The organism is Bradyrhizobium nivariense (assembly GCF_029846695.2).
Lineage (GTDB): Bacteria > Pseudomonadota > Alphaproteobacteria > Rhizobiales > Xanthobacteraceae > Bradyrhizobium.
In genome coordinates this window covers 1-115,343 of the sequence record NZ_JARWCR020000010.1, presented here as the reverse complement: position 1 = coordinate 115,343, position 115,343 = coordinate 1, and the positions used below count along the sequence as shown (strand labels likewise).

The 115,343-nt window shown below is 59.9% G+C and carries 98 protein-coding genes, 4 tRNA genes and 9 pseudogenes (1 of these 111 running past the window's edge); 78 read left to right on the top strand and 33 right to left on the bottom strand.

Annotation, left to right across the window (positions count from 1 at the left end):
* The 9 genes from QCM77_RS11175 to QCM77_RS11135 form a co-directional block, all read left to right on the top strand.
* On the top strand, positions 1 to 367 hold the 3' portion of the coding sequence (locus tag QCM77_RS11175; RefSeq protein ID WP_279683468.1) for a hypothetical protein. It extends 62 nt beyond the left edge of the window; the window shows 367 of its 429 coding nt (coding positions 63–429); its start codon lies beyond the left edge, outside the window; its stop codon occupies positions 365 to 367.
* 49 nt (positions 368 to 416) lie between these two features.
* Positions 417 to 926: a YybH family protein gene (locus tag QCM77_RS11170; protein WP_279683465.1), complete on the top strand. Its 510-nt coding sequence runs from the start codon at positions 417 to 419 to the stop codon at positions 924 to 926.
* 235 nt (positions 927 to 1,161) lie between these two features.
* Positions 1,162 to 1,947: an alpha/beta fold hydrolase gene (locus tag QCM77_RS11165; RefSeq protein WP_279683462.1), complete on the top strand. Its 786-nt coding sequence runs from the start codon at positions 1,162 to 1,164 to the stop codon at positions 1,945 to 1,947.
* 2 nt (positions 1,948 to 1,949) lie between these two features.
* A complete protein-coding gene (locus tag QCM77_RS11160) occupies positions 1,950 to 2,864 on the top strand; it encodes a DUF1028 domain-containing protein (protein ID WP_279683461.1) in 915 nt (304 codons plus the stop codon).
* Between the two features lie 218 nt (positions 2,865 to 3,082).
* Positions 3,083 to 3,820, top strand: coding sequence for a GntR family transcriptional regulator (locus QCM77_RS11155; protein ID WP_279683459.1), 738 nt, complete (start codon positions 3,083 to 3,085; stop codon positions 3,818 to 3,820).
* Positions 3,817 to 4,605 (top strand): SDR family oxidoreductase, encoded by a 789-nt coding sequence (locus QCM77_RS11150; RefSeq protein WP_279683457.1) that lies wholly within the window; start codon positions 3,817 to 3,819, stop codon positions 4,603 to 4,605. Before QCM77_RS11155 ends, QCM77_RS11150 begins: the two co-directional genes overlap by 4 nt.
* A 21-nt stretch (positions 4,606 to 4,626) precedes the next feature.
* On the top strand, positions 4,627 to 5,505 hold the full coding sequence (locus tag QCM77_RS11145; RefSeq protein WP_279683455.1) for an SMP-30/gluconolactonase/LRE family protein: 879 nt from the start codon (positions 4,627 to 4,629) through the stop codon (positions 5,503 to 5,505).
* A 175-nt stretch (positions 5,506 to 5,680) separates the two neighbouring features.
* Positions 5,681 to 6,613 carry a 3,5-dioxohexanoate:acetyl-CoA acetone transferase gene (kce, locus tag QCM77_RS11140; RefSeq protein ID WP_279683453.1) on the top strand — a complete coding sequence of 311 codons (933 nt, stop codon included), beginning with the start codon at positions 5,681 to 5,683 and terminating at the stop codon, positions 6,611 to 6,613.
* A gap of 568 nt (positions 6,614 to 7,181) precedes the next feature.
* Entirely contained in the window at positions 7,182 to 8,237 is a 1,056-nt protein-coding gene (locus tag QCM77_RS11135; protein ID WP_279683451.1) for an alpha/beta hydrolase family protein, read from the top strand.
* A gap of 70 nt (positions 8,238 to 8,307) precedes the next feature.
* Here the strand turns inward: QCM77_RS11135 and QCM77_RS11130 are convergent, their stop codons facing one another.
* Positions 8,308 to 8,862: a MarR family winged helix-turn-helix transcriptional regulator gene (locus QCM77_RS11130; RefSeq protein ID WP_279683449.1), complete on the bottom strand. Its 555-nt coding sequence runs from the start codon at positions 8,860 to 8,862 to the stop codon at positions 8,308 to 8,310.
* Positions 8,863 to 9,193: 331 nt separating this feature from the next.
* On the opposite strand from QCM77_RS11130, the gene QCM77_RS11125 reads away from it, so the two are divergent.
* The 13 genes from QCM77_RS11125 to QCM77_RS11065 all read left to right on the top strand — a co-directional run bounded on the left by QCM77_RS11125 (position 9,194) and on the right by QCM77_RS11065 (position 27,368).
* Positions 9,194 to 10,714 (top strand): porin, encoded by a 1,521-nt coding sequence (locus QCM77_RS11125; protein WP_279683448.1) that lies wholly within the window; start codon positions 9,194 to 9,196, stop codon positions 10,712 to 10,714.
* Positions 10,715 to 11,037: 323 nt separating this feature from the next.
* Positions 11,038 to 11,772: a GntR family transcriptional regulator gene (locus QCM77_RS11120; RefSeq protein ID WP_279683447.1), complete on the top strand. Its 735-nt coding sequence runs from the start codon at positions 11,038 to 11,040 to the stop codon at positions 11,770 to 11,772.
* Between the two features lie 208 nt (positions 11,773 to 11,980).
* Positions 11,981 to 13,606, top strand: coding sequence for an ABC transporter substrate-binding protein (locus QCM77_RS11115; protein ID WP_279683445.1), 1,626 nt, complete (start codon positions 11,981 to 11,983; stop codon positions 13,604 to 13,606).
* 28 nt (positions 13,607 to 13,634) lie between these two features.
* Positions 13,635 to 14,630 carry an oligopeptide/dipeptide ABC transporter ATP-binding protein gene (locus QCM77_RS11110; RefSeq protein ID WP_279683443.1) on the top strand — a complete coding sequence of 332 codons (996 nt, stop codon included), beginning with the start codon at positions 13,635 to 13,637 and terminating at the stop codon, positions 14,628 to 14,630.
* The gene (locus QCM77_RS11105) at positions 14,545 to 15,600 is read left to right on the top strand and encodes an LLM class flavin-dependent oxidoreductase (protein ID WP_279683441.1); all 1,056 of its coding nucleotides are present in this window, start codon (positions 14,545 to 14,547) and stop codon (positions 15,598 to 15,600) included. Before QCM77_RS11110 ends, QCM77_RS11105 begins: the two co-directional genes overlap by 86 nt.
* Before the next feature lie 277 nt (positions 15,601 to 15,877).
* Positions 15,878 to 16,198, top strand: coding sequence for a RedY/HapK family protein (locus tag QCM77_RS11100; RefSeq protein ID WP_279683439.1), 321 nt, complete (start codon positions 15,878 to 15,880; stop codon positions 16,196 to 16,198).
* On the top strand, positions 16,195 to 16,977 hold the full coding sequence (locus QCM77_RS11095) for an SDR family NAD(P)-dependent oxidoreductase (protein ID WP_279683437.1): 783 nt from the start codon (positions 16,195 to 16,197) through the stop codon (positions 16,975 to 16,977). The genes QCM77_RS11100 and QCM77_RS11095 overlap by 4 nt, the downstream gene beginning before the upstream one ends.
* A 1,105-nt stretch (positions 16,978 to 18,082) precedes the next feature.
* Positions 18,083 to 19,210, top strand: coding sequence for a Re/Si-specific NAD(P)(+) transhydrogenase subunit alpha (locus tag QCM77_RS11090; RefSeq protein ID WP_279683435.1), 1,128 nt, complete (start codon positions 18,083 to 18,085; stop codon positions 19,208 to 19,210).
* A gap of 11 nt (positions 19,211 to 19,221) precedes the next feature.
* The gene (locus QCM77_RS11085) at positions 19,222 to 19,539 is read left to right on the top strand and encodes a proton-translocating transhydrogenase family protein (protein WP_018453812.1); all 318 of its coding nucleotides are present in this window, start codon (positions 19,222 to 19,224) and stop codon (positions 19,537 to 19,539) included.
* Positions 19,540 to 19,581: 42 nt separating this feature from the next.
* The gene (locus QCM77_RS11080; RefSeq protein ID WP_279683433.1) at positions 19,582 to 20,979 is read left to right on the top strand and encodes an NAD(P)(+) transhydrogenase (Re/Si-specific) subunit beta; all 1,398 of its coding nucleotides are present in this window, start codon (positions 19,582 to 19,584) and stop codon (positions 20,977 to 20,979) included.
* A 412-nt stretch (positions 20,980 to 21,391) separates the two neighbouring features.
* On the top strand, positions 21,392 to 22,651 hold the full coding sequence (locus tag QCM77_RS11075) for a Glu/Leu/Phe/Val family dehydrogenase (RefSeq protein ID WP_279683431.1): 1,260 nt from the start codon (positions 21,392 to 21,394) through the stop codon (positions 22,649 to 22,651).
* A 275-nt stretch (positions 22,652 to 22,926) separates the two neighbouring features.
* Positions 22,927 to 24,981, top strand: a complete 2,055-nt coding sequence (locus QCM77_RS11070; RefSeq protein WP_279683429.1) for a methyl-accepting chemotaxis protein — start codon at positions 22,927 to 22,929, stop codon at positions 24,979 to 24,981.
* Positions 24,982 to 25,805: 824 nt separating this feature from the next.
* Positions 25,806 to 27,368: a PAS domain-containing sensor histidine kinase gene (locus QCM77_RS11065; RefSeq protein WP_279683426.1), complete on the top strand. Its 1,563-nt coding sequence runs from the start codon at positions 25,806 to 25,808 to the stop codon at positions 27,366 to 27,368.
* Between the two features lie 963 nt (positions 27,369 to 28,331).
* Here QCM77_RS11065 and QCM77_RS11060 read toward each other — a convergent pair.
* From QCM77_RS11060 to QCM77_RS11045, 4 genes are all read right to left on the bottom strand, one after another.
* Entirely contained in the window at positions 28,332 to 31,961 is a 3,630-nt protein-coding gene (locus QCM77_RS11060; RefSeq protein WP_279683424.1) for a LodA/GoxA family CTQ-dependent oxidase, read from the bottom strand.
* 21 nt (positions 31,962 to 31,982) lie between these two features.
* Positions 31,983 to 33,710: a thiamine pyrophosphate-binding protein gene (locus tag QCM77_RS11055; protein ID WP_279683422.1), complete on the bottom strand. Its 1,728-nt coding sequence runs from the start codon at positions 33,708 to 33,710 to the stop codon at positions 31,983 to 31,985.
* Positions 33,632 to 34,873 (bottom strand): aldehyde dehydrogenase family protein, encoded by a 1,242-nt coding sequence (locus QCM77_RS11050; RefSeq protein WP_279683421.1) that lies wholly within the window; start codon positions 34,871 to 34,873, stop codon positions 33,632 to 33,634. The genes QCM77_RS11055 and QCM77_RS11050 overlap by 79 nt, the downstream gene beginning before the upstream one ends.
* Positions 34,874 to 35,542: 669 nt before the next feature.
* Positions 35,543 to 37,030 (bottom strand): MFS transporter, encoded by a 1,488-nt coding sequence (locus QCM77_RS11045; protein WP_279683419.1) that lies wholly within the window; start codon positions 37,028 to 37,030, stop codon positions 35,543 to 35,545.
* Between the two features lie 302 nt (positions 37,031 to 37,332).
* Between QCM77_RS11045 and QCM77_RS11040 the strand changes: the two genes are divergently transcribed.
* The 3 genes and pseudogenes from QCM77_RS11040 to QCM77_RS11030 all read left to right on the top strand — a co-directional run bounded on the left by QCM77_RS11040 (position 37,333) and on the right by QCM77_RS11030 (position 39,048).
* Positions 37,333 to 38,304, top strand: coding sequence for a helix-turn-helix domain-containing protein (locus QCM77_RS11040; protein ID WP_279683417.1), 972 nt, complete (start codon positions 37,333 to 37,335; stop codon positions 38,302 to 38,304).
* 174 nt (positions 38,305 to 38,478) lie between these two features.
* A pseudogene (locus tag QCM77_RS11035) lies at positions 38,479 to 38,625 on the top strand (TetR/AcrR family transcriptional regulator); the annotation flags it as partial.
* Between the two features lie 39 nt (positions 38,626 to 38,664).
* The gene (locus tag QCM77_RS11030; protein ID WP_511337193.1) at positions 38,665 to 39,048 is read left to right on the top strand and encodes an LmrA/YxaF family transcription factor; all 384 of its coding nucleotides are present in this window, start codon (positions 38,665 to 38,667) and stop codon (positions 39,046 to 39,048) included.
* Between the two features lie 77 nt (positions 39,049 to 39,125).
* On the opposite strand, the gene QCM77_RS11025 is transcribed toward QCM77_RS11030, so the two are convergent.
* Positions 39,126 to 40,073 carry an MBL fold metallo-hydrolase gene (locus QCM77_RS11025; RefSeq protein WP_347882364.1) on the bottom strand — a complete coding sequence of 316 codons (948 nt, stop codon included), beginning with the start codon at positions 40,071 to 40,073 and terminating at the stop codon, positions 39,126 to 39,128.
* Between the two features lie 133 nt (positions 40,074 to 40,206).
* Here QCM77_RS11025 and QCM77_RS11020 point away from each other — a divergent pair, with 133 nt between their 5' ends.
* The 12 genes from QCM77_RS11020 to QCM77_RS10965 all read left to right on the top strand — a co-directional run bounded on the left by QCM77_RS11020 (position 40,207) and on the right by QCM77_RS10965 (position 54,428).
* On the top strand, positions 40,207 to 41,577 hold the full coding sequence (locus QCM77_RS11020; RefSeq protein WP_279683414.1) for an ABC transporter ATP-binding protein: 1,371 nt from the start codon (positions 40,207 to 40,209) through the stop codon (positions 41,575 to 41,577).
* Between the two features lie 71 nt (positions 41,578 to 41,648).
* Entirely contained in the window at positions 41,649 to 42,464 is an 816-nt protein-coding gene (locus tag QCM77_RS11015; protein WP_279683412.1) for an ABC transporter permease, read from the top strand.
* A 14-nt stretch (positions 42,465 to 42,478) separates the two neighbouring features.
* Entirely contained in the window at positions 42,479 to 43,291 is an 813-nt protein-coding gene (locus QCM77_RS11010) for an ABC transporter permease (protein WP_279683410.1), read from the top strand.
* A gap of 11 nt (positions 43,292 to 43,302) precedes the next feature.
* Positions 43,303 to 44,430: an ABC transporter substrate-binding protein gene (locus tag QCM77_RS11005; RefSeq protein WP_279683408.1), complete on the top strand. Its 1,128-nt coding sequence runs from the start codon at positions 43,303 to 43,305 to the stop codon at positions 44,428 to 44,430.
* Positions 44,370 to 45,365, top strand: a complete 996-nt coding sequence (locus QCM77_RS11000) for an arginase family protein (RefSeq protein WP_347882363.1) — start codon at positions 44,370 to 44,372, stop codon at positions 45,363 to 45,365. The genes QCM77_RS11005 and QCM77_RS11000 overlap by 61 nt, the downstream gene beginning before the upstream one ends.
* Before the next feature lie 68 nt (positions 45,366 to 45,433).
* Entirely contained in the window at positions 45,434 to 46,603 is a 1,170-nt protein-coding gene (locus QCM77_RS10995) for an SfnB family sulfur acquisition oxidoreductase (protein WP_279683404.1), read from the top strand.
* Between the two features lie 361 nt (positions 46,604 to 46,964).
* Positions 46,965 to 48,119, top strand: a complete 1,155-nt coding sequence (locus tag QCM77_RS10990) for a M24 family metallopeptidase (protein ID WP_279683403.1) — start codon at positions 46,965 to 46,967, stop codon at positions 48,117 to 48,119.
* 9 nt (positions 48,120 to 48,128) lie between these two features.
* On the top strand, positions 48,129 to 49,214 hold the full coding sequence (locus QCM77_RS10985) for an ABC transporter ATP-binding protein (RefSeq protein ID WP_279683402.1): 1,086 nt from the start codon (positions 48,129 to 48,131) through the stop codon (positions 49,212 to 49,214).
* Entirely contained in the window at positions 49,204 to 50,313 is a 1,110-nt protein-coding gene (locus QCM77_RS10980; protein WP_279683400.1) for a polyamine ABC transporter substrate-binding protein, read from the top strand. The genes QCM77_RS10985 and QCM77_RS10980 overlap by 11 nt, the downstream gene beginning before the upstream one ends.
* A gap of 97 nt (positions 50,314 to 50,410) precedes the next feature.
* The gene (locus tag QCM77_RS10975; RefSeq protein ID WP_279683398.1) at positions 50,411 to 52,144 is read left to right on the top strand and encodes an ABC transporter permease subunit; all 1,734 of its coding nucleotides are present in this window, start codon (positions 50,411 to 50,413) and stop codon (positions 52,142 to 52,144) included.
* Positions 52,145 to 52,565: 421 nt separating this feature from the next.
* Positions 52,566 to 53,597: a fatty acid desaturase gene (locus QCM77_RS10970; RefSeq protein WP_279683396.1), complete on the top strand. Its 1,032-nt coding sequence runs from the start codon at positions 52,566 to 52,568 to the stop codon at positions 53,595 to 53,597.
* Between the two features lie 66 nt (positions 53,598 to 53,663).
* Complete coding sequence (locus QCM77_RS10965) at positions 53,664 to 54,428, top strand: phosphate/phosphite/phosphonate ABC transporter substrate-binding protein (RefSeq protein WP_279683394.1); 765 nt, start codon at positions 53,664 to 53,666, stop codon at positions 54,426 to 54,428.
* Positions 54,429 to 54,620: 192 nt separating this feature from the next.
* Here QCM77_RS10965 and QCM77_RS10960 read toward each other — a convergent pair whose 3' ends face one another.
* From QCM77_RS10960 to QCM77_RS10950, 3 genes are all read right to left on the bottom strand, one after another.
* Positions 54,621 to 55,454, bottom strand: a complete 834-nt coding sequence (locus QCM77_RS10960) for an ABC transporter permease (protein ID WP_279683392.1) — start codon at positions 55,452 to 55,454, stop codon at positions 54,621 to 54,623.
* Entirely contained in the window at positions 55,451 to 56,368 is a 918-nt protein-coding gene (locus tag QCM77_RS10955; RefSeq protein ID WP_279683390.1) for an ABC transporter substrate-binding protein, read from the bottom strand. The genes QCM77_RS10960 and QCM77_RS10955 overlap by 4 nt, the downstream gene beginning before the upstream one ends.
* Before the next feature lie 114 nt (positions 56,369 to 56,482).
* The gene (locus tag QCM77_RS10950; RefSeq protein WP_279683388.1) at positions 56,483 to 57,172 is read right to left on the bottom strand and encodes a carboxymuconolactone decarboxylase family protein; all 690 of its coding nucleotides are present in this window, start codon (positions 57,170 to 57,172) and stop codon (positions 56,483 to 56,485) included.
* 75 nt (positions 57,173 to 57,247) lie between these two features.
* Between QCM77_RS10950 and QCM77_RS10945 the strand changes: the two genes are divergently transcribed.
* The 4 genes and pseudogenes from QCM77_RS10945 to QCM77_RS10930 all read left to right on the top strand — a co-directional run.
* Positions 57,248 to 57,781: a TonB-dependent receptor domain-containing protein gene (locus QCM77_RS10945; RefSeq protein ID WP_279683386.1), complete on the top strand. Its 534-nt coding sequence runs from the start codon at positions 57,248 to 57,250 to the stop codon at positions 57,779 to 57,781.
* A gap of 755 nt (positions 57,782 to 58,536) precedes the next feature.
* The gene (locus tag QCM77_RS10940) at positions 58,537 to 59,079 is read left to right on the top strand and encodes a 2'-5' RNA ligase family protein (RefSeq protein ID WP_279683385.1); all 543 of its coding nucleotides are present in this window, start codon (positions 58,537 to 58,539) and stop codon (positions 59,077 to 59,079) included.
* 169 nt (positions 59,080 to 59,248) lie between these two features.
* Complete coding sequence (locus QCM77_RS10935; RefSeq protein ID WP_279683384.1) at positions 59,249 to 59,677, top strand: NlpC/P60 family protein; 429 nt, start codon at positions 59,249 to 59,251, stop codon at positions 59,675 to 59,677.
* 170 nt (positions 59,678 to 59,847) lie between these two features.
* A pseudogene (locus tag QCM77_RS10930) lies at positions 59,848 to 59,993 on the top strand (transposase); the annotation flags it as partial.
* Positions 59,994 to 60,193: 200 nt separating this feature from the next.
* On the opposite strand, the gene QCM77_RS10925 reads toward QCM77_RS10930, so the two are convergent.
* Both QCM77_RS10925 and QCM77_RS10920 read right to left on the bottom strand, forming a co-directional pair.
* Entirely contained in the window at positions 60,194 to 61,447 is a 1,254-nt protein-coding gene (locus QCM77_RS10925) for a styrene monooxygenase/indole monooxygenase family protein (RefSeq protein WP_279683383.1), read from the bottom strand.
* Positions 61,448 to 61,539: 92 nt separating this feature from the next.
* Positions 61,540 to 62,763, bottom strand: coding sequence for an acyl-CoA dehydrogenase family protein (locus tag QCM77_RS10920; protein WP_279683381.1), 1,224 nt, complete (start codon positions 62,761 to 62,763; stop codon positions 61,540 to 61,542).
* Between the two features lie 444 nt (positions 62,764 to 63,207).
* Here QCM77_RS10920 and QCM77_RS10915 point away from each other — a divergent pair, with 444 nt between their 5' ends.
* The 3 genes from QCM77_RS10915 (at position 63,208) to QCM77_RS10905 (ending at position 64,649) form a co-directional block, all read left to right on the top strand.
* Positions 63,208 to 63,693 carry a Fic family protein gene (locus tag QCM77_RS10915; protein ID WP_279683380.1) on the top strand — a complete coding sequence of 162 codons (486 nt, stop codon included), beginning with the start codon at positions 63,208 to 63,210 and terminating at the stop codon, positions 63,691 to 63,693.
* Positions 63,694 to 64,152: 459 nt separating this feature from the next.
* Positions 64,153 to 64,398, top strand: a complete 246-nt coding sequence (locus QCM77_RS10910) for a hypothetical protein (protein WP_279683378.1) — start codon at positions 64,153 to 64,155, stop codon at positions 64,396 to 64,398.
* A gap of 101 nt (positions 64,399 to 64,499) precedes the next feature.
* On the top strand, positions 64,500 to 64,649 hold the full coding sequence (locus tag QCM77_RS10905; protein WP_279683376.1) for a hypothetical protein: 150 nt from the start codon (positions 64,500 to 64,502) through the stop codon (positions 64,647 to 64,649).
* Positions 64,650 to 65,387: 738 nt separating this feature from the next.
* On the opposite strand, the gene QCM77_RS10900 is transcribed toward QCM77_RS10905, so the two are convergent.
* A complete protein-coding gene (locus tag QCM77_RS10900) occupies positions 65,388 to 66,542 on the bottom strand; it encodes a hypothetical protein (RefSeq protein ID WP_279683374.1) in 1,155 nt (384 codons plus the stop codon).
* Between the two features lie 38 nt (positions 66,543 to 66,580).
* Here QCM77_RS10900 and QCM77_RS10895 point away from each other — a divergent pair, with 38 nt between their 5' ends.
* The gene (locus QCM77_RS10895) at positions 66,581 to 67,150 is read left to right on the top strand and encodes a hypothetical protein (protein WP_279683372.1); all 570 of its coding nucleotides are present in this window, start codon (positions 66,581 to 66,583) and stop codon (positions 67,148 to 67,150) included.
* An 81-nt stretch (positions 67,151 to 67,231) separates the two neighbouring features.
* Positions 67,232 to 68,101 carry a metallophosphoesterase gene (locus QCM77_RS10890; RefSeq protein ID WP_279683370.1) on the top strand — a complete coding sequence of 290 codons (870 nt, stop codon included), beginning with the start codon at positions 67,232 to 67,234 and terminating at the stop codon, positions 68,099 to 68,101.
* A gap of 165 nt (positions 68,102 to 68,266) precedes the next feature.
* On the opposite strand, the gene QCM77_RS10885 is transcribed toward QCM77_RS10890, so the two are convergent.
* On the bottom strand, positions 68,267 to 68,497 hold the full coding sequence (locus tag QCM77_RS10885) for a hypothetical protein (protein ID WP_279683368.1): 231 nt from the start codon (positions 68,495 to 68,497) through the stop codon (positions 68,267 to 68,269).
* A 1,122-nt stretch (positions 68,498 to 69,619) separates the two neighbouring features.
* Here QCM77_RS10885 and QCM77_RS10880 point away from each other — a divergent pair.
* From QCM77_RS10880 to QCM77_RS10870, 3 genes are all read left to right on the top strand, one after another.
* A complete protein-coding gene (locus QCM77_RS10880) occupies positions 69,620 to 71,164 on the top strand; it encodes an FAD-dependent oxidoreductase (protein ID WP_279683367.1) in 1,545 nt (514 codons plus the stop codon).
* Positions 71,154 to 71,954 (top strand): hypothetical protein, encoded by an 801-nt coding sequence (locus QCM77_RS10875; RefSeq protein ID WP_279683365.1) that lies wholly within the window; start codon positions 71,154 to 71,156, stop codon positions 71,952 to 71,954. Before QCM77_RS10880 ends, QCM77_RS10875 begins: the two co-directional genes overlap by 11 nt.
* A 363-nt stretch (positions 71,955 to 72,317) precedes the next feature.
* Positions 72,318 to 72,611: a hypothetical protein gene (locus QCM77_RS10870; RefSeq protein WP_279683363.1), complete on the top strand. Its 294-nt coding sequence runs from the start codon at positions 72,318 to 72,320 to the stop codon at positions 72,609 to 72,611.
* A gap of 880 nt (positions 72,612 to 73,491) precedes the next feature.
* Here QCM77_RS10870 and QCM77_RS10865 read toward each other — a convergent pair.
* Positions 73,492 to 74,495: pseudogene (locus QCM77_RS10865) on the bottom strand (IS110 family RNA-guided transposase).
* Positions 74,496 to 74,612: 117 nt separating this feature from the next.
* Entirely contained in the window at positions 74,613 to 74,861 is a 249-nt protein-coding gene (locus QCM77_RS10860) for a hypothetical protein (protein WP_279683362.1), read from the bottom strand.
* Between the two features lie 806 nt (positions 74,862 to 75,667).
* Here QCM77_RS10860 and QCM77_RS10855 point away from each other — a divergent pair.
* The 8 genes and pseudogenes from QCM77_RS10855 to QCM77_RS10820 all read left to right on the top strand — a co-directional run bounded on the left by QCM77_RS10855 (position 75,668) and on the right by QCM77_RS10820 (position 85,708).
* Complete coding sequence (locus QCM77_RS10855) at positions 75,668 to 76,855, top strand: DUF932 domain-containing protein (RefSeq protein ID WP_279683360.1); 1,188 nt, start codon at positions 75,668 to 75,670, stop codon at positions 76,853 to 76,855.
* A 171-nt stretch (positions 76,856 to 77,026) separates the two neighbouring features.
* Positions 77,027 to 77,395, top strand: a pseudogene (locus tag QCM77_RS10850) (ParB/Srx family N-terminal domain-containing protein); the annotation flags it as partial.
* Positions 77,396 to 77,773: 378 nt separating this feature from the next.
* Positions 77,774 to 78,928 carry a tyrosine-type recombinase/integrase gene (locus QCM77_RS10845; RefSeq protein ID WP_279683357.1) on the top strand — a complete coding sequence of 385 codons (1,155 nt, stop codon included), beginning with the start codon at positions 77,774 to 77,776 and terminating at the stop codon, positions 78,926 to 78,928.
* Complete coding sequence (locus QCM77_RS10840; protein ID WP_511337190.1) at positions 78,918 to 80,729, top strand: hypothetical protein; 1,812 nt, start codon at positions 78,918 to 78,920, stop codon at positions 80,727 to 80,729. Before QCM77_RS10845 ends, QCM77_RS10840 begins: the two co-directional genes overlap by 11 nt.
* A gap of 3 nt (positions 80,730 to 80,732) precedes the next feature.
* Positions 80,733 to 82,607 (top strand): integrase, encoded by a 1,875-nt coding sequence (locus tag QCM77_RS10835; protein ID WP_279683352.1) that lies wholly within the window; start codon positions 80,733 to 80,735, stop codon positions 82,605 to 82,607.
* Positions 82,597 to 83,079 carry a hypothetical protein gene (locus tag QCM77_RS10830; protein ID WP_279683350.1) on the top strand — a complete coding sequence of 161 codons (483 nt, stop codon included), beginning with the start codon at positions 82,597 to 82,599 and terminating at the stop codon, positions 83,077 to 83,079. Before QCM77_RS10835 ends, QCM77_RS10830 begins: the two co-directional genes overlap by 11 nt.
* A gap of 87 nt (positions 83,080 to 83,166) precedes the next feature.
* Complete coding sequence (locus tag QCM77_RS10825; RefSeq protein ID WP_212237177.1) at positions 83,167 to 83,817, top strand: plasmid pRiA4b ORF-3 family protein; 651 nt, start codon at positions 83,167 to 83,169, stop codon at positions 83,815 to 83,817.
* 115 nt (positions 83,818 to 83,932) lie between these two features.
* A complete protein-coding gene (locus tag QCM77_RS10820) occupies positions 83,933 to 85,708 on the top strand; it encodes a ParB/RepB/Spo0J family partition protein (RefSeq protein ID WP_511337192.1) in 1,776 nt (591 codons plus the stop codon).
* 60 nt (positions 85,709 to 85,768) lie between these two features.
* On the opposite strand, the gene QCM77_RS10815 is transcribed toward QCM77_RS10820, so the two are convergent.
* Positions 85,769 to 86,053, bottom strand: a complete 285-nt coding sequence (locus QCM77_RS10815; protein ID WP_279683345.1) for an usg protein — start codon at positions 86,051 to 86,053, stop codon at positions 85,769 to 85,771.
* 259 nt (positions 86,054 to 86,312) lie between these two features.
* On the opposite strand from QCM77_RS10815, the gene QCM77_RS10810 reads away from it, so the two are divergent.
* Together QCM77_RS10810 and groL are read left to right on the top strand one after the other, a co-directional pair.
* Positions 86,313 to 86,630: a co-chaperone GroES gene (locus QCM77_RS10810; RefSeq protein ID WP_279683343.1), complete on the top strand. Its 318-nt coding sequence runs from the start codon at positions 86,313 to 86,315 to the stop codon at positions 86,628 to 86,630.
* A 35-nt stretch (positions 86,631 to 86,665) separates the two neighbouring features.
* Positions 86,666 to 88,315 (top strand): chaperonin GroEL, encoded by a 1,650-nt coding sequence (groL, locus tag QCM77_RS10805; RefSeq protein WP_279683341.1) that lies wholly within the window; start codon positions 86,666 to 86,668, stop codon positions 88,313 to 88,315.
* Positions 88,316 to 88,524: 209 nt separating this feature from the next.
* On the opposite strand, the gene QCM77_RS10800 is transcribed toward groL, so the two are convergent.
* A complete protein-coding gene (locus tag QCM77_RS10800) occupies positions 88,525 to 88,734 on the bottom strand; it encodes a hypothetical protein (RefSeq protein ID WP_148750781.1) in 210 nt (69 codons plus the stop codon).
* A gap of 658 nt (positions 88,735 to 89,392) precedes the next feature.
* Here QCM77_RS10800 and QCM77_RS10795 point away from each other — a divergent pair.
* Entirely contained in the window at positions 89,393 to 90,553 is a 1,161-nt protein-coding gene (locus tag QCM77_RS10795) for an IS30 family transposase (protein ID WP_279683336.1), read from the top strand.
* 469 nt (positions 90,554 to 91,022) lie between these two features.
* Here QCM77_RS10795 and QCM77_RS10790 read toward each other — a convergent pair whose 3' ends face one another.
* Positions 91,023 to 91,241 carry a hypothetical protein gene (locus tag QCM77_RS10790; protein ID WP_279683334.1) on the bottom strand — a complete coding sequence of 73 codons (219 nt, stop codon included), beginning with the start codon at positions 91,239 to 91,241 and terminating at the stop codon, positions 91,023 to 91,025.
* Positions 91,242 to 91,471: 230 nt separating this feature from the next.
* Between QCM77_RS10790 and QCM77_RS10785 the strand changes: the two genes are divergently transcribed.
* Positions 91,472 to 91,681, top strand: coding sequence for a hypothetical protein (locus QCM77_RS10785; RefSeq protein WP_279683332.1), 210 nt, complete (start codon positions 91,472 to 91,474; stop codon positions 91,679 to 91,681).
* 22 nt (positions 91,682 to 91,703) lie between these two features.
* A pseudogene (locus QCM77_RS10780) lies at positions 91,704 to 91,877 on the top strand (SOS response-associated peptidase); the annotation flags it as partial.
* Positions 91,878 to 92,269: 392 nt separating this feature from the next.
* Here the strand turns inward: QCM77_RS10780 and QCM77_RS10775 are convergent.
* The 6 genes and pseudogenes from QCM77_RS10775 to QCM77_RS10750 all read right to left on the bottom strand — a co-directional run bounded on the left by QCM77_RS10775 (position 92,270) and on the right by QCM77_RS10750 (position 95,985).
* Positions 92,270 to 92,500: a hypothetical protein gene (locus QCM77_RS10775; RefSeq protein ID WP_279683330.1), complete on the bottom strand. Its 231-nt coding sequence runs from the start codon at positions 92,498 to 92,500 to the stop codon at positions 92,270 to 92,272.
* A complete protein-coding gene (locus tag QCM77_RS10770) occupies positions 92,500 to 92,736 on the bottom strand; it encodes a hypothetical protein (protein WP_279683328.1) in 237 nt (78 codons plus the stop codon). The genes QCM77_RS10775 and QCM77_RS10770 overlap by 1 nt, the downstream gene beginning before the upstream one ends.
* 235 nt (positions 92,737 to 92,971) lie before the next feature.
* Positions 92,972 to 93,166: pseudogene (locus QCM77_RS10765) on the bottom strand (hypothetical protein); the annotation flags it as partial.
* A gap of 659 nt (positions 93,167 to 93,825) precedes the next feature.
* Positions 93,826 to 94,128, bottom strand: coding sequence for a hypothetical protein (locus QCM77_RS10760; protein ID WP_279683326.1), 303 nt, complete (start codon positions 94,126 to 94,128; stop codon positions 93,826 to 93,828).
* 126 nt (positions 94,129 to 94,254) lie between these two features.
* Positions 94,255 to 94,932, bottom strand: a complete 678-nt coding sequence (locus tag QCM77_RS10755; RefSeq protein WP_279683324.1) for a hypothetical protein — start codon at positions 94,930 to 94,932, stop codon at positions 94,255 to 94,257.
* A 477-nt stretch (positions 94,933 to 95,409) separates the two neighbouring features.
* Complete coding sequence (locus QCM77_RS10750) at positions 95,410 to 95,985, bottom strand: formyltransferase family protein (RefSeq protein ID WP_279683322.1); 576 nt, start codon at positions 95,983 to 95,985, stop codon at positions 95,410 to 95,412.
* A gap of 1,187 nt (positions 95,986 to 97,172) precedes the next feature.
* On the opposite strand from QCM77_RS10750, the gene QCM77_RS10745 reads away from it, so the two are divergent.
* From QCM77_RS10745 to QCM77_RS10720, 6 genes are all read left to right on the top strand, one after another.
* Entirely contained in the window at positions 97,173 to 98,630 is a 1,458-nt protein-coding gene (locus QCM77_RS10745) for an MATE family efflux transporter (protein ID WP_279683320.1), read from the top strand.
* 287 nt (positions 98,631 to 98,917) lie between these two features.
* Positions 98,918 to 99,190, top strand: coding sequence for a hydantoinase/oxoprolinase N-terminal domain-containing protein (locus QCM77_RS10740; RefSeq protein ID WP_279683318.1), 273 nt, complete (start codon positions 98,918 to 98,920; stop codon positions 99,188 to 99,190).
* Positions 99,191 to 99,242: 52 nt separating this feature from the next.
* A complete protein-coding gene (locus tag QCM77_RS10735) occupies positions 99,243 to 99,572 on the top strand; it encodes a MerR family transcriptional regulator (RefSeq protein ID WP_462804309.1) in 330 nt (109 codons plus the stop codon).
* A complete protein-coding gene (locus QCM77_RS10730) occupies positions 99,473 to 99,784 on the top strand; it encodes a helix-turn-helix domain-containing protein (protein ID WP_279683317.1) in 312 nt (103 codons plus the stop codon). Before QCM77_RS10735 ends, QCM77_RS10730 begins: the two co-directional genes overlap by 100 nt.
* Before the next feature lie 236 nt (positions 99,785 to 100,020).
* Positions 100,021 to 100,155: a hypothetical protein gene (locus tag QCM77_RS10725; RefSeq protein WP_279683315.1), complete on the top strand. Its 135-nt coding sequence runs from the start codon at positions 100,021 to 100,023 to the stop codon at positions 100,153 to 100,155.
* Positions 100,156 to 100,237: 82 nt separating this feature from the next.
* Complete coding sequence (locus QCM77_RS10720; RefSeq protein WP_279683313.1) at positions 100,238 to 100,516, top strand: hypothetical protein; 279 nt, start codon at positions 100,238 to 100,240, stop codon at positions 100,514 to 100,516.
* Between the two features lie 401 nt (positions 100,517 to 100,917).
* On the opposite strand, the gene QCM77_RS10715 is transcribed toward QCM77_RS10720, so the two are convergent.
* Positions 100,918 to 100,992: transfer RNA gene (locus tag QCM77_RS10715), tRNA-His, on the bottom strand.
* 13 nt (positions 100,993 to 101,005) lie between these two features.
* Here QCM77_RS10715 and QCM77_RS10710 point away from each other — a divergent pair.
* Complete coding sequence (locus tag QCM77_RS10710) at positions 101,006 to 101,197, top strand: hypothetical protein (RefSeq protein ID WP_279683311.1); 192 nt, start codon at positions 101,006 to 101,008, stop codon at positions 101,195 to 101,197.
* A 451-nt stretch (positions 101,198 to 101,648) separates the two neighbouring features.
* On the opposite strand, the gene QCM77_RS10705 is transcribed toward QCM77_RS10710, so the two are convergent.
* Positions 101,649 to 101,723, bottom strand: a tRNA-Gln gene (locus QCM77_RS10705).
* Between the two features lie 210 nt (positions 101,724 to 101,933).
* Between QCM77_RS10705 and QCM77_RS10700 the strand changes: the two genes are divergently transcribed.
* Positions 101,934 to 102,230 (top strand): hypothetical protein, encoded by a 297-nt coding sequence (locus tag QCM77_RS10700; RefSeq protein ID WP_511337189.1) that lies wholly within the window; start codon positions 101,934 to 101,936, stop codon positions 102,228 to 102,230.
* A gap of 3 nt (positions 102,231 to 102,233) precedes the next feature.
* Here QCM77_RS10700 and QCM77_RS10695 read toward each other — a convergent pair.
* Positions 102,234 to 102,304 (bottom strand) — tRNA-Gly (locus QCM77_RS10695).
* 250 nt (positions 102,305 to 102,554) lie between these two features.
* Between QCM77_RS10695 and QCM77_RS10690 the strand changes: the two genes are divergently transcribed.
* Complete coding sequence (locus tag QCM77_RS10690; RefSeq protein WP_279683307.1) at positions 102,555 to 102,869, top strand: hypothetical protein; 315 nt, start codon at positions 102,555 to 102,557, stop codon at positions 102,867 to 102,869.
* Between the two features lie 333 nt (positions 102,870 to 103,202).
* On the opposite strand, the gene QCM77_RS10685 is transcribed toward QCM77_RS10690, so the two are convergent.
* A tRNA-Arg gene (locus QCM77_RS10685) sits at positions 103,203 to 103,276 on the bottom strand.
* Between the two features lie 3 nt (positions 103,277 to 103,279).
* Between QCM77_RS10685 and QCM77_RS10680 the strand changes: the two genes are divergently transcribed.
* Together QCM77_RS10680 and QCM77_RS10675 are read left to right on the top strand one after the other, a co-directional pair.
* Positions 103,280 to 103,573, top strand: a complete 294-nt coding sequence (locus tag QCM77_RS10680) for a hypothetical protein (RefSeq protein WP_279683305.1) — start codon at positions 103,280 to 103,282, stop codon at positions 103,571 to 103,573.
* Positions 103,574 to 103,730: 157 nt separating this feature from the next.
* Complete coding sequence (locus QCM77_RS10675) at positions 103,731 to 103,943, top strand: hypothetical protein (protein ID WP_279683303.1); 213 nt, start codon at positions 103,731 to 103,733, stop codon at positions 103,941 to 103,943.
* A gap of 101 nt (positions 103,944 to 104,044) precedes the next feature.
* Here the strand turns inward: QCM77_RS10675 and QCM77_RS10670 are convergent.
* Both QCM77_RS10670 and QCM77_RS10665 read right to left on the bottom strand, forming a co-directional pair.
* Positions 104,045 to 105,353 (bottom strand): annotated as a pseudogene (locus QCM77_RS10670) (IS701 family transposase).
* A 79-nt stretch (positions 105,354 to 105,432) separates the two neighbouring features.
* Positions 105,433 to 106,212 (bottom strand): annotated as a pseudogene (locus QCM77_RS10665) (IS5 family transposase).
* Between QCM77_RS10665 and QCM77_RS10660 the strand changes: the two are divergent.
* The 4 genes and pseudogenes from QCM77_RS10660 to QCM77_RS10645 all read left to right on the top strand — a co-directional run bounded on the left by QCM77_RS10660 (position 106,135) and on the right by QCM77_RS10645 (position 110,510).
* Positions 106,135 to 106,473 carry a tautomerase family protein gene (locus QCM77_RS10660; RefSeq protein WP_279683301.1) on the top strand — a complete coding sequence of 113 codons (339 nt, stop codon included), beginning with the start codon at positions 106,135 to 106,137 and terminating at the stop codon, positions 106,471 to 106,473. The pseudogene QCM77_RS10665 and the gene QCM77_RS10660 overlap by 78 nt on opposite strands.
* A gap of 706 nt (positions 106,474 to 107,179) precedes the next feature.
* Positions 107,180 to 108,290: pseudogene (sfnG, locus tag QCM77_RS10655) on the top strand (dimethylsulfone monooxygenase SfnG).
* Between the two features lie 170 nt (positions 108,291 to 108,460).
* The gene (locus tag QCM77_RS10650) at positions 108,461 to 109,234 is read left to right on the top strand and encodes an ABC transporter ATP-binding protein (protein WP_279683299.1); all 774 of its coding nucleotides are present in this window, start codon (positions 108,461 to 108,463) and stop codon (positions 109,232 to 109,234) included.
* A gap of 124 nt (positions 109,235 to 109,358) precedes the next feature.
* Positions 109,359 to 110,510 (top strand): YiiX/YebB-like N1pC/P60 family cysteine hydrolase, encoded by a 1,152-nt coding sequence (locus QCM77_RS10645; RefSeq protein ID WP_279683297.1) that lies wholly within the window; start codon positions 109,359 to 109,361, stop codon positions 110,508 to 110,510.
* Between the two features lie 97 nt (positions 110,511 to 110,607).
* Here the strand turns inward: QCM77_RS10645 and QCM77_RS10640 are convergent, their stop codons facing one another.
* Genes QCM77_RS10640 through QCM77_RS10630 form a run of 3 tightly spaced genes read right to left on the bottom strand, consistent with a single transcriptional unit; the run spans position 110,608 to position 114,653 of the window.
* Positions 110,608 to 112,083 carry an RES family NAD+ phosphorylase gene (locus tag QCM77_RS10640; protein ID WP_279683295.1) on the bottom strand — a complete coding sequence of 492 codons (1,476 nt, stop codon included), beginning with the start codon at positions 112,081 to 112,083 and terminating at the stop codon, positions 110,608 to 110,610.
* A 7-nt stretch (positions 112,084 to 112,090) separates the two neighbouring features.
* Positions 112,091 to 113,593 carry an argonaute/piwi family protein gene (locus tag QCM77_RS10635; RefSeq protein WP_279683293.1) on the bottom strand — a complete coding sequence of 501 codons (1,503 nt, stop codon included), beginning with the start codon at positions 113,591 to 113,593 and terminating at the stop codon, positions 112,091 to 112,093.
* Positions 113,520 to 114,653 carry a hypothetical protein gene (locus QCM77_RS10630; RefSeq protein WP_279683291.1) on the bottom strand — a complete coding sequence of 378 codons (1,134 nt, stop codon included), beginning with the start codon at positions 114,651 to 114,653 and terminating at the stop codon, positions 113,520 to 113,522. The genes QCM77_RS10635 and QCM77_RS10630 overlap by 74 nt, the downstream gene beginning before the upstream one ends.
* Between QCM77_RS10630 and QCM77_RS10625 the strand changes: the two genes are divergently transcribed.
* Positions 114,629 to 115,343, top strand: a 715-nt coding sequence (locus tag QCM77_RS10625) for an IS1380 family transposase (protein ID WP_279683289.1), incomplete at its 3' end; no start/stop codon positions are given. The two genes, QCM77_RS10630 and QCM77_RS10625, sit on opposite strands and share 25 nt — an antisense overlap.

The window sequence follows — 115,343 nt, the reverse complement described above, 5'->3', positions numbered from 1 at the left end:
GATCGGCCAGCACTTCGCGCTGTCTTTGGGCGTGGCACTCCACTCAAGCTTGATCCGGGCGGGCGGCGCCCTGTGCCGCAAGGCTCATTGGATCAACTATTCCGCTGGCTTTGAGTTGGTGGCTCTGCCTTGCGCGTCGTCGCAGTGCACCGTTGGCGCGATCGATCTCAGTCGATCACGAGGAGCAGGAGCATCGTCCCGCTTTAGCTCGCGCGATTTCGCGTTTTTCGGCGTGCGCACTCAGCCGAACCGCTCAGAACTGCTGTCCAGACACCCTGCCGGTGGCCAAGGCCGCGGGAGCGGATCCAGCAAGCACGAGAATCTGCCCTGGTTTTTAGACCAGAGGCCGATGAGGTCGCCGATCTGAGGGGGATCCCCGGCGACCAATTTCACGACCACACCACCCAGGAGCATTCATGCCGACCGTAGATGAAGACCGAGAAGCCATTTTGAAAGTGCACCGCGACTGGTGGGCCGCCAATTACAAGTGGGATATCCCCTTGATGCGAACTTGCTTTCCGAGTGGCGCGGCGTTCTTGAATTTCAACCTCAGCGGTGATCCGTACTTCGGGCGGGAAGAGCTGACCGCCTTCTGGGACTGGTTCAAGGACACGCCACGATCCAAGCCCGCGGTCATGCACATCTGGCGTCAGGATGTCCGTGGCGACATGGCTTACCTGCTTTGCGAAGGCAACTTCGAGACCGCCGAGAAACCGGACCAGTACCTGCGCAGCACCGAGATCTACGTGCGCAATGACGGGGAGGGAAAGCCGGAGTGGAAGATCTGGCACTTCCACTGCTCGGAGATGGCCCCGCAGGACAAGATTCGGCAGCCGTTCGGCGATAGCTATGCCAGCCGCGGTGTGGGTTATCTGCCGCCCAGTTTCGGCAAGAGCTTCTCTGTCACGGACGATCAAAAGCCGTAACCCGAAAGCGAGCGCCCTGTCGGGCTGGCAGGGCATCCTACTTCCGGCGGGACGGACTGATCCCGCCGGTGCTGCGAAAACATACAGAGCCGAAATTCCAGCTGAAGTCGCTGTCCGGCGTGCCCGCCCGGAAGCGGACGGACTTCCGATGCTTGAGCCTGGCTGCAATCGAAGAGCGATTCCAAAAATTGAGCGTCCTTTCGGCCGTTCAGGACACCGTGCCCGAGGAGGATTCATGAGGCGGCTCACGATCAAGCGACCAGTCGGAACGATTGCCGTCTCTTACCACGGCGAGACCGATGCGAGCAGGCCGCCAATCCTGTTCGTGCATCCCATCAATCTTCAGGGCGCGGCGTGGGCCGAGGTGGTACCGGCGTTTGCCGACCGGTTCACGATCGTCCCTGACCTGCGTGGATTCGGTGACTCGCCGCCGGCCGAACAGTACGACCTTGCGCGTTGGGCGCAGGACTGTATCGACGCCGTCGACCGGGCGGGCGTCGACCGCTTCCACACCATCGGCGGTTCACTCGGTGGAGCGATTTCGCTCTATCTTGCAGCCGCCGAACCCAAACGGGTCATCTCAGTTGTTGCGGTAGGCAGTCAGCTTTACTCGCGAGATCCTGACAATGCGGCCGTGCTATCCACCCTCGAACATCACACCGTCACCGAGATGTTTGAGCTCATCCTGCCGAAATATGCGCTGGGTCCAAACGTCTCCGCCGAGGTGGTGGCCAAGACCATGGCACTGCGCAATCCGAACGGAAAGGACGACATCCGTCGCGTGTGGCGAGCGGCCTGCGCGGCCGATATCCGCGCACAGGTGGCTAGCGTCAGCTGTCCCGTGACGGTTCTGACCGGCGAGTTCGACCTTACCTGCACTCCCGCGGCCGGCGCAGAAATGGCAGCCTCGCTGCACGCTCCGCACGTTGTCCTGCCAGGCATCGGTCATCTGCCGATGCTGGAGGATCCGCCTGCTTTGATCGCTGCGATCAAGGCGCACCTCAAGCGCGTGGAGTTCTGAAGATGACATACTCGATTGTCGCCAGAGACCCGATCACCGGCGAATTGGGTGTGGCCAGCCAGTCGCATTATTTTGCCCTCGGGCGCGTTGTGACGTTTGCGCGAGCCGGCGTTGGTGCTGTTGCGACCCAGTCCTTCGTTGATCCAGCTTACGGGCCGAATGGGCTGGATCTCATGGCCTCCGGCGCATCGGCGGCGACGGCGCTCGCGAATCTGCTCGCAAAGGACGTAGAGCGAGAACTGCGTCAGGTCGCCTTCCTCGATGCCGCCGGCGGCAAAGCCATGTTCACTGGCGAACGCTGTGTTCCCTGCCGCGCTCAGCTCGAGGCCAATAACGTTGTGGTGTTGGGAAATATGCTCGCCAGCGACGGCGTCGTTCCAGCCATGCTGGCAGCGTACGAGAATGCTGCCGGTCCGCTCGTCGATCGTATGCTCGCGGCGATGGACGCAGGTGAGGCCGCGGGGGGTGACGCCCGTGGCCGGATGTCGGCTGCACTTCTCGTGGTCTCCGCAGACGCCGGTTCCGCGCCTTGGGCTAACCGCCTCATCGACGTGCGAGTTGACGACCATCCTGACCCGCTCGCCGAATTGCGCAGGCTCGCCAAGCTCTCTCACGCACACACGATTTTCGGTGCGTCTGTCTTCACACGCGGGCTGCTCTCGCGCGAAGCGGCAGCGACAGGTCCGCGGCTTGCAGAGGCAGTACGCATGCTCACGGATGCTCAAGGTTTGATCGGCGCTGACCCCGAGCCAACCTTCTGGAAGGGCGTGCTGCTGATCCGTGCCGGCGAGATTGCCCCAGGGAAGAGACTCGTTGCCGCCATCGTCGCGGCGCGACCGCAGTACCGGACCCTCGTGGACGGCCTGCACGCAGTCGGCATCCTTCAGCTGTCATCGCACGAATTCCTCGGTGCGTGAAGAGCCCAACGTTCTTGCCGTCTGTTTGCGGCACTTTGCTGCCGAAGGGTCCCGGCGGCCAGCACGCACCACGCTCAATCCGAGCCGGTCGACAACACAACGCCACTGCCACACCGCGCGATTCGGAATCTCGATGACCACACAGACTTTGCCCCTCGCACCGGCCCCTTGACGGCATTTCCACATTGTGATCACATATCTCATATAGGGAGGGAACTTTGGAGACGAGCAATCCCGTTGCCTTGCTGCCATTGCCCATCGCCCGGGGCTCGATGGCGGATCAGGTTTACCGCCATTTGAGAGACGGCCTGATGGCCGGTCGCTTTGCGCCGGGTCAGCGGCTGATGATCCGCGGCCTGGCCGAGGCGCTGGGCTCAAGCCCGACGCCGGTACGCGAGGCGCTTCGCCGGCTGCAGGCCGACGGAGCCTTCGAATTCAGCGGTTCGGCGCGGCTGAGCGTTGGGCAGCTGTCCGAGGCGCAGCTGCGGGATGTGCGCGATGCGCGCGTGGCGCTCGAGGGGCTGCTGGCCGAGCGCGCAGCCTCGCGTATGACGCGCGTCGATGATGCCGAGGTGACGCAACTCTACCGTCGGCTTCAGGCAGCCGCTGATGCAGTCGACGGGCCCGCTTATCTATGGACCAACTTCGCCTTTCACCGGCGGATCTACCAGGTCGCGCACGCCTCGATGATTCTCGGTGCCGTCGAGAATTTTTGGCTGCTCATTGGTCCATGCTTCGTGCTCGTTGCACCCGATGCCGTCCACCTGCAGCGTTCCATGGACGCACACCGCCAGATCCTCGATGCTCTCTTGGACCGCGATGCGCCCGCCGCCCGCGCCGCCGTGACCGACGACATCATGCAGGCCGCCAATTGTCTGTCTCGCATTCTCGACAAAGCGGGCAGGGAGCGCTCCGTGGCCGTTCCGAGACGCAGGCGGGGACGTATACCGGCATGAGCGTGCTGCAGCGTCTTGTGCCACATCCCGAGCTGCGCGTCCTGATCTCGGCAGGCGCGTCCGGCATTGGCGCCGCGCTTGCCGATGCTTTCATTGAGGCCGGTGCGCATGTGCATATCTGCGACATCAACGACGATGCGCTTGCAGCCTTCCGCGATCGGAATCCAAAGGTGCTTGCCACAAAGGCCGACGTGTCGGATCGCGAGGCCGTCGCCGCCGTCTTTCTTGCACAGGCTGCGCGTTGGCGTGGGCTCGACGTGCTCATCAACAATGCGGGCATTGCCGGACCGACCGGCGGAATCGATACCATTGCAGAGTTCGACTGGCAGCAAACGATCGATATCAATCTCAACGCGCAGTACCGCTTCGCCCATCATGCGGTCCCGATGCTTCGCCAATCGCGCTATGGGCAAATTCTCTGCATGGCCTCCGTTGCCGGCCGGCTCGGCTACGCCTGGCGTACCCCGTACGCCGCAACGAAATGGGCCATTGTCGGGCTCGTCAAATCGCTTGCCGCCGAACTCGGTCCCGACGACATCCGCGTCAACGCGCTTTTGCCCGGCATCGTCGAGGGCCCCCGCATGGAAGGCGTGATCCGCGCGCGCGCCGAGCAGCTCCATACCAGCTATGAGGCAATGCGCCAGGAATACCTCGAGAAGATCTCGCTGCGTCGCATGGTGACGGCCGAGGACGTTGCGGCGATGGCCTTATTTCTCTGCTCGCCAGGTGGACGCAATGTGACCGGGCAGGCGATCAGCATTGACGGGAACGTGGAATATCTGTGAACCGTAAGAACGGGGGATGACTTGAAGATCGAGATCGTGGCGGATCTGAAGACGACGCTTGGCGAGGGCCCGCTTTGGGACGCGGAGCAGCAGCGTCTGTACTGGATAGACAGCATCGATGGCCGCGTTTTTCGCGCGACAGAAGATGGACGCGAGCTTCGCGCCTGGGATGTCGGGGCGAAGATCGGCTCGATGGCGCTGCGTCGCGAGGGTACGCATGCGCTCGTCGCGCTGCAATCGGGCGTGCATGATCTCGATCTGCAGAGCGGCGAGCTGAAGCTGATCGCGGCACCCGAGACACATCTTCCGCGCAATCGGTTGAACGACGGCAAGGTCGATCGCCGCGGGCGTTTCCTATTCGGCTCCATGGATATGCTGGAGGACGAAGCCTCCGGCCGCCTCTACCGGCTCGATCCCGATCTCTCGCTGCACATCCTGGACGAGAAGATCATCGTCTCCAATGGCCCGTGCTGGAGCCCGGACGACCGGACCTTCTATTTCGCCGACACCTGGACGGGAGAGATCTGGGCCTACGACTATGACATCGAGACCGGTGCTGCCACGAAGCGGCGCCGTTTCGCGCCAGTGGATCGCTCAAATGGCGGTGCTGCGGACGGCGCTACCGTTGATGCAGAGGGGTTCCTTTGGCAGGCGCTCGTCTACGACGGAAAGCTCGTGCGCTACGCGCCCGACGGCAGCGTTGAGCGCATTATCGAGATGCCAGTGCGCAAGGTGACCAGCGTGATGTTCGGTGGTCCTAACCTCGACATTCTGTACGTAACTTCCATGGCGAAGCCGCCCTTGCCGCGATTTCCCGATGATGGGCAGCAGCGCGGGGCCCTATTTGCCATCAAGGGGCTTGGCGTCAGTGGAATCCCGGAGCCGCGGTTCGGGAGCTGATCTGCCAAAAGCTGCTTCATCATCAAGGCGCAGGCGAGAGAGCTCCACGGTCCGAAAAGCGCGGTGGCACTCCTGATCCTGGCGGCTGTCCCGCCACTTGCGGGCGATAGACCTTCAAAGCCGAAAAGACCGCGGCCGCCCCTTACGATTACCGATTTGCTCTGGAGGTTTTTACATGGCCAAGACCGGCAAAGTCATTCTCACCTGCGCGCTGACCGGCGCGATCCACACGCCTTCAATGTCCGAGCACCTTCCGGTCACAGCCGAGGAGATCATCGAAGAGGGAGTGCGAGCTGCAGAAGCGGGAGCTGCGATCCTGCATGTGCACGCACGCAACCCCAAGACTGGTCAGCCGGACCAATCGGTCGAGGGATTTGCGAAGATTCTGCCGGATTTGAGCCGCAGGTCGCAGGCCGTGATTAACATTACGACCGGTGGCAGCCCATTCATGACCGTTGCCGAACGCGTAGAGCCCGCCCGGCATTTCCGGCCTGAGCTCGCCTCACTCAACATGGGGTCCTTCAATTTCGGCCTGTTCCCGATGCTCGAGCGCTATCACGAGTTCACCCATCAGTGGGAACGCGAGCACCTGGAGTCTTCACGCAACCTCGTTTTCCGCAACACCTTCGCCGAGATCGAGCAGGTCCTCGCCCTCTGCGCGCCGGGAGGCACGCGATTTGAATTCGAGTGCTACGATGTGGGCCATCTCTATAATCTCAAGTATTTTGTCGACCGCGGCCTCGTCCGGCCGCCGTTCTTCATCCAGTCCGTGTTCGGCCTGCTCGGCGGGATCGGCGCGCATTACGAGGATATCGCCACCATGCGCCGCACGGCCGAGCGGCTGTTCGGCAACGATTATGTCTGGTCGGTGCTTGGCGCCGGCGCCGCGCAGATGCGCATAGGCGCCATGGCCGCCGCGATGGGCGGCAATATCCGCGTGGGACTCGAGGACAGTCTTTGGGCAGGGCCCGGCAAGCTCGCCGCCTCCAGCGCCGAGCAAGTGGGGCTGGCCCGCTCGATCCTGAAAGGAATAGGCCTGGAGGTGGCGACGCCGGAGGAGGCTCGCGCCATGCTGAAGCTGAAAGGCACCAGCGATGTCGGCTTTTAATCGTGCGATCTGCGCGGCAAGTCCAACGCGAATAAGGACGGTTCCAGCTCAGAAGACAAGTGAGTGACCGATGAACGGCGACGACGATAACGGGAGAGTTCTGTGAAGCGTCATCGCTGCTTGATCGTGTCTGGTCGACTACCCGTGCCCACGTACGATGCCGTCACTTACGGTCAGCCGAGCATGTCGAACACGCAATGGTCTCACGTCGCACAGGGCGGCCCAACGGCGGTTCGATCTGGCCAAGCGGTCTCATGGTCGTGTTTTCCGGTCGGATCACGAGCGAAAATGACATCGTAAGCGCGCGCTGCACCATATGACACATCGTCACGTGTCGATTCAGCGCCCGGACGAAAAAGGGTGATCGACCGCCAAGAACAGAGGCGTTCGGTGCGGCTTAACAGGGAGGGGCAGGTTGATGCATAGGCAGGCGAAAAGTGTCCACTGCTCGCCCAGATATGACGCGGGCGGCTGGACCCACTGGCCGGATTATGAGGTGGAGAGCACCCAGCTGAGACGCCTGCTGGGCGATGCCCAAGAGGGGGCAAGCTTCGTGTCCGAGTGCCTCATGGTTGCGGGCAAGATCGTTGTCGGCGACGACGAGAGCTGGATTAGTGAGTGGCGGGCCTTAGCCGATTGTATCGCAAGGCGCGCGCGCCTCTCGAGCGCAGATGGCCACTCCGCGACGGCAAGGAACGAATGGCTGCGCGCCTTGAACTATTATCGCACGGCATCCACCTTTCTGGTTTCGAGCGATCCGAGAATTCTCGAACTGTCTCGCATTGCCCAATCATGTGCCGCTGCCTTCCTGGAACTGCTGTCTCCACGTGGAGAAGTGCTGGAGATCTGCGTCGGGAGCAATCTGCTCCAAGGCTATCTCATTCGTTCATCCGCCGTGCCTCGCAAGTCTCCGGTGATCGTGGCCATTGGACATGAAAGAGATACCAAGGAAGACCTCTTGGTGAGATTTCAGTCTCACGCCATTGCGAGCGGCGTGTCGTTGCTCGTCGTCGACCTGCCGCAAGAGATCGAGTGCTTTCAGGATCGACATGTCCATCATCAAAGTATGGTCCTACGCTACTGGCTGGACTATCTGCTGAGCCGCGATGACGTTGATGGGAGGCGAATCGCCTTGATTGGCGATGGTCTTGGAGGAGCTCTTGCCACGCGCGTGGCAGCAACCGAAACGACGTTGGCGGCCGCCGTTTGCGACGGAGGATTTTGGGATGATCTCGAGCAGAGGTATGTCGCCGCCAGCTTGTTCGGTTCAGGCACAAGATTGTCGCCGCCCTACAAGCTTGCGCGCCAAATCAAGTGTCCGTGCTTGGTCGTCATGGGTGAGCATGACTACGCCAAGGAGGAGGATATCACTGCCTTGCACGAGCACTGTCGCGCAGCCGGCGTGCCGATGGACCTGAAGATTTTCAAGGACGAGGAGACCGGGTCATCGCACCGGCAACTCGACAATCCGAGCATTGGTCGGCAGTTTATCTTCGATTGGCTAACAGACAAGCTGCGCGTGGAACGAAAGGAAAAGACGCTTACCATTCCAGCGCGAAAAAGCTGCGTGAAGAACCCTCGGCAGATCGCAGTCGACGACACTCGCACTGCATCGAGGGCCTAGAGCGCGAATACGATTGGAATCAATCGCTCTCGCGCTCCAACCAAAGGGCGTTGCACCAGTGCTCAGTTGCTCACACGTCAGGCTTGCTTGCATCCAGCTCGAGCTGAAGGGCCGCTTTCTCCATCCTGCGCTTGATGGTCGAAAGCACTTCTCTGAAATCTTCCAGTCTTTCGTGGCCGAGATCTGCAAAGATCGCCTCATCCAGCTTTCTGCGCTTGGCTGCAAGGCTTGTAATCGCCTTACGTGCCTTTTCGGTCAGCGACATTAAAACGACCCGGCCATCCGCCGGAGAGGCGGTGCGAGATACGAAGCCCCCTTTCTCCAGCATCTTGGTCTCTGCTGTCACGAACGGTGAGCGGACGTTGATCTTCGCAGACACATCCCCGACGGACACGCCCGCTCCCTGATCCAGATCGGCAATCGCCATCAGGATCAGCCATTGAGGGCCGCTGACGCCAAGCGCCTTTGCCCAGGTACGCCGGATGTCCTCCAGATGTACATTGATGGCCGCGACGTCCCAACCGACTTCTCCTATGATTCGGTCCGACGAAGCGGTCTGTTTGCTTGTCCTTTGACCTTTCGCACTGGGCGAGGGCTGCTGCCGGGTCGTATCTCGGGGCGTCATCCGAGACCTCCTCTTCATTAGTTCGCTAACTTACCTAACCCGATTTGAAAGACACGGCAATCATGGGGATGCGGTTGGTGTTGCTCGAATGTCACGACTCTCTCTCGATTTAAAGTTTCGGTAGATTATATCAGTTGCATATATAAGTAACTTATATAATGTCCAGGCCGTGACGGAGGCCGACCCTCGGTCGCACGTCAAGCAGATCGATCCATTCGCGCGTGGCGAAGACGTCGAGGCGCGCGAGACGAGAAGCAACAGTTGTGAACTTGGGATCATTCTCCGGTGACCGCCCCCAAAGGGCCGCCGCAGAAAATGTTGGAGGGCTCTTATGAAGACGTTTAACCGAATGCTCTGCGGTTCGGCCGCTGTACTCACCATGGTAAGTCATGCACAGGGCGCCGACCTGCCGGCCAAGGCAAGGCCGGTCGAATACGTGAAGGTCTGCTCTCTCTATGGCGTCGGGTTCTACTACATTCCTGGCACCGACACCTGCGTCAAGCTCGGAGGTTACCTGCGCGTTGATGCGGCGTTGAACACCAACTCGATCTACACGCAAGGCGCGGTGAATGGTGCGCCCGGAGCGGGCAATCGTCTGCGCAACTACTACTCCACCAATGCTCGTGAAGATCTAACGATCGATACCCGCACCGCGACCCAATACGGCATGCTTCGCACCTTCTTCGATGGCGTGTTCGATTGGGGCTCGGGTGGCTATACCGGTGCCGGCACGAGCGCGACTAACGGCTCGACAATTTACGGCGGAACTGGCGTCGCCAGTGGTTCGGTTGGTGTCTATCTGGCCTTCATCCAGTTCGCCGGGTTCACGATGGGCAAGACCATCTCCCAGTTCTCGACGCCCTGGATCAACTACCCCTCGAACAACTTCGACGGTCTGCCGGGCGGCGGTGGTGCGGTTACCGGTGTGAATCAATTCACGTACACGGCTGACTTCGGCCAGGGTATCACGGCTTCGTTCTCCGCGCAGGATCAGGTCCAGTACTACACGACCAACATCTGGAACGTCAGCGGCGCGACAGTGGCAGGTCTTGCAACAGGTGCGTACGGTGCCAAGGACATTGCCGGTGCAAGCTCTCCCGACCTTGTCGCCATGCTTCGCGTCGATCAGGCTTGGGGCCTGTTCCAGGCCTCAGTCGCAGCGCATGACAATCACGCCGCCTATTACGGCGCTGATGAAACGACCGGTCATGCAGGCGACAAGTGGGGCTGGGCCGGTCAATTGGCCCTCTCGATCAAGAACCTCCCGACCGGGCCGGGTGACACGATCAACGTACAGGCCGTGTATACCTATGGCGCAAGCCGCTACAATTTCCAGGATCTTGTGCCCACGAGCTACGCGATGTACGGAGGCTCGGGCCTCGCGGGGGCCTACCAGAGCGTTGGCCTTGCGGGTCTCGCTGACTCGGTGTTCGTGACCGGCTCCGGTCAGGAGCTGACCACAACCTACGGCTTCCGTGGCGGCTATACCCATAATTGGGATCCTTACTGGAACACTGGCATCTATGGAGCCTGGGCTGCTGCTCGATACAATGGCACGGCGAAAAATTATATCTGCGGTGCGTTCGTCGCGGGCGTTGCGCTCTCGAGTGGCGCGACCGGCTGCAACCCGGACTTCAACTATGCCGTCGCCGGCGTGATCACGCGCTGGACCCCGGTCAAGAACCTGACCTTCTCTGCCGATCTGGCCTATAGCATGCTCGACCAGAAATACGCCGCCGGCAGCACAGTGGTTTTACCGGCGCAGACGGGTATCGCGAAGCCCGGTGCTACCTACGAGCTGAAGGATCAGAGCACGCTAAGCTTGCTCCTGCGAGCTCAGCGTAATTGGTGATCCGCTTCAACAACGAGCAGGAAGGAGAAAAGGAAGGCTTTTAGAACCGACTTTGGCCTCCAAGAGACCTCCGGCATGCCCGCCGGAGGTCTTTCTAAGCAGAGCCAGATTTCGAAATACGCTGCCCATCCATCATCCGCGCTGCTGACCGCGACATCAGGTGCATCGCCGCTCACGGCTTTATCGAACTCTCTCGCCTTGATCGGAACGACCCGCCAAGTCTTGCCGCGCCACGGTGGGAATAGGCCCATCAAGCAAAAATTTGACGTTGAAGTGAATTTGTGATCACATATCTGGAATCAAAACCGGGAGGATCCGCGAAGGTGAAGAATAAGAAACCGCTGCCGCCACTGCCGTCCGTTACCCGGGACTCTATGTCGGATCAAGTTTACCGGCATTTGCGTGATGGCGTAATGGCCGGCAGTTTCGCGCCGGGCCAGAGGCTGACAATTCGCGGTCTTGCCGACGCACTGGGTTCGAGCCCGATGCCCGTGCGCGAAGCGCTGCGCCGCCTGCAGGCCGAAGGCGCATTCGAGTTCAGCGACACCGCGCGGCTGAGTGTGGTTCACCTATCAGGGGCGCAATTGCGCGATGTGCGCGATGCACGGGTGGCGCTTGAGGGACTCCTCGCCGAACGCGCAGCAATCCGCATGACAGGCGTTGATGATACCGAGATCGCCCAACTCTATGATCGCCTCCAGGCAGCCGCCGACGCGGTCGATGTGCCGGCTTATCTATCGGCGAACTTCGCCTTTCATAGGCGGATCTATGAGATCGCTCAAGCTCCGATCATCCTTAGTGCGGTCGAGAAGTTCTGGGTTCTGATTGGCCCGTGCTTCGTGCTCGTCGCGCCCGACGCCGCGCACCTGCGCCGCTCCATGGATGCGCATCGCCGCATTCTTGATGCGCTGATGCATCGCGACGGCCCCGCCGCCCGCGCGGCTGTGACCGATGACATCATGCAGGCGGCCAACTGCCTCTCGCGCGTTATCGACAAACCTGAAAAGAAACGCTCGGCCGCCACTCCCAAAGGCAAGAGCGGAAACGCCTCGGCGTGAAGATCCTGCAGCGGCTCATGCCTTGTCCCGAGCTGCGCCTCTGGATCACACCTTTTATCTCCGCGATCGTCGATTGTACGGACGCGAGCCGACCTTCCTGGCCGCTCCTTTGCTCGAGCCTCTTTCTAAAGAGTCGTGCACACGAGACAACTATCCACGTCATTCGAGCTTTTTCACGCAAATCCACAATCTACGCAGGGGGACTTGAATGTTTGAAAATCAATCACGCCGCAACTTTCTCAAGCTGGCGGCGAGCGGAAGTGCGATGTTCACGCCGGGCCTTTTCACCGGGTCTGCAAATGCACAGGGCGTTCCGACGCTCACGGTCGCCTGGGGCACGGATATCGATTCTTTCGATCCGGCACAGTTCAAGTCCGACGGTGCCTATATCGTTCAAGCAAACGTCTACGATACGGTACTGAGCTGGGATGCGGAGCCAGTTGCCGGATCGCCTAACCTTGCAATTTCCAAGCCCGGTGTTTTCACAAGCGGCATCGGCGAAAGCTGGACATATGAGAACGACAACAAAACCCTTGTCGTCAAGATCCGTCGCGGCCTGAAGTTTCCCAGCGGGCGCCCGGTGAATGCGAACGCGGTGAAATATCTCTTTGACCGTGGGCTGCAATCCTCCGGCTACATGCGGCTCATCTTTCCGACCATGGTCGGAGTGACAGAGGCAGATCAATTCGAGGTTCGCGACGAGAGCACCTTTGCCATCAACTTGCCGGCGCCAAGTGCCATGTTGCTCGACGTGCTGGCCTTGTCCAACAACGCACTTCTCGATCCCGAAGAGATCAAGCTGCACGCGACCGCCGACGATCCTTGGGCCGCTCAATGGCTCAAGCGCTATACGGCCGGGCTTGGACCCTACAAAGCTGTCAGAAACGAACCGGGCGTCGAGGTGGTCCTGGAAGCGACCCCAGGCTATTGGGGGCCGCCACCCTATTTCAGACGCATCGTTATCAAATCCACGGCGAATGAAGCGGACCGGATTCTCCTGCTCAAGCGCAAGGCCATCGACATGGTGATCGGACCCAATTCGATGTCGCCGAAGAACCTCAAGAGCCTTGAGGGCGAGCCGGGCCTCAATGTCGTGTCTCTGCCCGATACCAATTGCAATTTCCTCTGCATGAATCTGAAGAAAAAACCGTTCGATAATGTGAAGGTTCGCCAGGCGATCAACTACACGATGCCGATCCACGCGATCATCCCGAACGTGCTCTACGGGTATGGCGAACAAATGAAAAGCCCGGTCGCAGCTCAAACGCCCGGCTATGATGGTTCGCTCTCGCCGTACAAATATGATGTCGCCAAGGCAAAATCACTGATGGCGGAAGCTGGGCTCGGCTCCGGGCCGATTCCGGTCAAGCTCGCGGTGCGTGTGGGCTATGCGCCGCATGAGCAAGCAGCGGTTTGGATACAGCGCGAACTGGAGAAGATCGGATTCCAGGTCAGCATCGAGAAGGAGCCCGACGCCACCTTCCGCCAGCTGTCATCGAGCGGCGGGCACGAGCTGTCGATCGAATCGTGGCAGTCCTGGATCAACGACCCATTCTATCACCTCTATTGGAACTTCCACAGCAAAGCCAGCGCGACTAACAAGGGGGGCTACGCCAATCCTGCCCTCGACAAGATTATCGACGAGAATATCCGAGAGGCTGATCCAGCGAGGCGCATGGCCGCAGTCAAGGACGCGCAGAAAATTCTTCTGGATGACGCGGCGTGGGGTCTGCTTTGGTATGACAATTGGGCGAGGGTGACGCGTTCCGAGCTCGCGGGCGTTACGAAGTACTGGGATTCGTTCGAGCGCTTCAACAAGATGAAGCTGGCTTGAAAAGCAGCCTGGACGCGCTGAGAAGGACATGTCGTTCCTCGCTTTCGTGCTTCGTCGAGTAGCTCTGCTGGCGCCGGCCCTGCTCGGCGTCAGCGTCATCGGCTTTCTCCTCGTCTATCTGTTGCCCGGTAGTCCCGCCCTTGTGAAGGCCGGCGCGATAGCGACGGCCGAATATGTCGCGGAGATGCAGCACAGGATGGGGTTGGATCAGCCCCTCTATGCGCAATACGAGCAGTACATGAGTGCTCTTCCCCATAGCGATCTCGGCGAAAGCTCCTCAACTGGCCGAGCCGTTTTGGTCGACTTCATGCAGCGTCTGCCGGCCACCTTCGAGCTGACGCTGGCGAGCTTGTTTCTTGCTCTTCTGTTTGGTGTCCCGCTCGTTGTCGCCGTCATGTATCTCGGCGTCATCGTCGAGGAAGCCGATGCAACCAGCTTGTTCGTCGACCCAAGGCATCCCTACACACGCGCGCTTTTGCCATCGGTACCCGTTCCTGATCCGGCCGTCCGGCGCGAACGCTTCGTTTTAAAAGGCGAAATCCCAAGTCCGACCGCCGTTCACGTCGGCTGTCTCCTTCGCGCTCGCTGTCAGCTGGCCAAGCCGGCGCCGAGCCAGTCCCGAGACGGGAATTCGCTCCAGCTCATTACAAGTCCTCTGCCATTTGGCCTGACAGACGCAAACAAGACTGGAAAGAAGCACATCTCACTCGGCCAATGCCGGCACTCCCAAGGTCCAGCTCTTGCCGCTCTGCCGATCGGCCAGCCCATCCGCCGCCCTCGTCGTCGTCATCACGCAGTCGTCCTCAAGGTCGGATGCGTCGGCTGGTCAGGGACCTGGCCGCGGGATCGGCGCCGCGAAAACTCAAGCCCCTTTTTTCATCACCTCTCGGCCGGATCAGCTGCTCGAGCGCGGCCGGAGGCAATTGTCGGAGACGTTCATGTCGATAGAACTGTTGATGCTCGGCGACCAATCGGTGTCCCGCCTTGCCGCTCGTACCAGGCTTGCCGAAGAGAGCGGATTTGAAACCGTCTGGCTTGCGGATGAGCGCTTCTACCGGGAAACTTACTCGTGTCTGTCCTATCTGGCTGGGCAAACCTCGCGCGTCAATCTAGGTCCCTGCGTTACCGATCCGTTCGCGCGCCACCCAGCGTTGACCGCCATGGCCTTGGGCACCCTCGATGAAATTTCGGAAGGCCGCGCCATTCTCGGCATAGGCGCGGGCGTCTCCGGCTTCGCCGAACTCGGGATCCAATCGCGCAAGCCTCCGCTAGCCATTCGCGAAGCCGTTGATCTGATCCGTCAGCTGATGGCCGGGCAGGAGGTCGACTATCAGGGCGAGATCATTCGTTTTCAGCGCGGCCGACTGAATTTCATCCCGCCGCGCGCGCGCGTCCCTGTTCGCGTCGCAAGCAATGGGCCGCTCGGCCAGAAAATGGGCGGCGCGGTCGCCGATGGCGTGATGATGGAAGGGTGCGGATCTGTTGAAGAAGCAAAGGCCTTCGCGTCGACCGTCGCCGAGGGAGCCATGAAGGCCGGCCGTTCTCCGGGCGAGGTCAAGCTTGTCGCGCGCCTCGATTGCTGCATCGCCAATGACGGTAAGCAGGCGCGGGATATATTGCGGCCTTCAGTGACGCGGATCATTGCGCAAGCCACTTCGCGGTTCTACACGCTCCAGACCCAGGGACTTACATTGCCAAAAGAGGTCGTCGAAGCCATTGGTCCAGTCCCTTATGCTGCCGGCGTCACCCCGTTCGCGGCACTCTTTCCCCTCGTCACCGACCGCCATGTCGACGCTCTCACCCTCTGCGGGACTGTCGAAGAGGTGACCCAGCACGTCATTGACCTTCGCCGCGCCGGCCTCACGGGCTTCAACATCTTTCCCGTTCCGGCTCCTGGTATCAGTTACGAAGATGTCATTGTGCGCTTCGGAACGCAGGTCTGGCCGGCGGTCGAGGCGGCTTTCGCGAAGGGGTCGAGCGATTGGAGGGCATAAGCCTCGAGCGAGTCGTTTGCAAAAGAGACTGGCAGTCTCTTAGCGATCCCCGTTGCGCCGCCTCGATCGAAGCACGGCGTAGCTGATATCAGAGGGTTGCGTGCAGCTTGGCGTCGGACCCGAGCGGGATGACCCAGATGAGGGGCTCGTTCGTGGCGGCCACCAGGACCTTATCGTCACCCGCTGACCCACCCATTAAGCACCTCCTGGCTGAAGCTCGGCCTTGAGGATGTGAAAGCTCGCACTTTCCCTGAGCAATAATGATGAGGAGCACATCATGACGGCCGTCGTCTATATCCTGACCGCCTTAAAACCGGGCGTCGATCCGGACGAATACGAACGATTCGAGCGCGAAATCGACTATCCGTTTACAGCAAAGCTGAAGACGATCATCAGCTATCGGATTCATCGCCTCACGGAGCCAGTGCCGTTCGACGGCGGCCCCTGGGATTACATCGAGCGCATCGAGGTGACCGATCGCGCAACCTATGAGGCGGAGCTAGCCACATCCGCCAAGGATCTCATCGACCTGATACACAACAAGTATCTGGACGAGTCGAAGCTGAAGTTCATCTGGTCCAGGAGAATCGATCCATGAATGCGTGCGAATGTGATCTCAACGGCAAGGTCGCCCTTGTCACCGGCTCCTCGTCAGGCGCCGGCGCTGCAATCGCACTCGAGCTCGCCCGGCGTGGGGCGCGTGTCGCGGTGCATTGCCGGCGTGCTTTGAGCGAGGGAGAAAGCATTGTCGCCCGGATCGCCGCGATCGGTGGAAAAGCGGCGGTCTTTCCGGCTGACCTCAGAGATCCAGAAGCGGCGGCAGCGCTTGTATGCCGCGTGACGGAGCGATTGGGAGCCATAGGCATCCTGGTCAACAATGCAGGTCCGTATTCGGATACACCGTTTCGGTCGCTCCCCCTGTCGGAGTGGGAGACGGTCATGACGGTGAATCTAAGGACACCGTACCAGCTCGCTCAAAGCACCATCACTGGCATGGAGCGAATGGGCTGGGGCCGGATCATCAATGTGAGCGCAACCTCGGCCTATGCGAGGTCGCATTCGGTCTATGGCCTAGCCAAGGACGCTTTGATCCATTTGACGCAGTGCCTCGCGTTCGAATTTGCGCCCGCTGTCACCGTCAATGCGATCGTGCCCGGCCAGATCGCCAGCGAGCGTACCGACGCGATGACCCACTACAAGGCGACCGTCGTCATGGAAACGCCGCTGGCGCGACTGGTTACGGAACAGGAGATCGCCCGTATGGTGGCGCTTCTGTGTGCATCGGAGTTTTCCACGGTGACGGGACAATCAATCGTCATGGATGGCGGAAGATCGCTGCCGCGCACGCTGAAACTCAACGTCACGACGACTAATTGAGTGTCCGCCGCGCACAAAAATCCATTCCTTGGCTTGAGGGACCGCTGGCCTTCCCGGCTCTTCGCTGACTTCCGGTGTCCGGCGACTCGTGGTCCCCCAGGCTTGTACTGCCCCTGTGACGAAGCTCGATTGTCTATCGACACTTCGTCAGCAACAAAATGGTGCAACGCGGCGGCCTTCAGGTCAGGCGCGTTCATGCTGGGTCATACGGCGGGAAACAGCCAAACCAATCTAGCTCTGTCGGAACCGGTGATCGGGGCTGACCTTGGAGGCGGGCGGGCGGCCGACGGTGAGAGCTGTCGCGGCCGAACTCTATTCGGCTCTGCCCCTGACGGCGATGGCCCTGCCTTGTATCCGGGGAGAAGGGTAATGTCCTCTCGGCTCCGTTGCGGCAGCATGGAACGTGTGCTGCGCCAGACGATTTTCCGCTTCTCGGCTGCGCCACGAGCGCTCGACATTTGGTGCAGGTGCTGTCCGATGTTGATTCGATCGTCTGTCCAGAATCCGTCGCATCTTGCAGAAATTTTTCGCTCACCTCCAATCTTGCGGCGGATTCCACCGCAAGTGTCCAGCTAAGGCAGTCAGATCGCCGAGAAACGAGACCTTCGCGGTGCTACCTTGCGCGCAGACGCGAGGGAAAAATGCAATGGGGCGGGGATCCAATGTGAGTCGCAATCGGCAGCTGGATGCGGGACGGCGCCTGACCTTGAGGCTCATCCGCCGCAATCCTCATTTCGTTCTAAGCATCGAGTGAGCGAGCTTTCGTTGTGGCGTGACGCGAAGGTCGGTATCCCGCTCGGCGCAGGGCGGGATGGTCCGCGTCACGGAATGCCGCCCTGGCAACATCGTCTCTTCATTCGGACCATCGGATGACTGAGAGCTCCACTGCGATTTGGCAGATCGCGCCGATTGGAAGAGCGGCGCAGCGCCGCAAGAGTTAAAAGGCTCGGCGTCTTTAGGAAGGGCGAACAGCACGCAATAGAATCTAGCAAACGAGCATGTCCCCAGTGCGAATAGGTCATCACTAAAACGAATTCGGCCGTTCCGCGGGCCTGCGCTCGGAAAACTATTGTACGAAGACAGGCGGCGCTCGCCGGGAGGTTTCGTGAAGGTTGCCATTGCCAGGGAAATCGATCCGTCCGAGCCGCGGGTTGCGGCCTCGCCTGACACCGTGAAGAAGTATAGGGCGCTCGGTGCCGAGATCGCCATCGAGCCGGGCGCCGGCCTCAAGTCGGGCCTGCCGGATTCCGAATTCACCGCCGTGGGCGCCACCGTCAGCGCCGACGCGTTGAAAGACGCCGATATCATCATCAAGGTGAAGCGGCCGGAAGCCTCCGAGCTGGCGCAGTACAAGCGCGGCGCGCTCGTCATCGCGATTATGGACCCCTACGGCAACGAGGCCGCGCTGAAGACGATGGCCGATGCCGGCGTCTCCGCCTTCGCGATGGAATTGATGCCGCGCATCACGCGCGCGCAGGTGATGGACGTGCTGTCGTCGCAGGCCAACCTCGCCGGCTACCGTGCCGTGATCGAGGGCGCCGAAGCCTTCGGCCGCGCCTTCCCGATGATGATGACCGCGGCGGGCACCATTCCGGCCGCAAAGGTGTTCGTGATGGGCGTCGGCGTGGCCGGCCTGCAGGCGATCGCGACCGCGCGCCGGCTCGGCGCCGTCGTCACCGCCACCGACGTGCGGCCCGCGACGAAAGAGCAGGTGGAATCGCTCGGCGCAAAGTTCCTCGCCGTCGAAGACGAGGAATTCAAGAACGCGCAGACCGCCGGCGGCTACGCCAAGGAAATGTCGAAAGAGTACCAGGTCAAGCAGGCCGCGCTCACCGCCGAGCACATCAAGAAGCAGGACATCGTGATCACGACCGCGCTGATCCCGGGGCGGCCGGCTCCGAAGCTGGTCTCTGCCGAGATGGTCAAGTCGATGAAGCCGGGGTCGGTGCTGGTCGATCTCGCCGTCGAGCGCGGCGGCAATGTCGAGGGGGTAAGGCCGGGCGAGGTCGCCGATCTCGATGGCATCAAGATCGTCGGCTACACCAATGTCGCCGGCCGCGTCGCGGCGTCGGCCTCCAGCCTCTACGCGCGCAATCTGTTCAACTTCATCGAAACCATGGTCGACAAGGGTAGCAAATCCCTCGCGGTGAACTGGGAGGACGAGCTCGTGAAAGCGACCGCGCTGACCAAAGACGGCGCCGTCATTCATCCGAACTTCCAGCCGAAGGTTTAAGGAGAGCCGTCATGGAGCATGTTGCACAAGTCGTCGATCCCTTCGTCTTCCGGCTGTCGATCTTCGTTCTCGCCGTCTTCGTCGGCTATTTCGTGGTGTGGTCGGTGACGCCGGCGCTGCATACGCCGCTGATGAGCGTGACCAACGCGATCTCCTCGGTGATCGTGGTCGGCGCGCTGCTCGCGGTCGGCGTCGGCATGATCTCGAGCGGCTCGGGCTGGGCGCGCGGCTTCGGCTTCATCGCGCTCATCTTCGCCTGCGTGAATATCTTCGGCGGCTTCCTTGTCACCCAGCGCATGCTGGCGATGTACAAGAAGAAGGTGAAGTGAGCGGCGTGCACCTCGGGGTGACGAAGACAAAAGGGACCTGAGATGAACGCCAATCTGGCTGCAGTTCTGTATCTCGTGGCGGGTGTGCTGTTCATCCTGTCACTGCGCGGGCTGTCCAGCCCCGCCTCATCCCGGCAGGGCAATTTCTTCGGCATGATCGGTATGGCGATCGCGGTCGCCACCACGCTGGCCAGCCATCCGCCGGCGGACGGCCTTGCCTGGATCCTCGTGATCCTTGGCATAGCGATCGGCGGCAGCGTCGGCGCGGTGATTGCGCGCCGGGTGCCGATGACCTCGATGCCGGAGCTGGTTGCGGCCTTCCACTCGCTGGTCGGCATGGCCGCGGTGCTGGTCGCCGCCGGTGCGTTCTACGCGCCTGAGGCCTTCGACATCGGCTCCCCCGGCAACATCCATCCGCAGAGCCTGGTCGAGATGTCGCTCGGCGTCGCCATCGGCGCGCTGACCTTCACGGGCTCCGTGATCGCGTTCCTGAAGCTGTCCGCGCGGATGAGCGGCGCGCCGATCATCCTGCCGTTCCGCCATATCATCAACATCGCGCTCGCGATCGCGCTCGTCGTCTTCATCGTCGGGCTGGTGATGTCGGGCAGCGCGCTCGACTTCTGGCTGATCGTCATCATCGCGCTGGCGCTCGGCGTGCTCATGATCATCCCGATCGGCGGCGCCGACATGCCGGTCGTGATTTCGATGCTGAACTCGTACTCGGGCTGGGCCGCGGCCGGCATCGGCTTCACCCTCGGCAATTCCGCGCTGATCATCACCGGCGCGCTGGTGGGATCAAGCGGCGCGATCCTGTCCTACATCATGTGCCACGCGATGAACCGGTCCTTCATCTCGGTCATCCTCGGCGGCTTCGGCGGCGAGACCGCCGCTGCGGGCGGTGGCGGCGGCGAGCAGAAGCCGGCCAAGCTCGGCTCGGCGGACGATGCCGCCTTCATCATGAAGAATGCCTCCAAGGTCATCATCGTGCCCGGCTACGGCATGGCGGTGGCGCAGGCCCAGCACGCGCTGCGCGAGATGGGCGACATCCTGAAGAAGGAAGGCGTCGAGGTGAAGTACGCCATTCACCCGGTCGCCGGCCGCATGCCCGGCCACATGAACGTGCTGCTGGCCGAGGCCAACGTGCCCTATGACGAGGTGTTCGAGCTCGAGGACATCAACTCCGAGTTCGCGCAGGCCGACATCGCCTTCGTGATCGGCGCCAACGACGTCACCAACCCGGCGGCCGAAGAGGACAAGACCTCGCCGATCTACGGCATGCCGGTGCTCCAGGTCTGGAAGGCCGGCACCGTGATGTTCATCAAGCGCTCGCTCGCTTCGGGCTATGCCGGCATCGACAATCCGCTGTTCTACCGCGACAACACCATGATGCTGCTCGGCGACGCCAAGAAGGTCACTGAAAGCATCGTCAAGGCGATGTAGCCGCAACAGGAGCTCAATATGGCTCGGGGACTATCGATTGTTGATCAACCCCGGCGCCGCCGCGCGATGGGCTTGAACAATCAGCTCCCCCTGATAGCCGTGAGCGTTTTCGTCTCGCTTGTTCGATCCGCTGCAACCCAGGAGACATTGAGATGCCGCCCCCGCCCCTTTGGATCCCAGACTCGCAAGATGCTCCTGACCTTTCGCCTGCGACTACTTGGTTGCTGGCGATCGTGGCCGCCCTCGTCAATCTTGCTTTCGTTGGACTGGTCCTGTTCTGGGCCTGAGCGCAAGCCGCGCTCTTGCGGTGAAGGCGACTATGTCCGCCTCTGGAATTCGCATCACGCTTCGGAGCACAAAGCGCCCCGATGCATGAGCATCCAATGTTTCATATTCAGCTTGAGGAGCTAGCGTGACTGCATACCGTGGGCCAGTATTTGATATGGCCGTAAAGCAATTCGAGGTGATCGCGAACTATCTGAGCATACCGGATGACGCGAGACCGCGCCTGTTGCTGCCGAAGCGGTCAGTCATCGTGTCGTGTCCGATTCACCGTGATGATGGCACCACTGCGGTCTTCGAGGGCTACCGCGTTCAGCATCATTTGACGCTTGGCCCGACAAAAGGGGGCACCAGGTTCGCGCCCACTGTTGACCTTGGCGAAGTTGCAGCACTTGCCATTTGGATGAGCTGGAAGTGTGCTCTGGTCGGATTGCCGTATGGCGGGGCCAAGGGCGGAATCAACGTCGACCCATCGACCTTGTCGAAGCGCGAGCTTGAGGCGCTTTCGCGCCGCTATATGCAGGAAATGATTCCGTTTGTTGGGCCGCACACCGATGTTATGGCTCCGGACCTCGGGACAAACGAACAGATCATGGCCTGGTTCATGGACACATACTCGATGTATCAGGGCCAGACCGTCACCGAGATCGTGACGGGCAAGCCCGTCAGCGCCGGTGGTACGCTCGGTCGCCGTGAAGCGACAGGCCGGGGTGTGGCTCATTTGGTCAGGCGCGCTGCGGACGAGCTCAAAATCCGCCTCAATGGCTCGACGGCCGTCGTTCAAGGATTTGGAAACGTCGGTTCGATTGCCGCGCTCGAGCTGCACAACATGGGAGTGAAGGTGATTGCGGTCAGCGATCACACCGGGGTGCTCTACCGGCCTGGGGGTCTCGACATACCCCAACTGGTCCGGCACGCAGCGTCGCAAGGAAGCCTTGACGGTTACTCCAACGAGCTTGCTCTTGACCCCGCAGAGATCTTGACCGTGCCGTGCGACGTGCTTGTTCCGGCTGCCGTCGAACGGGTCATCGACGCCGAAATGGCCGGTAGGCTGCGCTGCCGGATCCTTGCCGAAGGCGCCAACGGACCCACCACACCGGAAGCCGATAGAATCCTGGAGGGACGCCAGGACGAGGTGTTCGTCATTCCCGATATTCTCTGCAATTCGGGAGGTGTTGTCGTCAGTTACTTTGAATGGGTGCAGGACCTTCAGCGATTGTTCTGGGAGGAGGAGGAAGTCATGCGCCGCGAGTATCAGCTCCTGGATCGTGCATTCGATCGTGTCCTGGCGCGAAGCAAACGTGAAAAGTTGTTCAATCGCACCGCAGCCATGGCGATAGGCGTCGAGCGTGTTCGCGGTGCCAAGGAAACACGCGGACTGTTCCCGTAACAGCTTCGACTTTCTTTCGTGTGCAACCGCTGCGGGCCGATATCGCTGTCGCTAACCGAGCCACTTGAATGACCAGCTCCAAGCTAGCCTATGCCCTCGCGCTGATGCTTTTCCTTGCGAGCTCGATACACCCGATCCCCTGGCAGACCGGTATATCTTCCAATTCGCCCTAGACTTGGCTGCGCCGCTGCCGACAACCGCAGCGGCCGTTTTTTACATTGAGTGACTGTCTCGCGTCTTACGAGTTTTCCAATCGACCGCAGGATTGGCAAGCCATGCGCCATTTAGTAGGAAAGAAAGCATTGTTCTCACCTCTCATACTTCGCGCGCTCTCCTTCAAGCGCACGTCATCGTGGCGCTTGCTCAAGCTGCCTGCCAGCCGGGGATTCGGTGCCGCATTGCGGGTTAAGATCGGCCTGCTTGGCATCATCGCGGTCATTGCGACCGGTGCGGTCTGCCTGGTCGGGCTGAACTACGCAGCGCAGGTCCAGCGTGATGCGGACGAGGCCGCTCGCTTTCGCGACCGGTTTGCGGCGCTCTCGCAGAGCTTTCTGGAATCGCAACATGTGACGACCGAATTCCTGCGCCGGCGTGACGAGGCAATGATCGAGCGTCATGCCGAGCTGCTCAAGCAAGAAGTGACGCTGCTCGGCGATATCGAAGCCTCTGCGGCCCAATTGCCCGAGGGCGACCCTCTCAAGAGCTCCTCCGGATTGCGCAGCGGGATCGACCTCTACGCCGCGCGCTTTCAAAACATCGTCTCGGCCGAGCGCGCGCTTGGTTTCAACGGGGACCAGGGGCTTCAGGGCGGGCTCCGCGCGGCCGAGCTTCAGCTGCAACAGCGGCTTGCTGAGCTGGACCAGCCAAGGATGACCGCGCTCATGGAGACAATGCGTGGGCACGAGAAAGATTTCATGCTGCACGGCGACGAGAAATACGGCCAGGATTTCGACAAGTCTGGCGCCGAGTTCGCCAGGCTGCTGCCCACCTCAGATGTTTCCTCGGGCATTCGGACGGAACTTGAGGGTCTTCTTAAGTCCTATCAAGCCGGCTTTTCTGCCTTCATGCTTGTGCAGCAATCGCTGAACGACGAGATGGAGGATATTGCGAAGGTTTATGGCAGCCATCGACCGGCATTGGCACGGGCGATCGCAGAAGCCGATCGCCGAAGCGCAGCGGCTGGCTTGCGGGCGACAAACGCCCGCGATCTCTTATTTTGGCTGGTTATTGGCGGGATGGGCCTGGTCGCGACCTTTGCCCTGCTGTTCGGCCATCGCATTGGTGATGCCATTTCTCGAATGACGGCGGCCATGCGTCAGCTTGGTGCCGGTCAGTTCGCGATTGTTCTGCCGGGGCTTGACCGCAAAGACGAGATCGGGGACATGGCACGAGCGGTCGAAGACTTTAAGCACGGCATGCGCCAGAAGGCTGAGCGCGACGTTGCCGAACAGTTGGAGCGCGACCGCCTGCAGGGCGAGCGAAGCCGCGCGGAGCTCGTGCGGCTTGCTGATGCCTTCGAGGCGGCCGTCGGTAACGTCATACAGACGGTGGCTGACGCCTCTTGCCAGCTTGAATGCGCGGCTCTTGGCCTTGCCCAATCGGCCAAGCACACGACCGGCGTTTCGAGCCACATCTCGACAGCATCCGACAGCGCCTCTTCCAACATCCAGCTCATTGCTGCCGCGACGGAGCAGATGATGACCTCCGCCTCCGAAATTGGGCGGCAGGTGCAGGAATCCTCGAAAATTGCGCTGGAGGCGGTCCGCCAGGCGGCGCAGACTGACAGGCAGATGTCCGCGCTCACTGAAGCGGCCGAACGGATCGGCGACGTCGTTCGGCTTATTGCGAAAGTGGCACGCCAAACCAACCTGCTTGCCCTCAACGCAACGATTGAAGCCGCACGTGCGGGCGAATACGGCACCGGCTTTGCGGTGGTCGCGCAGGAAGTCAAGGCTCTGGCGGATCAGACTTCTGATGCCGCCTCGGAGATTGCCGCGCAAATCGGCTCGATGCAGTCGGTCGCCCGCCAATCGGTGAACGAAATCGTCTCGATTAGTGCAACGATCGACCGCATCTCGTGGATTTCAGGAGCTGTGTCGGAGTCTGTCGAACAGCAGCTCCTGGCAACGCGCGAGATCGCGCAGAACATCCAGCAGACCGTCGCCCGAACCTCGGAGGTTGCCAGCGGAATGAGCCAGGTCGCCTATGGCGCCGCGAGCACGGATACGGCTGCAAGTGATGTCCTGCAATCGGCGCGGGCGTTATCCACGAGCAGTTCTGCGCTGCAGGCAGAACTGAGCCGCTTTCTTGCAACCTTGAGACTGGCATGAGATGCCTATCGCGCAGCGGTCGACAAGCGAAATGTCCCTTGCGTAGGAACAGTCAGTGCAACCTGATGATCAGCGAGACCAAATGGCGGCGGAGACACCCCTGCTGTGCGCCGCGGCGTATATTGGCTCGACCCCGGCTATCGATAATGTGATACTTGCGTTGTCTTTTCCGCAGGGTGAGCCAACAGTCTAACGACTTGCGCTCTCAGAAATATCGAAGTTTAGGGCGATGGGTGTTTTCGTGGATGAACGATTCTTGAAGGACCGGGTCCGGATCATTCGGAATCTGGCAGACGATGCGCCCCCGTTCATTAGGAAGAGGCTGCTGGACCTCGCGTTCCTGCAAAATAGATTTTTGGCTGCGATGCAGCCTACCGACGATTTCGCTGCAAGCCAACGGTCGTCGTGGAGTTCGCGCGATGGTGCTTGCCGGCAGCCCTCGGTCGATCAAATTCCGCAGTCCGGCTCTTGCCTGCGAACTGTGAGCGGCGTCAGGAACTGCGGAGCGAAGCTGTGATGAAGTTGCCCCGAGTCAGGTATCGCCTTGTGCGCTGCAACCGACGCGTTCGCGATCCAGAGTTGTCAACGGACGAGCATTCTCTGTAAACGCTGAGCGCGAGATTGAACATTTTGAATTACCTAGCTATAATTCCACTCTGTGCTGTTTGGCGTTAGCTGCAAGGTCGATGGCACGGCTTATTCGCCAAGCCGGGATGTACCTGAAGGTTGAGGATCCACGACGGGATTGCAACTCCTCTACGACGTGAAGGGCCGTAAGATCGGTTACCCGTCTTCTAGTGCTCGATGGTGTGGAGGGGACAATCATGTTGTGGCATCGACTAGTCCGTCACGCTCCTCCGCCCGTCGTTAAAGAGGTGCCCAAGGAAATACGTCGCAGAGGGGAGCTCTTCGAAGAAGCGCAACGCATTGCCCATGTCGGCTACTGGGAAGGCGATCTCGGAACAGACCGGATCACCTTTTCGGACGAAGCATCTCGTATCTTCGATCTGGCGCCGCGTGAGGGAACCATTACGATTGAGGAGGTGACCGAGCGGCTACATCCGGAGGACCGTGCGATCTGGCGCTCAGCGATAGCCCAGACGCTACGCGGCGGTCCTCGCTTTATTCTCAATTGTCGGTTAGTCAGGCTCGATGGCGAGGTGCGGTTTGTCAGCAGCCAGGCCGATCTGACTAGGGACGCATCCGGCAGACCTCTTAGCCTCTTCGGAGTGGTCCAGGACGTTACCGATCTCAAACGGGCCGAGCATCTGACGCAGCTGGTTTTCGAACGTTGCCCTGATGCAATCTGCATCATTGGGCGGGACTACCGGTACCGACGCGTTAATCCGGTCTTCGAACATATGACAGGAAAATCGGCCAAGGATGTGATCGGGATGCACGTGGCCGATGTCTTGGGAAACACGGTTTTTGAGCAGACGGTCAAGCCGAAACAGGACCGGTGTTTCGCAGGAGAAGAGGTCAGATATGCCGACTGGTTCACGTACCCTGATACTCAACGATATATCGCGATAAGCCATTCACCCCTGTACTCCAAGTCGGATCGGGTGGAAGCCATCCTTTCGATCTTTCACGATCTTACAGACTATGCGTTGGCGTCCGAAGCCTTGCGATCGGCGCAGGCGAAGCTTGCGCACGCCAACCGCGTCGCGACCATGGGGCAACTCACGGCCTCAATTGCCCACGAGGTCAACCAGCCAATCGCTGCGGTCGTCATGAACGCCCAAGCAGCTTTGCGCTGGCTCGATGCCGACCACCCCAATCTTCAGCGGGTCCGTCAATCCCTGGATCTGATCGCTGACGATGGAGCACGAGCCGGGGAGGTCGTTAGCCGAATTCACGGACTTCTGAAGAAGGCACCGCCACGCAAGGATAGCATCGACCTCAATCGCGCTGTCCTTGATGTGATCACCCTCACTCAGGGCGAAGTCCTAGAGCACGGACTTCTTCTGCAGAAAGATTTCGCGAAGGATTTACCACTTGTGGAAGGCGATCGCATCCAACTGCAACAAGTGATTCTTAATCTTATTATGAACGCCGTGGACGCGATGAGCTCTCTTGCAAACGGCGTCAAGGAGCTCACGATTAGCACTTCAAGCGACGCCTCTGATCGCGCGCTGGTGTCTGTGCGGGATACCGGGCCAGGCGTGGACCCAAACATCGAGAACCGCCTCTTCGAGGCGTTTTACACCACTAAGCCGGACGGGATGGGAATGGGGTTGGTCATCTGTCGTTCGATCATCGAGGCGCACGGGGGACGGTTATGGGTGACCGCGAATAAACCACGGGGAGCGGTGTTCCAGTTTAGCTTGCCTACAAAGCAAGACGACCATTCTAAGGGGGGTCCACGCCAAAACGTGGCAGCATGAGCTCAATCGCAAGCATGCTGCAGATCCTGGGAAGGTAAGACCTCATAGTGGAGCAATCTCTGTAAACCTTTCCGGCACATCTCTTTGCGATGAAGCGCTTGCGTCCGCAAAAAGTCTGCCGACTGCATCAATTCACATTTACTCCGACATCATTGCATTACATCTGCGCTCACTCGCAGGAGAACCAAGCATCCGCAAGCCGAGCTATGTCTATACAGTGCATGAGCTGCGCCCGTGGCCCTTGCTCCCACCGATCATCGCGAAATCTCCAATGGCGTTAAGCGGCACTCCATCGTCCCGTAGCCATCGTCGGCCGGACAAGAATATTAGCGGATCATGTAATCAAGCCCGACAAGATCCGAATGGCAATCACTGAGACACAAACGACGTTGCCCGGCTGACCGGCTGTGGCCATTTCAACGCTCGCAAACTCTGTCTCAGCTTCACAGATATTAGATCACCTCCCACAAAGACGGTCGAGAGGTAGCCAAGCGGAGACTGTTACGGAATTGTCGGTTTCGGACGCCTTCAATTGAGCCTTTCCATTGCAAACGCCTAACGCGCTGTAGCTTCGCGCTGTGCGTATCGGGCGGGCGAGCACCGAAGGGGTGCCTGCGCTACCCGATACTGCTCTGCCGCTCTCCGAGATCTGCTTACGCGGTGCTTACGCGAAGAATGTTTCAGATCGGGCAGATTGCCTGTCGTGTCCAATCGACCCTTTAATTGCGGTTTGTTGTCAAGCTACCATTCTTTCTCTCCGGTGGCACGCCGGTAGCGATTGCTCCGTCGGAGCTGGTCGGGATTGCGGAGACGGATGCTGGCGGCGAGCTTTTCAATTCCGCCCGGCAACTGGGCGCACCGCTCCATTGCACCTCGTCTATCGCATTGTGTTCTCCGTCTTTTCTAGCGAAGTGAGTAAGATGATCTGAGTGCCTTGATCGGCTGAACCACCACGTGCCTGTCCTAATGAACTGCACCATATCCGAGAGCGATACCTGTTGGATGAAACTCCTCCTCCTCGACGGTCGCTTCCAGCCGCAGCGCTTTTGGGTTCTCGTCGGCGACATTCGGCAGTGGCATGCGTTGTCCGATCCAGGCCGACAACAACGTGCGAATGGTGTTGCCATCGCAGCCCGGGGGAACTGCGTCGAATAGTTGACCGAACGGGCTGGCCTCCAACTCGGACAGCACTTCGCCATTCGCTGAACTAGTGAGCTTCGCCTTGAGAAAGTGCAGAAAGCGCCCGGCGGCCATCGAAAAGTCGGATGCGTCCCGAATGTCCAATAGGGCCCTCACGAGATCGTCCTGCCCGGACTGTCGATCAGTGACGCGCAGTTGAGTCATCATGTGATAGACGGAGCGCACCATCGCCCAGGCAAGCCAGGTATCGTATTTCGTGATGACTGCGCGGGCCTGGTCCAGCTCCTTGTGAGGCGTGGCTCCGTTTCCGCTTCCGTCGCGATGCGCCTTGTCGATACCGTCAAGCCAGAGAAACACCCGCCGCGGCGACGCGGTTTGCCTCAGGCTTCCAAACCGCTCACCGGCGATCTGCGCTACGAATTTGAACTTGGTGCGGCATGCCTCATCGAGGCGGCGTTCGTCCAGGGATTTGGGCCTCTGCCGGTCGCGCTGCTTGAAAGATGGTGCTTCATCCTGCACCCAGTCGCGCCACAGCTTGATTTCGGCCTCGGTGAATACTCGAAACATGGCGCCTTCAAACTCGAGCAATTTGAAGAAGCGGCTTCCGTCGGGATCGCCGGGCACGATATAGCCATGTTCAATCAGGCCTGTGAGGAACGCTTTCGGATCGTTGAAGAATTGGTTGATTGGTACGCCGCCCAGTTTTTTGGTACCGTGGTTATATTGTCCGTAGATCTTCTTCGCGCTGATCAACTGGAGCAACTGGTCTTCGATGGTGCGCGGCTCTCTGAGGACATGGATGATCTGCTGCATGAGGATGGCGAAGGTGAGGGCGTAAGCGACGTAGCCATCCCAGATGCGAGACCATTGCGCTTGCACCGCCTCGTCTCCGCCATGCAGCATGACGTTGTGGAGATAGATCTTCACCGCCCGGAGGATCTGCCCAGCGTGTCCGTCCTCGGCATTGTCGATGGCGATATGGAGACGATGAAACTTCGAACTGAGGCCAACATGCTCGAGGATCGAGGCAGCTCGGTGCAATTCGAGCGCAGTCCATTCCAACCAAAGCGTCATGCCAATGATTTCGGGATAGTACAGGCTCGGAAACTCTGAAATTCCGAGCTGAAATGTGGCGCTTTCGAAGGCGGCATCCAGGAACTGGGGATCAAAGGCGAACGCGGTACTGGCCACGGGCGCCGGATAGAAGCCGAAGGAATGGCAGAGGTCGCGGTAGACGTTTGCGTGATTCTGCGAGACCTGGCCGTCGCCAAGCTCCTCGTTGAAGATCGAGAACAGCGTCGAGTTCACCTCATCCATCGGTCCCATGCGGTGCACGTTGCGTAGCCAAGCGCCGTCAAGGAAATTGAAGGGGGTGAGCTGCTTGGCGCGCTCGATGACGTTCTCACGGGTGAAGAAGTACGGGTTGTGCTCCTCGTTCGCAGCGTTGTAGGGCCTGCCGTTCTCGGTCAGACCGAACTCCATGCAATCGTCATATATGTCCTTCATGCGCGCTTCGAACACGTCCTCCGAGTACCGGAAAGGCCGGACATTGTTCATGAAATTGAACGCGCTTGGCAATTTCTGCACGTCGCGCGCTGCCTGCAGAACACTCTCCACATACTCTTGCGCCTTGCCGAGGCAACCGCGGTGGTCCTCCAGGTTGAGCAGCGTATGAAAGAGATAGCGGATGTCCATACCCGCGTAGGGCAGGCGCTCGGTCTCCACATGGACGTCCTCGCCGCTGGCGGAGCGAATCCGCCGGACGAAGCCGAGCTCGTGCCAGTAGCGAATCATGTCGTCGGCGCCGCGCCGCGCCGAGTCTCGCGGATCATCGCGCGTCGCCGCGGGGTTCTGCCAAGGCCGGCGCAGCAGCGTGCTGACACCCAATCCCCGGTCCCACTTCACCCGCCCTTCGAGGCCCTCGCGGACGCTTTTGCCTCCCGGCGACCACAGTGCATTGACCTCGTCGAATACCTGCTGCGGAATGACGTCGTCAGGCCGCGCGGATGGCCACCAGTTTTCGCGCCGCAGATAGAGGCCGGCCTGCCAGGGCACGCTCAGGCTCGACGTCAGGTCACCGGCCTTGATCGAGCCGCGGTTGATCCGAAAGGCGCCGGCATAGGTGGCGGGGTCCTTGGCCCGTGGGCCGACCTCAACCCCCGGTGCGAACGGACCGCCCACTGCCTGGTCCAGCACGACGCGCTGCAGCTCACTCACGCGCCCGTCCGAGGTCACCGGGGATCGCAGCGGTTGATCCGCTGCTTCCGCGCTGGCGGTCGCCGCGTGCTTCCATTTTTCAAGCAGGCGATACTGCTGTGGCAGCAGCGAGAACCAGCTCGCCGGAACGCCGGGCTGGCCGGGCCCTCGATCGCCATAGAGTGGCGGCATATAGCGCGCGGTGGCCTGCTTCACGGCGGCACTGCCTTCCGCTGTCGGATCGCGCAGCATCGCGAAAATCCGAGCGCGCTCAGCGGCGGACTGGCAATGCGCGAACGAGAATTTATGGCCCCTCCGGGCGTCATTGTTCACCCACCCGATATTGTCCATGCGGGAGAGCAGGGACTGAAGGCGCTCATTGTCGACATCGGTCCTCTCCTTCAGCCATCCGGCGTCGATCGCGACCTCCTCCGCGACATCGTAGAGCGTGACCAGTGCATCAATGGATGGCGCATAGTTCGGTGGCCCCACCACCACCCATGCCGCGTCCTTGGGATCGGACACGTCGATCCGGCGTCCGTCGGGCAGTGTGACGGCCGCCGACACCGGGCCATCCGAGACGTCGTCGTACCAGTAATCGTTGTTGGCCCAGTAGTCGGTGCTTCGCGCGTCAGCGCCAATCGGATTGTCAGGAATCGTTGATCCCGCTCGCCCGAGGCCGCCAAGCACCAGCAGCCGTCCATCCTCGTCCACCTGGAGCTCGCCAAGGTAAACGGGCACGCCGAGAAATGCGCCGGTATCGAACCGTGGACTGACAGATGCACCCGAGGACGAGATGGTCCGGGCGCCGGGATCGATGATCAGCTCGGTGCGCTCGTCGGGCGCGCGCGTGTCTGGATACTGATGGGAAGCGCCGTTGCTGTTGCGCAGCCGCGGTGGCGCGTTGCTGGCAAGGCCATCATGGAACCGATGCGAGGCGCCCTTCTTGTTGACGAGATGAGCGCTCCATTCGACTTCGACCGTGGGTTCGTCGCCAGCAGGCTTCAGCGGCAGTTCGCCGAGATTGTTGCCATCCTTGTCGTAGCCATAGAGCCGGAAAACAGCAGCCTGCCGCCGGACGCGGCCGCTCGAATCCTTGTAGCCGCCGGCCGGTGCATTCTTGGCGCCCTCCAGAGTGTCCGCGGCCACATAGAAGCTGTCCGGGCTGTTGCCAACTCGCGCGATTCCGATGCCCGGATGAATCCGACAGCTATGGACCTTGGAGAACGGGTAGCCGGTGCTCGCTGTTCTTGCCATATCCTTGCTCCTCGGTTGGTGCTAGGTGCTTTCAAAATCCTCCACGCCCGGCGCGGGCTGGAGGCTGGTCACGCGCACGTCGACGATCGCGGTCTGCCCCTGGCTGCTGCGCTGGAGTGCCGCGGCGAATTGACTGCGAAAATTTCCGATATTCTCCACGGGCAGGTGCGCGACGCCCCGCGCGATCGTGGCGAAGCTGCTCTCCAACCCGAACCGCGTGCTCTCGGAGCCGTGCTTGCGCCACTGATACTCCAGCCACCCGAAGCCCTGGTTGTTGAGCACGACGTAGGTGACCGGCAAGCCGTAATCGATCGACGTGAACAGGTCGGCGCGGGCGATATTGAAGGCGCCGTCGCCCACCAGTGCGACGACCGGCCGATCCGGCCTCGCGGCCTTCGCGCCGATCGCTGCGGCGACGCCGAAGCCCAGGCTGGTCTGTTCGCTCGGGACGATGGATCGCTGGTCGGCGCCGAGCGTGAACGAAGGATAGAAATACGACCACATGTCGAGGAGGCCGTTCTCTTGCACCAGAATGCTGTCGCGCGGCAGCGCGGCTTCGAGTTGCTCCATCAGCGCCGGCAGCGAAATAGCGTCGCTCTGCCTGCCCTCTTCGAGGGCGGCAGTTCGTGTCTGGAAGGCGGCGGCCTTGCTGCGCCGGATCTGGTCCGACCACGCCGGCCGGCTGCCGAAGGTATCATCGCACGACAGCCGATCGGTGATGCCGTCACACGAGGCGACAATCTTCGGGCCGGAGTACGCCGTCGACATCTCCTCGCTCGTGATGTTGATCTGTAGTACCCGCCCGTGAAGCCGCCTGGAATCCAGGAGTAACGTGGCTGTCTCCTCCAGGCGGCTACCGAAGCTCACCAGGCCGTCGCAATGCTCCCATAGCTCGCGCAGGGGCTTTGCCGTATAGAGGCCGGCCAGCCCGCAGAACAGCGGATGCCGCTCGTTGGCTGCGCCGCGACCCGATGCGGTGGTGAACACCGCAGCGCCAACTCGGGCCGCCAATTCTTCGTAGCCGACCGTCCTGCTTCCATCGAGCGCGCCGCCGCCGAGCAGGAAGATCGGCCGCTCCAGTCGCCTGATGAACCTCTCGACCTCCGCGGCAGAGGAGGCGGACAGATGGGGATGATGTCGGACCGGTGGATCATACGCGATGCCCGTCGCCGTGACGTCGGCGAGGTCGTCCGGGATTTCAATATAGGTCGGCCCCGGGCTGTCATTTGTGGCAAGGAAAGCGGCCCGCTGGATCGCCCACGGCAACTGGCTCGCATGCTCGATCCGGTACGCCCACTTCACCAGCGGTCGGATCACGGCGGTCTGCTCGAATTCCTGGAACGCGCGCGCGCCGAGGCGATGGCGTGCCGTGCCGACCGCGACCACCACCACAGGCGCGCACGAGGCGCGGCTTTCCAGCACACCAGTTAGCGTGTTGGTGACCGCCGGTCCTTTGCCAACGATGCAGATGCCCAACTTGCGTGAAGCCAGCGCATAGCCGGTCGCCATGAACATCGCATTGCGCTGGTCTTTGGCGACGACAAAGGTGATGTTGCGCCCCTCCAGTGCCTTCAGGATGCTCAGGTCGTCGCCCGGAATTCCGAACACCGGATTGGTGCCGGAGGCTTCGATGAACCGGGCGACCTCCGTCCACGCCGACAGCGCTTGACTCATGGCCGCTGCCCCACCATGCGGGCGATGGTTCGCGACAGCAGAATCGGCTCGATACGGAGATCGCCGTTTCGCCACGCGTAGTTCGCCATTCGGCCATAGCCACCGAACGGCGTGTTGCCGTCTTCGATGTCGAAAAGCGTGCAGTTGACGGACACCATGTGGCGCTTGCGCAGGAAGTCCTCTATCTCCGGCACAGCGTAGACGCTCGCGCCCAGCGCGCGTTCAGTATAGATGTCGAGCGACAACTCGCGGACGAGATCCTCTGGGGTGTCGTATGCGATGACGTTGAAGATCGGCCCAAAGAACTCGACGATGTCGGCACGATTGTGCAGCGAACTAAAGATAACTGTGGGCTCCACGTGCCGCGTGGAGTATCTCACGGCACCGCCATGCACGATCCGCTGCTCGTTCTCCAGGAGGTATTTGGAGATTTCATCCAGCGCCGAGCCGTAGAACAGCGGCCCGTAATCGGCGTCGGCATGTTTGCGCGATCCGAATTTCAGCTTCTCCAGCGCCAACTGAAGCCTTTTAAGAAAGACGGTGCTGTGGGTTCTCGGGACGAAGATGGCGTCGGGACCCATGCAATCCTGCCCCGAGTTGAACAGCCGGACCTGGATGAGATCGCGGATCGCCTTGTCGAAATCCGCCAAGGGGCCAACGATGAATGGGTTCACTCCTTGCCCAAAGAAGACAAAAAGTTGCTCGCGTGGCAGCGATTTTCGCAGCTTCTCCGAATTGCCGAACGTTCCGGTGAACACTACGACATCCGCGTCCCGCGCGACCCGTTCGACGAAGACCTTCTGCTCGTAGGTCACAACATCGATCGGCAATCGATGATGCGGGGCGAGCAGCCGGTGCAGCCGCTCCATCGGCTCTTTCACGTAGCTCGACGGTCGCAGCGAGATCTTGCGAATATATAGTGATGGAACGACAGCATACAGGACGTAGGAGTAGAGCAGAACATTGGACGGCATGAAGGCGGCGAGATGGTTCAGCGTCTTCGGGCGATTGTTGATCACTTCATCCGCAGCACCCGACAACGCGCGTTCGGACGCCAGGATCTCGGCTTCAGCCGCCTGGAACGTTGCCGTCTCGGTGAGGATGTCCAGGACCGCGGCTCGTTCGGAACGCAGATAGTCCCGAAGCCTGTCGATCGCATCCAGCCGGTCGGCCTCGAGAACCGGAGGCGCGGTTGCGACATTGTCGACCGCAGGGAAGGCATCATTGAGACGATTCATGGATAGTCCCTTTCGCTGTTTCCAGGGGAGTCGAACGCGGTCTTCGTCAGATGTCGGGTGCTAGTGCGCAGCGTGGCGCGAGATTCCATCGATCATCCGTAGTGATAAATGCCATGAGCTTAACCGCCCAGCGCTACGCATTGCGCGCCGCGCCTGTGGCTTGAACCTGTTGCGCCAACCAATATGCATCGTGCACCTATCGTCGCATGGCACGTCTGTCGGCGACCAAAACACGCCGCCGCCGGCCCATCCGTTGTTCGGAACAGGCTTGCTTCGATTCGTTGATAAGAGGTCTGATTTGCAGTCCGGTTCTGCTTTTCGAAGTGATCTATATCGACCGGTCAGTCTAACTTTATGGCGGCAATGCCTAGAGTCAAGGCGCTATATTCAATCAAAGAGAGAATGCAATGATGCTTCCAATCGCACCGTGCTTCGCTGCACATCTAATGCTGCGAGACCGTGTGGCTGCAGCATGAATATCCTTGTCTCTTGCTCGGGTGAGCGGCGCGGAAATCCCAATCGGGCGGGGCGCATTGCTGCTTTGTCATGCATTAGCCCGCGATGAGAGCGAGTAACACAAGTTCATCCCCTGATTGTCATATATATCGCGCGCGTCGCATCGCGCGCTGTGATGAGTGCCTCTCCATGCGCGCGTGCCGCGGTCCGCTCTCAGGCTCGCTTTGTGCGGGTGAGGTAGAGAAAGCAAAGCGCGCTCAGCGCCGTTGCGAACAAGTTGAAATAGGTCGCCGTGCCCAGAGCGTGTCCGTAGTGGTAGCTCCTGGCCTCCAGTGTGAGTGCTGGTTCCGATAAGTCGGCGAAGAAGATCACGCCGACGATCGCTACACCAAATGCCGCTCCCAATGTCTGCATGGTGCCGACCATACCGGAGGCCATGCCGGCCTGCGCTTCGGGAACCGTGGAAAGGCTGGCGTTGAGCGCGAGCGGAATGGTCAGGCCCTGGCCGAAACCATTGAAGATCAACGAAGCAACCAACAGCGGCGCGCTGGTCGGGACGATGAAGGCGACGAGTACGGACAGCGTGAGACCGGTGAAGAAGGCGCCGACGCCGAGCAGCAAGGATCGGCCGCCCATGTGGCGCACGATAGCGGGGCTGAGACGCGCGGCGGTGATGAACGCGAGCGCCGTAGGAGTGAAGATCAGCCCGGCGACCAGAGGGGTGTAGCCGAGGCCCGCTTGCAGGAGCAATGTCAGGGACAGGAAAAAGGAGCTGATGGAGGCGAAGAACAAAAATACGCCGATCACGCCGGCGAGCAGGCGGCGATTGGACAGCATGGTGATATCGAAAATCGGAACCTGACCCCGGCGCACGAGTGCGGCCTCGAAGCGCGCAAACAGATAAAAGATGGCCACCGAACTGAGGGGGAGAACGATCGACCACCACGGCCAGCCGTGATCTTGGCCTTCAAGGAACGGAACGAACAAGATCAGAAGACCCGAGGCAAGGATGATCGCCCCCTTGACGTCCAACCGAGCGGGAACCGGGGCTCGGGTTTCGATGATCCACATTGAGCCGAGCAGGAGCATCACCAGGCCGACCGGCACGTTGATCAAGAAGATGAGGCGCCACCCGAGGCCGAACAAGTCATAGGTGACGAGCAAGCCTCCGCCGATCTGCGCTATCGGTGAAGCCAGGCCTTGGACGATACCCATGATGCTAAAGGCTTTCGGCCGCGCCTCGCCTTCGAACAACACGCGGATGGTCGCCAGAATCTGCGGCATCAGGAGCGCTGCGCCTATGCCTTGCAGGACTCTCGCAGCGATGAGGAACGCCGCTGACGGTGCGACGCCGCACAGGGCGGATGCGACGGTGAAGACGCCCGTTCCGATCAGGAACAACCGCTTTCGGCCAAACAGGTCGCCAAGACGTGCGCAGTTCATCAGAAACACGCCGTAGGCCGCGCTGTAGGCGACCATCACCAATTGCAGATCGGCGGGACTCGCATGCAGATTCTGCCGGATGCGCTCCAGCGCGACGTTGACGATGAACAGGTCGAGGGTCGTCATGAATATCCCCGACACCAGCACCGCTAGCGAGTACCAGCGATCACGTACAGGCTCGCTGGGGACCTGGACAAGCCCAACGCCGACGAGCTGTCCCTGGGCGGCATTCTGGTCGGCCGACGACGCGAGTTTCATTGGGAGCTCCCCTGGCTGCGGTTTCGTCAGATTGCTGTTGGTATGACGTCTGCGAATACTTTCGATAGCGCTTGACGCCCGATGCATTGCCGAGTCTCGCCGTTCGCCGGCTGGCGTTATGCGCAGCGCCGAGCGTTGGTCGCGCGTAAACGTGCGCCGCATCGCAGCGCCATGCGCAGGACACGCGATCAGTGCCGAGCAACATATTTGCGGATGATCCTGACGCGGTGTTGCGCGATTGACCACTGGCACGAATGCCGATTATGATGAATATCGTGTCAAACCGCGCGCAGTGACCTGGCATGAACTCCCGGAAGATCGCTATTCTGACCTATGACGGGGTCAACACCTTCGAACTGGGGATCGCCATGGAGGTGTTTGGCCTGCCCAACATGGGACCCGGCTGGTACGACGTGGCGGTCTGCGGCGATCGAAAGCGCGGAATGACATCGAGTTCGTGCAGCGTTCAAATCAAAGCCAGCAGAGGGCTGGATGCGCTGAACGATGCAGAGACCGTGATCGTGCCGGGATGGCAGGATATCGACGCGCTGCCGCCGCGCAACATTCTTCAGCGCTTAAGGGCGGCGCATGCCCGCGGCACCAGGATTGCGACGATCTGCGCAGGTGTCTTCGTGCTGGCGGCGACGGGCCTGTTGTCGGGCCGTCGTGCGGCGGTGCATTGGGCTCAGGCCGAGGCGCTCAAGCGGAAGTATCCCGATATTGAAGTCGATTCCAGCGTACTATACGTCGACGATGGGGACATTCTGAGCTCCGCGGGCCGCGCTGCCGGATTGGACCTTTGTATTCACATCGTCGAGCGTGATTTCGGGACCCGCGCCGCCAACGATGTCGCGCGCCGATTGGTCGTTCCAGCTCACCGGGCGGGAGGCCAGGCTCAGTACATTCCGCGCCGCACGCAACCGGTGCGCAATGCGATGGGCGATCTCTTAGTCTGGATCAAGCAAAATCTCGAAGAAGACCTGGCGATCGATAGGCTGGCAGAGCGGGCGCGTATGTCGCGCCGGACTTTCATCCGACGGTTCATGGATGCGACGGGCACCATGCCGGGAGAGTGGATTACGCTCGAGCGGATGAACCATGCGAAGATGCTTCTCGAGGATACGCGGGCCTCAATCGAACAGGTTGCCGAGATGTCGGGGTTCGGCTCGGTCGACACGCTACGGCATCACTTTCGCGCGAATCTAGCGACGAGCCCGACGCGCTATCGGGCCTGCTTTCAGGAGACCTTCCCGGAAAAGCGCCGCAGCTACTGACGGCGAGAGCGGCAAAACGGTGAGAATGTCTGGTCGGAACGTGCCCGCCGTATTCCTTCCGGACGCACACCCATACCCCGCCGCAGGGCACTCGGAGACGCTCCAGCCCCACTATGGCGTCTGGCGCGTTCTTACTCTAGTCTTGAGCTAACGAAACCAAACCATTCTTGTCCAATGCAGTCGAAGAGACAAAAAATTCTAGAAGCGGCCATCCGCCTGTTCGAGCTCGAAGGCATTCAAGCCGTCGGTATCGAGCGCAACATCGCGGAGTCCGGTGTTACGAGGATGACGATGTATAATCAGTTTGGATCGAAGGAATCGCTGATCGTCGAGGCCCTCCAGGAGTGCGCGCGGCGCTCCATGCATTCCTTGAAGGCGTTTGTCGACAAAAGCCGCTCCCCGCGCGGCAAGGTGAGGGCGATATTCCTTTGGCATGATCAATGGTTTCGTCGTGCCAATTTTGAAGGTTGCGTGTTCAACAACGTTGCAGGCGAAATCCACGACGGAAATTCCGCGGTCCGTCGCGCGGTGCTCCGTTACAAGCGTGACATGGAACGATATGTCGCGTCTGTCCTGGCCGACCAGGGCATTACGTCATCCAAGCGGTTGGCAACGCGGATCATGCTTCTCGTCGAAGGAGCTACCGCGATGGCCTATGTGTGCGGCAAGCGCGACGCGGCCATCAAGGCATGGGATGCATTTGAACCCTCGCTCAAAGCGCGCGAGCTTCTCGAAGCCGTTTGAAGTACGGCGGCCTGCCCGCAAAAGCCGGCGCCCGCAGCACGCTTTTCGAAATTATCGGCGCGATTGCAGGCTCCTTATTACCTAGCCGCGGCATGGGGGGCCGCGACGGCGGCACCGAACTCCAGGATCTGTCCATCGTCGGGGATTCGGAGTTGCGCGGCAGATATTCCGCGAGCGAGCGCATGCTGCCGCAAATCGGCGCGACCGACCGTGGCATGATCCAGCGAATCGAGATGAGTCGCGACGACAATGGCGTCAGGCGCGGCGTTACACACCGCAACAGCCTGCTCGGCGTCCATGGCGATCTGCTCGCCCTCCCACAGAGCGCCACAAGGATGGACGACAATGATGTCGGGACGGGTGTTACGTATCGTCGCTTCGACGGGCGGATACAAAACCGTGTCGCCCGACCAGTAGAGCGTCGGTTCGTGCGCAGCCTCGATGCTGAAGCCGATCACGGGGCCCATCTTCTCGACAACCGCGCCAAAACCGTGCTGTCCGTCGCGCCGCGTTAGCCTGATGCCTTGCCAATCGATGGTGTCGATCAATGGCGTCACGTTCTCGAAGCCGAAGGAGCGAATTTTGTCCTCGTCGCCCGGCTGGCTGATCAGCGGCAGTTGCTTCGGCACCAGGGACTGAGCGAGGGAATCGAAATGATCCGAGTGTAGATGAGAGACGATGACAAGCTCGACGCCGTCGAGAATCTCGTCGGTGCTGGTCGGAAGGTCCACCAAGGGATTGCGCGAGCGCCCTGCAAAGGCTGGCCGACTGTGTTTCGGCGCAAAGAAGGGATCGATCAAGATCGTGCGGCCGGCCACCTCCAGTATTAGGGTGGCATTGCGCAAAAGCCTCAGTTTCATCGATGTACTCCTTTTGAGATCGGTTGCTGCTCGGGCGGTGCCGGAATCGGCTGGGAAGACGTTGGGCGCGCCTGCACTGATCAAGATCGTTAGCGCGCGCACGCACGTTGGCCAGTGCCAAGGATGACAGTTATCGTGAAAATCATGCCATTCCTGTTTGGACAATCACAATGCGAGGTGACCACAGTGGGCGGCACGTAACGAACCGGAGGCGTGAACATAGTTATGCGGGAGCGCACAGCCGGCGGGAGCAGCTTTCCTTCTACGCAAGAGTCGCGTCGGGCGGACTCAACCCGGCATGTATTGGGATATCGATGCGCAATGGCATTTCCAACAACCAGATCGAACGCGAAACAGAACGCATGTCGGCGCCACTTGCATGGTGGGTTTATCGTTTTTTCCCGGCAGCACTCGACATTGCACATCATCGACAACATCATCGCGCCTCTTGGACCAGCGTTTGAATTCATCTCGAGACAACCAGAATGTCGCCTGGGTCATCCTTCCGGCCGGACCAACGCACGAAGGCAAGCGAACCGTGATGTCATCGAATTTTCTGGAGCTCGATGGCATCTGCAAGCGCTACGGCGAGCTCAACGCGTTGGAGTCTGTTTCTCTCGACGTTGCTCGCGGCGAATTCTTGACATTGCTGGGACCATCCGGGTCCGGCAAATCGACGCTGCTTGCGGTTCTCGCTGGTTTTGCCGCGCCGGACCGCGGCTGCGTCTATCTGGACGGGGAGGATATCACGCTTCTCCCACCGGAGACGCGCCGGTTTGGCGTCGTGCCACAAGGTTACGGCCTTTTTCCTCATTTGACGGCCTACGAAAACATCGCCTTCCCATTGCGTGTGCGCCATACCCTCAGAACACGCATCGACAGCCGTGTTCAGGAAGTGATGGAGCTTCTGCAAATTGAAGGCTTGGGCAACCGCCTTCCAATGCATCTTTCCGGCGGGCAGCAGCAGCGCGTCGCGTTGGCACGCGCACTCTCCTTCGAGCCGGATCTGTTGTTGCTGGACGAGCCGATGAGCGCGCTCGACGCGTCCTTGCGGCGCGACTTGCAGGCTGAACTTGTTCGGCTTCATCGGCAGGTTGGGACAACTTTCATCCATGTCACGCACGACCAGCAGGAAGCGCTCGCCCTGTCCGACCGCATCGTCGTGTTGAATCGAGGCCGCGCCGAGCAGGTTGGTTCGCCGCGCGCGATCTACGACCGGCCAGCCAGCCGCTTTGTCGCGAGCTTTCTCGGCAAAAATAATTTGCTGAATGCGATGGCGCTCGTCGGAGCCGACGGCCGGCTCCAGTTTCACTGGCGCGGCTACAGGATTGCGGTGGGCCCCGGAGCTGTGCCGTTGACTGCCGGTCCCTGCGTTCTTGCGGTTCGTCCCGAAAGCATCACCCTTGAGGCGGTTCGAGGCGGAGCATCGCATTCCGACGACCGAATGCGCGGCAAAGTCGTCAGCCGGACGTTTCTGGGCGCCTCGATCGACATTGTCGTTGCTGTAGGCGATGACACCCTGGCGGTCACGTTGCCTGCTGCCGCATCGCCGATAGCGCCCGGCGAAGACGTTTGGCTGGTCTTCGACAGCGAGCGACTGTGGTGTCTACCGAAAAGCCATACAGCTTCGTCGGAGCTCTCCGCGGTTTCGTCGGAGCTGGCCGCATGAGCCCTGCGCTGACGGTGCCGAGAGGGCTGCTACGCTCGTGTCTTCCGGTTGCATCGGCTCGCGATTGGTCCGTGCAAGATCGGATGTTGGCGGGCTCCGCCTTTGTGCTCGTGGCGGCTTACCTGGTTCCGCTGGCGGGAGTGGTTGGCCTGAGTTTTCTGGTGCCGAAGCCGGGACTTGGAAATTATCTGGCTGTCCTTCTGAACCCAACGGTTCGCTCGGTCGTCGGAAACACGCTTTGGATCAGTTGCCTGACTGTGGGCATTACGCTGCTCCTGGCATACGTGACCGCTTACGGGTTGGTACAGGCCAGTCCGGCAGCTCGAAAACTGATGCTCGCCAGTGTGCTAATGCCTTTATGGATTTCCGTGCTTGTCCGAAACTACGCATGGATAGCCTTGCTGGCGCCCGGCGGAATCGTGAACAGCATCCTGCTGCACTGGGGCTGGCTGGAGCACCCCTTGTCGCTGGTGCGCAATACATTCGGCGTCGTACTGGGCATGGTACACTACATGTTGCCTTACGCCATCCTGCCGATCTACGTCCAGATGGCGCAGATCGAAGGAACTCTGCCGCAGGTGGCGCGGTCGCTGGGTGCAAATCGCCTCCAGGCTTTCGTTCGCGTCTTCTTACCGCTGTCGCGTCCCGGCCTGGCAGCCGCGGCGTTCATTACCTCGATCATGTCGCTGGGCTTCTATTTGACGCCCGCCATTCTGGGCGGTGGCAAGACCGTCATGGTGGCTGAATTCATATCCGTCCAGGTGACGGAAACACTTCGCTGGGACATCGCGACGACTCTAAGCACACTACTCCTCCTCGTCACAGGCGGCCTGGTATGGCGGTTTAGCTACCTGCTCGACCTGGCCACGGCCAAGCCGAAGACATGAGCACGCGATCACCCATGATCGCGGCTCCGTTCGGGCCCGCGCGCTACATGTCCCTTCTGGTGGTGGCATTCCTCGTGTTGCCGCTGATTGCGATCGTGCCGATGTCGTTCAGCGACACCCGCTTCCTGTCGATGCCGCACAATGGCTTGTCCACGCTGCACTATCAGCGCCTGTTCGGCGACCCAACCTGGCGCGATAGCTTGCTGCATAGCCTCGGCATTGCGTTTCCGGCTGCAAGTCTTGCCGTCCTGCTCGGTCTCGCATTCTGCCTCGGTGCATGGCAGCGACAGGGCCGCGCGGTTCGCCTCCTGCGGGTACTGATGCTCGGACCGTTAATCGTGCCCGGGATTGTTCATGCCGTTGCCTACCATCGCGCCTTGTCGATCCTGGGGTTGTTCGACAGCTTCACGGGAACGATACTCGTTCACGCGATCAAAGGACTGCCGTTTGCCATACTCTCGATTTCCGCCGCGTTGTCCTCGGTGCATCCGGCAACGTTGCAACTCGCCCGTAGCTTTGGGGCCTCGCCGATACAAGCGCTCCTGAAGGCGCTGTTGCCGCAGATTCGCTACGGCATCGCGGCGGGCTTTGTGCTCGCGTTGGTGACCTCCTGGGATGAGATCGTTGTGACGCTGTTCATCACGAGCCGCAACGTGAACACTTTGCCGAAGCAAATCTGGCAGAGCCTCTTCCTAAATCTCGATCCCATCGTTGCGGCGCTAGGCACTCTGGCGTTGGTCGCAACATTGCTGGTGCTTTCAGCCCTGTCGTTACGCGGCGCCCGCCCTTTGGCTGTTGCCGGCTTCCAAGAGAATCGCTTGAATTGAAAGGAGATGTCATGCCCGACTTTTCGCAAGATACCGATTATACGCAGCACCTCGAGTGGTCGCTCCGGGCGGCGACGCAAGGCAAGACCGTCCATCGCCGCCACTTCCTTCAACTCTTGTCAGCGCTGGGCGTCGGTACAGGCTCCCTGGCTTTCTCATCTTCCGCGAATGCGCAGCAGAACGAGCTCGTGGTTGCCAATTGGGGTGGGGACGCACTGCCTGTCCAGCGTGACGTCCTCGCGGCGGAGTTCGTGAAACGTTATCCGGGCAGTCGTGTCGCATTCGACACGACGGGTCCCACGCCCGGAAAGATCAAGGCAATGGTCGAGTCGGGCAATGTTGCATGGGACGTGGCCGACCGAAATCTCCTGTCTGCGCTGGAGCTCGGCCGGCAAGGTCTGCTGGAAAAGGTCGATGAATCCATTGTCGACCTCGACGCGGTGCCGAGCCAGTTCCGCACCGAATGGGGCGTCGGCTCATACTTCTTCTCTTTCGTCATCACTTACGATAGCGCGCGCTTTGGTGCGGCGCCGCCGCGAACCTGGAAGGATTTCTGGGACACGCGGAATTTCAAGGGAACGCGCGCGTTGCGCAACAATGTCGAGGGTGTTCTGGAGTCGGCCCTGCTGGCGGACGGCGTTGAACGGGACAAGCTGTACCCGCTGGATGTCGATCGCGGCCTGGAGAAGGTGCGTGCGATCAAGAAGGACACGATCTTCTACAGCAATACGTCGGAAGCCCAGCAGTTGCTCCGATCGGGAGAGGTATCGATCGGCAGCCTCTGGAATACCCGTGCGCAAGGCGTGAAGGAGGACACGAAAGGACGGGTCAATTATCACTTCAATGAGGCCATTCTCCTGATCGCCGCCTGGAACGTTCTGAAGGGAACGAAGAACGCCAAGGACGCCTGGCGATGGGTGGCGCTATCGCAAGATCCGGCGCTTCAGGTGGCGCTGCTCAAAAGGCTTGGTTGGGGGCCGATCAATCCGGCTGCTAACAAGCTCGTTCCGGCCGAATTGCAGGAGCAAAACCCCGGGTCACCTGAAAACCTCGCGCGTCAGGTGGCGGTTGATGCCGAATGGTACGCTCGCAATTATTTCGAGGTTCAGAACCGATACCTCGACGCGCTTGCGTCATGAGCATGGCTGACGACGCTCCAATTGACGCTGCGGCCCCGCTCACCTTCATGGGCGCGCCCTTTGTGGCTCGCGTACCGCCGCAATCGCGAGCCGTCATCGGCGGACTTCCGTTTGATGCCGGTCAACACGCCTCGCGCCTGGGCTCGCGGCTTGGACCGCGGAGCGTGCGTGAACAGTCGATCCAGTTGCGCGCGGTGGATCCCGACAGCGATTGCGACGTCCTGGCGGCGCTCGGACTGGTCGACGTCGGGGACGCGCGCGTGCAGCATGGCGACCTTGACGCCTCTCAGCGCGCCATCGCCGATTTCGCCGGCACTCTCGTCGACACGAATGCGGTTCCAGTGATGATTGGAGGGGACGGCAGCGTCACGCTGCCTCTGCTCCGCGCGGTGTCACGACGTTACCCGGAGCTCGCGGTGGTGCATTTGGATGCACACACGGATGCCTATCCGCTGGTTGGAAATGCGGGGCCGGCAGCCTTCCATCGAGCCGTCGAGTCACAGCTGCTTGACCCGACGGCATCGTTCCATATCGGGCTGCGCGGTCCAGTCTCCTCGACGGGGCTTTATGCGCATGCTCGCCAACTTGGCTATCAGCTAATAACAATCGCGCAGCTGCTGGATCGCGGCATTGCGGCGATATTCGACGAAGTGAGCCTGCAGCTCGGCGATCGTCCGGTCTATATTTGCTGGGATATGGATTTCTTCGATCCGTCGGTGGCGCCCGGCGTCATCACCCCGAGCTGGGAGGGCGTCACGGCTCGCGAGGGTTTGCAAGTCGCAAGATCGCTCCGCCGCCTCAACATCGTTGCGATCGACGTCAACTGCGTTAGCCCACTCCACGATGCCGCAGGTCTCGCCGCTTTTCTCTGCGCTCGGATCATCTTTGAATTTCTCGTCGGCCTGGCCACGTCGCACAGAGCGTCTGAAAGGTAGCAACCGCCATGAATATAGCGCCTCCCATCACGCACTTGGATCGAGCGTCCTCGCATGCTGCCGCTCGTGTGATCCGTACGTCCGAGGAAGCGCTTGCGGTCGCGCGAGAGCTTGCCCCGGCGCTCGCCAACGGCGCTTCCGAGCGCGACAATCAGCGGCGCCTGCCGCACCAGGAAGTCAGGCAATTTGTGCAAAGCGGATTGTGGGGTATCGGCATCCGACCCGAGTTCGGCGGCGCCGGCGTTTCGTTCGAGACCATCATCGAGGTCGTCGCGACGATTTCGGAGGCCGATCCGTCGATTGGGCAGCTTCCGCAGAACAACTACCTGTTGCTCGAGAACCTGCATCGCATCGGCACTGAAGAGCAGAAGCGTTTCTTCTTTACTGAAGTGCTGCGCGGCAAAGTGATCGGCAATGCGTTCGCCGAGGCCGGCGGAAAGGATGTGCAGGACATTCGCAGTCGCATCAGCCGAACGGCCACGGGCCTGAGATTGAACGCCCACAAGGTCTATTGCACCAACGCGTTGTTCGCGGACTGGATACCCATCTCCGGCGTCGACGATGATGGCAACGTCGTTTACGCGTATGTGGAGCGCGACGCCGTCGGGTTATCGGTCGTCGATGACTGGAACGGATTCGGGCAACGAACGTCGGCAAGCGGCACGGTGATTGCTGATGACGTTGAGGTCAATCCCGCGCATGTTGTCGAGCGCCACAAATCGTTTTCAAGGCCGAGCTTGAGCGGTCCTTTCGCCCAGCTCCTGCATGCTGCGATCGACCTCGGAATTGCGCGGGCCTCCTTTGCGGAGGCGGTGCGGCTTGCGCGCGCGGCTTCGCGTCCTTGGATCGATAGTGGAGTGGAACGTCCACAGGACGATCCCCATACGATTGCTTCGCTCGGTGATCTCCAAATCCGAGTGCACTCCGCCAGCGCGATGGTTGAACGGGCCGCTCGGATCATGGATGCGGTACGGGACCATCAGAACGAGGCGGACGTTGCGCGCGCCTCAGTGGCGGTCGCCGAGGGAAAAGTGCTGGCAAACGATACGGCGCTGTTCGCCTCATCCAAGCTATTCGAGTTTGGTGGCGCGAGCAATGCCCGCACAAGCCTCAACCTCGATCGGCACTGGCGCAACGCGCGCACGCATACGCTGCATGACCCTGTGCGGTGGAAATATCATTTGATCGGCGACTACGTGCTGAACGAACGAAATCCGCCCCTTCACAACTGGGCTTGAGAATGCGGGGACATGATGCGTTGAGAAGACCTGACGACCATGAACTGCCGTTCGCCAACTTTGCGAGAACCCCGATGCCGCAAGCCGTGCAGTCGCCCGGTGAGGCAGGAGGCGTCGAAGATCTTACGACGGGGAGGATTTGACGGATACAAACGACTAAAGGGAATAACGAGACGGCCACGCTTGGCGCGATTTTCACGACAATTGTCATTCGTGCTCCTGGTCAATTTCGATCCGGCCCAAATACCATCGATATGCTGAGCTTCTGAGCGGTGTTGACGCATTCGGACGCCTGAAATCGGGTAGCAGCGGTCGAATCATTGAGGGGAGTTCACAATGGCGGGCATGATGCGAGGACAAAATGGCGCTTCACTTCACGCGCTCTGAGTTCGAGGGACGACAGCAGCGACTGCAAAATGAATTGACCCGACTTGGCCTGTCGGGCCTTTTGATATTTCGACAGGAAAGCATGTATTGGCTCACCGGCTATGACACATCCGGATACTCGCAGTTTCAGTGTCTTTGGTTCGGCGTTAGCGGCGATATGGTGTTGCTGACGCGTTCTGCGGACATTCGGCAGGCACGGCTGACTTCGACAGTCGACGATGTACGCGTCTGGGTCGATCAGCATGGCGCGAACCCCGCGGAGACGTTATTTGGCGCGATCCGCGATCGCTTCAAGTTCGGCAGCCGGATCGGCGTCGAATACGGTGCCACGACGCTCAATGCGCAGCGCGGCAAGCTGGTGGACGCGGCATTTGCCAAGGATGCCAAATTGGAGGATGCGTCCGAGCTGATCTCGGCCCTGCGCCTCATCAAGTCTCCTGCCGAGCTTGTCTATGTTCGCGACGCCGGCCGCATTGCCGATCAGGCATGGCGGAACGGACTGGCCAAGTGCGTGCCCGGAAATTCCGAGGCCGACATCCTGGCCGAACTGTACGGCACGGTCCTCAAGGCGGGAGGCGATCCGGCGGCCGGACGTTTCGTCTGCGGGGCCGGCGATAATGCTCTGCAGTGCCGCTATTTCACCGGCAAAGGGACGATCGGCGAGATCGACCAGGTGACGGTAGAGTTCGCAGCAGCCTATCGTCACTACCATGTGGTCCTCATGCGAACGGCGTTGGTCGGGCAGGCGAGCGCTACGCAACGTCGCATGCATGCTGGGGCGGTCGAGGCTCTCGCCGCCTGCCAGCGGCGGCTGAAGCGAGGATTCACCTTCGGTGATTTGTTCGATGCTCACGCCGAGGTACTCGATCGCCACGGGTTCCAGCACGCGAGACTCAACGCGTGCGGCTATAGCCTCGGAACTTCCTATCCACCAGCTTGGATGGAGTGGCCGATGGCCTATGCAGGCAATCCAGTGTCCATTGCGCCCGGAATGGTGATCTTCCTGCACATGATCCTTCTCGACAGCGAAGCTGGTCTTGCGATGAGCCTTGGGGAGACGTTCATCGTGACCGATGAAGCACCTGAGCGCCTTTCGGCGCTCGATCATTCGCTTCCGCTCATAAGGTGAGAGACCGATATGAGCACGGTTAAGGGGCAAAGTGTCGAGGTTCGATCGCTGAGCAAGACCTACGGCCCGACGGTCGCGCTCGATGATCTGTCCCTCACCGTGCAGGCAGGCGAGTTTCTCGCAATTCTTGGTCCAAGCGGATCGGGGAAGTCGACCGCCCTCATGGCGATTGCTGGCTTCGAATTTCCAGACCGCGGCCAGATCCTGATCGGCGGACAAGCCATCGACCGTGTGCCAGCCCACCGACGCGGCATCGGTATGGTGTTTCAGCGCTATGCGCTGTTCCCCCATCTCAGTGTCGCGGAGAATCTTGCCTATTCGTTGCGGCGACGGGGCTGTTCGGATCAGGAAATCCGGCAGCGGGTCGCAACGGCACTCGATCTTATCAAGCTGACGGGTCTTGGTGCGCGATCGATCGGCGAACTGTCCGGCGGCCAGCAGCAGCGCGTCGCGATCGCGCGAGCGACGATCTCCAATCCGACGGTGCTTCTGATGGATGAGCCGATGAGTGCGTTGGACAGGAAGCTGCGGCAGCACATGCAACTCGAGCTCAAGCTGCTTCAGAGAGAGCTCGGGACCACCGTTATTCTCGTTACCCATGATCAGGAGGAGGCGATGTCAATGGCAGATCGGATCGCGCTGCTGGATCATGGCCGGCTTCGCCAGGTGGGTACGCCGGCAGCTCTCTATCACCAGCCGGCCGATGCATTTGTCGCTGACTTCATCGGCCGCACGAATTTCCTGCCGCTCGCCAGCTGCAGTCTGCGCGTTGCCGGATTTGCGTCGGGGCTGGCACATGCGCTTGCGACGAATAGTCCGAGAACAGGCGCAAGGGCAGGGGTTCGCCCGGAAGACGTCCTGCTTTGCCTCGAACATGAGGAGGGCGAGGCCTGCCGCATCATCGAGACTGCTTTCAGCGGATCGACCCAAACCGTGCTGGTGCAGGCGGCCGGACACCGGCTGATTGCCGAACAGCCAGCGCGAGAGCGCGCCTGGCGGCCGGGCGACGTGGCCGTTCTACGCTTCCGTCCGGGTAGCGTTCGTCTATTCGACCAATCCTCGGTCGCAAATCAGGAGAAGTCCCATGCCGCTTAAGCTCACCCGACGGACATTTCTTGGCGGCGCGGCGCTGGCCGGCGGCGCGCGGTTCACCTTTCCGGCGCCAGCCATTGCGGGGTCAATACTAAAAGGTAGCGACTCCGTGGTCGTCCATGACGGCGGCGGGTCCATGGGTGTCGCCCAACTGAAGGCCTACTCTGAACCCTTCGAAGCGGAAACCGGAATCAAGGTCATTCATCAGCCAGGCGTGGCGTCCGGCGTGCAGTTGGCGGCAGTCTTGGCAGGGGCTCCCAAGCACGACGTCTCTCTGCTCTCCGGAGGCGCGATCGCCAACTTCGAGAAGGACCAACTGCTGCTCCCCATCGACTACGATCTCTGGGCGAGCAAGGACCGAGAGGGCTATGACGTCGTTGCTGCCGAGAAGAACTACGCGCCGGCGATGATCTACTCGATGCTGATTGCGTATGAAGCCGAGAAGTTCGGGAGCAAGACTCCCTCGAGTTGGGCCGATCTATGGAATTCTCGGGATTTTCCCGGAAGGCGGACGCTTGCCACCGGGACCAATGCCGCAGATGGCGCGACTTATGAGATCGCGCTGCTAGCCGATGGTGTTCCACCCGAAAAGCTTTATCCGCTGGACTGGAAGCGTGCCTTTCGGAGCCTCGACAATCTGCGAAGCAATGTCGTCAAATGGTGGGCCAGCGGAGCCGAGTCGGTGCAGCTCCAGGTCGACCAACAGGCAACGATTGGAAGCGCCTGGAATGGGCGCATCGACGGCGCAAATGATCAAGGAGCAAAGATCGGCAAGAGCTGGAATCAGGGTATTTTGCAATGGGCAGCCTGGGCTGTTCCAAAGGGAACCGTGAATGTTGAGAACGCGCAGAAATACATCGCCTATATGAGCCGTCCGGAGCCTCAGGCGAGATTCTCGGAGCTCATCACCTATGGACCCACCAACGCTCGAGCGTTCCAACACCTCTCGAAAGAGCGCGCCGAGTTGATGCCTACGGCGCCCGGGCTCAAAGAGCGACAGATTGTCCAGGACTATGCCTTCTGGAATGCGATGGATACTACGGGAGAAACTGGCCTGCGACGCGCCATCGTTGAGTGGGAACGGTGGATTGCCGGAGGCTAAGATAACCAAACTCTCCGACGGGCGATGTGGGCGGGCGGGACGGATAGCTCTCTATTTGCCCGGAGTTGCGCTTCTGATTGCTGGCTACGCCTCGCCGATGGCCATCGTAGTCTGGATAAGCCTGCGGCATCAGGGGCATTGGAGCATTCAAGCCTACACCGACATCATTCACACGCCCGTCTTGTTGGGAATTTTCCTCAAGACCCTATGGATGGCGTTTTCCGTCACCGGGCTGTGTGCGTTGCTGGGATATCCCTATGCCTATTTCGTAGCGACCCGGATCCGCCGCTATGCCGTTCCGGTTATGATGCTGGTGGCGATTCCCTATCTGACCAGCATCCTGATCCGTTCCTATAGCTGGATCGCGATTCTCGGCAGCTCCGGCATTGCGAACCGGCTCCTCATTGCCGTCGGCCTGACAAGCGAGCCGTTGCCGCTGGTCTTCAGCAGCTTTGGCAGCTATGTCGGCATGGTCCACATCCTTCTGCCGATGATGATCCTGCCGCTCTACGGCGCCTTGCGGAGATTTGATCCGGCGCTGATCAAGGCCGCGCAGAGTCTTGGCGGCGGCCCGGCGACCGTCTTCTGGACGGTCGTTTTTCCGCTCTCGCTTCCGGGACTGGCGGCCGGATGCGCGCTGGTCTTTCTATGCGCCCTTGGCTTTTACATCACGCCAGCCATGCTTGGAGCCCCTGGCGACTACATGGTGGCCCAGGCTATTGAAGTCCGCGTCTCGACATTGGCGGATTTCGATTTCGCAGCCGCCCTGGCTTGCATGCTGTTTTTCGGGGTGAGCGCGTTCCTGGTGCTGTTTCGCCGGAACATTGTCCCTCTGGGAGCTGTCGGGCACGATCGATGGCGGTCCGGAGAAGGCGGCCCGCGCAGTGGTGCCTGGGATCGGCGATTGGGTATCGGCCAGGTGGCGGTAGCGCTTCTTACTTTGTGCGACGCAATGGCTTTTGTCGCCAGTCCTTGTCTCTTCGTCCTCTTCATCTTGGTGCTGCTGTTCCTGCTGGCGCCGATGATCGTCGTCGTCATGATCGCGTTCAGCAATGCGCCCTATCTCATGTTTCCACCACCGGGCCTTTCTACACGCTGGTTTAAGTCACTGCTCGCCGATCAGCGCTGGCGCGACGCAGCACTCTTCAGTTTCAGCATGGCCGCACTTTCCGCCTCCACGGCATCGCTGGTGGGGACAGCTTATAGCGTCTTTCTAACCAGAGGTGCCTTTCGCGCGCGCAGGGTCATGTGGCTGGCCGCAATCGTCCCGATGATCCTGCCCCAAATCGTGCTTGGGATCGGATTGTTCTTCCTCACTGTTGCGTTGAAGCTCAACGGTACAATCGCTGGCTTCTGGCTGGGCTTTACGGTTCTCGGATTTCCCTACGTGGTCATCATCATGACGGCCGCCTTGCAAAACAGCGACATGGATGTCGAGCGAGCGGCAGTCGGTCTGGGCGCCGCGCCGATGACGGCCTTCCTGACAGTTACGCTGCCGCTTCTCGTTTCAGCCCTCGCCAGCGCCTTTCTTTTCGCTTTTCTCGCCGGATTCGATGATCTCGCCCTGAGTATGTTCTTGAGCTCGCCGTCCAAAACGCCGCTCGCTATGTTGATGTGGCAAGATATTCATCTGGAAATCAGCCCAAAGACAGCCGTAGTCGGCGCTCTCCAATTGGCTGCGTTGTTGGCGGTATCAATGCTCGCGGTCTTCCTGAGGAGATCCGAAGGCTCCTCTTGGCGCTTGGTCTCGCGAAGGCCATCGAACATTCGCCATTCATCACAGCCCGACAGCGCGACCAGTCACGAATCTGGACCTCGCCGATCTTTCTGACGCCAGCCGGTTGATGGTGATCTGACCATCCGCAAACCTCGGAATCACCCGGGTCAAGATCGGCCCTTAATTGATTTTAAATGATGACGTGGGCGGGTAGACCGCGGTGTGAAACCGTTTGCGCGACCGGGAACGCATCAACTTGATGAGAAACCTATTTTCCGATTGATCATATTTGCGACCGGTATATTTCGATCTGCAAATGAACGGCCAGGAACGACGGAAGTCGTGAAGCGAGCTTCTCCTCAGCTTCCAACATTCAGAAATTCATTCCGTTGACCTCGCTGAATCCGAGCCTCAAGGTCGCAATTGCACTCCACGTCTCTTTGGGGGCGTGCCACACGGAAATCAATTGGTGACGATGACGGGATGAGGGCTGCGCAGTCCGCGTACGATCCGGCGCGTCTATGACGGAGTACGTATGTCGTCGGGCGATCCAAGCTTCACTCCGGGTAATTCCGACGATGGCAATGCCGGACCTGCTGGCTCGAACCGCGCGACACGCGGTCTGTTGCTTGGCGCTGTTAGCAACCCTGCTTCCGAATCATGGTTTGAGCGACACGATGGGCCGACATTTCTTGTGGCGGCAGCGATCTACGTGACCTGGCTGTGTCTGCTCGCTTCGCATCGCTATGTCCCATGGTGGATCACGGCGCCGCTGGCAGGCTACGTCGTGCAATGGCATTTCTCGTTGCAGCACGAGGCGATTCACAGCCTACGGGGGATACCGGGGTGGTTGCGTCGCGCGCTCGTCTGGCCGCCACTCGGCATCTGGTTCCCTTTCGAGCTGTATCGCCGATCGCATTCGCGGCATCATCGCAACCACCATCTCACCTATCCGGGAGAAGATACGGAATCGTACTATCATGAGGAGGAAGATTGGGAGGACTACGGCAATCTGTCGAGATGGCTTCTGATCGTCAACCAGACGTTCCTGGGGCGCCTGTTTATTGGTCCGTTCCTGCGCACACCACACTTCTTCGTCAAGGAAGTTGGCAAGATGGTTGCCGGAGACCTCGCAGATCTCGGCATCTGGGCTCACCACTTCATCGCAGTAGCCATGATCCTGCTGCTTGTGGCGGAGGTGTTCGACATGTCCGCGTTGCAATACCTTGCGGAGTTCGTCTACCCTGGTCTTGTCCTGGGCATGATGCGCAGCTTCACCGAGCATCGCTGGGGTGAGCGGCCCGGCGAACGCACCGCGGTTGTCGAATCGAACTGGGTCTTCGGTTTACTGTTTCTCTGGAACAATCTTCACGTCGTTCATCACGTCTTTCCAACGCTGCCCTGGTGGAAAGTCCCTCGTGTATGGCGGCAACATCGTGAGCAGATCCGGGCGTACAACGGCGGATTCGTATTTCGAGGTTATGGCGAGATCGCGCGACGATGGTTCGTGACGCCGAATTTCATTCCGATTCATCCACCCAGCTTCGCCAGGAATTCGACGTCCTGACGGGACCATGTTTCACGCTTACCGGCAGCCATGCTTGACCAATCAAAATCGGGCGCGAATAGCGAAATGACGCAAGCGGCAAGCCTGCCGATGTACTGCCTTGCCGAGATGGAAGATGCCAATTCCGCCTTTTTGGCCGCATTGCGGTGGCGGCTTGGTGCCAAGGGCATCGATGCGGACAGGCCAGGAACTCTTTTTACCCAGATTTGCGGTTATCCGTTGTTCAAGCACTATCGCGATCAGTATCGTATGCTGGCCACGCCGCATTACACGATACCGGGGTGCGTGGGATCCAGCCATCGGGCCTTCTTTATGGTCCGGTCCGATGACCCGGCCGACCGCCTGGAAGATTTGCGTGGGCGAATATTCGGCTGCAACAGCTTGCTGTCGAACTCTGGGATGAACCTGCCGCGTCTATCGCTTGCGCGGATCGCCGGCGGCGAGCCGTTCTTTTCCTTTGTCGTCATGACAGGCGCGCACGTCACGAGTCTCGAGCGCCTTGATAAGGGGGACATCGACGTTTGCTCGATCGACAATGTGACGTGGGGGCTTTTCAAGAAGTTCCGTCCCTTCGCCGCCGAGCGATATCGGATACTCGCCGAAACCGCACCGAGCCCGTCGCTGCCTTTCGTGACGTCGGTGAATACGACGGAATCAGATGCGCTCGCGCTTGCCGAGGTACTGTACGAGATCGTGAATGATCCGCAGACCGCTGACATACGTGGAGTGCTGGAGCTCAACGCTCTGTCCGTGCCCGATGCGGCCGCCTACGAGCGTTTGGCCGAATATGAGCGCGAAGCCGCTGAGCTTGGCTATCCCGAGATACAATAAGCGCATCCAGCTCTGAGCCGGTCGACGCGCCTGATTTCGACCGGCTTGGCACGACTGTTCCACAGAAGCGCCGACCGAGCGACCTTGGACTATGATCCGCGCAACAGCGTACCGGGCGCGCACGAGCATTCGACTATCGGGCGTCGACTTGATCAGGTTTTCCTGGTCCACCACAGTTGAGCGATGCGATCGTCAGTGCCTGTGGGTCACGAGGCGATTGAGGCCGCGCGCGGCCGCGTCGAGCAGGAAGCCAAGGAGGCCGATCACCAGAACCATCGCGGTCAGTTCGGAATAGGCCAGCCGGTCGCGGGTATCGAGAATGAAATAGCCAAGCCCCGCCGATACGCCGAGCATCTCGCAAGGCACCAGCACGATCCAGACCACGCCGATCGCGAGCCGCAAGCCGGTCAGCACGTGTGCAAGTACGCCCGGAAGGACAACGTGGCGCAATGTCTCCCATCGTGTCGCCGAGAGGCTGGCGGCAAGGCGGAGCCAGGCTGGCTGAAGCTGTCGAACGCCTTCGGCCGTGCTCAAAAGGATCGGCCAGATCGCGGCAAAAGCGAGCAGAAAGTAGATCGGCCGATCGCCGACGCCCAGCACCATGACCGCGAGAGGCATCCAGGACAAGGGCGAGATCATCCGCAGAAACTGAAACGTCGGCGATGTCGCGGAATTCAACAAAGCGGAGCTGCCTACGGCCAGCCCGAGCGGCACACCGATCACCAGCGCAAGGCCGAGGCCGACAAGAACGCGGCGCAGGCTGACCAGCACATGGATCGGCAGGTCGGAATGCGTGGCAAGACGGCCGAGCGTCGTGAACGCCTCAAGCGGCGAGAAATGTCGCAGGAAGCTGCCGGGCGCAGCAATCAACGTGGTGCCGCTCCACCAGAGGACAAGGAGAACGGCGAGGCCGGCAATGCCGATGGTGCGCTTCAGCAGCGCGGCGCGCCAGGCGTACGCAGGCGCAATCGACGGGCCGGCTGCTGCAGTCGCAGGGGGATTGGCCGTGGTCAAGCTCACGCTCATGCGACGATCAGTTCCTGCCGTTCGAATATGTCGGGCAAGCCAAACGCCCTGAGGCCTCCGGCGGCTTGGATCGCCGTCTTGACGAAGCTGTCATCAACCAATTCCCGCGCGGCACTGGCGGGATCGAGGTCCTTGAGGAATGCATGATCGCCTTCGATCAACGTCGTCTTCAGACGGCGAACCAACTCCTCGGTGTAGCTCGCGTAAGGGTAGGGCTGGAAGTCGATCCGGCGCTCTAGCCAGGATGCGTTGCGAATGACGCCGCTCTGCAGGTACTCGGCATTGTCGCTCCCGGGCGGAGAGAGGACCTTCTCCAGCACGGCGGTCGCGTGCGGCGTGTAGCGGTTGGCGCCGTCCTTGGACAACAGTGCTGCTGTCTCAGCGCGGTTTGCCCGGGTCCAGAGCTGCGCCTTCACCATGGCATTGACGACCTTTTGCGACCAGTCACGTCGTTCCCGCAGATCGCGCTCGTGCATGAAGACAACGCAGCAGGCGTGGTCCTTCCAGACGTCGCCGGTGAAGCGCAGCACCTTGCCAACGCCGAGATTTTCAGCGGCGGCATTGAACGGCTCGGCCACGATGTAACCGGTGATCTGGTTCGAGGCCAGCGCCGGTACCATGTCGGACGGCGCCATGACGACGAGCTGAATCTCGTTCGCTGCGAGCTGCCCTTCGCGTTTGGCTACGGGTACGAGACCGTTCTCGCGGAACAACGTCTGCAGTACGACATTGTGGATCGAATACCAGAACGGGATGGCGACGGTCTTGCCGCCGAGCTCTTTCACGTTGCTGATCTCAGGGCGCACGGTGAGAGCGGACCCGCCCGTGTGGTTCCACGCGACCACCTTGGCGGGTACCTTGCTGCCCACCAAGGTGGCGCGGCACGCCGATCCCAAACAGGCCGGCTCTGCCAAGTGTCGGAACGATCGCAGAGGCGCCGTCGGAGACTCTGTCGAAAAGTAGTGAGTTATGATCGAGCCAAGCCCGGATCTCGCTCGACAGGATCGAGCCACCGATCGCAACCGTGGTCACTCCGCAGCCTCCACTTCAGCGCCACGCCATTTATACGGCGCCAGTTCCGGATTGAGCTCCGGTCGGCCGAGGTTGTTACTGAAGTTGCACAACGTCGCGAGACTGACGCCAAGCACTACTTCCAGCGCAGCGGCCTCGTCAAAACCTGCAGCCAGGAAGTCCGCCAGTTCGCGATCGGCCACATTACCGCGGTTTCGGATGACGGCCTTCGTGAACTCCGCCACTGCGTTGAGCCTCGCATCGGGTCCATGCTCGAGACCCCGCAGCGCGTCGACGATCGTCTTGTCCAAGTCGATCTTCTTGTATGCGATCGCGGTATGTCCGGCGACGCAAAAGCCGCAGCCGTGGATCGCCGCAGCCGTGATCTGAACCGCCTCACGTTCCGCCGGATTGAGGCTTGCCTTCGCGTTGATCGCGGAAAGCGTTTGATAGGCCTCCAGCGCGACGGGTGCATTTGCCAGCAGTCCGAGCAGATTTGGCAGATAGCCATTGTTCTGCTGCGCCGCGGTTAGGCGCGGCCTCGCGAGCGCTGGTGCATCATCGATGGTGTGAAGCGGCAAGCGCGACATGGCAGTCTCCAACGAAGGCGAAGGGTTTCGGTGCTGAGCTTGGCGAAAAGTCGTGCGCTCTGCGTGTTTTCTAAGCAACGATTTGATGCTTTGGTAGATCGCCTTGCGAGAATGCAAGAATCGTCGTGCGCGTGAGGCGCCGGTGGAAATATTCCTCTGCTGAGAGGGCGGTTGGGAGGCTGATTGCCTTCGGTGGCGCCGAGCAGCAACCAGTTCAACGTCTGGCAGGACACGCTGTTCTTCAACGATTACGTCGATCTGCTCAACCCGGCCCGCGGGCTCTACGGTCCCCGCAGCGACGAAAAGATCTACACTCACCTCGACACCGCCTCGCTATCGTTCGAGGACCGCCTCAAGCTGACCTCGACTTTCGCGCTGATCGGCGGCATCCGGTTTGAGAATATCAAGCTAGACCGGACCCGGTTCGATCCCAATGGCGTCCTGGAATCTGCCAAGGGATATCCTTTCTCGACGACGTTCAATCCCATCACCGGCCGCATCGGCTATACTTGGGACATCGCGCCCGGCGTGATGCTGTACAGCCAGTATGCGACCGCGGCCGATCCGACGGTCGCTAACATCTTCATCCTGGCGCCGTCGGTGCCATTGCTGCTGACGACATCGCGGACCTACAAGACCGGCGCAGCCGGGGGTAGCCCGGAAGTCGTGAATCAGGGCAGATCGACGCGAATGACCGTGCGCCCCGAGGGCGCGAACTATCAGTGAGGGAGGGTCTCACCCGGATAATTGTCGATTGGTCCGGAAGCTGGCAGGCGGCACGACCGGGTAACTGGTTGGGTCGGAGCCCTGCGACAAAGGCGGCCTTGGGCTGCTGAGCGATCCGATGGGCCGTAACAAAGTGAAGCCCGAGCAGGCCTCGAAAGTTCTAATGCGGATGCCGACCCTCCGGTCATTTGGGGAAGGCCGCACGTGTGGGGAAGCAATCGACACGCGCACCCACGCGATCCGCCGGGGTAGTGGGCACGGCACGTCGGAAGGGTGGCTCGTAGTTACAGGGGGAGACCCGTCAAGGGCGAGGGTAGCGGCCTCAACGTCGCGAAAGGCGGCGGCCATGGCGGGAGTCGGACGGGGCAGTAAGAGCGTTGATGCCGGGTAACGCCGGTGGAGCAACGGGCCCCGACTTCTGGCGCGCTTTTGAAGATGGCGAGGTCGTGGTGATTGGCGATGAGCCTGCAAACACCATCAATGACAGGCGCCGCCGGAGATTGCTGTGTCGAGCGGCAAAGGAGAGTTACTGACCGTGCCAAAGCCGCGTGCGGTTAGTGCGCTTTCCGTGACCGCGCGGTGAAGCCAGTCGGAAAGCCGGGTGCCGGAAATCGGCACGCCCGGTTTGATGAGCGGGGATGGGAAACGGGGCGTTGGCCATAGGCCCCGAGCTACCGCGCCCATCCTCGACTCTACCATTGCAGACCTCAGACGCGCAGGTAAAGTTGTAAGAATTTCTACGGGCAGAGCGATCGATGGCAATCGCGATCAACATACGAGCCGATGGCGGCTCCGCAAGTGAGGTCGAACAGCTGTGGGACCAGGTTGCAGCATTCGAAGACGAGCCCTCAATGCGCACTCTCGGCTACCGGCCACATTTTACGTTCGCGATCTATGACTCGCCTGAAATTGAGGAGGAGACCGCACGGCAAGCAATGCTGCGCGTCGCCGCGAGCGAAGTGCAACTGCGCATCGAGTTTAGGTGCGTTCGATGGTTTGTAGGGCCGCCCCTTGTCCTTTGGATGAAGCCTGTGGACGATGCAGCCCTCAGGAGGTGGCACGCTTCGGTCAGCGCAGCTATCGACCCAGCCTATTGCCGGCCCCATTATCGGCCGGGACAATGGACACCTCATTGTACGCTCGGCACTCGCATCGTTGATGAACGGTGCCATGACGCCATGGCATTCGCGGACTCGTTCAACCGAAGCATCTCGGTGTTGTTTGACGTTGCGGACTGCGTCGTTTTCCCACCCGTGCGGGTAATTGCAAAACAGAAGCTGCGGGCTGGCGTGCCCTAGGCATGAGGGCCGCTTCTGTGAAGGTTTTCGGATGCCGGCCCCATGACGGTGACGCCGCGCGCACGGAGCCGGCATCCGCAAACCTTCACGCTAGCCGACATTGCTGGCTTGACTTAATATAGCAGCGACCGCTAACCGAGAAAGCCAAGGTTGGGCGGGGAGGCTTTAGATGGAATACACGACCGATACGATACCGGCGCAGTTCTGGCGCATCAAATACGATCAAGATCACGATGGTAGTGCGCCGCTTCTACCGAGCATTTCAGAGAGCCCAAATTGCCAGAACTTTGCATACGCTTTGCTTAAGCACTTCGGCCACGAAATCTCGCCTTTTCGCTCCAGCAACCTTTGGGAAGACGTCGAGGAAACTGTCGTCGTAACGGGGGAGCTACGGGCACTGGACCTGCTTTTATTCAATCGGACATCCAGCCCTTGGGGAGCGCACGTTGCGCTCTACCTGGGCGACGGCAAGGCAATCCATCTAAGCAAAAAAGAATCAACGGCCGTAATCTGGCCATTCGCCCAATTCCAGACGCTTGCCGAATATCGGATTTTCATCGGGGCGAAGCGACTACGGAAATTCGGCCGAACAAACTAGAATCTTTCGCGAAGTGCGGATGTCGGTGAGTATCCGACGAGGGGCATTTTCGACGGATTCAGCGGAGACCATCGGCCCATTGATGTCTGCTTTTGCCCAGTAGGTGCAGAACCGCGCTGGCAAGGAGCATCCGGACGCTTGTGATTCAAATTCCCAAACTGGGGGCTCGAATCATGCGCTATGAACTCGCCGATTTTGAATGGGCTGCCATAAAGCCGATGCTGCCCAACAAGCCGCGCGGCCTTCCTCGGGCAAACGACGCCGTGTGCTCAATGGCATCTTCTGGGTCTTACGATCCGGAGCACCGTGGCGGGATGGTTCACGCCGCACGTAATCGGTCGCCGGAAGCTGTTCGTTCCATGCAAGGATATGCACATGAGCGTTGTTACGACCAGGTGGCTTAAGACAACACAATCACACGCTCGAGCGCTTTCGCCCGCGCAAGTTGGCTCGGTGCCTTGAACCTCGCCAAGACGGTTTCGGCCGCTTCTCCCGCCAAATTCGCGATGAAGTTGTCTATCTGCTCTCGGGTCTGGATAGCGAGCAAGGGCTGTGGCTCAGAGAGGAATCCAAGAACGCGCTTCCGATCTTTGCGTTGACGGCAGCGGCTGGGAATAGCAGCTCAGCATGCGTCTTGTATTTTTCATCACCCAAAAACAGCCTGGTAACTTCCGTCGCTGCCTCGGCGCGATGGTCCCAATGCCTGTTGAATTGATCCTGCAGCCATTCGTAGGTGATCTTGTCCTTGTGCTCCCTGAGCGCTCGGATCAGAAGCACGGATTGGACGATTGCATTTTGCGCGCCCTGACCGCCAAGCGGATCAAAGGAGACTGCGGCATCTCCGATTGCAGCAACAGCGTGTCCGCTTTTGGTGCGGGCTACGGCGCGTCGAACAGTCGGCGGGACTGCGCCGAGGAGCCAGGAGTGCGGATCCTCGTGCAGAGGCTCCAGCTGATCGATCAGCTCCACATCTTCAGGAAAATAAGTCGCGAACAGTTTCACCACGGCGTCACGCGCGCTCTGAGTATCGGTTACGGTGTTGAAGATGTCGATCCACGGGCTGCCGGGCTTGGCGAACCCAATGAACGCCCGCGTGGCGCCGAGATCCTTGTGCAGATAAGGTCCGAAGAAGGTCTCGCCGAAATCGGCATAGATGTTGAACCAGTTGTGCCTCGCGCCGTCCGAGCTGCGATAGGCGAACTGATGATCGGCACGATCCAGCTCCTTGAATGTTGCGAGCAGCAGGTGCCGCTGCGGGTCGGCGTAGACAGTGCGATCCGGATCAACCGGGAATAGGGCCGACAAGCCGCCCTTGCCTGTCGCCACGAGGGTGAGATCGGCGTCCGCCGCAATCGCGTCCAGGTCTTCCGGGGTGACCGCGCGCACGACGAATTTGCCGCCTCGTGCCAGGAAACGACCGAGGCGATCGTCGGCACGGAGCCGGGTATCGACCGCCTGCGCCCGATAGTTGAAGGCACTGTCGAATTCGATAACAGGAGTTCGGGTTTCGCCGGTGCCGGAGAAGATCCGAACACTCATCCCGGTGCTGGTCCCGATGTCGTAAAGATCCTCGACGAGCTCGGCATCGTATTCGAGGGATTTGCCGAAATAGACAGCCGTCCCCGTCGGAGGCACATCGTTACGCAGCGACGCCCGGTCTCGATCGCTGTAAATGATGACGTCGAATCCCGCATTGACAAGGCCAAGTCCGGCGGTTGTCCCGGAAAGTCCTGCTCCGATGATCGCGACTTTGCGTTTGGTGTTGGACACGTGGCTCTCCTGAAGGAAGAATGACGCGACGCCGAAGGCGGGATCTGGACGTGCCTCGTCTCGACGCGTGAAGCTCGCGAGAAAGTGGGGTGCTAGTCGCCCTGTTGTCCTGTCTGACGAACGCCAGCACTCCAGGCATACGGAAGTGTCTCGCCATTCAACTCGTACGCACCGATTGCGCGGAGCTTGAAGATCGCGGGGTTGTGGGAGGCGATGGTACGTGCGTTACGCCAGTGCCGATCGATGGCGAGCTTCTCCGAGCTGAGAGAGGCGCCGCCTACTTCGAAAAGCGTGGTCACGGCGTCGAGCACGAGCTTGATGACGGTCACCTGCGCCTGCGCCGCCGCAAGTTCGGAGGCATCGAGCCGCTGAGGGTCCTGGTGGGCACCATCAAGCGTCCGCGCGAGCTCGTCGACCGCGGCGAGGACCGTTGCCCGTGCACCAAAGGCCGCGCTGAAGAGCTGACCGATGACCTGCTGTACCAGGGGATCGTTGCGTGGCAGGTCAGCGACAGCATGGGTGAACGTGCGGGTTCGCGCCTTGATCCAGTCGGTCGTATCGGCCGCGGCACGTTTCGCAATCCCCGCGAGCGTGGCGAGCAGGATCAGCTGAACGTGGGCCGTTCCAAACACCCGGCCTTCCGTTCCATAGCCGGGACCGATGATCCGGTCCTGGGTGACCGTGACATTTTTGAACGTCGCCGTGCCGCTTGCCGTGAGCCGCTGGCCGAAGCCGTCCCAGTCGTCCTCAACATTGACGCCAGGCTGGCTGGTGTCGACAAGGACGGTAATTCGTTTGCCGTCCCGGTCGGCCGCGACAAGCAGGTGATCAGCGTAAAGTGTGCCAGTCGTGTAATACTTCAGCCCGTCGAGCCGCAGCGCGGCTCCTTCCGATGTGACGGCGGTCCGGTAGCGATCGACCGCACCAAGGCCGGGCTCGGTAACGGCGACGCCGACGAGCGCGCCGTTCGCGATGGCTCCGAGCCACCGCGCCTTGACTGCCTCATCCTTGTTCAGCTGCAAGTCCTCGACCAGGTTGAAGTGTGCCCGTAACGCCTGTGGCAGGTTGGAATCCGCGGCCGCAAGCTCGATAAGGAGGTCGAACGTCTGGCGGAGCGTGGCGCCGAGCCCTCCGAACTCGATCGGCACACGCAGCGCTCCGAAGCTAGCCTCCTTCAACAGTCTGATCTCCTCGATCGGCAGCGTGCGGCTTCGTTCGCGCGCCACCGCACCTGCCGCGATCGTCTCAAAGACCGGAGCGAAGCGCTTGTGAAGTTCGTCGTCGCTGATGCTCGGTCTGCCTGGGTGAATGGTCATCGCACTGCGTCCGCTCGTTCTTTGAGTCCTTGGATGGACAGAGTTTGTTGCCTCGCAGAATAGTCCGCTCTCCTACGAGAGCCAGACTGTATTTTTGTTTGGATAGAACACGATCGTTTGGAGCGGAACATCGCACGAAGAAAAATCTGCTGCGCGATCCTGCCGGTCGATGTTTCGAGAAATGAGGTCAACGCCGCTTGCAGAAGATCGCGATGCTCGCAATCGCTTCCAACTCGAAAGGACTGTTCTCCGAGGTGAGATATATGCGGCGAATCGAGACGCGATCGGATCGAAGCTAATTGTTGCCTTCGACCGCATCGAGTGTGCTGCATGACCAGAGCTTGTGGCAGCGAATGAGACTGGGCCAAGAGCTGGTTTCTCATCCCGCAACGACCGCCAGCCTGGGGAGGGTTTTCGGCGAGGTCGGCGAATGTGCTTCGATCCTTGGCGGCCGAGAAGCACGTGCCGCTATACCTGTCGCCGTATATCGAGAGCAAAAAGGGTACGTACTACGCTTCGCTCAAGGATGCCCAACAACGGCTGGACTGGCAGCCGATCATCACCTTCATGGCCGACGCCGTCACCGGCACGGTTGACGAACTCATCCAGACCCGTGCGGCGCTGTCCGAATTATCCGATGTCTGGAGAGAACGCCGCAAATTCCGCAAAGGGTCAGCGGCTGCGCGCGCTCTCGACGAACTTCACAACTATCCGGTCGTGACCGCCAAGCGGCTCGGCGAACTGCTGGACATCAGTCCTCCGCAGGTCCATCAGGCGATCGCTCAACTGGAAGAAGCGGGCATTCTGGAAGAGCGTACCGGCTATTCGCGCAACCGCGTGTATGCCGCCACAGAAGCGCTCGGTATCATCAATCGCCCGTTCGGCGAAGAGCCCCTGCTCCCCGATCAGGTGGATATGGACGAAGAGTGAGCCGGCTCAAATTGGAAGACGGTTCTTCGTCCTGGCGCTTGCGACCTACAATCTGATCCGGCTGCCCAAGTTTCTGGCGGCACCGGCATGAGCATCCGGGGCAGATGGTGCGTCGTAGAGTAGAGACCGCCCCATCGAGAAGGGGCACGATGCGTTCGAGCGACGGAATCAGGACATCATCACCGGCCTCGCCGGTCAATTCGATGCGGCAGTAGATGCATCTGGGGGACATAGCCTCCGGCAGGTAGGCAGCCGGCCGTTGCATCGCAAGCCGGGGTCGACTCGGCAGACAACCGGAAACGAAGCGAACTTGTTTCATTGACCGATGTCGGTCAGGGGCATTAGGTGAGCGACGGGGCACGACCCCTGATAGGGCGTCGGGGTCTCAAGATTCGACGCCCTATCGGATCTTCGAATCGCCAGCGATCGGGAACAAAAACGGGCCTTCGAGGAGCCGTCATGCAATCGTATCTCTCCGCAGAGAGCACCTTCCTGCGAGCTTTCGGCAATCGTCGCCTGCTCCTCCTCTTCCTGCGCGTCTTGTTCCGCATTGGATCGACGACTGGGAAGGCTTCCGTCCTAGGGCTCTCGATCGACGTCAGTCCAGGAATTATCGTGATACTCGGTCCGATCTTGGCCTTTCTTTTTCTGATGACGCTCAAGCTCGAGGCAGACAATCTGATGGTCGCTCGGCACGATCTTTGAACCAGAATCTGAGAGCTCCTAAAATCCGGATCGGCTGGTGGCTCTATGGACTATTCGCGCTCCCGACTGCCACCGCCGCCTTTCTGTTTTGGCAGTATCTCATGAAGTTCGTCCCAGCGGCCACGGCGAGCACGCCCGGAGCCGATTGCAACACGTTCGATCGGCTTCGATATTTCGGTGACTTCGGGCTCGGCGGTTTTCCGACCAAATATTGCATCGACGACATCACCGCCGGAATGCCGTGGATATAAACAAGCGTTCGCGCGATTCGGAGAGTTCCGAAATGGCTTCGCGTTGTTCGGTGCATTATCTTTGACGCCGCCGTGAAAATGCGCGCAAGACGACGCAAGCCAACATTCCTAGGAACGGGCCTAGCGAAAAAGTAGGGAGCGGCAGTGAATACCCTTGTCTAAACTCCAACCTTGGCAAACCCATCGTAACTGCGGCGAGCGACCCTAGCACAGCACACAGCGCAAGAATGACTATTGGCCAGAAACGACTCTCAATTATTGGCGCGATCTGGGGCCCTTGCGCGAACAACCATCTCAGGATGAAGCCGGTGGCAACAATGCTTGACAAGGCGGTCCAACTAAAGACGGGCTCGCTCAGGTCGCGAACAATCAGCTCAGCCGCGCCAAGAGCGGCCGAAAAGACCGTCGAAGCCGGTTTCGCAACACCTGGAGGCGGAAAAGCAGCGAGCTCGGAGTACACGAAGGACACGACTGTCGTACTTTCGAAATTTATCTGCGAGCATGCCGCTGCCATCGTGATCATTGCGGCTACGATGGTCGTTCGTGTTGCGCTAGGGCGTCTCACGCCGGCCAAAGGCATTTGGACGAACATAATCACAGCCGCGCTTATCTGTGCTGTTGCAACGGCACCCACCGATAATAGGGCTAGTTGCTGCGGAAAGTAGGCAAACACAGCGCCGTTGAGAGGCTGAAGGATGCTTAGAATGAGCGAAAGAGCGAAGTAGCGAAGTTTTGGGGTCAGCAGCCTTGGTTTCGCAAAAGCGTAGAGCGCTCGCTCTCCGGCAAGTGACTTAGGCTGAGGGATACCAGAGAACGCCCCAGATCAATGCTACCCGAGCGATAGATCGTGGGATCTATCGACATTGTAAGCCCGACATTTTCGAGACCGCCCGCCTCACTTGAAGCGACCACGTCTGCCCTCAGCTCCATAAGAGCCGTGATAAATCCGATGTACCGTTGAATCAGCATGTCGGTGAGTGGCGCGGTGCCGAAATGCAGGCCACCGATGATGGCTACTGTCGCCAGCCGACCTCCGAGCGCCCTCAGTGAAACGTCTGGTGCCAAGTAATCTGCGAGCTCTGCCAGAGCATACATCGCTGTGATCGCCATCCCCGTCCAGAACAGAGAATAGAGGACGATACGTGAAGCATGTGGGCAAAGAACGAGCCATCGGAAAACGCGGATATCGCGGTACGCAAGATGGGCCGTCTCGTGCACCAAAATGATTCGGACCAGGGGATCGCTCTCTTTTTTAACCACCCGTTCCCAAAGACCTGCGCTGACCGCGATCGTTGGAGCGTCGGCGATCACAAGTGCCCGCGCTGACACATTGAGCTTGGCAAACCATCTGACCTCTGGCTTGGACCATCGATGTGAGAACGCGTCCCGCCACAGTGACCAAACCAGTTCTCGAAGTTGAGTACCCTTTTTCCCAACCGGTTCGAGGTAGTGTCTTTGAAACTGCGAGCCTACATGTTGCAATCGTCGGCGAGCTTGCAAGGATCTCGTCGTACCAATCGCGAGAACCAAGCCGGCCGTCGCGATGCCGGCGAATAACTGACCTTCGATCCAGTAGGCAAAGAGAAAACTTGTCTTTGCAGCATACGGCGCCGCCCAACTCTGCAGAAAACCGCTAATAGATTGGAAAGAGAATATCGCCACCAAGATCAGATTTAGAGGCAGAACGATGATGCCAAAGATGAATTGATGCGTCACGATCTCACAGGTGAGCACTCGCGCAGCGAAGTCGATACGCTTGTCGTTTGTGCGACTCAAGAACGTGATCCCGGGAACGTCAATCGTCTCTCTGGAAGTCTTAGCGGCAACCAATGGCATTCCGAACAAACGTGAGGAGCTTGAGTGTGGGCCTGCGAGCGAATCATATTTCGTCAATTCCTATCTTCCTCTGACACTCAGTGCGGAAGGCCAGCTTGACGCGACGGGCGCTCCTTCCCGTCGAACGCAACGCGGTGCTGACCGCGCTCGTGAACTCGATCGGAGAATCGGTGCTGCGACGCATCCGCAGCCTGGAGGCCGATAAGAACTTTTCCCCGAGCGAGATAAGCGACATCGAAACCATAGATCGCTTCAGCGACTCGCGAATGTCTCGTGCGGAAATCATCGAAGGTATCGCGAATTCAAGCGGCCTGGACCACGCACTGTCCGAATTCGCGTTGTTCCTTATGGAAGTGCGGCTCGACGTCGCGCTCGGCCTGGGAAGCGCATCGGTTGTGGGAATCGGTTCGATAAGAGCAGCCGGGGAAATCGAGGAACTACGAACCAAGACAAGCAGAATACAAGACCGGATCGGCCAAGCGCTTCTGGCTTCAGAGGTAACTTCTGTCCCACGCTTCACGCTCCGATGGTTCTCGGATGGAAGGATGCAGCGGATGGTCGACGAAGCAAGCTTGATCGCGACATTCGCGATCCCCTTCCGTGTAGGATTGTCCTTTCCGAGGGGCTCGCCTTCACCAGAAAAAGCCGCGATGCGGAGTACGTGACGCGGCCACTTACAGAGGAGAATCGTTTCCGTCGCGATCGGCCAGGGCCCGCTTCCGATAACAGCGTGACGAGCGCCTGACATGCCCACGATCTGCAGAATCGCACAGCTATCGGATTTTCACTTTACGGCCAATCTGGCGAACAAGGGGCGCGCATACTACAAGCGTCCGTTTCTGTTCTTGAAGGCGAAAGGTCACGACATCAGCAAAGTGGCCAGGCTGTATAAAAAGATAGAAAAGCTGGAGCTCGCCGACGGGAAGTTCGACCTGATGCTCGCGACCGAGGACCTTTCGACCGACGGCTCCCATAAGTCGATCATGAATGCCCTTGATTTCATGAGTGAAGGAGAATTGAGGGATGGCAGCTCGCGCGCAGTTACGCGCGGTCTGAACGCAGGCAAGACGCGCAGGATCCTCTTGCCGGGCAATCACGATCGTTTCACCCGCGCGTGGGTCGGCTTCCAAAAGCCGGGAACGTTCTTCGAGCAGACACTTGGAATCCCGACCGAATATCCTTATGCCGTCGGCTACCGAAGGGAGGGCGTTCCAAACGTCCCGGATGAGCAAGCGGTGCTGTTCTTCGTGTTCGACTCTACGCCGTCGATATTTGCGGAGATTCGTCGACCGTGGCGAAGACTCGCGCGAGGGCGGCTGGAGGCGGGCGCGTGTTATTTGGCCATGACCACAAAGAATACTCGTTCAGTAAGCCCGGCAACTCGGAATTCCCCGTCATGGGCGCTCATCACGAAATGCATCTGTTCTGTTGCCCCAGTGCTTCCGAATATTCCTCAGAGAACGGGTTCTACACGTTCGAATTCGACAGGAGCAGCATTCAATTTTGCTTTTACAAGTGGAGCGACGAAGCGCGTGACTTCGTTTCAGGCGGTCTCGATTTTTACGACAGATTTCGGCCCGGGCTGCCACAGAGGTTCGATCTGGCCACACCACTGACATAGGGCGCACGCTCATCTGGACAGCTTGTTGACGGCTAGGTGTGGCGTTTGCCGCAGGTGGAAAAGCGCAGCAACAGGTGTAGGCGTCGCCTTCGACATCGGCATAGTTGCAGATTTGCTCACCGATGCTACGTACGCGGTCTCGGGTTTCCAGCTTTCTTCTTTATGAACGCATGAAAGCGAGCACGTCCGGACGCTTGATGTCCTGCCTGCACAGCTTGCCGAAGCGATCGTTGACGTAGCCCACGCGCAGCTCAAGCACCTCGATGGTTTTGGGGTCGCGCACCGCGACGATCCGGCTGCGTTTGACTTTCTCCACCTTCTTCTTTGCGAGCCACTCGTCGGCCCATTGCTTGAAAGGCCGGGCGGCCGCCAGGGTTAGTGCACACGCCATGGTTCTTGCGGGCCATCTGCTCGATTCCTTTGTTCGGAATAGCGAAAGTCGACTCGAACGTTTGTTCTCCCGATACCAACAAAAATGCCAATAAATCGGACAGCCGCGGTGAATTTTTACGTGTGGTTTAAATGCGCCGCGAAATTTTTCTGCGAATCCGGAATCAAACCAATAGCGTAAGTGGATGTTATTTCAGAGGTTTTTAGCCTGGGGCCTGCCCGGCAATCCTCTAGTATTCTTGTGTTGCTGCCGATACCAACACAAATACCAACAGGATGACGCGTAGTAAGTTAGCCGACAAAAATAAAACAGCAGGCTTCCGGCAGCGGGGCACGCCTATGCCGTTCCGGACTCCACAATTCCCCGACCGGAATCGAACCCAGCTCTGACCCGAACTCCCGGAGGGATCGATCGCGAGGTTATGGGAGGCCCTTGTCATGCGTACCCCTCCATTGTCCTTCACGATGAGGACGCTGCTAAACCGGGCGCAGTATTGAAGTCCAGCTATGTCACTCCTACCTATCTGGTATTCAAAGGAGGTTCATATGACCAAACTTTTGAGCAACCCGGAAAATGTCCATAGCGCGGACGTTCAGCCGCGCGATCACCTCGAGCCGATTCTTCCGTTGCCACTATCTCGTGTTCACCGCTGACGGCGAGTCGGACGCGTCTACAAGATCAAGGAATGGCTCGAGGCGCTGACGACCAACGCCGTCGGAGTTGTCTGGTTCGGGACCGAGGCACCGGCGCCGTCGTCTTGGAGGCGAAGGGCTTGCCGGCCTAGGACTGTCGCGACAAGCTGGGCGAATCCGCAGCCATGGCCACTGGCGCGGATGCGTCGACTTCCTGTATAGGAGCTATCGCTCGCTCGTATCGCTCGCCCCTAGTTTTGGCAAAAAATCTAACAAAATCGCTTTACGCAACTATCAGTTGTTACTATCCTGTCGTGGGCCAATTGAACGGGGATGGGTGTGCGTCTTCGGGGACGAAGACGGCCGTCACTTTTTGCGGATGCGGCATGCTCCCATGTCGCGGCTTCTATTTGCTGTCTTTCGAGAAGTTCCTTTTCACAGGCTGTCGCCTCCTCGGCGGTGGCCGAAATAATGCGAACGCTAGATACGCATGCCAATCGATGCAGAACGCAGCGCGCACGTCTATGAGGCGTGCAAACTCACAGACAATCTCTTCGTCTTCAATCCGTTTCTTCCGCAGCAGAACTTCTATTCCCAACAGTTACGAGCGCTCGCTCTGGCGGCGGAGATCTCCGATCGACATCTCGCACCTGGGCATCGAAGCGTGTGCATAGTTGGGGCTGGTGTAGCGGGCAGGACCATCGCTGCCGCTTTCCGCAGCCTCGGAGCCAACGTCACCATCGTCGACAAGGAAGAGGTGGATTTCACCCATTACCGTAACGCCATCCATCGGGAGCTCCATCCCAATATCATCTTCTGGCCGTTCCAGGAGCCGACGCCCGCGACCGAACTGCCCTTCCTGAATTGGGCTCAAGCACCGGTCACCGAAGTTGTCGAGGCGATGGTGAAGGAGTGGGACGAGAGCTTCGCCAAGCACGTCGCATTCATCCACGAAGAAGTGGAAGAGATCGATCACACCACGACGCCCCTAACGATCAAGCTTGCCGACGAGCACAAGACCGAGCTGAAGGCCGATATTTGCGTCGTCGCCACCGGCTTCGCGGCCGAGAGGCAATTCGGCAATCTACAGACCCCTCCCTACTGGTCTCCATCGTCGATCATCGAATCCGGCGATGAATTTATGGTCAGCGGGTCGGGCGATGGCGGCCTGATCGACGCGCTTTCTCCGATTCTCGGGAAGGACGTGACGAAGGCGGCGCATATTCTGGCGGCGCGACTGTCCAAAAAGCCGATGAAGGCGGACGTAAGGGCGGTCGAAGAGGAGCGGCGTGCCCGGGTCGCCGTCGGAAAAAAGGACAGCGAAGATACTTGCCCATTCTATTCTACCGTACATCTTGAAGACGAAGATGCAGAGGAGCTCGAGCCTTTCATCAAGCGCAAGCCCGCACCGGCTGTCACGCTCCTGCACGAGAGCAAGAGTGTCTATTCCTTTTCGGCCGCACCCATAAACAAGCTGCTCCTTTCCCATTTTAGCAATGGCCCGGAGCGGTGCGTGACGCACGTGAAGGGTAGCCTCAAGACCGTCGACGATCACGCGACCATGGTTCCGGAGCGCGGCCCGCCTGAATGCATAGAACCTCCGACGACACGGTTCGCGAAGGTCATGGTGCGGCATGGCGCCCCACCGGCCGCGCAAGAAATCCTCGATGAGGCCGATTTGGTCCGCCTCGGGAAGCTTTCCTTCGAGCATCTCGATGCGGCCCTACTGCCCGGATACGACTCCACGAAATATGCGTGGACCCGTAAGGGAGTAGGCAAGGCTGCCATCAGCATAAAGGTGCTGGTGGATTCCATCGAGCATTCACTTGATTTGATCTCTAGGGCCTACGATCTGGACTTCTCGAATATCCGCGTGCACCGGAACCACATCGAGGGCGAGCCGATCAAACTAAATTTACCCAAGGTTGATATCAGAAGAGCCGAAGGGTTCGATCTATTCCCGCTGATGGTCGGGCCTGTTCTGGTGGAGCTGGGCGAACCCGATACTACGAGAGACATCGACTATGAAAACTGAGTTGAAAGGTCTCCGGGAACCGTCAAGTGTCAGCTCCAATGCCTTGCGCATAGGTACGCTGATAAGGGTCAAGATCAATGGCAAGAAAGACGCGAAGATGATGCTGTCGGCCCTGGTCCGAAAGGGGCCTGCCGTTTTCGCGTTGATGACGCCGCATACCCGGTTGGGCAAAGTGGATTCCGGCCTTTGCGAGTTGGTTCGTGGACCCGGGCGGTCGAACATCCGCGTCGGCCGCTTCGTTCCGGTCGCCGACGTTTTGGGCGACAAGTCGCCCGACCTAGGTTTTCAGGCGGTTCAGCTCGAGGCATCTCCGCTCTTCAACGATCCGGTCGAGTCATCGGAAAAGATGGTGACGGTACGGGACTTCCGAAGCAATCTCTGGGATCGGCCGAATTTCCGAGTTCGACGTGTCAATGCGGAAGAAGTTTTTCCAGCGTCCTCGGGCTCGTGTCGCAATCAGCAATCTAGGGCCAAGAACAACAAGCTTGGTCGCTTGACCGGCGAGACGTTCAAGGTGCGGATCAAGGATGGGACGGAAGAGGATCTTTGCCTTCCGTATTGCGGACTCGCTGCGTCGCGTGGTCGTCCGTTTGCGAACAAGCAAAGCGTCGGCGCTCCGGTCATATCGAAATCTGGAGCCTTGTCCGGATTCATCGTCGGTCGAAATAGCCGCGAAAATCTGATCCTTCCCGTCGAGGAGCTGACGAAAGAGCAGTCGCTTTCGTTCGTCACCTTCGGAGAGGATTGGCCCATGGTTCGCATCGCGGCCGAGAAGAATCGTACGAAATAGTGCGCCCGTCAGGCGCCGTTTTGCTTCGCGGCCGCTAGGATCGTCCGCGGCCAAAAGCAGAGTCTCGTTGCGCGCGGATCGCGACGACGGTGCCACGCCTGTCTGAAGCTCATCGGCGGCGGCGCTTCGGAGCGCAACGTACGCAACTCGAATGACCCGTCGCCTCGGCATTGATGGCGCAAGAAGCCCTTGGTGGCGTAGTCTCGCTTTCATCGGAAGATTTGCCGTCGAATGTTGCGACCGCTGAGCCGCAGTTTGGCAGCTTTTCTCCATTGAATTAATCGTTAAAGTGAGGACTCCGGCGCTCGTGCGGGGGCGCTGACGATAGGCGCCGCGCATGGCAAGGATTAGAACGTCGTCGCAATGGGGAACGATCCGCATTGCAATCATCCGGCCACCAATCGTACCTGCACCTACGCAGGCGTCATTTGGGACAATGCGCGATCGACGATGATTCCAGGCGGAAAGAGGGCCGCAGCCGACCTGTTGCGGCACATGATCGGTATCTTCGGCGGAGACGAGGAAGACCTGCTGTCGAACTATAAGCGTGCGCTGGGGCGGCCTGCGGACGATCGCAGGGTTCATTTGCCTGCGCGAATCGAGATCGGTTGCTCGGTGCTGCCGGATATTCGGCCACCGACGCGCCGCGAGGCGTAGGCGGTGGCCGTTCACTATCTTCATCGGACTCTAGGACAGCCTAATCGTTCCCGCCGGTAAGCTTTCGGTAGGCGCCATGAAATCCACCCCGTTCCGGCTGCGGTTGCTTGCCAGTTAGTCCCCCGCCACTGATCGCATGCCCGTAGTTCTCCTTCGGCAGGTAGGAGTGTTCTAGAAAAGTTTGCTTCGGGCCGTTCTTCTGATCGCCTTGGATGACCTTCCCACGAAGAGAAGTTGCGGCCTGACCCGTCCATGGTCGTCGGCCCGGTCGTCAGCTTGAACTGTGGCTGGTCGTTGTGCAGCCAAGTTGTTTGGCGATTTGGCGGAATATCGCTGCGCTTGACGCTCCAAGCCGAGCCGTTACCGCCGCCTTGGAAGTGATTGTCAGAACCGGATCCGCCTCCGGATCCGCCCGATCCGGAGCCGTGTTTGGAGAAGGATTGGCCGTCGTCGTGGTTGTTGCTACGGCCCATGATTGATGCCTTTCTGTCCTAGTTGGAGAGCTGGACTAAGCCGATGCCCTTCTGATACGACTTCCCTCGCGAATGGAAAACTACCTCGCCTTCGTCCAACTCGCATCTATCCGGCTATGGCTGGCAGCGCGTTATGAGTCCACGCCGTTCTGTAATGGGCCCGATGATGTAAGCCTCCCGAGTGAACGTCACGCCGCCGAGCTCATGCTTCTGTCCGTGGTCGACGCCTGGTCGCCACATCATGCTGTCAGAGGGAGCGGTGAGCCTATCTAGATACGCGTGGTTCGTCAGATGACGACGACCACTGGGCGTGGAACGGCTTCACCACATCCGCCGTCCCGGCGACGGGACTTCGGGCACCGGGCTTCAGTTCATCCCGGTCGCGTTCTTGATCTCCTCCAGGCCTTCTATGCTGCGATAGAGCCAGCGTCAGTCCATCGATAAGTTGTGCCGTCGACCCAGATCCGATGAAGGATCACTGCGAGCTTGCGTGCCAGGGCGACCTTTGCGCGCTTCGAGCCTCGCCGCTTGGCGACATCCATGCCCCAGCGCTTGAGTTTTGAGAACCGGGTGATGCGCGATAGCAGAACGTTGGCGGCTTCGTACAACACTGTCCGCACCATCTCGTCCCCGGCCAGCGTGACCCCGCCGGTGACGTCCTTTTCTTCCGATTGGTATTTTTTGGGCGTGAGCCCGAACAGCGCGCCTGCCGCCTTCGATTTTAAGATGCGATGAGGGTCATCAATCGCCGATTTGTCGGTAATAGCCACCAGGGGACCAACGCCTGGCACTGTCATCAGTCGGCGACAGATCGCATCGTCACGCACAGTTGCCAGCACAGCCTTGTGTAGCCTTCCGTACTCTGCCTTCAAGGCAGATCGCGCGGAAAGCATCGCGCCGGCAATGCGCTCCAATATTGGCTGACCCGCAACCAGCTCTCGGATCCGCGCTTCGAAAGTCTTCCGCGTCACCGGGCCAACCTTCAGCCCAAAGCCACGCAAAATCCCGCGGATACTCAACTCCACGTCGATAAGTCGCCCGAGAAGCTGTTTGCGCGCCGACCGACTTCGCGTGTACCGGCTGGAACCATCCCATCCGGATCAACTGGGCGATCGCGGGCATCCTTGCGATCAGTCTTCACCGTCATTGCAGACAATGCGGCCTTCACATGTCTCGTTTCGAGCAGGACTGTCTCGAGCCTCGCTCCTTTCAAGCCCGCATGCAGCCATTGCGACAGCGGTCCCGCTTCCAGTCCGATCCGCTTTACTGCAAAGACAAGCCTCTCGAAAAACTCGACTAAAGCGTCGGGTTCGCTCGCGACCTTCGCCTCCTTCAGGATCTTACCCTGGGCATCCACAACGCACACGCTCGACAGTTCCAATGACACGTCGATTCCGGCATAGTTCTCCACGGCTGTCCTCCGTCTCCAGATGCTTGTGGCCGACTCAAAGTCGTGACCCCGTTCCATCATCTATCGGGGGACAGCCACCATCATGATCCCTTGCTCGGAGCAGGCCCTTTACGGCGTCTAGCTTGCTCTCGTCTCAACCCTCGGCAGCGAAGCGTGATATTCATCTACGCTGTCGAGGTCGATCATAGTCTTGCCTCCCATCTTGTAGGCTCGGATACTCTCATGGGCGATAAGTTGATACGCTTTGGTCTTCCCGAATTTCCCATAGCGGCAGCCGTCCTTGAACTCCACAAGCCGACGCCGCTTGTTGTTCTCGTTGTCAACCATGTTCCCTGCATACGCTTCTATGATCTCAGCGACGGTCATACAAAACTCCGCTGACGAGATGGGCATTTCCACAATGCGGCCTTGGCCTCGGCTCGGCAAGGAAAGGCAGTTTCGTAGTAGCCCACCAGATTGCTGTTGCCTTGTTTCGATGCCAGCCGTGTGTAGTCCGATTGCGCGGATATGCTGGTTTATATCGCCTACGATGCCGAACAAAAGGCCTCGCTGATCCCGCTGCCAATTTGTGCGCGCTGTAGCGTAAAAATAGGACGGGTCGGAAGTGCTATTTGCAAGCGCGTAGCTTACCAATTCTCCTCAATTGGTCCATTTGAGCAACTTCCGGAGTACGATCGTCTTTTGAACCTATACCCCTTCGCCTCGAAGTGTCGCCGTGGAAGTGGCAGGTAGTAAGTGTTCCGTGGAGACCACAACTCGGCATGCGATCTAGGGACACTGTCTTGATCAGAGCCTTGCAACTGACAGCTGCCGACGCTCATATCGCATTTGAGATCAGCTCCTCGAAACAATATACGAGTTCGAGCCAATCTACGTATTGTTGATGCTGCCCCTGATATCGAGCGTCATTTTCGCTTCAATAGTTGACCTGGTGATCACCGAAGGATCGTTCTGATGGTGTGCGAAACACTTGCTTCGATGACATGCTGAACGCCGGTGGAAGGTTTTTGAGGGGAAAGCCTTCCCCTGCGCCCGAGCCTGTGGTCTCGGCCGACCCCCTCTGCGGGGAGACCCCCGCAACGCACCCATCAGAGTGAGAGGGCGGACGGGCTTCGCCGTGACGGGTTGAAGAACGGAGGAGAGGCCTCCGGCGCCTGTCGTGGAGAAGACCCATGACCCAAGCCGAACTATTGAGCGCCGGCCGCGACCGAGTCGGCGGCTACAAGGTGGACGTGACCCGCGGCACGCGCATCGGCCGGGTATCCTCGGAGTGGTTCTCGCGCCCAGCGGACGAGCGCTATCTGTCCCTGTCGGACCTCTATGCCGCGGTGCGTGGACGGACGGAGCGAAGCCGGACCCGAACAGTCGAGAGCGCTGCGATCCGGGTTGAGGCCAGCCGCGACGATGCCGAGCGCCTGGCTCTGGTACTCCCCGGCTCCGACGCGCCGATCGCGCCGACCCACTGGAGCTTCGGCCAACTCGCCGGCCTGGTCGGAGCGCCGGCGGTCTACCTCCGGCACCTTCCGGCACCGCTGGCCGGCATCAACCTGCACGGCTTGACCTCCCGTTCCGCCGAACAGGTGAAGACGCTCGAAATCGAAGACGGTCGCGTCGAGCTTCGCGCCGTTACGGGCCCCGAATACGGGCGCATCTTTGACGACGAACTCGTCGCGGCCGTCCAGCGCATCGCCGGCAACGGCACGGGCGATACACGCTGGAAGGTCCCGGGCGTGCTCGACTGGTCGACCGGAGTCTATAATCCGCACGTCGACATCAGCCAGGATACGACGACGCTCTACGCTTCCGACCGCGACGTCTTCCTGTTCCTGGTCGACGACCTTAACCCGATCGAGGCCGGCCGGCTGCGTGATGGCTCGCCGGACCTCTACTTTCGCGGCTTCTACTGCTGGAATTCCGAGGTGGGCGCCAAGACGCTCGGGATGGCGAGCTTCTATCTCCGCGCGGTCTGCCAGAACCGCAATCTCTGGGGTGTAGAGGATTTCGAGGAGATCACCATCCGCCACTCCAAACACGCCGCCTCACGCTTTGCCCACGAGGCGGCGCCGGCGCTGGCCAGCTTTGCCAATTCCTCACCGATGCCCTTCGTCAACGGCATCAGGGCGGCGCGAGAAATCATCGTCGCCCGCACCGACGACGACCGCAACGAGTTCCTGCGCAAGCGCGGCTTCTCGAAGACCGAGACAGCGAAGATCATCGAACTATCCGAGGAAGGACGCAAGCCCGAGAGCGTGTTCGATTTCGTGCAAGGCATCACGGCGGTTGCGCGGGGCAAGACCCATCAGGACGCACGACTCGATCTGGAGGCGCGCGCGAAGAAGATGCTCGACCGCGCAGCCTGATACCCGGAAAGCCGGAGATGCGGAACGGCGTGTCTCCGGCTTGGTGCCTTTCCGTCTTTCCTGATCGTCGGTTTGTGGCGCCGCCCTCAGAGGAAGAGGGCGGCGCTGCGCTTCGTGACGGGTTGGAGACCCAGAGAGAGACTTTGGGTCGCCCGTCGCGGAGTATCACCCATGGCTACTGCCGTTCAGAAGATCACCCTGTCGTCTTCGCGCGACATCCCCTTCAATAAGCTCGTGCTCAGCCAGTCGAACGTCCGGCGCATAAAGGCCGGCGTCTCCATCGAGGAGTTGGCCGAGGACATCGCCAGACGTACCTTGCTTCAAAGCCTCAACGTGCGGCCGGTCCTCGACGCCGAAGGAGCCGAGACTGGAATGTTCGAGATTCCGGCAGGCGGCCGCCGCTATCGGGCGCTGGAGCTGCTGGTGAAGCAGAAGCGTCTGGCCAAGACCGCTCCGGTGCCTTGCGTCGTGCGCGATACCGCGACCGACATTCCCGGCGAGGACGACTCGCTGGCCGAGAACATCCAGCGGGCGCCGCTCTTAGGTTCTGTGTTCGAACTGTCCTGTTAGAGTCGTTTGGCTGTCATCGTGATGGTTCATATGCGTGGGGCATTTCGAGGAAGGCACACAGACGTCCGAGTCAAGCGTTCCCGCAGCGTAGCGAGGACAACGCTTGACGCGGCGGCGACACCACAAGCTAGTCAAATGGTTGCAGGCGAAGTCCTGCAACCCTGCCACGCGGCGAGCGGGAGAGCGCGAGGGGAACCCCTCGCATCCTAAACAAAAGAGTGCGCCGTAGGCGCTCCGCTTAATAACAACTGGTTCGGGAAGCTGTCTTCTTTGTTGCTGTACAGGGAGTTGCGTCCAGCGCGGTGTCTTTTGCCGTTTCGGACGGCTAGGACCAAAGAGGACAGTGTGGTGCGGATCATCAAGGCGGCGATGGGCTATGCCGCAATCCAGGCTGGGTTTCCTATACTGCTGTCTGAACGGATGGCGATTATCGAGCCGGCGTTCGCCTGGCTGATGGAATTGGCGACGATTCCGGGCCGCTCGCATGCGGCGGAAACGATACGGACCTACTGCGAGCACCTGCATGATTGGTTCGACAGTCTGGAGCAATCTGGTCTCGACTGGCGCGCGGTGAGCGAGGCGGAGATTGCGGCCTGGCGCAATCGCATGCTGTCGCAACCGAGCCCACATACGAAGCGGCCATACGCGCGGTCGACGGTGAATGATCGGGTTCGCACGGTCTGCCGGTTTTATGTCTGGGCGCAGGGACGCGGCTGGATCGAGGCCTTGCCGTTCCACTTTGTCGACGTGCGGGTGGGCCCTGGCCGCCGACAATCGTTCCTTGCGCATGTCAACGCGCGCCCCGGTGTCGTGGCGGCGAACATCCTGACTGTTGCCGAGCATGAGCGCTTGCCGCGACCGTTGCGGGTCGATCAGTTGCGCCGGGTCTTCGCGCAGTTGGAGATGCCCTACCGCCTGATGGCGGAATGGGCGCTCGCGACGGGATTACGGCGCAAGGAGCTTTGCGGCTTGGCCGTCTTCCAGGTCCCGGAGACAGCACATCTTGATGACGAGGATCATCCGCTGGTCGGCGTGCCCTTGACGATCACCAAGGGCGACAAGCCTCGCACGATCTACCCACCGATCGGCCTGGTCGATCGCACGCAACGCTATATCGACGAAGTGCGCACGCCGCAGGTCCGGGCATTGCGTCGCCAACGGTCGGATTATCGGCCACCATCGGCGCTCTTCCTCAATCTGCAGGGCAATGCGGTCAGCAAGACACGATTGACGGCGGTGTTTGCGGAAGCTTTCCGAGCCGCCGGCGTGGCGGGTTCGCTGCATTGGTTGCGCCATACCTTTGCGATGACCATGCTGGTGCGATTACAGCGACAGGCATCAACCACGCCTGACCTCAATCCGCTGAAGATCGTCCAGGTCCTGCTCGGGCACAGTTCGATCCAGAGCACGGCGATCTACCTGCGCTGCGTCGAGCTGAATGCCCGGGAACTCGCCGACAGCATCGACTATCTCTACGGTGAGTTGATCCCCGATGGCCGCTAAGCGTGAGCGTACCGACCGGCGTCTATCGGCTGCGTCACCGATCGTGCTGGATCAGCCGGCCGATACCGTTGCCGTCTTTCGTGACGGTTGGGGCGAGGTCGCAAAGCGCTACGATCTCGGAAAGCTGGGTTTGCCGACAGACATTGCGATGCTTCTGGCAGACGCCTTCCGCAATCATCATGCCGCATCGAGCGCCGACACGCTGCGTCATTGCTGGATGGCGATGCGCGTCTTCGCGCGCTTTGCGGCGGTGGACGGGCATGTTCTTTCTGCCGGGGATCTGACCACCGCAATGGTCGGGCGCTATATCGCCTGGCTGGATCAACAGATCGCGGGACAGACGAACAGACCCTGGTCGAAGGGCTCGCGGGCGAATGTGCTGATGCAGCTGCGCCAGATGATCGACTGGATCAAGCGTCGGCATCCATCCCGGTTGGCCGCGCGTATCGACTTCCCCTGGCGGGCCTGGCCGAACCGCCATGCCGATCCCCGCACGCGCCTTGGCGGAGACGACCTCAAAGGCATCCTTCGCGCCTGTTACGAGGAGATCGACGAGGCTTGGGAGCGCTTCGAAACGGGGCGAAGGATCCTCGCCACGAGCGGACCGGTTGATGGTGTCGATCCCGAACTTTGCGACCTGATCCGGGCGCTCGCCCGGGTGAATGACGGGGTCCTGCCTTCGCGCACTCTCGCGATCCGGAGCCAGGTCAACATATCGGCGGTCGCACGTCATGGGGGGCTGCGTCATCTCGGAGGCTATCTTCACCTGACCGGAGAAACGGTCGTTGCCTTCTTCATCGCCCTTGCGATCCAGACCGCAGGCAATCCGGACGCGCTGCGGCTGATCACACGCGATTGCCAGGTGGCGCATCCGCTCGATGAGCATCGCGTCATCATCGAGTGGGCAAAGCCTCGGGCCGGACGGACGATCAAGCGCGCGCAAAGACGATCCTTCGATCGCCGTCGCCGGTATGCCGCGCCGAACCTGCTCGACAGGCTATTGGCGATGACGGCGCCACTTGCATCTCGAGCCAGCCGACAGGATCGGAGCCGTTTGTTCCTGGTGAAGAGCGAGAAGAAGGACACAGTCACGCTCATTCCCGAGGCGACATTGTCGCATGCCCTGAAGCCGTTCATCAGCCGGTCGAACGCTCGGATCGCCATCTGGAATAAGGCAGCACCCGAACGGGCACGGCCTTTGCTGCCGGATTTTGCTGCCGTGCTGCTGCGCGGTAGCGTCGCCACCGAATATTACAAGGCGTCCGGCGGCGATATCGTCGTGACACAGGACGTGCTCAATTACGCTCGCGTCGACACGACCGAACTTTACATCAAGGGGCCGCAGACGCGCCGTGTCCAGCGCGAGGCCATCGCCAGATTGCAGGACCTGATGCTCGGCTGGATTATCGGTACGGAGATCGACGCTGGGGATCATACGGCGCGAGAGCGGATTGCCCTGGGCGCCAACGCGATAGCCCCGTTCAGCCATGATTGTCTCAATCCGATTGCGGGGACGGCATCCGGCTCGACGGCTGGCAGGGTCTGCCGGCACTTCGGCGGATGTCTGCGCTGCCCTGGACTGGTCATCCCGATCGACGCGGAACACATGGCGCGCATTCTTCAGGCGAAGAGCGAACTGGAGCGGGCGCGTGAACGCCTCGATCCGCGCCGCTTCGAGCTTCTGTACGCATCGAGCTTGCGCATTCTGGTCGACGACATCCTGCCGGACTTCCCGCAATCCCTGCGCGCGGAGGCCGCAACTCGAATGATGACGCTGCCAACACCTCCGGCGCTGGAGTGAACGATGGCGACTTCCACGGCATTCGCTCTTCCCGCCGCGACACGCTCGCCACTTCGGATCTCGGCACGCTCGGTGTGGTCGGATCAGGTCTGGCATCTCGACGGATACCGCCCGGGCGGCAACCGGAGTGACTTCTCGCTCGACTGGGGCTTTATCCTTGCTGACGACAGCCGGTTCAGCGATCCGCACTGGACAGATTGGCGAGAGGCGGCAAAGCTGTTCCTGTGGAGCCTGAAGCTGGACCCGCCGCCCGGCCGTCGCAATGTCCATGAAGCAACCATCGTCTCCGTCTTCAAGGATTTGCGGATACTGATCCGCTGGATGGCAGCGCAAGGATATCGGCGCTTCGTCGATCTCGATCGCGACGCTTGCGAGCGGTTCTTAGCATCGATGGCGACGCGCCCGGGCAAAGAGACGGATAAGCCCTTGAAGTCGGGGACGTTGCAAAAATACGCCAACCTGCTGACACGTCTTTACCTGCAGGGGGCGAAGTTCCCGGAAGTGGCGATCGCTGATCCGTTCCCGGGCATTGGGAAGCCTGTGCTCCGTCATGATCGCGGTTGGCTGCCCTATACGCCCGATGAGATCGCCGTCCCGCTGGTCTCGGCGGCGTTGCGACTGATCGGAGCCCCGGCTGATGATGTCATCGCGTTGCAGACGCTGGCGCAGACCGTTTATGACGATGCGCTTGCGCAGGGGATCAGCCAGACGAAGGCTGGCTTTATCGTGACCGATGCGATCGCCGCGTTCACATTCTCGACGTTGCCCGGCGAGGACGCGCCATGGCATGCCGTACCTGTCAGCAGCACCAAGCAGGTGCGGTATCTTGTCGATCGTATCTACGACGCCTGCTTCGTCGTCATTGCCTATCTGATCGGCGCCCGGGTCTCGGAGATTATCGGGCTTCAAGTCGGCTGCATCGAGCAGCATCCCTCAGGTGATGGCAGCGAACGCTTCGCCTATCTCGTTGGCCGGATCTACAAGACAGCACGCGGCGCGGATGGCGAGGCCCATCGCTGGGTCGCGCCGCCGCCGGTCGAACGCGCCATCCTGGTCATGGAACGGCTGTCGGCCCGCTTGCGCGCCCAAAGCGGGCGGCCCGATCTCTTTCTGGCGATGGCCAGCAACGGCCTTATTGGTCCCGCGGCCCGGATTAATTTGCCCGTCGTCTCCACGATCATATCGCGGTTGAACAACCAGTTCGCGCCGTTCATCGCTCTGCCGCATCATCAGGGTGAGCCCTGGCATCTGAACACGCATCAGGGCCGAAAGACCTTCGCCCGCTTCGTCGGCAAGCGCGACCGGACCGGCCTGCATGCGCTTCAGGCGCACTTCGGTCATGTCACCCGTGCGATGACCGATCGCGGTTATGTTGGGACCGACTTCGCTCTCGACGACCTGATCGATCGCCATGCTCAGGAGGAAACGCGCGCCGCTCTCGAAGAGGTGCTGACGGCGACAGCGCTTGGCGGCAAGGGCGGGCGGATGATTGCCGCTCGCTCGCAGTTCCGGGGACGCACGCGTGACGGCGATGCCCAGGCCTACGTCCGCTTCCTGATGGAAGAGACTGATCTCCGCCTCGGAGTCTGCGACTGGGGCTATTGCGTCTATCGCGTCGAAACGGCGGCCTGCTTCGGCGATGAAAAAGGGCCGAACCCCGTGCTGAGGACTGAAAGCACGTGTCTCACCTGCGCCAACTTTGCCGTTACGGCCAAGCATCGACCGGTCTGGCAGGCGCGCCGCGATCGCAATGCCGATCTTCTCGCTCATCCCGGCCTCGACCCGGTCAGTCGCGAGCTTGCCGAGACACGGATTGCCGAATGCGACCGCATCCTCGGCGATCTCGATCATGGAAAGGATGCACGCGATGACGCGTAAAACCGGCAAAATGCCAGCGCCGACGCCGCACGAAAAACGGCTGCGCAACACGGACCGCAAGCTGCGGGAGGCTCTGGAGCGCCTGATTAAGGGACTGCCCACACACCCGGACCTGCAAAAGCGGTCCTACCGTCTGACCGTTGCCACGCTCGCACGTGAGGCGCGTGTCGGCCGCAACGCAATCTACACCAATCATCGTTCGATGATCGACGAGTTGCGTCGCGCCAGCGATCGCAGGATCGTCCCCGAGAAGCTGGCGGCCTGGGAAGACAAACTCGCCCAGCAGCGCGCTCTGATCCAGGTCTTGCAGATCGAGGAGCGGCGTATGGTGACGGAAAATGCCGTCCTGCTGAAGCGCATCCTCGAAGCCGAAACGGAGGTTGAGCGGCAGAAGCGTCATAATGCCCGCCTGATCACTGAGCGCGATCGCGCCATGAAGCCGGTGGCCCTCCCGCGTGGGCCAAAATCCTGACGTCGTTTACGATTGCCGGTTCGTGTCGCTGCGCTCGTCGAAGGACAATTGTCGCCCCATCCATTGCCTGCGACAATCATGCGCGGCATGATCTGCGGCATGCTTGACCCCTTCGATCCAGATAGCTTCATTGTGCGCGCCGAGGTTCATATCCTTGGCATCGAGCCCAAGATCAGCCGCACTCTCGAACTGCCAATCACTCTCAACCTCGCCCAACTCCACGAGGTGCTGCAGGCCGCCTTTGGCTGGACCGACAGCCATTTGCATCACTTCAATATTGGCGGTCTTATCTATGGAGCCCCGGAGTTCGATGAGGACGGTCTGTCCGACAGCCGGACCTTCGAGGCGACCGAGGTCAGGATGATCGACCTTCACTTTCCCTACGATCCCGAGGAAAACCCTCTCACGATCCTCTACGAATACGACTTTGGCGATAATTGGCGTCATCTGCTGCGCTTGGAGCGCGTCGCACGCGAGGAGAGCGCCAAATATCCTCGCTGTATCGCCGCCGCACGCTCAGGACCTCCCGAAGACGCTGGTGGGCCTTCAGGCTATGCCAACTTCCTCGAGGCCTGGCTCGACCCCGACCATGAAGAACACAAAGCCATGCATCGATGGGCTGGCGGCAAGTTCCACCCGGAGTCCTGCAATCTCGACGACATCAACAAGGCTATCGCCAAAGCACTACGCTTATCAAAGGGCGACTATCGCTTCCGTCGAGAAAGCCATCGTGATTGACACCAAACGGCAACGCTTCAGCGCCAAAGATACACCCAAAATGCAAGGCGCAACCAGAAAGGTAAAAGAATCAACGCCATACAGCTAACAGGACAGTTGACGCATAACCTAAGGGCTGCATCCGCTCGACCAGTTCCGCGCCTTCCAGGCTCTGCGCGACAAGGGCCGGACCGAGGAGGACATCGCCGCTGCCTTCTTCACCTCGGTCAATGTGGTGAAGCAGCGCCTGCGCCTCGCCTCGGTTTCGCCCGCGCTGCTCGACGTCTATGCCGACGACGGCATGTCGCTCGAGCAGTTGATGGCCTTCACCGTCACGCCGGATCATAACCGTCAGGAGCAGGTCTGGCAGGCGATCTCCGGCTCTTGTCAGAAGGAGCCCTATCAGATCCGCCGCATGTTGACGGAGAAGACGGTGCGCGCCTCCGACCGCCGCGCCGTGTTCGCTGGTCTCGACGCCTACGAGGCGGCCGGTGGCGTGGTGCTGCGCGACCTATTTCAGTCCGACGACGGCGGCTGGCTTGAGGACGTCGCTCTGCTCGACAGCTTGGTTGCTGAAAAGCTGAGGCAAGAGGCGGAAACGATCGCCGCCGAAGGCTGGAAGTGGATCGAGGTCGCGATCGACTTCCCCTACGGCCATAACCGTGGCTCGCGAGAGCTGGATGGTGTGCCCGCCGCTCTCACCGCCGAAGAGCAGGCGACCATCGAGGCGCTCAAGGCCGAATATGCCAGGCTCGAAGCCGAGCATGACGGTGTGGACGAGCTGCCCGACGAGGTTGACCAGCGACTTGGCGAAATTGAGACCGCTCTCGCCGCCTTCGACGATCGACCCATCACCTATCAGCCGGCCGACATCGCTCAAGCGGGTGTGTTCGTCGGCATCGATGCCGAAGGCACGCTCTTGGTTGATCGCGGCTACGTCCGTCCCGAGGACGAAGTGCGCGTGACCGAGCCAGAGCAGAACAGCGACGGCGAACCCGCTGCCGCGGCCCTGGACGGCGCCGAACCATCAGCACCGGCTATCCAGCGCGCCGTCATTATCGGCGGCCAAGTCGCGGAGCCCGAGGACGAGGATGATGATGCGGTGAAGCCGCTGCCGGACCGCCTGCTGACCGAGCTCACGGCGGAGCGGACGCTGGCGCTGCGCGACAAGCTGGCGATCACGCCTTCGGTCGCTTTCCAATCGGTGCTGCACAAATTCTGCATGGACGTCTTCTCCCGCTACTCCTCCAACGGGACGGCGATGGAGGTCTCCGTGCGCAGCGCCGACTTCCCGGTGCAGGCGCAGGGGCTGAAGGACACGCCGGCGGCCAAGGCGATCGACGCGCGCCACAAGACCTGGGAGGAGCGCCTGCCGAAGGACAAGGCCGACCTTTGGGATTGGCTCACCGGCCTCACCGGCGACGAGCAGGCAACGCTCTTTGCGCACTGCGCCTCATTCGGCGTGAACGCGCTCTACGAGAAGGGCGACCGATACGGCGGCGGCGCCACGCCGCACACAGTCGAGCAGCGCATCGCCGACGCCGATCGTATTGCTAGCGCCGTCGATCTCGACATGGTGGAAGCCGGCTGGCGTCCCACCGTCGAGAACTATCTCGGCCGGGTCCCGAAGCGCCGCATCCTCGAGGCTGTGCGCGAAGGCGCCGGTGAGCGGGCGGCCCAGCTCATCGATCATCTGAAGAAGGGCGACATGGCCAAGGAGGCCGAACGCCTCCTGGCCGAGACCGGCTGGCTGCCCGAGCCACTGCGGATGGCCGACGTCGACCAGGCGGCAACCGCCGACGCCGTGGAGCCCGAGGGCGATTGCGAGACGCTGCCGGAATTCCTCGCCGGAGACGGCGAGGAAGCTCCGGCCGATGAAGCGGACGAGCCTCACATGATCGCGGCCGAATAACTCGACTACGCGGGGCGGCTTCGGCCGTCCCGCGTCTATTCACTGCCATTCACATTTGCGTCAATGCAATCGAATGACACCGTCGATGGCGTGCAATTCCGCTGGCTTGATTAGCTTTGAATGAGCCACGGAAACTGCGAACAGCGGACCATCGAGCGTTGTCTCCCAGAAAGTAAGGAAATCCTTCAGCGCCGGAAAGTCGGGAAACATATCGTAGTCCTGCCAAACGTATGTTTGTAGCAACCAGTGACGATCTGGACGTCTGTAAACTATTTCCGCCGTCGTCAGCCCGTAGCCTAGGACTTGCTTACGAAAGTCGTTTGAAACGTTACCTTTCGAGACCATCTCAACCTCCAGCCGCCTTAAAAGCGATGCAGGCTGTCAACTCCGCGAATCTCGAAACGTTCAATAGGTGACTATATTCAACGCGGTAGCAGCATCGGCCTTTGCCTGCTAGCGATGTCGGAACCCATTTCCGGCAGCCAACGGCTAACGTCTTTGGTCGGCGCCCTTGTATCTCACTCTTACAGGCTTATACAGGTGACTGGCACTCGCTACTTGCGACTGCCAATCCAAAATTAATATGCAAAACAAGGAGGATCGCATGAAATTCCGTCCGCTGCACGATCGCGTCCTGGTCAAGCGCATCGATGCCGAAGATAAAACCGCTGGCGGCATCATCATTCCGGACAGTGCCAAGGAAAAGCCCTCGCAGGGCGAAATCACCGCGGTTGGTCCGGGCGGCCGCGACGAAGCTGGCAAGCTGATCCCGATCGATCTCAAGGTCGGCGACCGTGTGTTGTTCGGCAAGTGGTCCGGCACCGAGGTCAAGCTCGATGGCGAGGACCTGCTGATCATGAAGGAGAGCGACATCATGGGCGTTCTCACCGACATGCCCGCCGCCAAGAAGAAGGCTGCTTGAGCGCCTAATCCGACAACATTTCAAGGAAATACATCATGGCTAGTAAAGAAGTTAAGTTCGGCGTTGAGGCGCGGGACAAGATGCTGCGCGGCGTCGACATTCTCAACAACGCGGTAAAGGTCACGCTCGGCCCCAAGGGCCGCAACGTCGTGCTCGACAAGTCGTTCGGCGCTCCCCGCATCACCAAGGACGGCGTCACCGTCGCCAAGGAAATCGAGCTTGAGGACAAGTTCGAGAACATGGGCGCGCAGATGGTGCGCGAAGTCGCTTCCAAGTCGGCCGATGCGGCCGGCGACGGCACCACCACCGCGACCGTGCTGGCCGCCGCCATCATTAGGGAAGGCGCGAAGTCGGTCGCCGCCGGCATGAACCCGATGGATCTGAAGCGCGGTATCGACCTGGCGGTGGAAGCCGTGGTCGCCGACCTCGTCAAGAACTCCAAGAAGGTCACCTCGAACGAGGAAATCGCCCAGGTCGGCACCATCTCCGCCAACGGCGATGCCGAAATCGGCAAGTTCCTCTCCGACGCCATGAAGAAGGTCGGCAACGAGGGCGTCATCACGGTTGAAGAAGCCAAGTCGCTCGAGACCGAACTTGAGGTCGTCGAAGGCATGCAGTTCGACCGCGGCTACATCTCGCCCTACTTCGTCACCAACGCCGACAAGATGCGCGTTGAAATGGACGACGCCTACGTCCTGATCAACGAAAAGAAGCTTTCTCAGTTAAATGAACTGCTTCCGCTATTGGAAGCCGTGGTGCAAAGCGGCAAGCCGCTCGTGATTATCGCAGAAGACGTCGAAGGCGAAGCTCTCGCCACCCTCGTCGTCAACCGTCTTCGTGGCGGTCTGAAGGTTGCCGCCGTCAAGGCGCCGGGCTTCGGCGATCGCCGCAAGGCCATGCTGCAGGACATCGCGGTTCTGACCGGTGGTCAGGCGATCTCGGAAGATCTCGGCATCAAGATGGAGAACGTCACCCTCGCCATGCTCGGTCGCGCCAAGAAGGTGATGATCGACAAGGAAAACACCACCATCGTCAGCGGCGCCGGCAAGAAGGCCGACATCGAAGCGCGCGTTCAGCAGATCAAGGCGCAGATCGATGAAACCACTTCGGACTACGACCGTGAGAAGCTGCAGGAGCGTCTGGCCAAGCTCGCAGGCGGCGTCGCGGTGATCCGCGTCGGCGGCGCGACTGAAACCGAAGTCAAGGAGCGTAAGGATCGCGTCGATGATGCTATGCATGCAACCCGCGCGGCGGTTGAAGAAGGCATCGTGCCGGGCGGCGGCGTCGCTCTGCTGCGCGCCTCCCAGCATCTGAAGGGGCTGCGCACAAAGAACGACGACCAGAAGACCGGCGTCGAGATCGTGCGGAAGGCGCTGTCCTGGCCGGCGCGCCAGATCGCGATCAACGCAGGCGAGGACGGTTCCGTCATCGTTGGCAAGATACTTGAGAAGGACCAATACTCCTACGGCTTCGACTCGCAGACTGGCGAATACGTCAACTTGATCACCAAGGGCATCATCGACCCGACCAAGGTTGTTCGCGTAGCGATCCAGAACGCGGCCTCAGTGGCAGCGCTGCTGATTACCACCGAGGCCATGGTGGCCGAAGTGCCGAAGAAGAACGCAGGCGGCGGCATGCCAGCGGGCGGCGGGGGAATGGGCGGAATGGGCGGAATGGACTTCTAAGTCCAACCGTTCAAAGCTCAACAATAAGAAAGGCCCGGCAAAAATGCCGGGCCTTTTACGTTGGGATGCTTTCAATCATTAGAACGACTCGAAGACGAAACGGATCAATTTGGGACCAGTTCAAGAGCGTTCTGGAAGACGACCCAGGAGCCCAGGGGCTGCCGCAAAACTGCCGCGGCTGAATAGGCCCTCTGCAGTAGACCACAGCCCTATCGCTTTTTCTTCTTTCCAAAAATGTCGTTCCAGTTGTCCTTGTAGGCTTTGGATACCGGCTTCTGACCCTCGCCCATACCTTGCTTTTTTGGTGTAGCGTCCGGTTTGTTTTCCGTCTTGGTAGAGGATTCCGGCTTGGCTTCGACAATTTTGTTCTCGGTGATCGGTTTTTTCGGCGGAGTGTCTTTAGCCTTATCAACTGACATTGTTTTTCCTTATAGGCATATTTTGCCTCAGAGGCCCTTTGATTCTGCCGTCGGATAGAGGGCGAACAGGCAAGCACCCGTTTGGCTGGTAGTGGGTCAGTTAGAAAAATGCCCCCCAAAAGAAATCGCTTGGTTAATGCGGGTGGGGAGCTACTTCTTTTTGTAATCATCAGGAACTGGATTCCAGCCACGCAACCGGTTGTTCATACGCCTCACGCAATCGGCGTTAAGCTGATGGGTCATATCTTCGACCTAAGCAACAGGAATAGGGCGCTATCACCCTCGACTTGGGCCGTTTCGCGCGATGTCGCATAGCCAGACATTATCGGCGCATCACTTTCGCAGACTTGCCACTCCCACCGCGTTGGGTTCACGGCGGCTAGTTTCACTTCAAGCAGGTGCGAGCGAGGGGCATTTGCCATCCAACGAATATGCGCTCCGCCCGGCCTCTTTTCCAGCCCGGAAGTCCGCCACAATCAAACCCACTACGGTCTGGCTATGCAGATCGGGAAATCTAGAGCAACTCCTGAACGATGCGCGGGCAGTGAGGATTGCAGTGGGATCCACTGGGTCGAGCCAGCAGCAAGTCCGGTCAAGTCCGGCGGTCTCAACCGATCGACGCAACACTTTATCTTAGAGGGAAAAGATGGAGTGTAGGATGGAACGGAGATTTCATAGAGGTTTTACCGCGGCAGAAAAGACGGAGTTATGGGACCGTTGGAAGCGCGGGGAGTCACTGAAGGCGATCGGGCGAGCTTTTGGTAAGCAGTCATCGTCGATCTATTTTCTGGTTGCCCCGCATGGAGGGTTTCGTCCTGCGGAGCGGCGTCGCTCCAGGTTGGCATTGACGCTTGCGGAACGCGAGGTGATTTCCAGAGGCGTTACGGTACGTCAATCAGCCCGGTCTATCGCCAAACTGCTTGGCCGCTCGCCCTCGACGGTGAGTCGTGAAATGAGCCGCAATGGCGGCTGTGATCGCTACCGGGCGACAGTTGCGGACGAGAATGCCTGGGCACGATCGCGTCGTCCAAAATGTTGTAAATTGGCGATCAATTCGCGGCTTCGGCAGGCCGTGGCAGGGAAGCTCAGATTGGATTGGTCACCCGAGCAGATAGCCGGTTGGCTGAAGAGAACGCATCCTGAAGACGAGTATAATCAGGTGTCACACGAGACCATCTATCGCAGCCTGTTTGTCCAAGCGCGCGGCGTGCTCAAGAAAGAGCTGCTTCGCCATCTTCGATCGAAGCGCTCGATGCGTCGCTCCAGACCGGTTGATCCGAATGGCGATAGACGGGGACATATGAAGGATGCCGTCTCAATCCGTCAGCGACCGGCTGCGGTTGAAGATAGGGCGGTGCCTGGCCATTGGGAGGGCGATCTGCTGTCCGGGCCGAACAACACCTACATCGCGACCTTAGTCGAGCGTCAAACGCGTTACGTGATGCTGGCCAAAGTGGCAGGCAAGGACACCCAGACTGTAGTCAACGCGCTCATCAAGCAGGCGAAGAAGCTACCAAAAGAACTGTATAAGTCCCTGACTTGGGACCGAGGCAAGGAACTGACGGATCATCGGCGCTTTTCGATGGCGACCAACATCGATGTCTATTTTTGCGACCCGCAAAGCCCGTGGCAGCGCGGGTCGAACGAGAATACCAATGGCCTGCTGAGACAGTACTTTCCAAAGGGCACCGACTTGTCGGTGCATTCGCAAGCCCATCTGAACAAAGTGGCTCGTCAGCTAAACGAACGGCCACGTGAGACCTTGCAATTTGAAACGCCAGCAGAGAGATTTAATGCCTGTGTTGCGTTAACCGGTTGAGCCGGCAGGGCGGAACTCCGACATCGCAGGTCCTTACGGTGAGACCTTGGGCGCGTCGTCGCCTCCGTTGTGCCCGCCATGCCAACCACTGCAATCTGTAGCGGCTTGCCTGTCCATCGTGGCCGGGCGGAGCAGTTGCCATTTCTGCTCCCACCATACTCTGACGGCGGCTGGGGGCCTGTAGAATGTTCGATGTGTATCTGAACACAAGCGTGATCTGTTGGTTGTGCGCAATGGCTTGCCAATTCCTTTTCCTGACGCGTCAGGCAGATGGCGTAAGAAGAAAAAAGTGGCGAGCGTCAGCGAGGACATTAACCTCGCCGTTCAGAGACAGGGCTACTACATGCGCAAACTAACGGATTTTAAGAAGCGGTAGTCCGCAAAGCGCATGTGCAACCTCTACAGCATCACCACGAACCAAGCCGCGATCATCGTGCTGTTTCGCGTCATCAACAGCTATGTCCGCAACCTACACCGATGCCCAGCGCCTCGCTGAACTATCCAAGTAGTGCAGTCGCTGGTCAGGAGGACGGACCCCGCTCATACGCGCCAGCTCTTGCTCCAGCTGCTCATTGAAGAGCATCAGCGCTCGAAGCGCACCGCGCAGATCACCGTCACAAGCGGCGACGATCTCATCGACGGCCAGTTCGTATTGATCTAGAGCAGAGTTGATGCGTTGGCGTGGCATACGAACAACATACAAAGAGAAACCTAAGTTGATCGTGCCAGCCCGTCGGTGATTTCCCCGCGATTCACACCCCGGCAGTGTTACCTCAGCTCGCCGTTAATTTGGGAGCGGCGAAGCAAAACTCGCGGGCGTTGCAGATTTACAACGGGCATTCGAGATACTAAGCTCGTCCATCGAGACAACCGAAATATATTGCATTCTTGTTTCAATATGATCAGCGGGGGCGAAAGATGTTTGATGTCTATCGCAATGACAAGCGCGACTTGCTCGTTCTAAGTACAGGCTCTGCCGTACCCATGCTTTGCTCTGCACATAAGTGGCGCAAGAGCAGGAAACGAGTTCTCAAGGTGAGCGACGAAATCAAGTCAGCCGTTCAGGGACAAGGCTATTACGTCCGCAGTCTGCGGGTCACCAAGGAGCGAATGATCGACGTCGAGTAGGTCGCGAGCCGGCGTTCTCCGTTTGCGCAATCTCTGTTCGATCACCACCAATCAAACCGCAATCATCGCGCTGTTCCGCGTCGTCAACCGCTATGTCGGAAACCTCGCACCGATGCCGGGCGTGTTTCCGGATTGCCGGCTCCAACGGTCCGCAACACCGAGACTGGACGCGAGGCTAAGCATGATACGCTGGGGCAATGCCGTCGCCGCCGCGCACAGGCGGGCCGCCGGTCACCAACATCCGCAACACGTCGTCGCCGCAGTGGCGCGGATGGAGGCCCGAGAACCCTGCCTTCGATAACTGGTCTCTCAATCCTCTTATGCCACTTAGACGTCGCTGAACTGAATACTGTCTCTTTCGCAGGCCGCACTGAATGAGGCCCGCGCGTTTGCGTGCTCAAAGCAAAATGCTTTTCCTTTCTCAGTTGCCTCCACCCACCAATCTGATTTCTGATCGCGCGCAATCTGTGCGGCATGTGTCCGCAAGCGATCTAGCTCTCGTCCAGATGCTCTGACGACTATACAATATGTCATTAAGCCCCTATCATGTTGCACACAATCAACCCAACACTGTAATAGAATTCTGCCCTAATCGGGTATGGTCCCACGTTCGCGCTTATCCATTAGCACCCGCTCGATGCGCTCGGCTTGTTCCTTGGTCAAATTGACCGCCACACCGGTCCCAACCATTGCCGGTCCCCTACGTTGCCGATCGTAAACCATCCAGCCCTTCGACCCTTGGCGAACCAAGAACCTGGACGGAGGAGACGCCTTGTCGCGCTCCTTCATTTCCGATCCCGCATGTTGATCATCGGCCATCACCTCAATCCTTCAATGAGCGCCCTCCAGCCGAGCGCATCGTTCGCCGTTAGCAGCGAAGCGCCAAGCGTTGCCAAGTAGTGTGGCACTTCGCAATCGGGACGCGCGTTCATATTGGCGACAAACGACGCGACCGAGTTCCTAAGATCGCCTCGGTCGAGATGATCGAAGGCACGTTGCTTGCATCGCTCGACATATTTATCGCGCGCCATCTCAATTAACAGGGAACGTTCCATTTCGCCTCCCCCAACCGGACTACTCCCAATAGTGGAGTTGGACCGGAGTGAATTTGGCCTGTCTGTTCGAAAGGTGACAAACGGATGCTCTTTTGATCGCAAGTGTGGGAACTAGGACACAGACACGCATCGCGACCGCACTGTCGGAGCCGGGTAGACCGTGGCACCAAGTCCAAGCCAGATACCCGGGCCGCATTTGTCTATAACGCCTTGGCAGGTTAGCTCGTCGCCCCTCATCCAACCGCGCCAGCCCAGCCTCGATCGCAACGATATCTTCCTCGATCCGCTGGATCGTTGTCCGGCAATCAAAACCGGTAAGCGCTTTTAGGTCTACGGCCAGCTTCCGGCGCTGCATGCGCAAATCGTCGAGAGCCCCTCGGTCATTCAAGCTAGCGTAACCGTCTACAAGGAGTCCAATCGCGTTTGGCATGCCCGAGCGCAGTCCTGTGCTCACCCCGCTAAACGCTTCAAAACGGCATCTCTTCGCAAAGTGTCTCCAGCAGCCGTCAAATGAGACCCTATGGTCAGACCGAGCCGACCTAACGTCAGGAGAGCAAGGGGGCTGCACGGTTCAATGGACAGACCGGCTCCCAATATCGCAATCGCGCGTTGTTCGTCCCTATCGAGATCGGCCCATGAGATGCCGTCCATGACGCGTCTCCGTCGCAAAGAACTATCTAAAATCCAAACGCATGACCAATTTGCCGCAGCATAGCCATCGCCGCGTACCGACCGTGGGTTAGGTATTAATCCACCTGCGCTGTGCTGATCAGCGCCACAACGACCACCGTGAAGCCCTTAAACATTGGGCCTCTCCTCTTTGAAGGAGATCACCAACCCCCGCGGTGCCCAGGTTCAAAACACTTCAGGAATTTCGGGCCGCAAATCGCGACTCATCTGCAATGGCAATATCGTGACAATAACTGGTGACAAAATGCTTAACTTGGGGGGGCGCCTCGCGAGGTAGCAGGCAAAAAAGCACCCCAGCGCACCTCTCGTGGCTCGAAATGCAGCGCGCGCGGCCAGACAATAATCGGCCCAGCCCGACCTCCGCGCGCTAATAACCCAGTGCCATTAGCGCGCCAGCGATCACTGAGCCGGTGCAGCGATGAAATTTCGCATTCGCAGTGTCTGTCTAAATTCAATTGCCTCGGCCACTTCGCGGAATTCAAGCAACTCTCCTGTCAATTGACCAAAATGGGCCTTCACCTCCAACGCGGTCGCGCAAAACAATTCGCGCCTACGATTCACCTCGTTCACGCGGCAGCCAGACATTAGATCATGCATGCACGACTCGATGCCAACGGCATCGTTTGAGAAGACGAGTGCATGAACGTCCACGGCGCTGCCCTTCCCGAGACTGTTGTTGATTGCGAGTATCAAATGCTGCATCGGGTCGCGTCGGCCTACGAGGCTGCGCGCATCGGCGCGAGACGTCCTCAACTCGCATATTTCAAGTTCACGCCATCAATCAGTTCTACTTCGGCAGCACTCGACTACTATCGGGGAGGCTTAGCGTTACAGTTGCTTTTGTTGCGAGCTTCTGACTCCATGGGCAACCATGATTCGAATGTCGCGGGCGCGGGCCGCGTCGGTTGAGGAGAACAAACCGTCATTTGCACTGTTGGACTGCTCGGCCTCGAGATCCAGCAGCCCGATCCGCCCGACCGGCTGCTCCGCATCGGCCATCACCGCACACAATAAATTTTGCAAATGCTGCGTCATACGGTCGATCTGCTCAGGCGCCAAGCGACTTGCATCAAAGTGCCATCGAAAGCTCCCATCCAGAGCGCAAACCTCAAACGTCAGCAAATGGCCCGACGGGACCGCTTCAGAACTCGGGCGCGAAGCCAGATCACCAGCAGCGGAATAGCCGTTTTCAGTAACCGTGACGCCTATGGGCCAGGGCCGGCACGATCGCAGCAGCTCCATCACCCGCAATGCCGGGCAGCGCGCGATCAGATCCCGCGCGAAGCTATCGTGCGCCCTCAGCTCGGCGCATTCGGCCGCAACCGTCCCGCGCACCCGCGCAAATTCATGAGCAAGGTCAATGGTTATTTCCATTGGCACGACAGAAGCGACAAGCACCTCCACCGCCTTCAACCCGGCCAGCGACCCATTCGGTGCGGGTGTCCACCCCAATTGAAGCTCTGATTCACCCGTGATGCGGGCGAGATAGATCTGTAAAGCACACAACTACTCAGTGCGATCAACTGGCGCCAACTCGGCCAAAGCACTTGGAAACAGCCAGGAACTCGACTGTCGTCCGGGGGAAGCCACAGCTTCTGAAGATGACGGGAAGGGGAGCGGCAATGTCTCAAACTGCTCAAGCCGCTGTCGCCAGAAACTCTCTCGAGGCGCCAACATTTCATGGGCAACAGTTATGCTGCGTGCCTCGTCATCGCTTAGAATCGGGAGGCGATCGCCTTGATCCAGATCGGAGCGCCTTGCAAGTGCGCCCGCGTCCAGAGCCTCACCATCCGAGCTGCAGAACAAACATCAACATCCTCTGTACCTGTCGCCACACGCCAGTGGCTGGATGGATTTCAAGCAGGCAACCTGCCGGAAAGCCCGAGCGCCGAGGCAGTGGCTCCAAGCACATGACTGTGACAACGTCATTCCCTACGAGAGCCTTGGGCAAACACAGCGGATTGGAATGATACAGCCCAAAGTCTAAGGCGCCCGCCATCGCGATAGTTCCTGCGCGGATCTATCCCATCGCAGACACCCCGAAGCATCCGGGCGGCGGCCGCTTGGAAAATAGCTTCTGTCCGCTAGCGCCTGCGAACGGGCGGCGAGCGTCCCGTTCGTTAAGCCAGTTAAAAGCTCGCGGAATCCCTCGTCTGCGGCTTCATAGCATTTGAGGGTCAGGCTTAACGCGGTGTCGGTGGGTCCAATCAGGACTTGGCGTTGAACCACCAGGTCACCCGTATCAACACCATGATCTATGCGATGCCACGTGATGGCATATTCGGTCTCTTGGGCCAGCAGCGCCCAAGACGTCGCATGCGTCCCAGCATAGCGTGGCAGCGGACCATCGTGGTAGTTGAACGCGCCTCGACGCACGCGTCGAAACACGTCTGCGGGCAATATGAACGGATTGGCAACGGAGAACATCCACTCCACCGGTTCGCTATTGACCAAGGCGGAGAACTCTTCAACATTCGCGACACACAAGATATCGGCGCGAGCAGCCCAATCGCGGAATAGGGCGTCGCCACACGATGCCGCGCCGATGACGTGGCCCATCTTTCTTGCCAGCAGCGCGCACCTGATAGCTAGCGTACCAGCACCGACAAAGACGGTAGAGCCGAATGGTACGGCCGCATCTCGTTGTCCAGCCCGCCGCCGGGTTCGCTACGCGATGAGGCCAACCCGCATGAGTCGTGATGTTCGTAACCCATGACAACACCTCCACGCGGATGATCCGCGTGGCCGCCGCGTTTCAACGGTCCCGCGATCGACTGGTGAACCCCATAGCATCCGCTCGTGAACTGATGGGATCCGCGAGACTTCGCGATTTACGTCGTCGCCCGTCACGCGCCGCAGCGTTTGGCGGAGACGCGCGCTGGCGTGCACCGCAGAAGACCGATGAGCCATCTTCACGCTCCAGCCTCTGCTCGAGGTCCACCAACTCTGCTTTACACCTGGCCACGTCCGATTGAGCGCGAAGGAGCTCGACCTTGAGATCTTCTCGTCGCCTCAATCGTTCTCGAAGGTCCCAACTGTCCTGCATCAGCCCATTGGCCTTTTACAAGCGAACACCGGTCTGCGGCCAGCTGTCAGCTTCGTAGGTTGACGTCTACCAGATCGATCATCTTTAACTGCTCGCATCACATCACTTCGAATGTGGTCCGCAGCACCTCTTTGAATGCCAGTATTCGTCTCGTACCGGGTACACAGGGCAATCCCGTCCTCGCCGGCAAACTGAAGCACCGTCAGATGAGAGCCTCGCCATCGAGGCGCGCGCGACGGACGCGGCAGCGTGGCATTTTGATTCAACCGAGCAAATTTCATCTGAGCTCTTGGATAGTTGCTGCGAGACCGGCATGGCCGTAACGGACCCCCCGCATCTCTAGCAACCGACGTGCCAAACGACGTTCTGCGAGCTTTCTTGAAGAAACAATGCGCCTCTCGCCGCGCTGGCTAAATACTGCCGTCTCACTGTCGCGTTTGGGACGTCGACGTCTTGAACCAGACACAGCTCAACGCAACAACACGGAACGTCATCGGCGACGATCGCTGAAACAAGAAATTGTCCGAGATCACCCTTGCGGTCAGAATTCTCGCCGCCATTTTCGAGTGGCTCGTCATCGCGTGAGAACATCGTGCAATAGACATCACGCTGCCAACTCGCAAGGGCGGGGAGGTTATTCTCTCAGTGAAGCAAGCGATCGGTTTGCTCGACCGATGCAAACCGGGGCAGCCTGACTTTCATGGAAAAAACAGCCGAAACAAAACCGGTATCATCGTGGCGTAATCGACTGCCGAAATGTGTAGATGGCCATCACCTCACGGCCGCACTCAGGGAAACCGCGAAACTCGCGTTGCCAATAGCGCTAACGCAGCTTGGGCAGATCGCGATGATGACAACCGATCTTGCCTACATCGGCCGCATCGGCACCGAGGCCGTTGCCGCGGCGGCGCTCGCGGGCATGGTCTTATCCGTCGTCCTCACCTTGGGATCTGGCGTGGTGTCGGCGGTGGGACCGCTCGCCGCGCAAGCGTGTGGTGCCGCCAACCCGGCTATGGTGCGGCGCTCGCTGCGCATGGGCCTCTGGGCCGCACTCGTCGTGTGGGTGCCAATTATGGCCTTGCCGCTAGGCGGCGAACAAATTGTGCTCGCGCTCGGCCACGGGCCAGCCACGGCACGGCTTGCTCAGCAATATCTGCTCGGACTTGCCTGGGGCGCCTTGCCGGCATTGTGGTTCTTGGCCATCCGCAGTTTCATGACTGCGGTCAACCGGCCCGCGCCAGTTTTATGGATCACACTCGCGGCCATCCCGTTCAATGCGCTGCTAGCCTATCTCTTGATCTTCGGCAAGCTCGGCCTGCCGCGTCTAGAATTGTTCGGGGCGGGCCTTGCGACGACGCTGGTGAACTGTGCGACCTTCTTGGCTGGTTTGTGGTTCGCCACAATGCGTCGTCCTTTCCGTGACTACCGCGTGCTCGCACATCTCTGGCGCTTCGACTGGCCGCTGATGCGGCAGATCTTCGTGGTCGGGACGCCGATCTCGATCGCCATTTTCATGGACTCCGGACTTTTCTCTGCTATGGCGCTCCTGATAAGCGTGATCGGCACCACGGCGGTTGCCGCCCACCAGGTCGCGTTCCAGGTCGTCACGATCCTGTTCATGATCCCTTTTTGCATCGGTATGGCGGCGAGCATTCGGGTTGGGCACGCAGTAGGTCGCAACGACGCCTCAGGCGTAACGCGGGCAGGTTTGGCCGCCATGTTGCTCGGGGTCCTGATCGCTGCAATTCTTACGCTTGCGGTGATCGCCGCGCGTTTTGAGATCGCCGCGTTGTTTGTCGGCAAATCGGCCAGCAATGCCGACGCAACGATCGGACTCGCTGCGAAGCTCATCTTGGTTGGCGCGAGCTTCTTTATTACCGATGCGGTGCAGAGCATTGCGGCGGGTGGACTGCGCGGCCTGAAGGACACGCGCGTGCCGCTCCTTTTCGCCGGCATCGCTTATTGGCCGATTGGTTTTTCCCTCAGTTACGTGCTCGGTTTCAAAATCGGCTTAGGCGCCATTGGCATCTGGATTGGCTTATCAATCGGGAAGGCCGTTTGCGCCGCCATCCTCGTCCTACGTTTCCAGCTTCTGACGAGCAGAGCCGGTTCTACAGAGGCCAGCGATGCTTCAGATCGAGCGCCCGACTCGGGCTAGGAGCCAATACTCCAGTGCCGCGCTCGACGACTGAGGGGGCGAGCTGATCACACGCATAAAAGCTTCTTATCGAAGCCTTGCAAGATCTTCCAACTAGAACAGACGATTGTCTTTCGTTGCACCGGACCGCGACTGTTACCCGACATTTTGCAGGTCAGCATTTGCGAATACGACATGGTGGGTACGAGACACGGTGCATTGGACGCCTCGAAATCGCAGAGCTAATGCAAGAATGCCTCTCACAAATGGGAGATGAACTCCATTTATAGTTCGACTGCCCGAAGCTCATGGGTTTTTCCAAGTTGACAATCTCGGCCCCGGGCTCGCGTCATGAGGTCGCCGCCGTTGGCTACAACTTCCGGCGTCTCCTCCGGTGGCTCAAGGCGGCCGGCATCCCGCTCGGCGACATCAGCTATCTGATGCACGACACGACGACCGCGACAAACGCCCTGATCGAGCGGAACTACCCGGCCGCCGCGTTCATCACGACAGAGGGCTTCCGCGACACGATCGAGATCGGTCGCCAACACCGAAAATTCCTGCACGACCCCACCAGTTGAAGCCCGAGCCTCTGATCATTGTCGGCGCATCTCAGAAATCTGAAATCACCCAATGTTCGAACCGCGTGAACCACTGCTTCAGATATCCGACGTCTCCCGGCGCGCTGGTGTGTCGGTTTCAACGATCCGGGTATGGGAATCCCAGGGACTTCTGTCTCCGGCCTACACGGCTTCGGGCAGACGAGCCTATCGGCAGTCGGACGTCGAGACCGCCATCGCCATCAAGCGCATGCGAACGGTGGCAGGAATGAAGATCCCCGAGATGAAGACACGCTTGCGTCCATGCCGCGCGAAGATGGCGAAGAGTCGTCCGTGGAGGAAAGCGAGACGCAGTCCGAGTTTGGTGCCGAGCTGCGGCGGCTGCGATTGGCGCGCAAGCTGACGATCAGGGCCGTCGCGGAAGCGCTCGACATCCATGCGTCGCTGTTAGCTTCCGTCGAGAAGACATCGCTCGGGGTCGACATCCCTTTGCTCAAGCGCCTGGCATCGTTTTACGAGGTGACGCTGGAGCAGATCATGGGCATCGAGCCGACCGCGCCCGACCGAGAGATCGTTACGCGAGAACAGGCGGCTGCTCCAAGACTGGGTACCTGACTGCGGGGGAAGTCGACGCCGAGCTCGAGCGGCAGGCCAACTATCAGGATGACGTCGGGCGCGAGGAGCGACGGAGGCGGCGCCAGGAGTTCTGGCGCAAGGTCACCTACCCGACCCGCTGGCCGGTCTTCCGTCTGCTCGAGCGGGTCCGGCCGCGCAAGGCGCTGAGTGTGCTGCACGACGACGAGATTCCATTCTGACGAGAGAGAACGACGATGAGCCTAATGGATATGGACATGCTGACGGCAGCCTTCCGGAGTCACACGGCCGGGCAAAACAAATTCATTCGCCGCATGGTTATCGCCCTGGCCGATATGTACGGAACAACCCCGCGCCAGCTGGTGCTTCGCTGCGAGCGATTGGGTTGCTGAAACCGGGCTCGTGGGATTGGTTCGTCGCCAACGGCGGGATCACGGCCGAACAGGTCGAAGAAGTCCGCGCAGGCGCGCGCTCATGATGGGAAAAGCAAAATGGACGCCCACGTCACGCGGTGACCTAGAGGCGGATCTCGTCCGTCGCTGGTACGAGAAGAACCGGGAAAGCTGGTGGGACCGAAACAAGCCGGGGATAATCGGCGCCGATCCCGATCGCGACGGCTCGCACGCCGACGAGTTCATGCTCAGATTCATCGGCGAGGTCCGCCGCGTCGGCAAGCTCTCGGATCAAGAATTGGCAGCGGTGGCGAAACCGAGCCGACATAACCGGTTTTGGAAGCCGGTGTCTTACTACTAGACGACACTCCCTTGGAGGATCAGATGATCGAGGAACAGACGTTCGATGCTCTGGAGAAATATTTCGGCACCACCGTTCACGGGTGGCCCTGCATCCCGCGGTAGCGCGCGCGGTGGTGGCAACGTCGAGCTCGCCTGGTCGACAGGCTCGTCGATGGCGCCCCCGCTGCGATCGGCCGCGGCCCCTACACAGCGGCGATGGGCCGCGTCTTCTGGGAGCAGGTCAGGTATGGCCAAGACGTCTGCGATGCCGGCGGCTATGACTGGCGCTGCTGGTGCGCCGCGCTTGGCCTACCATTCCGAGCTCCAACGCTCACCTACAGCGGCTATATGGCGCCCGGCAATAACCCGGTCTTTCTTGGCCTCGAACTGGCGGCAGGCAGCGATATGCCCGCTCTGTGATGGTACCGGCCCTCGGAGTCGAACCGAGATATCCGCGTTCACTACGCAGCGCTCGAACCATTGAGCTAAACCGGCAGGAGAAGAAGAGATGGCGACGAAAGAGCAGCGCGACGCTTCATCGGATATCATGAAGGCGGTCACCGCGCTGAACAACGCCCTGACCGAAGCCCATCGCGTCGATCTATTCGTCGAGCTCCGGCACAACGCCGGGAGCGGCGGACGCAACGGTGCCTACTACGTCGACAAGATCGAGACCCGCGAAGTGGTGCTGCCGTCATGACCATGATCGAAGTGATCCTCGCCGAGTTATATCGGCAGAGCGAAGCCGACAAAGGACCCGGAGGAATCTACGTCGACAGCAGACCACCAACGGACGATGATTGATGGTTGGGTCGACCTGGTCGCGCTCGTCGAGGCGATCGACAAACATGATACCGGCGCGTGCGTACCCAGCCTCTACCGGATGATGCCATATTCCCAGCAGGCGGGCGGCTATGTCGTTTTCCGGCACTGCTTCGACGTAAGCCGGTGCAGCCTCGGGGAAGGCGCGGCCGCTCATAGCGTGGCCTCATTCGTCACGGAGCAAGAAGCGACGGACTACGCGCATTACCGGAATGGTCTGATCGCGGCACACGGGCCCAGCCAGAGAGATTGGTCGCAGGCGCCGGCGTCGCGCCGGCCTAGTCAGACTTATGGGATCCAACCCCTACCAAACCGAGGGCCTGCGATGATGGAGACGGGTGACGGAATCGAACCGACGTGATCGCCTTCAAAGTGCGACGTCCTAACCATTGAACGAGCCCGTCAGAATTGGTCCTGCCAGTCGGAGTTTTCACCGACGAAGTCCAGCCGTGAAAGGGCCGTAGCCTTGATCCCAGGAGATGGCAGGGAAGATGAAGCAGACGCCGACACGTTCAAGCCCATGCGCGAGATTGTGCCGAGCGTCGTGGATCGGTTTGCGGACGCATTCCGGGACGACCGCAGCCAGGACGATCTCTTGGTCCTTCTGGGAACGGTTGTACGGCCCAGACTGCGGCGTCTATTATGGCCTCATCGACTGGACCGACGACTACATCTGGAGAGAGATCATGGAAGAGCACGCTCAAAAGCTGATTAGGATCATGAAGGAGGCTGGCATCCAGCCAGGCGACATCATGATCTTCACCGCGATCGAGGAGATCTGGTTGCGGCCAGATGGCTCCGATCGCGAAGAGCTCATGGAGGGGCTGCAATACACCGGCGATCAGGGTTGGGTCGAGGACGCCGGCGGTCGCAAACTGCGGCTCACCGCGAAGGACGCGACCGCGGCTTGACGGAGCGGGCTGCCGGACTCGAACTGACTTAGCCTGAGTGGAAGCCAGGTGATCAACCCATGACCCAAGCCCGCGTAGAATTCGTCGGAGGCCCCGCGCACGGCGCGACGATCGACCGTCCCCGCAAAGCGACGGTGAATGTCCCGACACCAAGCCTCGGCCAGTTCACATACACCCTCCGACGCTGCCGCGGCGCTGGCGGCGATTTAGTCGAGGTGCTCGCGCCGGCCGGCCGCGATATTGATCGCGCATGGCTCGCGGCGCGCGGACTAAGGAACTGATAAGAGATGAGCCTTCATGGCGAACATCACACAAGGAGAGACCATGACCATCACGGCCCACATCGACCGCCAGAAGAACAAGACCATCGACGGCGTGACGTTCACGAATACGCACAGCGGGCAAAAGAAGGCTTACGGCGATTCCTTCTATGAGTACGACGTGCAGAGCGATCTCCCCGCCGAAGAGGTCGAGCGGGTTTGCAGCCAGCGCGTATACAAGGCAATGCCCGAGAGCCAATACCTCGCAGAGTGCAAGGTCGATCGCAGCATGGACGCCCACTTTCGGGCACACTACAGATTTCAGAAGCGCGGCGAAGGCCAATATTTCTATCAGATCTGCTTCCCGTACACCGATTAGTCATTCTCACAGATGAGCAGGAAACGAGCATGACAGAACACCCATACGACGTTTGCTACTTCCGCGATTATCGGCATCAGCTTGGCGGCACGGGGGCGCTGCCAGTTGGGATCGCTATGCACGCCACCCCTTTGCCAGAAGTTCAGGTTTTCGAAAGGGCAGAGCGAGGCTGATCTACGCACGCCCGACCCAGGCCGGCTGGTGCCTCACCACGGCTCTCGACCCGATGGGGTTGGCTGAACGCACATAAGCTAACATCGAGGTAGAGCGGTGTTCAAAAAGATCCACGAATCGGGGCTGTGTCCAGTTGAGCTACGCGACCACGGTGGATGAAGCCCTCGGCAGGACTTGAACCCGCGACCCTGAGAGGTAGAAACTCCCCGCTCTTTCCACTGAGCTACGAGGGCGTAATGTCACCGAAGATCACAGCCAATCGGCAGGATGAAGAGCCCAGCCGCATCGATCGGCTAAACCGTTTGGCGGAGGTTTTGCTCACCAAGGGCGTCACCAAGATCATCGGCTTGCATGACCACAAGGGCACGCTCTACGTAAATTGGTCGGCGACGCCGTCGACCTCAGAGCTGACAACCGTCATCTCCGCTTGGGCCGCCGAATACGAGCCTCACAGCAACCACGCTGTCAACGGCCGGCCACTCGTATCTGATGTCGGTGGCGACAACCCCTTCGGCGGACCGCACTTCTAAAATGGAGACCCCGGCCGGTGCTGCCCCGGCTCATGGCGGTTTTGCAGACCGCCGCGTCTTGTTTCGCCACAGGCGCCATATCTCAAAATTCTTCGCGCGATCCGGCACGTGGTCGCTATATGCTCCTCGACCACGGTCGGCTTAAGGAGTTTGAGTCATGGCTACGCTTTGGAAGGGATCGCAGTGGAAGGTGACGAGCGCCGGCGTCGACACCCTCGACGACAGATATTTCATCGCGAAGGACCGCGTGCACGAGGACGAAGGCGGCCAATGGACATGGGAAGATCAGATGGAAGACAAGGGCTGGGTCGACATAGCCGACTTCCGCCGTGCCATGACCTTCGCCCGCTCGAAGTGGCCGAAAACGTGATGGCTGCGCGCACAGGAGTCGAACCTGTCTGAGCGGGGTCAGAGTCCGCTGCCTAGCACTACTTTGGCACTTTTGTTTTAGCGATTCGTACGAGGAGTCTTTCACAGTGGGAGCATCGCAGGGGTGGAGGGCGTTCGAAGAGATCGAGAATGGCTTGCCTGATGGCGGGCATGCTGGGCTGTGGTGGCGGTCCTGCGCTTCTTTTTTTTTCCGTCCCGCTGCTTTGAGGCGGCGGGATTGGAGGAAGGCGTAGGCGATCATCGTCATCAAGGTATGTCTGTGTAAGCCTGTCCAGGATCTGCCTTCGAAGTGGTCGAGCCCAAGCTCTTCCTTGAGTTGCTGGTGCGCCTGTTCACAGACCCATCTGGCCTTGATGGCGGCTGTAAGCATCACGATGGTGGCATCGGCCGGCAGGTTCGACACATAGTATTTTTGCTCTCCGGTCGATCGCCGCTCGCCGACGAGCCAAACCTCGTCGCCAGGCATGCACTGCATACGACTATCGAGCATCCGGTGCTTATGACCATCCGCAACTCGAACACGGCGGGCCGCGAAGCGACAGTTCAGCCGGCCCTTGGTTCCCCGTCGCCAGCTGACCTTCCGCCACTTCTCTGCGTCCAAAGTCGCCTCGGCGGAAACCGGAGGCCGGTCAGGAATGTGGTATTTGCGGCGCTTTCCGGTTTTTGCGACGGGGAAGACTAGGGCCACGTCCGCCGGGTAGACATTCTGGCATCGCGACAGACCCACCGCCCACAGCAGCCCGCGCGCGCTCAAAGCCTGGCGGAAAGGCCCACTTGATCCGTATCCTGAATCGGCAAGCACACAGCCGAAACGCACGCCGGAGGCGATGACACGATCGATTTCTTCGATCGCGATCTCCGGCTTTGTTAGAGCGATCTGCCGATCCTTCGGCACGTGGGCTAGCCTCATGCGCTCGGGATCGTTCGTCCAAGTCTCAGGTAGAAATAGCCGAAGCCCCACCATCACCCGGACTTCGCGCGATGCCAGCGTCACCGAGACCAGAGACTGACAGTTGGCTGTCTTGCCAAGGGCTGAAGCGTATTGCGGCGCCACGCCGACCGAGCGCTGCCCCTTCTTCGGCAGCGCCGTATCGTCGATGATCAGCCAGGCGTCATCACTGCCAACCATCTTGTCGGCCTCGGCAAGCAGGACTTTCTCCAGCGGGGCCGCATTCCATACACCACTTGCTATGAAGTGATGCAGCTGGTCGTAGCCGACCTGTCCGTCGCGCGCTGCCATGGGCTGGATGCTCTTGCGATCGCCAGAGCCAATCAGTCCCGCCACATAGGCTGGGCACATCTGTCGCCGTGCCTTGTGACCCAATCGATCCAAAAACGGCTCCAGAAAGCGTCCAAGCTCCTTCCGCCAATCCGATCTCCCGCCTCCCATGGTCGGCCCCTCCAAAAGCCGACAACCCATCAGTCACAAAAACACTGATTTGGGAATCCCGCGCAGCTTAGGTCCAGACTCAATTGAGCCAATATGCGACGAGAGCAGCGAGATGAACAGCGGCCAAAAAATTACGGGCGAGCTTGTCATATCGCGTGGCGATGCGCCGGAAGTCCTTGAGCCTGCAAAAGCAACGTTCGATGACATTTCGGCCTTTGTAGGCGCGTTTGTTGAAGCGATGGATGAGACACGGTTGGATTTATTGGGGATTACGGGCTTGGCGCCGCGCCGAATGATTTCGCCGCGAAGCTTGTCGCCGTCATACCCTTTGTCGGCGAGGAGCGCGCTCATGGGTGGCGCGAGCGCCAGGACATTGGGAGCCGCAGCGATATCGGCATCCTGGCCTGGAATCAGATGCAGGACGACCGGCCGGCAGAGCGGATCGCTCAGCGCTTGGATTTTTGTCGTGCGGCCTCCGCGCGAGCGGCCGATTGCTTGATTGTGCTCCCCCTTTTCCGCCGGAGGCACACCGCTGAGCTTTAATCGAGGTCGAGTCGAGCGACAGCACGACGCCGTCTTCGCTAGGCTTGGCCAGCGCTTCGAAGATTACGCACCATCGTCCTCGCTTGGCCCAGCGATTGAAGCGATTGTAGATCGTCGTGTAAGGGCCGTATTCACGTGGACAATCACGCCATCGTGCACCCGATTGCAGCATGTGAATGATGCCGCTGACGATGCGTCGGTCGTCGTCCCGATCCGGCCCCGTCAATCCCCTCGGCAGATGCGGTTCGATACGCGCCCATTGCCTGTTTTCAGCCAAAACAAACCAGCGCGCATTCTCTCGCCCCCGAATCAACACGTAGGCAAGAGAATCACGTGGCGCTATTTAGGTGCAGACCCTAGTATTGAGGTCGTGATGTTCTCGGGCCGATCGCTTGAAGCGAAGCGCGCGCTCTATAAGGCATTGGTCACGAACCTGTCCGTGCTCGGGGTGCCGGCGACTGAGATCAAGATCGTCTTGCTTGAAGTGCCGGCGGAGAACTGGGGACTCAGAGGTGGATGCCCCGCGTCAGAGATCGACTTAGGTTTGAAGGTTACTTGGCGCGCTCGTTGCCGCTGAGATGATCGGCGCGTCGCAGGGGATCGGACAGCTGGTTGGAATGGCGGTCGTGATTGCAAGCGCGGCCGTTTTACTCTGGCACACGCGACCAATCGCATCTGGTGATACCAAATAGGTGCCCGAGTCGGTCGCAGCTGGCGCGGGCTTGCGACGGTGGTGGCGGCAAACTCAGTTTGACAGGATGGTGGACAATTATCATCGGAGGAACAGGAACGACGCTCGCTTGCAATCGCGAGCTCAGCGAATACGAACTCGTCAGGTGACGAGTCCGTAGACGCTGTTTCTCACCGCGCAGCAACGAAACAATGCGTTCGCTGCGAAATAAGAAAAATTGATTATCTCCGTACAACGAAAAATAGTGCGTCTTTAGACTCGCGGAGCCGCACGTTCTCTGAGAGGATTGATCTCTAGGTAATGATGCCGGTCAGGGACGCTCATGATGCGAAACAACATCTTCGACAAAGGTGAATGGTTCGGTTACGCGCAGAGCTTGTCGATGACTTGTGTCCGTCCTTCTGTTGACGCTGCGCGAGATGCGTCGACGCGATCGCACCGCAGATCGCTGTAGCTCTCCCAAATCAGTAGCCTAAGCGACGGCTTGAATAGCAGCAGCGCGCGTTTGTGCGGAGCGGCGCGCTCGGATGGTGCTGCCCGCCTCAAGTCGTCGTCCATTTCGCCGCAGACCTACTTCCTGAGGGGTAAACAGATGACCGCGAACAACAACGCGATCAAACTCGCTTACTGGGTGCCGAACGTGTCGGGTGGCCTTGTCATTTCATCGATCGAGCAACGCACCAGCTGGGACATCGACTACAATCGCAAGCTTGCCCAGATCGCCGAGAAGGCCGGCTTCGACTATGCCTTGAGCCAGATTCGCTTCACGGCAGGCTACGGAGCTGACAAACAGCACGAATCCGTCAGCTTCTCGCACGCGCTTCTCGCAGCGACCGAAAAGCTCAAGGTGATCGCGGCTCTCCTTCCCGGGCCTTGGAATCCGGCGCTCGCGGCAAAGCAGATTGCGACCATCAGCCATTTCACCAATGCGCGTGTTTCGGTCAATATCGTCTCGGGCTGGTTCCGCGGCGAATTCCATGCCATCGGCGAGCCCTGGCTCGATCACGACGAGCGCTATCGCCGCTCGGAGGAGTTCATCAACGCGTTGCGCGGGATCTGGTCAGAGGAGAGCGTTACGCTCAAGGGCGACTTTTATCGGTTCAACAACTATTCGCTGAAGCCGAAGCCGCTCGATCCGCTGCCGGAGATCTTCCAGGGCGGCTCCTCGCGGGCGGCCCGCGACATGGCTGCTCGCGTGTCCGACTGGTATTTCACCAATGGCAATACGCCAGACGGCCTGAAAGCGCAGGTTGATGACATAGGACCAAGGAAAAAGCCTTCGGCAAGAGCTGGCGAACCAAGATCGGCATCAATGCCTTCGGCATCGTTCGCCAGACAGAACAGAGAAGGAAGCCAAGGACGTCCTGCAGGAGGTCCTCGACAAGGCGATCCCGGATGCGGTGCGCGGCTTCCACCACGAAGTCCAGAATGCGGGCAACGCCAGTCCCGAGCGCGAGGGCAATTGGGCCAAGTCCACCCTTCAGGATCTCGTTCAGTACAATGACGGCTTCCGCTCGAACCTGATCGGCACGCCGCAACAGGTCGCCGAACGCATTATCGAGCTCAAGCGTGCCGGCGCTGACCTGATCCTGCTTGGCTTCCTGCATTTCCAGGAAGAGGTCGAATTTTTCGGCAAGCATGTAATCCCGCTGGTCCGCGAGTTCGAGGCGAAAGCGCCCGTGCGCGTTCAGGCTGCCGAATAGATTTGAGGAGAAACAGCCAGGTGTCCGGGATCGCGACAGGGGCGGGCGTGCTTCGTCTGGAGGAGGGGCCTCCAGCCGAACAGATTCATGGATCGACCCGCGAACGCGATAACGCCACAGAACGCGGCACCGAGCGTGCTGCCCAAACACTCGTAAGTCCAGCACTTGGATTGGCAAAGATTTCGCTGACATTTGGCGGTGTCGCTGCGCTGCGCGATGTCGACCTGAAAGTCGCGCAGGGCGAGATCCGGGCAGTGATCGGACCAAACGGCGCCGGCAAGAGCTCACTGCTCAAAATCGTCAGCGGGCTTTACCGGCCCGACCGGGGCCAAGTGCAGTTCGGCGCGCATTCATTCGATCAGGTGCCGACTGCGAGGCTTGCCGCCCATGGCGTGGCACGGACGTTTCAAAACCTCGCGCTGTTCAAGGGACTTTCCGTCTTCGACAATGTGCAGATGGGGCTCGCGCACCGCATGCGCGCGGGATTTCTGCGCCAGATCATGGGCTCGCCCCTGGCGCGGCGGATCGAGGAGGAGAACCGCGCGGCGGCGACAGAGGTCATCGGCTTCCTGCATCTCGACGATGTTCACGACCGCTTTGCCGGAACGCTGCCCTATGGCGTGCAGAAGCGGGTCGAGCTTGCGCGTGCGCTGGTGGCTCGGCCAAAGCTTCTGCTGCTGGACGAGTCGTTTGCCGGCGTAACCCTCGCTGAGAAACAGGAGCTGTCGCAGCATGTGCGCAACGCCCGCGACAGCCTTGGCGCCACCATCGTCCTGATCGAGCATGATATCGGCGTCGTGATGGGGCTATCCGATCGCGTGGCCGTGCTCGATTACGGGCGGAAAATCGCCGACGGCACGCCAGACCAGGTCCGCGCCGATCCGGCGGTGATCGATGCCTATCTCGGCGTCGCGCATGAGGACGATACGGAGCTCGCGATATGATGTTCGACTAATCAAATAGTTAGATAGGGTGCATGTACAAATCCTGTGCACGACGGCTCTACGATTTTTTACCATTCGTTCTTCTGATGGCGTTCCCAGTGGCTGGCTACGCATGAGCGCAACGATGAAACGCCTGAAGATGTCGGCTTTGTTGCGGGGTGACGTCATCCTCACCACCACCGCCGCAGCCGTTAGCAAGGCAATCCGTTGGGGGACGAAGAGCGATATTTCGCATGCGATGATTTGCGTCCAGCATGGATTGGTCATCGATGCGACATCGGAGGGCGTGCACGCGAGGAACACTCAGCGCTTGTTCTTTGAAGACGGCTGCGCCTTACATGTTTTGCGTTTGAAGGCTGGCTTGACACCCGAGCAGGCTGATCAAGTCTGCCTTTTCGTTCGGCAAGGGATTGGGTCCGAGTACTCGACGCGCGAAGCGGTACGATCGGTCATTGGCGGTTCGGATCAGTGGACGCGCAAGCAATTCTGTTCTCGTCTGGTCGCGCAGGCTTACGCTTCTGCCGGAATCAAGCTTGTCGATGATCCGAATTACTGCGCGCCAGCCGACTTAGGTAGAAGTGCCTTGCTCACAGCCGTACCGAGTGCGGTTGATATCGTGAGTGCCGAGGAGACCGCTCGTTGGGCGGCACATTCGGATTCGACTGAAGCTATGAGAAGCGCAATCAACGCCGTCCTCGAAGGGGCCCGAAAACGGGACAACGGCATTCAAACCTTCGAGGATATCGACCCCTATCTCATCGAGCACCAGTACGAGGACGCCTACTTTGCCGATCTTCTGGCGTCTTCGGGCTATCTCACGGTTTGGCAACTCAATACGGAACGTAACCGCTGGCAGTACGAAGATGAACTGCTGGCGGAGTTGCCGTTTCACGAGTGCGAGAATTATTGCAGAGGGACCGTGAAAGATGACGAGATCGGACCCCATCGGTATATAATCAATCGCGGTGCTTATCGAGGCTTGTCGCACTACTATAAGCTGACCTGGTTCAAGCTTCTCTTCGACCTTTACGATTTGCTTTGGGGTGAATATCGCCATCGGGTCAGGGTCGCGAGGCGCTGGCTCGAAGCGAATGGCCTCGTCGAAACCGCACGCGACAATATCCTGTTGCCCCATTCGAAGGAGTGGTTCGCCGCCATGCAGCTTTGGGACCCCGTAAGAGTGGCACAGACCAAATTCATGATCGATGATGCTGGCCGGGACGATGTTTGCTCGGTCTGTGGCGACGACCCTGCTGCGGACTATCGGCTCGAATAGCCGTTTAGGCCCGCAGCCGGCCCGGACACCTTGAAGCTCTGCGAGGACTGCGTCGAGATCCGAAGGAATATGGGTGAGCCGTTTGAGGTCATGTAGCTCAGAACTTATCCAGATGGCTCCTGTCCATGCGATGCCGACGGACGGAGTGCTTGGTTGTTCTGAAGGACACGGCCTCGATGTGCCGAACTTCCAGACTTTCAAGGTCGAGTTGAAGCGTAACCGGCCTTGGTTCGAGGTGTTCTTGCGCGCCCGGCATGATGGCAAAAACGGGACCTGGCGGCGTCGGAGTGGCTGGCGGCTTGGGACTGGAGGTTATTTCCGATACCCAATAGTCGGGCTCCCGTCCTTCTTCATATTCAGTGTAGGTGCGCGCAGATAATTCGGTGTCGGGCGGGAATTCGAGCTCTTCGACACGTGACGAGGGGTGGAAATGGAAAAGGACGACGTTTTTGTTCTTCTTGCCGATGGTGACCTGTGCCGATGGATAAAGAATGCCGTCCAGCTTTGCCTGGCCCGCAAGATAATCGGCGATCGCTTGTGTGATGAGGTAGTCGGCAGGCTCATCGTTCGGCATAACCGGCCGGGTGATACGTTCACTCAATCGTCCCAGAAATTTAGCCCGCTCTAACTTGCGAATGTGATCGCTGTCGAAGATGCTGCCGAGCACGAGAACAGACCGCAGTGCCTCCACGTCGAGAATTCTTAAAGGGCGAACTACGTTAAATTTTCCAACCATGACACGGCTGCCAGCCGGCAGTCTGATTTCCGCGAGCGCGACCTCGGGCGTGAGCGCGCCGTAAAAGACCGAGATACCACGGGCGTTCATGCGTCCACCACCCGCAAGATGCGTAGGCGCTGGGCCAAGATCACGGTCCGGTCGGGTCATCGCTTTCTCGAGCTCCGTTTCGGATTGAAAAACGCGCGCCCGGAACAGGGATTTGATCTTTGTTCCGGGCCCCGCCTCGATGACGACGCGCTGGCCCACGAAGGTTTTGTGATCGGCAAGGCCTTCAAAGAGTGCGGACAAGACAGCTTCCGCGCGCTTATTGAAAAAACGGCTCTCAGTCTTCAGGCTGTTCTCGAAAGCCATCCACTCGTGGCGGAATTCAATGTCGTTGGCTTTCACCTCCTCGTAGTAGGAGTCGTCGGCGAAGGGGCATTCTTCGCCTATGGCATCGGCATCGAAACTGGCGTGGCGCTCTTCAAGGATGCGCTGCACATCTTCCGCAATCTCGTCCTTAAAATCGGCGGCATTGACGATGGCCCACACGACGGGCTCGCCATGACGTTCCCAATCGTAGGTGCTCTCACGGTCCCTTGACAGCATGTGCTCGTAGTCGTTGGGTTCCGTCGATGTCTGCCGATAATGACGGTTGAAGGCTCCCTCGATGTGGTCGGCCAACGCTTCGACGCCGATCGCCTCTTGCTCGGCGTTGCAGTAGGAGCAGGTTTTTTCTTCGCCGCTCTCGTGGATGATGTCCGATAGGTGGCTCTCGCCCACGCAAGCGAAGCACACGAATTTTGGGTCATCGTCGTTGTCGCCGCCGGGCGGCGCTTGAGGAGACGAGGTCATGGCCGCCCTAAATATAGAAGCGGTACGACGCCTTCGGGGTAGCGTTGTCGGACAACTCCTCCATCAGTTCGCCCACCCGCCGCGCAAAAAGCAGGGTGATCGGCAATCGGGCGATCCCGTCGCTCGAATTCCAGTTCATTTTGGTGAGCGTGAGGATTTCTTGGGCCCGGTCCTTCATGTTGGTTGCGGTGGCGCTGCCGAGTTCGAGCGGCGCTGGAATATGCATACCTGGGTACTCGTTCCACCACGGCACGTAACCGCTCGTGAAAAGATACGATTGATCGGTCAACGAGCACAGCGTGCCGCGCCAGGGGTCTTCGAGGCCTTTGCGAACGATGCGGAAGGATGTCGGCCGCAGCCACACATAGTCCACCGTCGAAACGCGGTTCTTAGCGGCTTTTTTGAATCCCTCGATTTCTTGCGGTGCAAATCCCGTTGTCTTGTGAACGACGACGCGGTCGGGCATGACGCCAGCCCGGCCGAAGTATTGGTTGAGAACGTCTTCTAGGAGCCCCGAGGCCTGAGCCTCGTTCAAGTAAGGTTGCCGGTCATGCTTTTTGTCATGATCGATATGGGCGCCTTTCAATGCAAACGGCTCGACATCGGTGGAATAAGCCTGCGCAACGCTGGCATAGACCAAGTGGCCGCTGCGCTTCTTCATATGATGGAAGGAGATCCCGACGAAGCAGACATTTTTGGGCAAATCGGTCGGACGCCATGGGATGCCCTTCGCTTTGTAGTAAAGTGAGGTCGCGAAATTCCACGAACGCGTGGCGTTGCTCTGCCCCTTGTCGTCCGGGCGATCGATGGTGTCGCGCCGGAGAATCTGGATAGGCACGGCTTCGTCATGCATCATCGCGCGCGCTTTGATGGCGCGATAGAAGGTCCGGAACAGCAGATCGTCCGCGACCGTGTAAAGCTCTTGGGCCGCTTTCTTTTCTTCTTCGGATGGCTGGAAGAGCGCGAGCTGGTCGCTCTCTTCTTCGGCCCGCAAAACTTCCAGCGCTTTGCGTTCTTCGGGCGTGAGGCCGGGATTGGCGACGCGCAGGTCGCCAAGTTCTGGCTTGATGCAGACCACAACGCAATCAGGCGCTTCGTCACCGAACAGGCTGTTGATACGACCATCGAACAGTTCGACGAGTTCGTTGAAAGACCGGCCTGTCACGGCGTCCTTGAAAAGCGTGTTATAGATGCCGACTTCGATTGGGCGGACGAATTGGTCTTCGATGACGAAAGTGCAGTTGAGGGCTTCTTTCAACCCCGGCCAATTGCGAAAGCGATTCGAGTTGCCTTCGAAGGCTGGCATGAACTGTTGAAACCGGTTGATCCAGTGGCGCGTGGCCTCGATGTCGTCGGCGAGGCCGACGAGACCAAGGCGAATGGTCCGCAGGCCGCGATTGTCGGCGGGCCCGTACGCGGCAAGGCCACGGCGCGGGTCAACGTCGCGCGAAGCGTTGGCGAACTCGACTTGCGGTTCGGGCAGAACGTCGATCTTGAGTGGCAGAGCCATCGATCAGACCTCCTTCCTGAACATCCAAAGTGACGAAGCTGCCGTCGAGAAGAAGTCCTTCGACATGGCGTCCGCCGACGTTGATCGTTTGCGCATTTTGCGACAGAAACCGGCCCCAGAAGGTCAGATCGCTTTCAACATTGGCATTGCGGTCAAGTTTGATGCGACGTGTGGCTTTGCTGGTACGCAAATAGCCCGGCAACGGGGTTTTGCCATCGCGTTTGCCGAACATGTAGAACGGCTTGATGCGAATGCCCCAAACCGCGGCTTGCCGGACGACTTCATAGCCGAATCCTTCGCATTCGAACCACGAATGTCGGCCGAACACGCGAAGTTTGGCGACGCCGCGTTTGACGTTCTTGCGGTTGGGCGTGTCGTACGTGTAAAGGCGATCCTTGCCGTTTAAGCCGGTGAAATAGGCGCGGTTTGCGGGGTAGCCCCTCTTGATCTTTTCAAGGATCAAGCCTTGAGCTTCGAAGCGCTTGAGGTAGTTCTCGAAATGGCGCCGCAGTACCCAGGAGAATTTGCGCTGGAGCACCGGATCGCTCTCGATCTCGGCGAGCGTAATGGTTCGCGCCGCGCCGATCGCAACCGAAGCGAACAAAGTCGCGACCAGCGGTTCGGGCATCAAGCTCCAAAGGTCGTCCGAGCGGTATTCATAAACGAACGTACCGGCTTCATCGAGCGGTACCTGCCGTTCGAGCTCGGCCCAGCTCGCGACTTTCACCTTGATGTGCGTGAGGCCGGGAGGCGTCGCTGCAAGTGGCAGGAGATTGAGAACGTAGGTGCCGACGGGTCGTGTGTCGCGCCCGACGTTGGCGGAGCCAGCCGATGCATTGACGCGGAACACTTCGGCAATAAAGCTGTCCTCGCCGGGCGGATAGGCGAAGGTCGCCGCGCCCCACTTTCGGCGGCTAGCCCGTCTTATTCGCCAGTCCTGAGAGGCTGGCGAGCGTGGTGTAAAGCGCTGATGCGGCGTAGGGTTCGGTTGCGAAGCCAACCCCATCGCCTTCAGCCGCGAACACCACGCCCGCCATGACCGATGATACGATTCTGCCATTCTCGTTTCCAGCCGTTCACGCCAAGGAAGTCACAGCTGCCTTCGATGGTGGGCGCCTGACCTCGAATGGGGGCGTGATGCTTCTGGCGATGGCCGAGCGGCGTCTCGGTTTGGCCGACAATTTGGCCCGGGTGTTCCCGGATCGCCGCGATCCGACGCGGGTCGTGCACAGCCTTGTCGATATGTTCCGCGCTCGCATGTTCGCGATCTGCTGCGGCTACGAGGACGCCGACGACCTCGATCATCTGCGGTCCGATCCGGCGTTCAAGCTCGCCTGCGGTCGCCTGCCGGACACCGGCCGGGATTTGTGTTCCCAACCGACGCTGTCGCGGCTGGAGAATTCGCCGCGACTGCGCGACGTGATCCGCCTGACCTACACCTTGGTCGACGCATGGATGGATAGCTATCCGTGCGAGCCCGCATCCATCACCCTGGACATCGACGACACCTGCGATGTCGTCCACGGCCATCAGCAGCTCTCGCTGTTCAACGCTCATTATGACGAACGCTGCTTCCTGCCGATCCACGTCTACGACACGGAGACGAGCCGGCCCGTGGCGGTCGTGCTGCGGCCCGGCAAGACGCCGGGCGGCGTCGAGGTGCGTGCCCATCTTCGACGCCTGGTACGGCACATCCGCACGCGATGGCACAAGACGCGAATTACGTTCCGTGGCGACGGGCACTATGCTC

Coding starts and splice junctions, on each gene's coding strand:
- QCM77_RS10910 (WP_279683378.1), top strand. CDS start 64,153: ATGCAATCGTATCTCTCCGCAGAGAGCACCTTCCTGCGAGCTTTCGGC.
- QCM77_RS11160 (WP_279683461.1), top strand. CDS start 1,950: ATGACATACTCGATTGTCGCCAGAGACCCGATCACCGGCGAATTGGGT.
- QCM77_RS10830 (WP_279683350.1), top strand. CDS start 82,597: ATGACGCGTAAAACCGGCAAAATGCCAGCGCCGACGCCGCACGAAAAA.
- QCM77_RS10935 (WP_279683384.1), top strand. CDS start 59,249: ATGGAATACACGACCGATACGATACCGGCGCAGTTCTGGCGCATCAAA.
- QCM77_RS10825 (WP_212237177.1), top strand. CDS start 83,167: ATGATCTGCGGCATGCTTGACCCCTTCGATCCAGATAGCTTCATTGTG.
- QCM77_RS10690 (WP_279683307.1), top strand. CDS start 102,555: ATGACCATCACGGCCCACATCGACCGCCAGAAGAACAAGACCATCGAC.
- QCM77_RS10660 (WP_279683301.1), top strand. CDS start 106,135: ATGCGGTTCGATACGCGCCCATTGCCTGTTTTCAGCCAAAACAAACCA.
- QCM77_RS11000 (WP_347882363.1), top strand. CDS start 44,370: ATGGTACGCTCGCAATTATTTCGAGGTTCAGAACCGATACCTCGACGC.
- QCM77_RS10735 (WP_462804309.1), top strand. CDS start 99,243: ATGTTCGAACCGCGTGAACCACTGCTTCAGATATCCGACGTCTCCCGG.
- QCM77_RS10745 (WP_279683320.1), top strand. CDS start 97,173: ATGGAAAAAACAGCCGAAACAAAACCGGTATCATCGTGGCGTAATCGA.
- QCM77_RS11100 (WP_279683439.1), top strand. CDS start 15,878: ATGACGGCCGTCGTCTATATCCTGACCGCCTTAAAACCGGGCGTCGAT.
- QCM77_RS10980 (WP_279683400.1), top strand. CDS start 49,204: ATGCCGCTTAAGCTCACCCGACGGACATTTCTTGGCGGCGCGGCGCTG.
- QCM77_RS10710 (WP_279683311.1), top strand. CDS start 101,006: ATGGCGACGAAAGAGCAGCGCGACGCTTCATCGGATATCATGAAGGCG.
- QCM77_RS11150 (WP_279683457.1), top strand. CDS start 3,817: ATGAGCGTGCTGCAGCGTCTTGTGCCACATCCCGAGCTGCGCGTCCTG.
- QCM77_RS10675 (WP_279683303.1), top strand. CDS start 103,731: ATGGCTACGCTTTGGAAGGGATCGCAGTGGAAGGTGACGAGCGCCGGC.
- QCM77_RS11005 (WP_279683408.1), top strand. CDS start 43,303: ATGCCCGACTTTTCGCAAGATACCGATTATACGCAGCACCTCGAGTGG.
- QCM77_RS10975 (WP_279683398.1), top strand. CDS start 50,411: ATGGCCATCGTAGTCTGGATAAGCCTGCGGCATCAGGGGCATTGGAGC.
- QCM77_RS10810 (WP_279683343.1), top strand. CDS start 86,313: ATGAAATTCCGTCCGCTGCACGATCGCGTCCTGGTCAAGCGCATCGAT.
- QCM77_RS11050 (WP_279683421.1), bottom strand. CDS start 34,873: ATGAATCGTCTCAATGATGCCTTCCCTGCGGTCGACAATGTCGCAACC.
- QCM77_RS11110 (WP_279683443.1), top strand. CDS start 13,635: ATGTCGTTCCTCGCTTTCGTGCTTCGTCGAGTAGCTCTGCTGGCGCCG.
- QCM77_RS10815 (WP_279683345.1), bottom strand. CDS start 86,053: ATGGTCTCGAAAGGTAACGTTTCAAACGACTTTCGTAAGCAAGTCCTA.
- QCM77_RS11030 (WP_511337193.1), top strand. CDS start 38,665: ATGCATTCCTTGAAGGCGTTTGTCGACAAAAGCCGCTCCCCGCGCGGC.
- QCM77_RS10960 (WP_279683392.1), bottom strand. CDS start 55,454: ATGAGCGTGAGCTTGACCACGGCCAATCCCCCTGCGACTGCAGCAGCC.
- QCM77_RS10775 (WP_279683330.1), bottom strand. CDS start 92,500: ATGGCCGATGATCAACATGCGGGATCGGAAATGAAGGAGCGCGACAAG.
- QCM77_RS11165 (WP_279683462.1), top strand. CDS start 1,162: ATGAGGCGGCTCACGATCAAGCGACCAGTCGGAACGATTGCCGTCTCT.
- QCM77_RS11010 (WP_279683410.1), top strand. CDS start 42,479: ATGATCGCGGCTCCGTTCGGGCCCGCGCGCTACATGTCCCTTCTGGTG.
- QCM77_RS11115 (WP_279683445.1), top strand. CDS start 11,981: ATGTTTGAAAATCAATCACGCCGCAACTTTCTCAAGCTGGCGGCGAGC.
- QCM77_RS10730 (WP_279683317.1), top strand. CDS start 99,473: ATGCCGCGCGAAGATGGCGAAGAGTCGTCCGTGGAGGAAAGCGAGACG.
- QCM77_RS11045 (WP_279683419.1), bottom strand. CDS start 37,030: ATGAAACTCGCGTCGTCGGCCGACCAGAATGCCGCCCAGGGACAGCTC.
- QCM77_RS11020 (WP_279683414.1), top strand. CDS start 40,207: ATGTATTGGGATATCGATGCGCAATGGCATTTCCAACAACCAGATCGA.
- QCM77_RS11080 (WP_279683433.1), top strand. CDS start 19,582: ATGAACGCCAATCTGGCTGCAGTTCTGTATCTCGTGGCGGGTGTGCTG.
- QCM77_RS10920 (WP_279683381.1), bottom strand. CDS start 62,763: ATGACCATTCACCCAGGCAGACCGAGCATCAGCGACGACGAACTTCAC.
- QCM77_RS11060 (WP_279683424.1), bottom strand. CDS start 31,961: ATGGCAAGAACAGCGAGCACCGGCTACCCGTTCTCCAAGGTCCATAGC.
- QCM77_RS10790 (WP_279683334.1), bottom strand. CDS start 91,241: ATGCCACGCCAACGCATCAACTCTGCTCTAGATCAATACGAACTGGCC.
- QCM77_RS10720 (WP_279683313.1), top strand. CDS start 100,238: ATGATGGGAAAAGCAAAATGGACGCCCACGTCACGCGGTGACCTAGAG.
- QCM77_RS10860 (WP_279683362.1), bottom strand. CDS start 74,861: ATGACCGTCGCTGAGATCATAGAAGCGTATGCAGGGAACATGGTTGAC.
- QCM77_RS10885 (WP_279683368.1), bottom strand. CDS start 68,497: ATGGCGTGTGCACTAACCCTGGCGGCCGCCCGGCCTTTCAAGCAATGG.
- QCM77_RS10985 (WP_279683402.1), top strand. CDS start 48,129: ATGAGCACGGTTAAGGGGCAAAGTGTCGAGGTTCGATCGCTGAGCAAG.
- QCM77_RS10750 (WP_279683322.1), bottom strand. CDS start 95,985: ATGGGCCACGTCATCGGCGCGGCATCGTGTGGCGACGCCCTATTCCGC.
- QCM77_RS10880 (WP_279683367.1), top strand. CDS start 69,620: ATGCCAATCGATGCAGAACGCAGCGCGCACGTCTATGAGGCGTGCAAA.
- QCM77_RS10840 (WP_511337190.1), top strand. CDS start 78,918: ATGGCCGCTAAGCGTGAGCGTACCGACCGGCGTCTATCGGCTGCGTCA.
- QCM77_RS10970 (WP_279683396.1), top strand. CDS start 52,566: ATGTCGTCGGGCGATCCAAGCTTCACTCCGGGTAATTCCGACGATGGC.
- groL (WP_279683341.1), top strand. CDS start 86,666: ATGGCTAGTAAAGAAGTTAAGTTCGGCGTTGAGGCGCGGGACAAGATG.
- QCM77_RS10990 (WP_279683403.1), top strand. CDS start 46,965: ATGGCGCTTCACTTCACGCGCTCTGAGTTCGAGGGACGACAGCAGCGA.
- QCM77_RS10680 (WP_279683305.1), top strand. CDS start 103,280: ATGTCACCGAAGATCACAGCCAATCGGCAGGATGAAGAGCCCAGCCGC.
- QCM77_RS10740 (WP_279683318.1), top strand. CDS start 98,918: ATGGGTTTTTCCAAGTTGACAATCTCGGCCCCGGGCTCGCGTCATGAG.
- QCM77_RS10760 (WP_279683326.1), bottom strand. CDS start 94,128: ATGCAGCATTTGATACTCGCAATCAACAACAGTCTCGGGAAGGGCAGC.
- QCM77_RS10835 (WP_279683352.1), top strand. CDS start 80,733: ATGGCGACTTCCACGGCATTCGCTCTTCCCGCCGCGACACGCTCGCCA.
- QCM77_RS10645 (WP_279683297.1), top strand. CDS start 109,359: ATGAAACGCCTGAAGATGTCGGCTTTGTTGCGGGGTGACGTCATCCTC.
- QCM77_RS10630 (WP_279683291.1), bottom strand. CDS start 114,653: ATGGCAGAATCGTATCATCGGTCATGGCGGGCGTGGTGTTCGCGGCTG.
- QCM77_RS11040 (WP_279683417.1), top strand. CDS start 37,333: ATGAACTCCCGGAAGATCGCTATTCTGACCTATGACGGGGTCAACACC.
- QCM77_RS11135 (WP_279683451.1), top strand. CDS start 7,182: ATGGTTGCGGGCAAGATCGTTGTCGGCGACGACGAGAGCTGGATTAGT.
- QCM77_RS10905 (WP_279683376.1), top strand. CDS start 64,500: ATGAAGTTCGTCCCAGCGGCCACGGCGAGCACGCCCGGAGCCGATTGC.
- QCM77_RS10890 (WP_279683370.1), top strand. CDS start 67,232: ATGCCCACGATCTGCAGAATCGCACAGCTATCGGATTTTCACTTTACG.
- QCM77_RS11085 (WP_018453812.1), top strand. CDS start 19,222: ATGGAGCATGTTGCACAAGTCGTCGATCCCTTCGTCTTCCGGCTGTCG.
- QCM77_RS11130 (WP_279683449.1), bottom strand. CDS start 8,862: ATGACGCCCCGAGATACGACCCGGCAGCAGCCCTCGCCCAGTGCGAAA.
- QCM77_RS11125 (WP_279683448.1), top strand. CDS start 9,194: ATGAAGACGTTTAACCGAATGCTCTGCGGTTCGGCCGCTGTACTCACC.
- QCM77_RS10965 (WP_279683394.1), top strand. CDS start 53,664: ATGACGCAAGCGGCAAGCCTGCCGATGTACTGCCTTGCCGAGATGGAA.
- QCM77_RS10800 (WP_148750781.1), bottom strand. CDS start 88,734: ATGTCAGTTGATAAGGCTAAAGACACTCCGCCGAAAAAACCGATCACC.
- QCM77_RS11065 (WP_279683426.1), top strand. CDS start 25,806: ATGTTGTGGCATCGACTAGTCCGTCACGCTCCTCCGCCCGTCGTTAAA.
- QCM77_RS10770 (WP_279683328.1), bottom strand. CDS start 92,736: ATGGAACGTTCCCTGTTAATTGAGATGGCGCGCGATAAATATGTCGAG.
- QCM77_RS10940 (WP_279683385.1), top strand. CDS start 58,537: ATGGCAATCGCGATCAACATACGAGCCGATGGCGGCTCCGCAAGTGAG.
- QCM77_RS10855 (WP_279683360.1), top strand. CDS start 75,668: ATGACCCAAGCCGAACTATTGAGCGCCGGCCGCGACCGAGTCGGCGGC.
- QCM77_RS11105 (WP_279683441.1), top strand. CDS start 14,545: ATGTCGATAGAACTGTTGATGCTCGGCGACCAATCGGTGTCCCGCCTT.
- kce (WP_279683453.1), top strand. CDS start 5,681: ATGGCCAAGACCGGCAAAGTCATTCTCACCTGCGCGCTGACCGGCGCG.
- QCM77_RS10725 (WP_279683315.1), top strand. CDS start 100,021: ATGCTGACGGCAGCCTTCCGGAGTCACACGGCCGGGCAAAACAAATTC.
- QCM77_RS10635 (WP_279683293.1), bottom strand. CDS start 113,593: ATGGCTCTGCCACTCAAGATCGACGTTCTGCCCGAACCGCAAGTCGAG.
- QCM77_RS11070 (WP_279683429.1), top strand. CDS start 22,927: ATGCGCCATTTAGTAGGAAAGAAAGCATTGTTCTCACCTCTCATACTT.
- QCM77_RS10785 (WP_279683332.1), top strand. CDS start 91,472: ATGTTTGATGTCTATCGCAATGACAAGCGCGACTTGCTCGTTCTAAGT.
- QCM77_RS10795 (WP_279683336.1), top strand. CDS start 89,393: ATGGAACGGAGATTTCATAGAGGTTTTACCGCGGCAGAAAAGACGGAG.
- QCM77_RS10640 (WP_279683295.1), bottom strand. CDS start 112,083: ATGACCTCGTCTCCTCAAGCGCCGCCCGGCGGCGACAACGACGATGAC.
- QCM77_RS10875 (WP_279683365.1), top strand. CDS start 71,154: ATGAAAACTGAGTTGAAAGGTCTCCGGGAACCGTCAAGTGTCAGCTCC.
- QCM77_RS11170 (WP_279683465.1), top strand. CDS start 417: ATGCCGACCGTAGATGAAGACCGAGAAGCCATTTTGAAAGTGCACCGC.
- QCM77_RS11095 (WP_279683437.1), top strand. CDS start 16,195: ATGAATGCGTGCGAATGTGATCTCAACGGCAAGGTCGCCCTTGTCACC.
- QCM77_RS10870 (WP_279683363.1), top strand. CDS start 72,318: ATGGGGAACGATCCGCATTGCAATCATCCGGCCACCAATCGTACCTGC.